The organism is Flexivirga oryzae, from assembly GCF_014190805.1.
GTDB lineage: Bacteria > Actinomycetota > Actinomycetes > Actinomycetales > Dermatophilaceae > Flexivirga > Flexivirga oryzae.
In genome coordinates this window covers 345535-458778 of sequence record NZ_JACHVQ010000001.1, presented here as the reverse complement: position 1 = coordinate 458778, position 113244 = coordinate 345535, and the positions used below count along the sequence as shown (strand labels likewise).

Here is a 113244-nt window from a genome sequence, read left to right as displayed (position 1 = left end):
CCCGCACGTTGTGCAGGTGCGGTGAGGTGAAACGCCCGGTGGACAGGCCGGTCTCGCGCAGGATGCGCTCGATCGCGCGAGTGGTCGTGGTCTTCCCGTTGGTCCCGGTCAGGTGCACCAGGGGGAAGGTGCGCTGGGGATCGCCGAGCAACTCCATGATGCGGCGCACCCGCTCCAGCGACGGCTCAGGGCTGGACTCCGGGGTGCGCGCCAGGATCGCGTCCTCGACCTCGCGCAGCCGCTTGCGAAGCTCCAGGTTGCGCGCCGCCTCCCGCTGCTCGGCGTCGGGTCGACCACTAGTCACCCCACGAAGTTCTCCCCCGCTTCGCTCCTCCGATACTTCGCGGGGACCCCGACTAGCCATGCGACTCATCCAACACTGCGTCACCGTGGCCTTCGCTGAGAGGCAGGTGGATCCACACCGAGTCGGGCACGCCGCCGCCGGTGCTCTCGCGACCGGTCTCGGTGAACCCGTAGTGCTCGTAGAAGCCACGGGCGTTGTCGTTTCCTTCCAGGTAGGACAGCACGATCTCGTCATACCCGTCGGCCCTGGCCCTGGCGATCGCAGCGCGCATCAGCATGCCGCCCACCCCGGAGCTCTGGAACTCCGGCAGCACGTAGAGCTTCCAGAGCGCCAGGTGTCCGTCGAGCGGGCCGACGGACGTCATACCGACGATCTCACCGTCGTACTCGGCGACCGTGACCCGTCCGGCGCGGATGGCAGGGATGGTCGCGTCCGCGGTCCACCACTTCGCCAGGCCCATCGCGACGTAATCGTCACCGGCGATCGGCCCGTAGGTGACCGGCCAGGTCTGCTGCCCGACGGCGATCACCCCCTGCAGGTCGTCGCCGGTCGCCGCACGCAGCAGCACTCCGCTGGCTATCTTCACTTCGGGGTCCCCTCAACTGACGGCTCCACCCGCTCGACCGAGATCGACACGTGCTTGCCACCGCCCAGGTCGGCGTCGGTGGCACCCGGCAGCTCGTGCCCGGCACCCGCCGAGCCGAACTGCACGGCAAGCGTCTCACGCATGATCAGCTCCTGGTGGGCAACGGTGGCCTGCCATGCCTCGTCGTCGCCGGCGACGCCGAGCCGGATCCGGTCGCTGACGTCCAGGCCGGCCGCACGACGGGCCTGCTGCACGGCGCGGATGATGTCGCGGGCGAGGCCTTCGGCGCGCAGTTCGTCGGTGACCTCGGTGTCCAGCACGATGAACCCGCCACCGGGCAACATTGCCGGGACCTGGTGCTCCTGCGACTGGCCGGTCACCACCGACTCGAGGGTGAATTCGCCCTCCTGCAAAGCCAATCCGCCGCTGGTGACGGTGCCGTCGGCGCCCACCGACCAGTCCCCGGACTTGCTGCCCTTGATGGCGCGCTGCACGTCCTTGCCGAGGCGCGGACCGGCGGCCCGCGCGTTGACGGTGAGTTTCTGTTGTATGCCGAAGTCGGCCTCGCTCGCGTGCGCCAGATCCACCAACTCCACGTCGCGCACGTTGACCTCGTCGGAGATCAGCGCGGCGAAGTCGCCGAGGGCCGCCGCGTCGTCCACGACGACCGTCAGCTTCGCCAGCGGCAGGCGCACCCGCAACTGCTGGGCCTTGCGCACCGACAGGGTCGTCGAGCACACCGTCCGGGCACGGTCCATCGCGTCGACGAGTCGCTCGTCGGCAGGCAGGTCGGTCGCGTCGGGCCAGTCGGTCAGGTGGACCGAGCGGCCACCGGTCAGCCCCCGCCATACCTGCTCGGAGACGAAGGGCAGCAACGGCGCCGCCACCCGGCAGACCGTCTCCAGCACCGTGTAGAGCGTGTCGAACGCTGCCTGTGCGTCGGCGTCGACACCGTCCTGTGACCAGAAGCGCTCGCGAGACCGGCGGATGTACCAGTTGGTGAGCACGTCGAGGAAGCCCTGCACCGCGTCGCACGCGCCGGCGACGTTGAACTCGTCCAGGTCCATCCGCACGGACTCGACCAGGTCGCGGGTCTTGGCCAGCACGTAGCGGTCCATGACATTGGGCGAGTCGGTGCGCCAATGCCCTTCTGCATGGTCGTTGTCCGATTCAGGCTGAGCCGACGATGAGGAACGAATCGTCGCCTCAGCGGCATTCGCGTAAAGGCTGAAGAAGTACCAGCTGCTCCACAACGGCAGCAGCACCTGCCGCACACCGTCGCGGATGCCCTGCTCGGTGACGATGAGGTTGCCGCCGCGCAGGATCGGGCTGCTCATCAGGAACCAGCGCATGGCGTCGGCGCCGTCCCGGTCGAACACCTCCGACACGTCCGGGTAGTTGCCCAGCGACTTGGACATCTTCTGCCCGTCGCTGCCGAGCACGATGCCGTGGCAGATGACGTTCTTGAACGCTGGGCGGTCGAAGAGCGCCGTGGCCAGGATGTGCAGCGTGTAGAACCAGCCGCGGGTCTGGCCGATGTATTCGACGATGAAGTCCGCCGGATAGTGGTGCTCGAACCAGTCGGCGTTCTCGAACGGGTAGTGCACCTGCCCGTACGGCATCGAACCGGAGTCGAACCACACGTCCAGCACGTCCTCGACGCGGCGCATGGTGGACTTCCCCGTCGGATCGTCGGGGTTGGGCCGGGTCAACGTATCGATGCCCGGCCGGTGCAGGTCGTCGACCTCGACACCGAAGTCGCGCTCCAGTTCCTCGAAGGATCCGTAGACGTCGATGCGCGGGTGTGCCGGGTCGTCCGACTTCCACACCGGCACCGGGCTGCCCCAGAAACGGTTGCGCGTGATCGACCAGTCGCGGGCATTGGCCAGCCACTTGCCGAACTGACCGTCCTTGACGTTGCCGGGCACCCAGTTGATCTCCTGGTTGTGCGCGAGCATGCGGTCCTTGAACTTCGTCACGCTGACGAACCAGGAGCTGACACCCTTGTAGATCAACGGGTTCCGGCAGCGCCAGCAGTGCGGGTAGGAGTGCTCGTAGGTCTCGCGGCGCAGCAGCACCGTCCCAGGCGTGACAGAGCCGCCTGCGCCGGCCGAGGTTCCCTCCGCGCTGGTCGAGTAGGGCGAGGCGCTAGCCGAGCCCATATCGAGACCCGCGGAGAACGCGCGGGTCGCCGCTTTGAGGTCGTCGATGATGTGCGGGTTGGCGTCGAAGACGAGCATGCCTTCGTACTCGCCCACGGGCGCGGTGAAGCGACCGTCGGGCCCGACCGGCATCACCGGCGCGATCCCCTCGCGCTCGGTGACGATCATGTCGTCCTCACCGAACGCCCCGGCGCTGTGCACCAGGCCGGTGCCGTCCGTGGTCGTCACGAAGTCGGCCGGCACCACGCGGAACGCCTTGTCGTGGCCCGCGAAGTAGGTGAACGGCGGTGCGTACACCGACTCCAGCAGGTCGCTGCCGGTCAGCCGCGCGACGACATACGGCTCGGGGTCCGCCTTGGCGTCACCGAACAGGTCCTTGGCGTATGCCGCCAGCCGCGCGTGCGCCAGCACGTAGCGCTGGGGGGTGCCGGTCGGCACGTCGGTCTCGACCACGACGTAGTCGATGTCCGGGCCGACCATCACCGCGAGGTTGGACGGGAGGGTCCACGGCGTCGTCGTCCAGGTGAGGAGGTAGGCATCCTTCAGGACGTCGAGTTTGCTGCTCGTGCAACGGAATCCGACGGTCACGGCAGGGTCCTGCCGCATCTGGTAGACGTCCTCGTCCATCCGCAGCTCGTGGTTGGACAGCGGCGTCTCGTCGTTCCAGCAGTAGGGCAGCACCCGGAAGCCCTCGTAGATCAGTCCCTTGTCGTAGAGCTGTTTGAAGACCCAGATCACCGACTCCATGAAGTCGGGGTTGAGCGTCTTGTAGTCGTTGTCGAAGTCGACCCAGCGCCCCATCCGCTCGACGTAGTCACGCCAGTCGTCGGTGTACCGCAGCACCGACGCGCGGGCCGCCGCGTTGAACTTGTCGACCCCCATCTCGAGGATCTCGTCCTTGGTCTTCAGCCCGAGCTGCTTCATCGCCTCGAGCTCGGCGGGCAGCCCGTGGGTGTCCCAGCCGAAGCGGCGCTCGACGCGGTGACCGCGCATCGTCTCGTAGCGCGGGATGAGGTCCTTCACGTAGCCGGTGAGCAGGTGGCCGTAGTGCGGCAGGCCGTTGGCGAACGGCGGACCGTCGTAGAAGACGAACTCGTTGTCGCCGTTGGTGCCCGGGTCCCGCTGCTCGACGGACGCACGGAAGGTGTCGTCGGCGTCCCAGTACTTCAGCACCGCCTTCTCGATGGCGGGAAAGTCCGCGGAGGGTGCGACTCCGTGTGGTTCGGCGGCGGTCAGGTCGACCTTCGGGTAGGTCATGCGCGGTGCGTCTCTCTTACGGTCGTTTCGTCCTGTCGAGGACGACGCTGCCCGTCTCTGCCGGGCCGCACCGCGGTACCACCTCGCTTGCTGTATGACGAGACGCTTCTCGGCATACAACCGCTCGTGCATGAGCTGTGACGGGCTCGTCCCGTCCGGTTCTACTGGGCACCGAAGCGCTGTTCTTCCGGAAGCTCGCCGCTGATGACGGCTCGAACGCTGTTGTCCACAGTCTATTGGCCCGCTCCCCCCGCTACCAACTCGATTGCCCGTCCGGAGCATCACGATGCATTGATGCTATGATGCGCTCATGCGCACGACCCTTGATCTCGACGAGGCGGTGCTCAGTGCTGCCCGGGCGAAGGCACGCGCCGACAACACCTCGCTCGGCAAGGCCGTGTCGGAGCTGGCCCTCGCCGGCATCACGGCACCACGCACCCGACAGTCGACCGCCTCGGGTTTCCCGGTGCTGGCCGGGGTGACCGGGCACGCGGTGACCGATGAGCTGGTCGCCGCTCATCGCGACGACGAGTCCGAGTCGGACAGTGCTTCTTGACGTCAACGTGCTGCTCGCCCTGACCTGGGATCAGCATGTCCACCATCGGATCGCCCATGAGCGATTCGCCGAGCTCGACACGTGGAGCACCTCACCGGTCACCGAGGCGGGTCTGCTGCGGCTGCTGCTGACCGAGCCGGTCGTCGGGCGGAAGGTGAGCGGCACCGAGGCGCTCGGGCAACTGAGCGCCATGCGTTCTGTCCCCGGTTGGCATTTCATTGCGGACGACGTCTCGCTCGCCGAACCGCTGGTCGACACACGTGTGCTGATGGGACGTCGCCAGGTGACCGACCTCCAACTCGTGAACCTCGCCGCGGCGAACAACACGACGCTGGCCACCTTTGATGCCGCATTCCGGGCCTCTCTCGTGCCCGACGACCAGCACTGGGTGACCGTCTGGTCCGGATGACCGGCAGGTGGCCAGCTCCGTGTTGCTCTCCGCGTCGATTCAGTGCCGCACCGCTGCCCGGCTCTGCGTAATCGCCTTCGCACGGCGGTGTCGCGCGACAGAATGAAGGTCATGGGAGTTCCAGGGGTTGAACTCGCCGACTGGCCGTTCCTCGCACGGACCGAGGAGCTCGGCCTGTTGTGCGGTCATGTCCTCGCAGGCGGCGAATCGGGCGCACCGGCTGCGGTCGTGTTCGGGCAGCCCGGCGTGGGCAAGTCGCGCATGCTGCGCGAAGTGGCGGATGTCGCTCGGCGACAAGACATCCCGGTGCTCCTCACCATCGCCACCAAGGCGACCCGTGCGACGCCGTACGGCGCTCTGGCACCCGTCGTGAGCGGCTCTGCCGCCGCTCACGACAGCCTCACCGCCTGGTACTCCGCGGTCGTCGAGGCGATCCACCCCGCGGGATCGGCCGTGCCGTTGCTGGTCGTGGACGATGCGCACCAGCTCGACGCCGGCAGCGCCGCCCTGCTGTTGCACCTGGCTCTCTCCGGCGCGGCCCGCCTGCTGCTGGGGGTGCGGCGGGGTGAGGTCACACCGGATCCGGTCACCACGCTGTGGAAGGACGAGATCGCGATCCGGGTTGATCTGCAACCGTTCTCGTCCGCCGAGATCGGTCGGCTCATCGAGGCCGGGCTCGGCGGTGAGGTGTCCGCGTCGACCCGGGCGGCGTTGGCTCGGCAGAGCCAGGGCAACGCGTTGTTCGCGCGGGAGCTGGTGCGGGCCGCGGTCGCGGCGGGCTCGCTGAGTTGCGCCGACGGGGTATGGCGCTGGGACGGTTCCGTCGTCCTGGCACCGCGGCTGGTCGACGCGGTCGGCGAGCGCATCGGCCACCTGGCTGCCGACGACCGGGCATCGCTCGCGCTGTTGGCGCTCGGTGAACCGCTGCGCAGCGAGGTCGCCGAGGACCTGCTCGGCACCGAACCGCTGGCTCGGCTCGAGGGAACGGGGCTGGCACGGCTCGACGATGCCGGGGACTGGCGGTTGGACCACCCCTTGTACGGCGACGTCGTCCTCGCCGGTCTGCGGCGCGGCGAGCGGCGCCGTCTCGTGCGACAGCTGGTGGACGCGTTGGCGGACCGGCCGTCCACCGCACCGCTCGACGTCGTCCGGATCGCCAGGTGGCGCCTCGAAGTGGGCGCGGAGCCCGACCCGGGGCTGCTGACCGAGGCGGCCGTTCTCGCGAACGCGTCCTTCGACACGGCCCTGGGCGAGCAACTCGCGCGAGCCGCCGTCGAACGCGGTGGACCGCCGCGCGCGTCGGTCGCGCTGGCGAACGCCTGCAACAGTCGCAACCGTTTCGCCGAGGCGGAGGGCGCGCTGGCGGACGCCGAGGAGCGGATCCTCGCCCACCACGACATCGAGCTGCATCAGCGTTACGTCGATCGCCGCCATCAGGCGCTCTACATGGGCCTGCGCCGGAGGGACGAGACCTTGGCGATGCTCGACCGCTTCGTGGCGGCACATGACGCGGCCCCTGCGGAGCACCGCGCCGTCGCGCAGCATCTCGCCGCGTCGTACCGCGCCGAGGTGTTGCTCGACGAGGGACGGCTCGCGGACGTGCTCGAGTTGGTGGATCCGATCCTCAACGACGCCTCCGTGACGCCGTTGGTCGCACTGCACGCGGCCGAGATCGTCGGCGAGGTCCTGGCCCGGCAGGGGCGTACCACCACGTCCCGCGGCACCCACCGAAGGTTGCGGGAGCTGGCGGCGAGCGGAGGTCCGGACGCCCGCCGCGCCGCCGCGACGTCGATCCTGCAGGAGTGCATGTGCCTCACCCTCGAAGGGTGGGCCGATCGCGCCATTACGGTCGTGGAGCCGATCAGCGCCGCGATGGCCCAGGAGCCCGACCCGCACGTGCGGGCACTGGTGGCTCTGGTCGTCGGCGGAACGCAGCTGCCGCGGGGCAGGTTCGTCGCGGCCCGCCGCGCGCTCCTCGACGCGGTCGCCGGTTTCGCCGTACGCGACAGCGGCCACGCGGGTGCGTGGGCCTCGACGATGCTCGCGCGTGCGCACATCGTGCTGGGCGAGTTGGATGCGGCCCGGCTGGCCCTCGACCGGGCCGACCACCTGCAGCGGGGTCGTCTCTCCTCCCGCATGCTGGCCGACCACCTGCTCGCGCACGCCGAGTTGACGGCTGCCGCCGGCGACAGCACCGGGGCCTCCCGAAGCCTCCTGGACGGCGCCGACTCGCTCGGCGAGTTGCCCGTGGACCGGGCGAAAGTGCTGCACTCGGCGGCCTGTCTCGGCGCTCCGCTGCGTCGCGTACGAGACGAGTTGGCGCCCCTCACCGCGGTCGAATCCCCTTTTCCGACACTGCTGCTCGAACATGTCGAGGGCCTGCTGAGCCGTGACCCGGACCGACTCTCCGCGGTGAGCCGAACGTTCGCGGCGCAGGGCCTGACGCCGCTGGCTGCGCGTGCCGCGTCCGATGCGGCGGCGGCGCATCGGGACAAGGGTCACAACACCCTGGCCCGGCAGGAGCTGACCCGCGAAGGACTGCTGCTGGCCCGCTGCGACGGGGCACACCTGCCCTCCGTGGCACCGGGGGCCGAGCTGCCGCAGCTGAGTCGTCGCGAGAGCGAGGTCGCCGGGCTCGCCGCCCGTGGACTGAGCAACGCCGACATCGCGAACCAGCTGACGCTGTCCGTGCGCACCGTGGAGTCCCACCTCTACCAGGTCTTCGCCAAACTCGGTGTGGCACATCGCCGTGAGCTCGCCGAGCTGCTCGGTGGGACCTCAGTGGTCGACCACTGAGACCCGGCGACAGCACCCGTGGCAGCCTCACCGCATGGACCACAACCGACTGATCGACCAGCTGCCCGACATGCTGGCGGTCGCGGTACGACTCGACGACGCGGGGCACCCGGCCGAGACGATCGGCTGCGCCCTCGGGATCCCGGTGCAAAGTGTGCGGAACCTGCTCGTGGTCGCCCACTGCAAGCTGGACCATCTCGCCGCGGACGAGCCGACCGGCAGCACGTCCCGGTCGAGTTCGGCAGCCGGTCTCGACACGGTGTAACACCACCGCGGATTCTCGTGACATCGCGACGGGTCACCGGATGAGCCGGCCGCATTAGCGTCACTGCATCACCGACGAGGCGACCGAGGAGACTGCCCATGACCACTGTCAAAGCCGCTCTGTTCCAGACACACTGGCGCGGCGACAAGGACAAGATGCTCGATGCCCACGAGGAGGTGGCGCACCAGGCGGCCCAACAGGGCAACCAGGTCATCTGCTTCCAGGAGTTGTTCATGGGCCCGTTCTTCGCCCAGGTCCAGGACAAGGCGTGGTACGAGTACGCCGAGGCGATCCCGGACGGCCCGATCGTCCAGCGCTTCAGCTCGATCGCCAAGGAGACCGGCCAAGTGATGATCCTGCCGATCTACGAGGAGGTGCAGCCGGGCGTGCTGTTCAACGCCGCGGCGGTCATCGACGCCGACGGGCGCTACCTCGGCAAGTACCGCAAGACGCACATCCCGCAGCTGCACGGGTTCTGGGAGAAGTTCTACTTCCGCCCCGGCGCGAACGACGGCTGGCCGGTCTTCGAGACCGCGGTCGGCAAGGTGGGTGTCTACATCTGCTACGACCGGCATTTCCCGGAGGGCTGGCGCGGGCTCGGACTGGCCGGCGCCGAGATCGTCTTCAACCCCTCGGCCACCTCACGCGGACTGTCCAACCACCTGTGGAAGCTGGAGCAGACCGCCGCGGCCGCCGCCAACATGTACTACGTCGGTGCGCTCAACCGGGTCGGCATCGAACCGCTCGGCGACGACGACTTCTACGGCACCTCCTACTTCGCCGACCCGCGTGGTGCCTTCGTCGGCGACGTCGCCTCCGACCAGGTCGAGGAGTTGCTCGTCCGCGACCTGGACCTGGACGCGATCCGCGAGCAGCGCTCCACCTGGGCGTTCTACCGCGACCGCCGGCCGGACACCTACACGGCGATCACCGAGCGTTAGGAGCTCGTATGGCGCGAGGCCGCCGTCACTGGCCCCGGGCACGCAACGCGAGCAGCGCGACATACAGCCCGGCGACCTCCCGCACGTCGTCCAGGTCGATGCCGAGCCGCTCGGTGATCTGGTCCAGCCTGCGGTAGACCGCGGGCCGGGACAGGTGATGCGCCTGTGCGGTCGAGGACTTGTTCAGGCCGTTGGCGATGAAGCTCTCCAGCAGGTCGATCAGCTCCGGGCTGTCCAGCAGCGGGCCCAGCTCGCGGTCGACGAAGTCCTGCACGTCGTGGTTGGTCGCGAGCACCTCGACCAGCCCCGGTAGCCGCAGGTCCGCCAGCCGCACCACCGAGGAGTCCTGCCGGCCCAGCCGGATCGCGGCATCCAACGTCTGGCGCGCCCGGCCGAACGACGCTGCGAGTCCCCGCAGCCCCTCGACCGCGGGCCCTGCGGCGGCCAGCAGGATCCGGCCCTCGGACTCCGACGCGAGCTGCCGGACGAAGTCGTCGACGGTGCGGATCGGGTCGTCCTGCTGCCCACTCGACACCAGCATCCGGACCATGCCCTGCTCGACCGGTCCGACCAGCACACCGATGCCCTGCCGACCGGCGACCGAGCGGGACCGCTCCAGCAGCATGGCGCAGTCGCGTTCCGCCCTGCCGAGACGCACCACCAGCGCCGTGAGGCGGCAGTGCCGGATCGGGAAACCCGATGCCCGCGCCCGCAGTTCGAGCACGTCGGTGCCGCCGTGCCCGCCCAGCAGGTCCGCGAGCAACACCTCCTGGGCCTCGCGCTGCCAGTCCTGGCCGCTGCGCGACACCAGCTTGTGCAGGTTGAGCGCCTCCGCCCCGCGCTGCGCGATCACCTCCGAGCGCTCGGCGGGCTCACCGTGCGCGAAGAGGATCAGTGACCCCCACGGCCGCCCGCGCTCGACGAGCGGTGCGGCGAAGATGCCGTCCGGGGTCGTGTGCACGTCACCCTCTCCGGCGAAGTGTGACACGTACTGCGACAACCGGGACCAGTCCCGCAGCACCTCCCGCAGACCTTCCTCACCCGCGGCGAACTGCACCTGCCGAGCAGTGTTCTCCACGACGACCGGGCACTCGGCCAGGCTGGCCAGCTCGTCGACCAGTGCCTGCATCGGTGCGCTCTCGATCGTCAAGCGGTGCAACATGTCCCGCACGTTCTCCGAGACGGCTGACCGGCTGGTGATGTGCGCCAGGATCGTGGTCTGGACCTGTTCGCTGATCGTCACGAATGCCACCGGACGCCACATCACCACGAACGGCAGGTCGTGCTCGCGGCACGCCTGCAGCATGGCGCGCGGTATGTCGTCGAAGGCGCGGCCGATCCCGAGGAATACCGCGGTCGCCCCCGCCCGCGCGATGCGCTCGACATACCCGATCTGATCCTCGTCCCGCAGCAACATCGCGCCGGTCGTGAGCACCACCTCACCGCCGGTGAGCATGGTGCCGATGTCCGGGACCTCCCCCACGTGACACCACCGCACCGGGTCCGACAGGTGGTCGTGCCCGTACACCACCTCCGGCTGGCCCTCACGGCTCGCGGCGAGCTCGATCACCTCCGCGAGCGTCATCGCGTGCATCGGGCAGCCTCTCCTTCGACAGCTGGGCATCGGCGCGGTGTGCCGAGCACCGCTACGCCCACTCTTCCCGATCCGCAGCCGGCGTGACCGTGAAACGGCATCGATACAGCACGCAACGCAACGGCTGTGATGCGTGACACAGTGAACGAACCGGGGCGGTTCGTGCGCCGATACTGTGACCGGCATTCTCCCGTTCGCCCTGAGGAGCCGTGTATGACAACCCAGTCCGCTTCAGCTGCCCGCGAGGGTCAGGTCGAGAATGCCGACGGGCGGGTCGAGTTGGTGGACCGCGGTGCTCTCGACGACCCGGCGCTCGCCAACTCGGACCTGGTGCCCGTGCCGGTGGCACAACGCAACTGGCACACCTACAACTACACGGCCCTCTGGGTCGGGATGAGCCACAACATCCCGTCGTGGTTGCTGGCCTCCGGACTGGTTGCGGCCGGAATGTCCTGGCAACAGGCGGTTTTCATCATCCTGTTGGCGAACGTCATCGTGCTCGTCCCCATCCTGCTGAACGGTCACGGCGGGACGAAGTACGGCATACCCTTCCCGGTGCTGGCGCGCTCCTCGTTCGGGATCTTCGGCGCCAACCTGCCGGCGCTGATCCGTGCGCTCGCCGCAACCTGCTGGTTCGGCGTGCAGACCTGGATCGGTGGCGAGGGGATCTTCCTGCTGGCCGGCAAGATGTTCGGCAGCGGGTGGGCGAACGCGGGGCACATCGGCGACTTCGCGTGGACGCAGTGGCTCAGCTTCTTCGTCTTCTGGCTGATCGAGATCGCCATCATCGTCCGCGGCATCGACACGCTCAAGCACTTCGAGAACTGGGCCGCACCCGTCGTCCTGGCCGCGGCGATCGCGCTGCTGATCTACATGTGGATCAAGGCCGGCGGCGTCGGCGACATACTCTCCCAGCCGGGCACCCTGCACGGGCACGCGTTCTGGAAGGCGTTCGGCCCGGCCCTGATGGGGATGATCGGCTTCTGGGCCACACTGTCGCTCAACATCTCCGACTTCACCAGGTTCGGCGGATCCCAGAAACAGCAGGCACTCGGCCAGACCTACGGCCTGCCGACCACGATGACGCTCTTCGCGCTGCTGTCGGTGTTCGTCACGTCCGCCTCGGAGAAGGTCTACGGGGAGGTCATCTGGGACCCGATCCAGCTCGCCGCCCGCATCGACAACTGGGTCGGCACGCTGCTCGCGCTCGCAACCGTGATGATCGCGACCCTCGCGGTGAACATCGCCGCCAACCTGGTCAGCCCGTCCTACGACTTCGCCAACGCGGTCCCGAAGCACATCAACTTCCGTCGCGGGGCACTGATCACCTGCGTGCTGTCTGTGCTGATCATGCCGTGGGAGCTTGTCTCCAACCCCAGCATCTACATCTTCACCTGGCTGAACTTCGTCGGCGCGATCCTCGGTCCGGTCGCAGGCATCCTGCTGGCTGACTACTGGTTCGTCCGGCGCCGGCAGCTGGTGGTGCGTGACCTCTACACCCGCGGCCGGGGCCTGTACTGGTACCGCGGCGGCTGGAACTGGATCGCCGTCCTGTCGTTCGTGGTCGCCGCGATCCTGGCCGGTGGCGGGTCCTACTCCGGGGTCGACGCCAAAGGGAACAAGACCGGGCCGTTCCCTGTCGACGGAATGATCCCTTTCCTCAAGCCGCTGGCGGACTACGGTTGGATCATCGGCCTCGTCGCCGGTGCCGTCATACACACCGTGTTGATGAAGCTAGTGAAAGCACCTGTCTCGTATGACGATTCGGCTGACACAGCCGAAGAGGACAAAGGAGTCACAGTATGACGACAACACTCATCACCGGGGGCCAGGTCGTCTCACCGCAGGGTGCCGCGGCCGCAGACGTGCTGATCGACGGCGAGACCGTCTCCGCGGTGCTCACACCGGGCACGGCCGCCGCGCTCGGCGTCACCGCCGACCGGACCATCGACGCAGCCGGGAAGTACGTCCTGCCCGGTGGCATCGACGTGCACACGCACATGGACATGCCGTTCGGCGGCACGTTCAGCGTCGACGACTTCGAGACCGGGACCCGCGCGGCCGCGTGGGGTGGCACGACGACGATCGTCGACTTCCCCGTGCAGAAGAAGGGCGGCTCGCTGCAGGAAGCGGTCGACACCTGGCACGCCAAGGCCGAGGGGAAGGCGTGCATCGACTACGGCTTCCACGCGATCCTGGCCGACGTCAACGACACCTCGCTGAAGGAGATGGACGGCCTGGTCGACCAGGGCGTCACCAGCTTCAAGCTCTTCATGGCCTACCCGGGCGTGTTCCTGTCGACCGACGACCAGATCATCCAGGCGATGTACCGCGCGGCCGACAACGGCGCGACGATCATGATGCACGCCGAGAACGGCACCGCCATCGACCAGATCGTCCAGCGGGCCATCGCGGCGGGCAACACCGCACCCAAGTGGCACGGCCTCACCCGGCCGATCGCCCTGGAGGCGGAGGCGGTCAACCGGGCCGCCCAGATGGCCGACGTCACCGGAGCGCCGCTGTACTTCGTGCACCTGTCGAGCGGCGCGGCCGTCGACGTGGTGACCCAAGCCCGGGACGCGGGTCGTAACGTCTTCGGCGAGACCTGCCCGCAGTACCTGTTCCTGGACGAATCCGACCTGGCCCGAGCGGATTTCGAGGGCGCCAAGTACGTCTGCACTCCCGCCCTGCGGCCCGTCGAGGAGCAGGCGAAGCTGTGGCGCGGGCTACGCACCAACGACCTGTCGGTCGTCGCGACCGACCACTGCCCGTTCTGCTTCGTCCCCGACAAACAGCTCGGCAAGGACGACTTCCGGGCGATCCCGAACGGTCTGCCCGGCGTCGAGCACCGGATGGACCTGCTGCACATGGGCGTCACCAAGGGCGAGATCAGCCTGGCCCGCTGGGTGGAGATCTCGGCGGCGACACCGGCGCGGATGTTCGGCATGTACCCGAAGAAGGGTGTCGTCGCGCCCGGGTCCGACGCCGACATCGTGATCTACGATCCGACGGCGAAGCAGACCGTGTCGGCGCAGACCCACCACATGAACGTCGACTACTCGGTCTACGAGGGCTGGGAGTTCACCGGGAAGGTGGAGACGGTGCTGTCCCGTGGTGAAGTCGTCCTGGACGCAGGGGAATTCACCGGTTCGCCGGGCCGCGGCAAGTTCATCAAGCGTTCCCTGTCGCAGTACCTCGTGTGATGGACTTCGGCGTCGTCCTGCAGACCACTCCCCCGTCGGCACGGGTGGTCGACCTCGCAGTGCAAGCCGACCGGTTCGGGTTCAGCCACGTCTGGACGTTCGACAGTCACATCCTGTGGCAGGAGCCCTACCCGATCTTCGGCCAGATCCTGGACCGCACCCGTCGGGTCACGGTGGGGCCGATGGTCACCAATCCCGCCACCCGCGACTGGACCGTCACCGCGTCGCTGTTCGCCACCCTCAACGAGATGTACGGCAACCGCACGGTCTGCGGCATCGGCCGCGGCGATTCCGCGGTGCGGGTCGAAGGAGGCCGCCCGAGCACGCTCGCGGCGCTCCGGGAGGCGGTGGGCGTCATACGGGGTATGGCGTGCGGTGAGGCCGTCTCCTACGGCGGATCCACCCTGCGGTTGCCGTGGGCGACCGCGTCCCGGCTCGAGGTGTGGGTCGCTGCGTACGGACCGAAGGCGCTGCAGCTGACCGGCGAGGTCGCGGACGGCTACATCCTGCAACTGGCCGACCCGCAGATCACCGCGTGGATGGTCGGCGCGGTGCGCTCGGCCGCCTCCGCCGCCGGCCGCGATCCGGACGACATCACGATCTGCGTCGCCGCCCCGGCATACATCACCGACGGCAGCGCCGAGTCCGCCGAGCACGCCCGTGACCAGTGCCGGTGGTTCGGCGGCATGGTCGGCAACCACGTGGCGGACATCGTCAGCCGGTACGGCGAATCCTCCGGCGTGCCAAAGGCGTTGACCGACTACATCGCCGGCCGGCAGGGCTACGACTACAACCAGCACGGTCGCGCCGGCAACACGCACACCGAGTTCGTCCCCGACGAGATCGTCGACCGGTTCTGCGTCATCGGGCCGCCCGAGGAGCACGTCAAGCGGATCGAGGAGCTGCGGGAGTTGGGTGTCGACCAGTTCGCGGTCTATCTGCAGCACGACGACAAGGAGCACACCCTGGCGTCGTACGCCGACCACGTGATGCCGCTGGTCAACGTGCAGCAGGGAGCACGCTCCTAGCCCGCCGAAGTGGCCGAGCTTGCCGCGATGGCCGAGCCTGCCGCGATGGCCGAGCGTGCCGCGATGGCCGAGCTTGCCGCGATGGCCGAGCTTGTCGCGATGGCCGAGCTTGTCGCGATGGCCGAGCGTGTCGCGATGGCCGAGCTTGTCGAGGTCACGCGCCGACGGTGAGCTGCACGCCGTCGGCGATCCGGTAGGGGCTGCCGTCGACGATCGCGCCGAGGCTGCGCCGCAGCCGGGACACCTCGGCGCGTGCCGCGACCAGGTGCTCACCGTCGCCGAACAGTGCCACGCTCAGGTCGTACGGCGTCAGCCCCGCGGGACCCGCGCCCGCCAGCTGCTGCAGGATCTGCGCGTGCCGGCGGGACAGTGCGACCCGCCACGGCTCGGCGTCGGCGCGGATCTCGATCACCGGCTTCGCACCGAGCGTCAGGTGCGCGTTGATCCGCCGCTCGGTGGCGGCCGGGCGGATCAGCCAGCCCAGATCGAGCCGCTCCGGCAGGCACAGGCCGAGGCCGGGCACGGCCAGCGGCTTGTCCGGCTGCGGCGCCGCGATCCGGTCGCGCGTCGACACCCCGGCGCTGTGCGCGACCCAGCCCGCGTCGTCGACGACCAGTGCCGGCCCACCGGCCGCGGACACGATCGGCACCGCCGCGACCCGCAGCCGCTCCAGCGCGGCCTCGTGGTGCCGGCGCAGCAACGACTCGGCGAGCAGCACCGCGGTCTCGACGAGCGCGCTGATGGCCGGGTGCAGCGTCAGCGCCGGGCCGCTGATGTCGACGATGCCCAGCAGTTCCCCGGTGCGCGGGTCATGGATCGGGAAAGCCGTGCAGTACCAAGGGTGTTGGGCCTGCTCGAAGTGCTCCCCGGAGAAGAGTTGCACCGGGTTGGCTTCTTCCAGCGCGGTGCCGATCGCATTGGTGCCCACCTCGTCCTCGGTCCACCGGGCACCCTCGCTGAAGCCGAGTTGGTCGGCCTGCCGACGGACCCGGGTGTCGCCGCGCCGCCACAGGATGATGCCGTCGCCGTTGGTGACCACCATCAGGAAGTGCGATGCGTCCGCGACGCTGGAGATCACCCGCGCCAGGTCGTCGATCACCAACCGCAGCGGCGACTCGGCGCGCAACTGTTCCAGGCGGGCCGGTGGCAACGGATCCCGCGCGCCCGACTTGTCGGGCACCAGCCCGAAGCCCAGCACCCGTTGCCACGACCGGGACACCAACGGGCGTGGTTGCAGTGCCGTTCGGCCACCGCCGATCACGGTGTCGTGCATGCGCATCAGCTCGCGGGCATAGCGCGCCAGGTCGGTGCCCGGGGTGATCGCGTTGTAGTCCGCCACCAGGGACAACTCCTTCGGCGACGCGGGGACTCTTGCCGGTTGCAACGTGGTGCAACGCTTCCATCCAGGGTAGCCGTGAGGTGTGCTGTGGGTCACAGTCGCTCAACGAAAGGACGCGCGATGACCGACACGCTGGATCCGCAGACCCTGACCGCGGACACCACCACCCCCCTCACCCCTCGGCAACGCGCCGAGGCCTGGCTGGCCGACTTCGATGCCGCGCTGCGCGCCCGGGACATCGACACCGCCACCGGCCTGTTCGCGACCCAGAGCTTCTGGCGCGACCTGGTGTCGTTCACCTGGAACATCCGCACCGCGGAGGGCCGGGACGGCATACACAACCTGCTGCAGCACACCCTCGACACGACTGACCCGGCCGACTGGGCACTCAGCGAGGAACCCACCGAGGCAGGTGGTGTCACCGAGTGCTGGATCACCTTCGAGACCGCGGTCGGGCGCGCCAAGGGCCACCTGCGGCTGAAGGAGGAGGACGGCGAGACCCGCGCCTGGACGCTGCTGACCAGCCTGCGTGAGCTGAAGGGGCACGAGGAGAACCAGGGCACCCGCCGCCCGCAGGGCGTCGAGCACCAGCTGGCCCGCGGCCGGAAGTCGTGGCTGGAGAAGAAGCAGGACGAGGAAGCAAACCTCGGCCGCAGCCAGCAGCCGTACGTCGTGGTGATCGGCGGCGGCCAGGGCGGTATCGCCCTCGGTGCCCGGCTGCGGCAACTGAAGGTGCCGCACGTCGTCCTCGACAAGCACGACCGCCCGGGTGACCAGTGGCGGGGCCGGTACAAGAGCCTGTGCCTGCACGACCCGGTCTGGTACGACCACCTGCCCTACCTGCAGTTCCCGCCGAACTGGCCGGTGTTCGCGCCGAAGGACAAGATCGGCGACTGGCTGGAGATGTACACCCGGGTCATGGACGTGCCCTACTGGACCCGCTCGACGGTCACCTCCGCCACCTTCGACGAGGACACCAAGACCTGGCGGGTCGTGGTGGACAAGGACGGCGAGGAGATCGTCCTCGAACCCAAGCAACTGGTCTTCGCGACGGGTATGTCGGGCAAGCCCAACCTGCCCAGCTTCCCGGGCATGGACGTCTTCGAGGGCGAGCAGCAGCACTCCAGCCAGCACCCCGGCCCGGAGGCGTACACCGGCAAGAAGGTCGTCGTCATCGGCTCCAACAACTCCGCGCACGACATCTGCGGTGCGTTGTGGGAGCACGATGCGGACGTGACGATGGTGCAGCGTTCCTCCACGCACATCGTGAAGTCGGCGTCGCTGATGGACATCGGGCTCGGGGACCTCTATTCCGAGCGTGCGGTCGCGTCCGGGGTGACCACGGACAAGGCCGACATGATCTTCGCGTCGCTGCCCTACCGGATCATGCACGAGTTCCAGATCCCGCTCTACGAGAAGATGGCCGAGCGCGACAAGGACTTCTACGACCGGCTGGAAAAGGTCGGTTTCCAACACGATTGGGGCGATGACGGCTCCGGCCTGTTCATGAAGTACCTGCGGCGCGGCTCCGGCTACTACATCGACGTGGGCGCCGCCGAGCTGGTCTGCGACGGCAAGGTGAAGCTGGCGCACGGCAACGTCGACCACCTCACCAAGAACTCCGTGGTGCTGGAGGACGGCACCGAACTGCCCGCGGATCTGGTCGTCTACGCCACCGGCTACGGCTCGATGAACGGCTGGGTCGCGGACATCATCGACCAGGAGACCGCGGACAAGGTCGGCAAGGTGTGGGGCCTCGGCTCCGACACCACCAAGGACCCCGGTCCGTGGGAGGGCGAACAGCGCAACATGTGGAAGCCCACCCAGCAGGAGGCGCTGTGGTTCCACGGCGGCAACCTGCACCAGTCACGGCACTACTCGCTCTACCTGGCGCTGCAGTTGAAGGCGCGCTACGAGGGCATCCCGACCCCCGTCTACGGCCTGCAGGAGGTCCACCACCTGCGCTAGTGGCCGCGTCTCGAGTGGCCGCGTCTCGAGTGGCCGCGTCTCGAGTGGCCGCGTCTCGATCACGGGACGACCCACCCCTCACACACCGACAGGCCCACTTACGGCCCAGAGGCTCAGTAGTTCGAGCGGATTCGCCCGGTTTCCGCCCGAAGTGCTGGGCCTCTGGGTGCGTTGCTGAGCCTGTCGGTCGGGTGGGGGCTACTGCTGGCGGCTGGCCGCGATCCGTTGGTGTATGTCGCTGACGTGTTCCGGGCCGTTGCCCTTGGCCAGATTGTCCAGGTTGACCTGGCCGCCCAGGGCGAGGATCGGTTCGAAGTAGAAGATCTCGTCCGCACCCAGCTCGCCCTGCGCCCCGACGGCGGCCTTGTGCAGTTCGCGCAGGTCGGCCGGGTGCGAGTTGGACCCGGTCAGGTGGTCGGTGAAGAACGTCGTGCCGTCCTCCGAGACCACCGCGTTGTGCTGGAAGTGCGGGTCGAGGCACTGGATCCGGTCGTGCCCGTCGACCTGGTCGTAGTGGTAGACGTGCCCGAAGCTGGTGACCGCGAACGGAATGCTGCCGACGGCCGACCCGAACCAGGTCTGCAGGGTCGGCATCCACGTGCCGGGATCGACCAGCGCGACGCGACCGCCGCCGTACCAGCCGAGACCGTGCGTGCGCCAGAGCTCGAGCACCGCACTGGGGAGACGCCCTTCGCCATACGTCAGGAAGTCGTCGCTGGGAACGCGCGCGCCGGCGTCGGGCGGGAAGGTGTCGATGAACTGCTGCACCGCAATCGGGTCGGGCATTTGATGACTCCACTGGTGTTCCGGCGTCGGTCTGGACAAGCACGACCGTATCGCCCGCCACGAGGAATCTGCGGCATTGCCCACCGTGCGGTGACTCACTCGCCATCGTGCCCGGGTATGTCGGCGCTGCCTTCCCGGTAGATCTTGACCTTCGCGATGCGGCCGTCGCGCACGGCGTAGAACCCGGCGATCGCAGCGGACATCGGGTGCCCGTCGAGCAGCATGTGCTCGACCAGTTCGGCAGCCACGACGTCGCCAGCCGGGACCACCCGCACGACCTCGAGCCGGGGAACGACCGCGTCGAACGCTCCCTCGAAGAGCTCTCGCAACTCGGCGTGCCCGCGGCAGCTGTACTTCCCGGTCACCCACTCGGCGTCCTCGGCGAGGTCGCCCAACAGCCCGAGGACGTCGCGGTCGTTGAACGCCGCGACGTGTCTTTCCAGCAGGGTGCGTGAGTCCAGGACCGTCATGGCCCGCACCATAGGCGAGTGACGAATGACCGCGCGCCGCGGCGGGCGCCCGTCATACCGGCTGGAGGCACGCATCGAGCCCTGGAACCTCGCCTCGATCCGGACCGCCGAGGCCGCCGGCTTCGAACGGGAAGGCCTGCTGCGCAGTCATGAGGAGATCGGCGGTCGGCGGGTGGACCTGCTCATGTACTCGCTGCTCCGGCCCCACTCTGACGGCGCTATTCACGATTGACGGCCGAATTCCGCCGTCAATCGTGAATCCGGCCGTCAGGGTGGGCGCGGGCGCCATACGACGAAACCGATTGGGCAGTCGGCGCAGCCGGATGGGATCATGTGCGACATGACTGAACCCGCCGACCGCAGCACCCCACAGATCCCCGACAAGCCGACCGTGGACGGCTTGGAGGACAAGTGGACTGCGGTATGGCGGGAGCAGAACACCTACCGGTTCGACCGCGAGCGCGCCCTGTCGCTGCCGCGCGAGCAGGTGTTCTCCATCGACACGCCGCCGCCGACCGCGAGCGGCAGCCTGCACGTGGGTCACGTGTTCGGTTACACGCACACCGACGTGGTGGCGCGCTACCAGCGGATGCAGGGTAAAGAGGTCTTCTACCCCCTCGGCTGGGACGACAACGGCCTGCCGACCGAGCGCCGGGTGCAGAACTACTACGGCGTGCGCGGCGACCACTCTGCGGCATACGACCCCGACTTCACCCCACCGCTGCGCGGTGCCGAGGGCAAGTCGGTGAAGGCGGCCGACCAGGTGCCGATCAGCCGCGCCAACTTCATCCCGCTGTGTGAGGAGCTGACCGCCGAGGACGAGGTGGCCTTCGAGTCGCTCTTCCGCCGTCTCGGGGTGTCGGTGGACTGGGCGCAGACCTACCGCACCATCGACGACCGCTCCCGCGCGGTGGCGCAGCAGGCGTTCCTGCACAACCTGGAGCGCGGCGAGGCCTACCAGGCCGAGGCACCGGGCCTGTGGGACGTGACGTTCCAGTCCGCCGTCGCCCAGGCGGAGCTGGAGGCACGCGACTACCCGGGTGCCTTCCACCGGGTGGCCTTCCATCACGGCGGCGACAAGGTCTACATCGAGACGACCCGCCCCGAGCTGATCCCCGCGTGCGTGGCGCTGATCGCTCACCCGGATGACGAGCGCTACCAGTCGCTGTTCGGTTCCACGGTGACCTCACCGCTTTTCGGCGTCGAGATCCCGGTGGTGGCGCACCGGCTGGCCGAGCCCGACAAGGGGGCCGGCATCGCCATGTGCTGCACCTTCGGCGATCTCACCGACGTGACCTGGTGGCGCGAGCTGCAGCTGCCGACCCGGTCGATCATCACCCGTAACGGCCGGTTGCAGGGTGAGACGCCGGCCTGGATCGCCGGCGGCCCCGGCGAGCAGTTGTATGCCGGGCAGCTCGCCAGCAAGACCGTCTTCTCCGCCCGCAGCGCGGTCGTGGACGCGCTGCGCGAGTCCGGCGACCTGGACGGTGAACCCAAGCCGACCCAGCGCAAGGCGAACTTCTTCGAGAAGGGCGACAAGCCGCTGGAGATCGTGACCTCCCGCCAGTGGTACCTCACCAACGGCGGACGCGACGCGGACCTGCGCAAGGCACTGGTGGCGCGCGGCGAGGAGATCGACTTCCACCCGGCGTTCATGCGCAGCCGCTACACCAACTGGGTGGACGGCCTCAACGGCGACTGGCTGATCAGCCGGCAGCGCTTCTTCGGCGTGCCGTTCCCGATCTGGTATTCGCTGGACGCGGACGGCGAGCCCGACCATGAGCGCCCCATCGCGGCAGCGGTCGACACCCTGCCGGTGGACCCGGCAACCGATGTGCCGCCTGGCTACACCGCCGAACAGCGTGGCGTGGCAGGGGGATTCATCGGCGACCCGGATATCATGGACACCTGGGCCACCTCCTCGCTGAGCCCGCAGATCGCGACCGGGTGGCCGGTGGCGAGCAACGCCGGTGAGCGCAACGACGACGAGCTCTTCGCGAAGATCTTCCCGATGGACATGCGCCCGCAGGGGCACGACATCATCCGCACCTGGCTCTTCGCGACCGTGGTGCGCAGCCATTTCGAGCACGACACCGTGCCGTGGTCCGATGCCGCCATCAACGGCTGGATCCTCGACCCCGACCGCAAGAAGATGTCCAAGTCCAAGGGCAACGCGGTCACCCCGGAGGACGTGCTGACCCAGCACAGCGCCGACGCGGTGCGTTACTGGGCGGCGTCGGGCCGTCTCGGGATGGATGCTGCCTACGACGAGAGCCAGATGAAGGTCGGCCGACGCCTGGCGATGAAGCTGCTCAACGCGAGCAAGTTCGCGCTGTTCATCGAGGCCCGACCCGAGGGAGGAAACGAGCGCAGCGAGGCCCGGACCGAGGGCCAGAGGGCCGACCAAATGATGGGTAGCGTCGATGGTGACCTCGCCGACGCGGTCACCGAGCCCCTTGACCTGGCGCTCCTGTCCGGCCTGCGCACCCTGGTCGAGCAGGCGACCAAGCACTTCGAGGCGTGGGACTACACCCGCAGCCTGGAGCTGACCGAGGCGTTCTTCTGGACGTTCTGCGACGACTACATCGAGCTGGTCAAGGACCGTGCGTACGGCGGGCAGGGCGAGGCCGCTGCGGCGAGCGCGCGTGCCGCGCTGCGGATCGCGCTCGACGTCCAATTGCGTTTGTTCGCACCGTTCTTGCCCTACTCGACCGAGGAGGTCTGGTCCTGGTGGCACGAGGACACCGTGCACCGCGCGTCCTGGCCGACCCCGGACGAGTGCGGCCCGGCGACCGGCGACCCGGCGGCCCTGCAGGTGGTCGGTGAGGCGCTGGCCGGCATACGTAAGGCGAAGTCCGATGCCAAGCTCGGCATGCGTGCCGAGGTGACCGCGCTGACGCTCGCCGCGCCGGCCGACCTGCAACAGCTGGTGCGGGCGTCCGAGTCGGATCTGCGCGCTGCCGGCAAGCTCACCGGAGAGTTGGCGTATGACGACTCCGACGCCCTCGAGGTGCGCGACGTCCAGCTGGTGCCACCGCCCCCGCGCAAGAAGTAGCCGGGCCGGCGAGGAAGTGACGACAGTAGCGACGTGGTCGTAACGAAACCGTAGCTTTCCGCAACACGCGCACCCGTTGCGTTCTAGTGTCGTCCGCCGTAAATTCATTGAATAATTGGTATGATGGGGTATGCCTTCTGCGGGTCGTCCAAAAGTGTTGTTGGAATTGACGATTGGCGAGCGTGAGCAGTTGGGTCGGTGGGCTCGACGGCGGAAGTCGTCGCAGGCGTTGGCGTTACGGTCGCGGATCGTGTTGGAGTGCGCGGACGGGCACACGAACAAGGTGGTCGCGGCCCGGTTGGGGATCAGTCAGCCGACGGTGGGTAAGTGGCGGTCCCGGTTCGTTGAGCACCGCTTGGACGGGCTGGTTGATGAGCCTCGGCCGGGTCGGCCGGCGACGATCACGCCCGAGCAGGTCGAGGACGTGCTGGTCGCGACGTTGGAGTCGACACCGGAGCACGCGACGCACTGGTCGCGGACGAAGATGGCTGAGAAGTCGGGGCTGTCACCCTCGACGATCGGGCGGATCTGGAAAGCGTTCGGGCTGCAACCGCACCGGGCCGACGGGTTCAAACTGTCCAATGACCCGTTGTTCGTGGAGAAGGTCTACGACATCGTCGGCCTGTACCTGGACCCGCCCGAATCCGCCGTTGTTCTCAGCGTCGATGAGAAGAGTCAGGTGCAGGCGTTGGCGCGGTCTCAACCCGCGTTCCCGATGATGCCGGGCATGCCCGAACGCCGTACTCACGACTACGTGCGGCATGGCACCACCACCTTGTTCGCCGCGATGAACGTGGCCGACGGCACCCTCATCTCCGCGACGCACCGCCGCCATCGGGCCACCGAGTTCAAGAAGTTCCTGGCCACGATCGACCAGAACGTGCCCGCCGGGTTGGACGTGCACGTCATCTGCGACAACTACGGCACCCACAAGCACCCGACCATCAAGAAGTGGTTGACCGCTCACCCCCGCTTTCAGATGCACTTCACCCCGACCTACTCCTCGTGGATCAATCAGGTCGAAAGACTGTTCGCCGAAGTCACCCGCGACCTACTGCAACGCTCCGACCACCGCAGCGTGCAAGCCCTGGAGAAAGACCTACGCGAGTGGGCGAAGGCCTGGAACAAGAACCCGAAGCCATTCATCTGGACCAAAACCGCCGAGGAGATCCTCGCCTCACTCGGAAGGTTTCTTCAACGAATTAAGGACGGAGGACACTAGGTTGGAGCGGTGAGTTCTGGGGAGGACCGAACACCGCGTGGGCCGGACCGTCGCATGCTGCTCGTCGCAGCAGGGACGGCCCTGGCACTCATGGTGCTCATCGTCGTCACGACGGCCAACCGGCCGCCGGTGCTGCAGGCGCCCGACCGCAATCCGAACCTGCACATCACCTACGGCACCTTCCGGGCGCCGACCGGACCCGGTGCCAGCGGGCCGCCGGCGACCAGCAACTCCATGCAACGAGGGGCTGAGGCCTTCTCCACCCTCATCCTCGACATCGTGCTCGGCCTCGCACTGTGCGTGCTCCTCGTGCTGATCGTCTCGATCGCCAGGGCGATGATCAAGCGTTGGCGGCACCGCCTGAAGGTGCAGCGGGAAGGCCCGTTGCCGGAGGTCGACGATGCTCTGCTCGACGCGGTCAGCGAGGTCACCCGGCGGCAGCAGCAGCAACTGCTGGAGGGTGTCCCGTCCAACGCCATCGTCGCCTGCTGGGTGGACCTGGAGCGTGCGGTGGCGTCGGTGGGCGTCGAACGTCGGCCGAGCGAGACCTCGGCCGAGCTGACCATCCGCGTCCTCGACACACTCGACGTGGACCGGCGGGCGTTGCGCACCCTCGGAGCGCTCTACCGCGAGGCCAGGTTCTCCGCGCACTCGCTCACCGAGCAGGACCGCCGGTCCGCCGTCGACGCACTGAGCGCCCTGCACCGGTCGCTGCCGGCAGCGCTGCAGGAGCGGGTATGACGAGCCCGGACGGCGGCGAGGACCGGACGATGCGCACCTGGGTCAAACGCGTCGTGACGCTCGTCGTCGTGTGGGTGGCGGTCTGGGTGTTCACGTCCTGGCTGCAGATGCGGCCACGACCGGTCGACCTGCTCGCCGTGCTCGGCATCGTCTTCGCGATCGGCTGGTGGGCCCGCGACCGCAGCAGCGGCTGGGACACCGTGGAATGGGCAGGCAACCCGGTGGGGCGACGCTTGAAGGCCACCGCGGACACCCGGATCAGCTACCTGCGCCGACTGATCGACGACTCAGCCGTCCGCAACAACGACGGGAAGCCCACCACGAGCGCGATCAGTCTGCAGGGCGTCCTGCGTGACGTGGCCGTCGACCGGCTGCGCACCCGCGCCGCCGCGAGCGGCCACGCGCACCTACCGGAGGACGCCGAACTGATCGCCCACACCGACCCGACGCTGGCGGCGTACCTGCTGGCGCAGCCGCCACCACCCACCACCCGACAGACCGTGACCGACATCATCAACCGCATCGAGGCACTGTGACCCAGTCATCCCCCGTCATACCGACCATCGCCGAGACGACCCACCGCGCCGAGCAGATCCTCGACAGCGTCGACCAGGCCGTCGTCGGCAAGCGCCACGCCCTGGAGCTGGTCCTCGCGACCGTACTCGCCGGCGGCCACGTGCTGCTCGAGGACAACCCCGGCCTGGGCAAGACGCTGGCAGCACGCTCGCTCGCGCAGACCCTCGGCCTCGACTTCGCCCGCGCGCAGTTCACTCCCGACCTGCTGCCTGCCGACCTGACCGGGTCGTTCATCTTCGACCAACGCACCGCGACGTTCGACTTCCGCCACGGACCGCTGTTCACCGGGCTGCTGCTGGCGGACGAGATCAACCGCACCCCGCCCAAGACGCAGGCTGCCCTGTTGGAGGCGATGCAGGAGCGTCAGGTCACGGTCGAGGGTCAGACCTTCCCGCTCCCCCACCCGTTCCATGTCATCGCGACGGCGAATCCCGTGGAGTACGAAGGGACCTACCCGCTTCCGGAGGCGCAGCTGGACCGCTTCCTCACCCGGGTCAGCTTCGGCTACCCGACGCAGGAGGAGGAGGCCGACGTGCTGGTGCGCCGGATGCGCCGGCAGCACGAGGAGATCACCCTCGACGCCGTCACCGATGCCGCGGGGCTGCTCGGCATGCAGGCTGCCGTCGAGCAGATCACCGTCGAGGACTCGGTGGTCGACTACTGTGTGCGACTCACCGCGGCGACCCGGGACCACGCACAGGTGCTCATCGGTGCCTCCCCCCGCGGTTCGCTGGCACTGCTGCTGGTCGGCCGGGCGCTTGCCGTCGTCCGCGGCCGTGACTTCGTCACGCCGGAGGACGTCAAGGCGGTCGCTCAGGCGGTGCTCACCCACCGGGTCACGATCAAACCGGAGCTGTGGATGAGCGGCGTGACCGCGACCTCGGTCGTCCACGGCCTGCTCGACAGCGTCCCGGCCCCCGCGACGGCGAAGGACTGACGACTCGTATGGCGACCCGCACCGTTCGACCGCTGCAGGAACCCGGGTGGCGCATCACCCCGGCGTTCCTGCGCGCCGCGATGCTGGCCGTGGTGCTGGTCGGCGCCGCCGTGGGTTTCGGACGCGCCGATCTGTTGATCCTCGGCACGCCGTTCCTGATCGTGACGGTGTGGACGCTCGCGACCCGGCCCCAGGCACGGCCCCGGATCACCGGCACGATCTCGAGCGCCACACCGGTCGAAGGCACCACCCAGGCGTGGACGCTCCGGGTCGCCGGTGACGCCAGGGCCGAGCAGTTCGCCGCGTTCGTCGCCGACCGGCGGATGCTCACCCTCACCCCCGAGTCGGGAGCGGTGGCCGACACCCTCGTCGACGGGAACGCGACCAGCACCATGCGATGGCGTCCGCAACGCTGGGGCACCCGCCAGATCCTGGGCACCCGGATCGCGGTCTTCGGCTCCTGGGGCGGCTTCCGCTACGGAACGGTGCGGCTGCCCGCCCTCACCGTGATGACCCTCCCGGAGATCGCGGCGTTCGACTCCAAGCGCGCACTGCCCCATCCGCAGGGCCTGATCGGGGTCAACCGCAGCAACACGCGTGCCGAGGGCACCGAGTTCGCCGACATCCGCCAGTTCCAGGTGGGCGACCGGCTGCGGCACATCCACTGGCCGGTCTCGGCACGGACCGGGACCCTGCATGTGCGGACCTCGTTCGCCGAGCAGGACACCGAGATCCTGGTCGTGCTCGACGCGTCCACCGACTACAGCAGCGCGGACCCGGACGCCGACGAGTCCAGCTCACTGGACCTCGGAGTGCGTGCCTCGGCCGGGCTCGCCACCTACTTCCTGGGCCGCGGGGACCGGGTCGGCCTGGAGGTCGCCGGTGGCATGCGCACGGTCCGGGTCCCGGTCGGCATGGGCGCCCTGCACCGGCGCCGGATCATGGACTGCCTGGCCGGCATCGAACGCGGCCTCGGCACCGGGTTCCGCTCCCCCACGATCCGCAGCCGCGTGCGCCCCGGCGGGGTGCTGTTGCTCGTCAGCCCCCTGCTCAGCCCGATGCCCCTGGCACTGGCCGCGAAACTCGCGCAACGCGGCATCACGGTGCTGGTCATCGACTGTTTCCCCGGTGACGTCCCGGACGACGACCCCTCGCTCGCACTTGCCATCCGGTTGCGGCTGCTGGAACGCGACCGCGAGATCCACGCCATCGGCCGGCTGGGCGTGCCGGTCGCGACGTGGCGCGGGCCGGGCAGCCTCGATCAGGTCCTGGCAGGTCTCTCGGCGCGGCCCCAGCCGAGGGTGGTGCGCCGATGAACCTGCTGCCGCGCATGGAGCGCATCCAGGAGTTGCACCGCGACCGGGCTGCTGCGCTGGCGGTTGTCCTGGGTGCGGCGCTCGTGCTGCTTCTGCTGACCGACGCCGTCGGCGGGTTCTCCTGGCTCGGGCTGGTGCTCACCCTCGTCGGCGGGTCGATCGTGCTCGCCAACAGCGACAGCCTCGCCGGGCTGATCCTGCTCGGTGCGATGGTCGTGCAGTGGCTCACCAGCGGGATGGACACCGGCTCCTGGTGGGCGCTGCCCGCCGCGTGGTTGCTGCTCATCGCCCACGTCGGTGTCGCCCTCACCGCGAGCGGCCCCGATCAGGCGCCGATCCCGCGCTCCGTGCTCGCGCTCTGGGTCCCGCGGACCGTCCTCGTCGGCCTCGCGACCGCCGTGGTGGGCGTCCTCGCGCTGCTGATCGAGCCGACCAACGACGAGTTGCTGCCGTATGGCGTGGCGGTCGTCCTCATCGCGCTGGTCATCGCAGTGCTGGTGCTGATCCGGCTCACCGCCGACCCGGCCGAGGACCCGGAGGCGGCGGTTTCGGGTCACTACCGGTCGATGTACGACCGCGTTTCGCCGGACGGCACGCTCAACGATCAGCGGCACTGACCGCTGACCGCCCACACTCGGATCAGGCGGATTCCTTGCGCGGCCGCTTGCGGGTCGGGGTCGCCTGACGGCGCACGATCGTCGGGTTGACATTGTCGAGCACCACCTCCCGGGTCACCACGACCCGCGCGATGTCGGTGTCGCTGGGCACGTCGAACATCACCGGCAGCAACACCTCCTCGAGGATGGCGCGCAGGCCGCGGGCACCGGTGCCGCGCAGCATCGCCTGCTCCGCGACCGCCTCGACGGCGTCCTCGGTGAACTCCAGCTCGACGTTGTCGATCTCGAACATCCGCTCGTACTGCTTCACCAGCGCGTTGCGGGGCTCGGTCAGGATGGAGACCAGACCTTCGCGGTCCAGCGGCTCGACGGTCGTGATGACCGGCAGCCGGCCGATGAACTCCGGGATCAGCCCGAACTTCATCAGGTCCTCCGGCAGCACGTCGGAGAAGCTGGTCATCGGGTCCTTGGCGGTCCGCAGCTCGGAGCCGAAGCCGAGCCCCTGACGGCCGGTGCGGGCCTCGATGATCTTCTCCAGGCCCGCGAAGGCACCGCCGACGATGAACAGCACGTTGGTGGTGTCGATCTGGATGAACTCCTGGTGCGGGTGCTTGCGGCCGCCCTGCGGCGGCACGCTCGCGGTGGTGCCCTCCAGGATCTTCAGCAGCGCCTGCTGCACACCCTCACCGGACACGTCGCGGGTGATCGACGGGTTCTCGCTCTTGCGGGCGACCTTGTCGATCTCGTCGATGTAGATGATGCCGGTCTCGGCCTTCTTCACGTCGAAGTCGGCGGCCTGGATCAGCTTCAGCAGGATGTTCTCGACATCCTCACCGACATACCCGGCCTCGGTGAGCGCGGTGGCGTCGGCGATCGCGAACGGCACGTTGAGCATCCGGGCGAGCGTCTGGGCCAGGTAGGTCTTGCCGCACCCGGTGGGGCCGATCAGCAGGATGTTGGACTTGGCGATCTCGACCGCCGGGCCGTCCTTCTTGCTCGCGGCGGGCTGGTCGGCGGCCTGGATGCGCTTGTAGTGGTTGTAGACCGCGACGGACAGCGCGCGCTTGGCGGTCTCCTGCCCGATGACGTACTGCTCCAGGAACTCGAAGATCTCCTTGGGCTTCGGCAACTGGTCGAGCCCCAGCTCGGAAGTCTCGGCCAGCTCCTCCTCGATGATCTCGTTGCACAGGTCGATGCACTCGTCGCAGATGTAGACGCCCGGGCCCGCGATGAGCTTCTTGACCTGCTTCTGGCTCTTGCCACAGAAAGAGCACTTCAGCAGGTCGCCGCCTTCTCCGATGCGTGCCACGCGCCCTCCACTTCGTACGACGTCCGCCGTGGCCGCCCGAACGGGTCGACCATCGATTGCCCGGCCGACGCTACCTGCCGACGACCGCCTTGAGCATCCATTGAAACGCGGTGTCGCGCATCAAGTCACGCGTGTCCGCTGACAGCGCAATCGGTGAGTGGTTGCTCGTTCCTCGCCGCCACTCACCGATTGCCTGTGTTGTTCAGCGCCCGGTGAGTGGTTGCTCGTCCCTCGCCGCCACCCACCGATTGCCTGTGTTGTTCGTGCGGGCTTCGCCCGCACGGCTCGCCGCTCTACTGCGCGGACGCCTTGCGGCTGGAGAGGACCTGGTCGATCAGGCCGTACTCCTTGGCCTCGTCGGCCGTGAGGATCTTGTCGCGCTCGATGTCCTGCTTGACCTGCTCCGGCGTGCGGCCGGTGTGCTTGGCCCAGGTCTTCTCCAGCCACTCGCGCATCCGGAACACCTCGTTGGCGGTGATCTCCAGGTCGGAGGCGGTGCCGCCGGTGCCCTCCATCGCGGGCTGGTGGATCAGGATCCGGGCGTTGGGCAGCGCGAACCGTTTGCCCGGCGCACCGGCACCCAGCAGCACGGCGGCCGCGGAGGCGGCCTGACCGATGACGAACGTCTGCACGTCCGGCTGGATGTACTGCATGGTGTCGTAGATCGCGGTCAGCGCGGTGAACGAGCCACCCGGGGAGTTGATGTACATCAGGATGTCCCGGTCGGGGTCCTGGCTCTCCAGCACGATCAACTGGGCGATGATGTCGTCCGCCGACGCGTCGTCGACCTGCACGCCGAGAAAGATGATGCGGTCCTCGAAGAGCTTGTTGTAGGGGTCCGAGCGCTTCATGCCGTAGGAGGTGCGCTCCTCGAACTGCGGCAGGATGTAGCGGCTGCTCGGCTGCGGGGCACTCACCCCGGCATACGGCGAATTCATCTGTGCTCCAAAGCTGTTGGTCATCAGTTGCTCCGGTCCGGTGCGTCGGTGGACCGCTCGAAGACGTGGTCGACGAAGCCGTACTCGAGCGCCTCCTGCGCCGAGAACCACCGGTCGCGGTCGGAGTCCTTCTCGATCTGCTCCACCGTCTGACCGGTGTGCTCGGCGATCAGCTCGGCCATCTGCTTCTTGATGAAGACCAGCTGCTCGGCCTGGATCTTGATGTCCGAGGCCGTGCCGCCGATGCCGCCGGACGGCTGGTGCATCATCACCCGGGCGTGCGGCGTGGCGTAGCGCTTGCCGCGCGTGCCGGCCGACAGCAGGAACTGGCCCATGCTGGCCGCCATACCCATCGCAACGGTGGCGACGTCGTTGGGGATCCAGTTCATCGTGTCGAAGATCGCCATGCCCGCGGAGATCGAACCGCCGGGGCTGTTGATGTAGAGCCAGATGTCCTTCTCGGGGTCCTCGGCCGCAAGGAGCAACAGCTGCGCGCAGATCGCGTTGGCGTTGTCGTCGCGGACGTCGGAGCCGAGGAAGATGATCCGTTCCCTGAGCAGCCGGTTGTAGATCTGATCGTCCAGGCCCATCTGTCCTTCGGTGGCCATGGACACCTCCTGTGCGTTGCTCACCGCGTCTCCGTCATCTCTTCTAGGTGCATATCTCACTGGACCCTAACGCCCGCACCCCCCGCCGAAGTCCCCGGTCCGGGCGATGTTCGCCCACGGCGCAATTGTGGCCGGGCCCGGGCATGCGAAACCCCTCCCGCGGCGCTCGCGCGGAAGGGGTTTCGGGCGGCTCGTCATACCCGGGGGTATGACGGAGCGTGGTCTCAGACGGTGGCGTCCTCGGACTCCTCGGAGTTCTCCTCGCCGGCGGACTCGTCGTCGGTGGCGGCCTCGTCGGTCGACTCCTCGGCGGTCTCGCCCGTCGCCTCGGCGGTCTCGTCGGCGGCGTCCTCCTCGTCGTCCTCGTCCAGCGCGGACAGGTCGACCTCGTTGCCGTCGGTGTCGACGACCTTGATCTCGTCCAGGATCGAGGCGAGCGCCTTGCGACGAGCGACCTCACCCATGATCGCCGGCACCTGACCCTGCTGGTCGAGCGCCTGCGCGAACTGGTTGGGGTCCATGCCGTACTGCGAGGCCGACATGACGATGTACTCGATCAGCTCCTCCTGGGAGACCTGCACCTCGTCGCGCGCGACGAGCTTGTCGAGGACGAGCTGGGTCCGCAGCGCCTTGCGGGTCGACTCGTCGACCTCGGCGCGGTGCTCGTCGTCCTCGAGCCGGTCCTCGTTCTCCAGGTGCTGGTGCACCTCGTCCTCGATGACCTTCTCCGGCAGCGGCAGGTCGAGGGTCTCCAGCAGCTGGTCGAGCGCCTTGTCGCGCGCCTGCACGCCCTGCTCGAAGCGCTTGCCGCGCTCCACCTGCTCGGTGACCTCGGCACGCATCTCCTCGATGGTGTCGTGCTCGGAGGCCATCTGAGCGAACTCGTCGTCGAGCTCGGGCAGCTGGCGCTCCTTGACGGCCTGCACGGTGACGGTGACCTCGGCGTCCTCGCCCTCGTGCTCACCGCCGGCGAGTGCGGCGGTGAACGTCTTGGTGTCGCCGGCGGACAGCCCGACCAGGGCCTCGTCCAGACCGTCGAGCATGTTGCCCGAGCCGATCAGGTAGTTGATGCCGGAGACGTCGTCGATGTCCTCGTCGCCGATCTTGGCGGTCAGGTCGATGGTGACCGAGTCGCCGTCCGCGGCCGCCCGGTCGACACCGGCCAGGGTGCCGAACCGCTCGCGCAGCGCCTCGAACTCCTTGTCGACGTCCTCGTCGGTGACCTCGAACGGGTCGACCTCGACGGTGATCTGGGAGAAGTCGGGCAGGTCGAACTCGGGGGCGGTGTCGAGCTCGGCGTCGAACTTCAGCGGCTGCTTGTCGTCGACGGGCACCTCGGTGACCTCGACCTCCGGCTGACCCATCGGGTGCAGCTCGTTCTCGGCCAGGGCCTGGCCGTAGAACGTCGGCAGCGCCTCGTTGATCGCCTCCTGCAGCACGGCCGGGCGGCCGACGCGCTGGTCGATGATCCGGGCGGGCACCTTCCCCTTACGGAAACCGGGGACTTGGATCTGTGCACCGATCGCCTTGTACGCCGCGTCGACGCTCGGCTTCAGCTCCTCGTAGGGAACCTCCACGGACAGCTTGACCCGGGTCGGACCCAACTTCTCGACGGCACTCTTCACTGCAAGGACTCCAAAGGTGGTGGTTCGGCTCCGGCACACGGAGCCCGATATTTCCGCGGCGCGACACGCCGCACTAACACGTCATGCTAGCTGTCGGGGTAGCCGGATTCGAACCGGCGGCCTTCCGCTCCCAAAGCGGACGCGCTACCAAGCTGCGCCATACCCCGCGACTGCTGCCCGGGGCCGGAGCCGGTTTTGGCGCGTCCACGGGCGGGCAGTAGGCTATCGCTTCGGTTCCGCAGATCGCACATCGGCGGTCATCGCGGACCACGCGGGCGTAGCTCAATGGTAGAGCCTCAGTCTTCCAAACTGATTACGCGAGTTCGATTCTCGTCGCCCGCTCCACGCCCCGAACTTACCCTCTCGTAAGAATTCATCGGCTCGGGTATCGACGCATGCGGGTGATGTGTGCGAAGGTGCAAGAAGCCGCCGGCGAGGGGCCGGCGGGCATCCGAAGGAGATATCCAATGGGTCTGTTCGACAGCGCCAAGGACAAGCTTTCCGGGCTTGCCGGTGACAACCAGGACAAGATCGACGAGGGGATCGACCAGGCGGGCGACGCCGTCGACGAGAAGACGGGCGGCAAGTTCTCCGACCAGGTCGACTCCGCCCAGGACGCCGCGAAGGACAAGCTCGGCGACCTCTGACCGATCGCTGACAACGTGTGGGCCCGCGCCGGACGGCGCGGGCCCACACGTGTTGTGGCGGTCTGCGGTCAGTCCCGCCAGATCACCACGACCGCCCGGTCGTCGGCGAGTCCCCCGTTGCCCGTCGTGCAGATGCGGGTGGCGGCACCCTTGGCACCCTGTGCGAGCGCGCGATCGGCGTGACCCAGCATCCGGTCGACACCTTGGGTGAGGTCCATGCCGGGCTGCTCGATCACCCCGTCGGTGAACAGCAGCAGTGCGTCACCGCGCTCCAGCCGCCCTCGCGCCCGCTGGAAGTCGGTCTCGTCCTGATGGTCGAGTATGCCGAGCGCGATGCCCGACACCCCGTCGACGGGTGCGAAGCGGCCGGAGCCCGCGTGGAAGTGCATGGCCGGCGGGTGCCCGGCTGATCCGATGCTGTAGTCGCCGCTCGCCAGGTCCACCGAGGCGTGGATGGCGGTCGCGAAACCCTCCGACCAGCCCTGCCGCATCAGATAATCGTTCGCCGCGGGCAGGAAGCGCTGCGGCTCCATGGCCCCCAGCAGTCCGGCGAACGCGCCGCCCAGCAGCAGGGACCGGGTGCCGGCCGTCGTGCCCTTCCCCGACACGTCGACCATCGCCAGCTCGAACCGGTCGTTCGCCGGACAGTTGCCCACGACGAAATCACCGGAGAACGAGTCGCCGTACGCCGGTTGCACACTCGACTCGACATTCCAACCACTCGGCAGGATCGGCAGCCTCCCCTGAGCACGCAGCCGTTCCCGCAGGTCCATCAGCATCGATCCACCGACCGCGGTCGTCACACCCGCCTGGGTGTGGGTGCGGTCGACCACCGTGACCAGCGCCATCGTCGCGGCGAGCACGAGACCGAGCGCGCAGGCCGACGCGTGCAGCGTGTCGAGCACGCTGACGACATACGCAATGGCGATCGCAGCGAAGACGAACAACGTGCGCCGGGCCGGCAACACCATCCGGGCCGCCACCGCGAGCGGGATGAACAGTGCGTAGGCGACGTCGCTCGGCCAGGCGATGGTCACGGCTCCGACGACCACGACGAGGCCGAACAGCCCGGCCGTGGCGGTGTCGAGTCCGGATCGCCCGGCCGCAACGGACGGCCGCGAAAGCCTCCGGGGTGCGAGCGAGAGATCGATGGCCATGCACGCATCCTGACGCGTGGTCAGCCTCACACCGTCAAAATTTACCGAGTTCTTACCCACCCATTGCCAAATCCATGCGCTATGGTTCGCGGTCACTCCTGGGGAGGCAGGTCACCGTTCTTCTCGTAGTCGGAGACCATGTCGAGGCGCCGCTGATGCCGCTGCGCGCCGGAGAACGGCGTCTCCAGGAACACCTTCACCATCTCCTTGGCCTCGTCGACGGTGTTGAACCTGCCACCGATGGAAATGACCTGCGCATCGTTGTGCTGTCGGGCCAGCTGCGCGAGCTCGGTGTTGTAGCAGAGTGCGGCACGGATGCCCTTGACCTTGTTGGCCGCCATCTGCTCACCGTTGCCCGAACCGCCCAGCACCACGCCGAGCGAGCCCTCGTCGGCGGCGACCCCTTCGGCCGCGCGCAGCACGAAGACCGGGTAGTCGTCGAGGTCGTCGTACGTCGTGGCGCCGTGGTCGACGACGTCGTGTCCCTGCTCGGTCAGCCAGCTGACCAGCTCACGCTGCATCTCGTAGGCAGCGTGGTCCCCACCAATGTGCACTCGCATCCGACGCTCTCCTCAGCTGAAGTCGGGACCCACGACGCGGGTCCGCTTGATCTCGTAGAAACCAGGGGTGCCGGCGACGAGCAGGCATCCGTCCCAGAGCTTGCCGGCCGCCTCGCCCTTCGGCGCGGGTGTGACCACCGGGCCGAAGAACGCGACGTCGCCGAACGACACGACCGGCGTGCCGACGTCCTCGCCGACCAGGCCGATCCCGCGCTGGTGCGACTCGCGCAGGCGCTTGTCGATCTCGTCGCCGGGGTCGTTGTCGTAGAAGGCCATCAGGTCGCCCGGCAGCCCCGCCTCGGCGAGCGCCTCGGTCACCGCCTGACGCTGACCCTCGTCGGTGCCGCCCATGCCGCCCGGGTGCAGGCGCGTGCCGATGCCGTCATACAGCTTCTTGCGGTATTCGGGTCCGTGGTCGCGGTCCGCGGCGATGATGACGCGGACCGGTCCCCAGCCCCGGTCGAGCAGTTCGCGGTAGCCCTCGGACAGGTCCTCGCGGCCCTCGTTGAGCACCGAGAGGCTCATGACGCTCCAGGTCACCTCGATCGGGCGGACCTTCTCGACCTCCATCAACCATCGGGAGGTCATCCACGCCCAGGGGCACAACGGGTCGAAGAACATCTCGGCGGACTGTCGCTCGTCAGTAGTCACGCTGCAATCCTGCCACCCGCGCGCGGGTGGCTGCCCATCCCCCGTATCCGGGAATCCGAACGTCCGTGCCGGGACCGGCGTGCGAGGATTGCTGGCATCCAATCCCCAGTGATCCTGATGGAGCTGCATAGTGCCTGGCACCAACCTCACGCGCGAGGAAGCGCAACAGCGTGCATCCGCGCTCACCGTTCAGTCGTATGACGTCACGCTGGACCTGACCACCGGTCCCGAGACGTTCCGCACCACATCCACGGTGCGCTTCGACGCGACCGACACCGCACCGACCTTCGTGGACTTCGTCGGCCCGTCCGTCGAATCGATCACGCTCAACGGCGAATCCGTCGACCCGGCAACGGCGTACGACGGTGCCCGGATCGCACTCCCCGCGCTCGCGGCAACCAACGAGCTGACCGTCCAGGCGACCGGCGCCTACATGAACACCGGCGAGGGACTGCACCGGTTCGTCGACCCGGCGGACAACGAGGTCTACCTCTACACCCAGTTCGAGGTCGCCGACAGCCGCCGCGTGTTCGCGGTCTTCGAGCAGCCCAGCCTGAAGGCGACGTTCGCCTTCACGGTCACCGCACCGGCACGCTGGCAACTGATCTCCAACCAGCCGACGCCGGAGCCGGTGCCCGCCGAGCAGACCTACACCGGGCCGGACGGCACGACGGAGCCGACCGCCACCTGGACCTTCGAGCCGACCCCGCGGGTCTCGTCATACATCACGGCGCTCGTCGCCGGGCCGTACGACGTCGTGCGCGACGAGGTGCAGGCCACCAACGGCACGGTCCCGCTCGGCGTCTACTGCCGCCGGTCGTTGCGCGAATACCTCGACGCCGACAACATTTTCGCGGTCACCAAGAAGGGCTTCGCGTTCTTCGAGGAGCAGTTCGGTGAGCCCTACCCGTTCGCGAAGTACGACCAGATCTTCACCCCCGAGTACAACGCGGGCGCGATGGAGAACGCCGGCTGCGTGACGATCACCGAGACCTACATCTTCCGCACCCAGGTGTCCGGGGCCCTGATCGAGCGGCGCGGGCTGACGATCCTGCACGAACTGGCGCACATGTGGTTCGGCGACCTGGTCACCATGCAGTGGTGGGACGACCTGTGGCTCAACGAGTCGTTCGCCGAGTGGGCGTCGACCTGGTGCCAGGCGGAGGTCACCGAGTGGGACACCGCCTGGACGACGTTCAGCAGCTCCGAGAAGACCTGGGCCTACAAGCAGGACCAGCTGTCCTCGACGCACCCGGTCTACGCGAACATGCGGCATCTGGAGGACGTCGAGGCCAACTTCGACGGCATCACCTACGCCAAGGGCGCGTCGGTGCTCAAACAGCTCGTCGCGTATGTCGGAGTCGAGCCGTTCGTCGCCGGATTGCGTTCGTACTTCAGCAAGTACAAGTGGGGCAACACGACGTTCGACGACCTGCTCGGCGAGCTGGAGGCGACCTCCGGCCGCGACCTGTCCAGCTGGCGGGAGCTGTGGCTGAAGACGTCGGGTGTCAACACGCTGCGCCCGCTGGTCGAGGTGGACGACGACGGCGTCATCACCAAGCTGCAGATCGAGCAGACCGCGGCCGCCGGCTACCCCACGCTGCGCCCGCACCGGCTGGCGATCGGCAGCTACCGGCTCGCGGACGGCGCGCTCACCGCCACCTCGTCGCTCGAGATCGACGTCGAGGGTCCGCTCACCGACGTGTCGAAGCTGGTCGGTGAGCGGATGCCCGACCTGCTGCTGGTCAACGACCAGGACCTCACCTACGCCAAGGTGCGGCTGGACCCGAAGTCGCTGAGCACCGTGCTCGCCAACCCGACGGCGGTGTCCGACTCGCTCGCCCGCGCCGTCATCTTCGGCGCGCTGTGGGACATGACCCGTGACGGTGAACTTCCGCCGCGCGACTACATCCGCTACGCCATCGCCGCGGTGGCGACCGAGACCGATTCGACGCTGCGCCAGACGCTGATCACCCAGATCAACGGCGCCACCACCGCGTTCCTCACCTCCGGGGCGTTCGGGCACGCCACGTCGTTCCTGCGCCCGGAGCACCGGACCGAGGCCGCGAACGAGGCCGCCGCGGCGTTCCGCACGCTGATGACGCGGGCCGAGCCGGGCAGCGACGCCCAGCTGCAGCTCACCCTGGCGTTCGCCCACCAGGCGCGCAGCCAGGACGACGTCGCCTACGTGCGAGCGTTGTTCGACGGCACCGAGGTGCTCGACGGGCTGCCGATGGACACCGACATGAAGTGGTCGCTGCTCACCTCGCTGGCCGTGGCCGGCACGGCGACGGACGCCGAGATCGAGGCCCAGCTGGCCGCCGACAACACCGCAACCGGTGTCGCGCGGGCCGCCGGAGCGCGCGCGGCATACCCGACGGCGGAGGCGAAGGCACGGGCCTGGCACGACCTGGTCGAGACCGACTCGCTGCCCAACGAGACAGCGCGGGCCGTGGCGCTCGGCTTCGGCCGGGTGCACGACACCGCGCTCCTCGAGCCGTATGTCGAGCGCTATCACGCCGCGCTGCGGGACGTCTGGGACGCCCGCACGTACGCGATGGCCGCCAACTTCGTGGTCGTGCTCTACCCCGTCGCCCTGGCCAGCCAGGAGCTCGTGGACGCGACGGAGCAGTGGCTCGCGCAGAACCAGGACGCTCCCGCCGGCCTGGTGCGGCTGGTCGCCGAGAACCGCGACATCGTCCGGGTCGCCCTCACCGCGCAGGCGCGCGACGAGGCCTGATCGACCGGCATACCCATGCATTGAGCGGCGTAGCGAATCAGGGCGATTCGCTACGCCGCTCAATGCGGAGGTGCGCCGGTCAATCGATGGGAGTCAGCGGCGAGTCACCGCGCGGATCAACCGTTTCGCCCGCCGGGACACCATCAGGTCGTCCAGCGTCGTCGGCTGCCGGTCGGCACCGCTGACCGGCAGTCGCCAGTTGGGGTACTCCTCGTCGGTGCCCGGCTGGTTGATCGTCCGGACGTCCCCGGCCAGGTCGTTCACGGAGACGCCGAGCAGCTTGCTGGGCGACCAGGTGAGGAACCGGTGCAGGGCGTCGACCTCGTCGTCGACGGACGTGCCGAAGCGCAGCAGCCCGCGCGAGCGCAGCTCCCCGAGCATCGCCTCGCGCTGCTCCTCGTCGATGCGCTGCTCCTCCTCCAGCGACCGGGTGAGCAGGCCGAGCTCGTCCCGGACGCGGATGTGCTCTCCCCGCAGATAACCGGCGGTCGGCGGCAGGTCGTGCGTGGTGACACTCGCGAACGCCAACGTCCGGTAGGTCTCCGGTGGCCGCGGTCCGCCGTCCTCCTTCCGCTCGAACCACAGCACCGAGGTGCCGAGCACTCCCCTGTCCGCGAGATAGTCGCGCACCCAATCCTCAGTGGTGCCAAGGTCTTCGCCGATCACGATGGCCCGCGCACGCTGCGCCTCCAGCGCGAGGATGCCGACCATCGCCTCGTGGTCGTAGCGCACGTAGGTGCCTTCCAGCGGCTTCTTGCCCGCGGGCACCCACCACAACCGGAACAGGCCGAGCACGTGGTCGACACGCAGCCCGCCCGCCATCCGCAGCACGGTCCGGAGCATGTCGCGGTACGGCGCGTAACCGCTCTCGGCCAACCGGTCCGGCCGCCACGGCGGCTGACTCCAGCCCTGCCCGAGCTGGTTGTAGTCGTCCGGTGGTGCGCCGACCTCGATCCCCTCGGCGAGCACATCCCGCAACGCCCACGCGTCCGCGCCCTCGGAGTGGACGCCGACCGCCAGGTCGTGGATGACGCCGATCGACATACCGGCGGCCCGCAACTCCCGCTGCGCGTCGAGGAACTGCGACTGCACCACCCATTGCAACCAGCAGTAGAAGTCGACGTCCTCACCGAGCCGCGTTCGCTCCGCGGCAACCGCGTCGGTGCGCGGATCGCGCAGTTCCTCCGGCCAGCTCTTCCAGTCCGGCCCGCGGTCGGCGGCGATCGCGCACCAGGTCGCGAAGTCCAGCAGCGCCTGCCCTTCCCGCTCGACGAAGCTCTCCAGGTCGCGGCGCCGCCGATGGGTGCTCTCGGTGCGGAAGATCATCCGCAGCGCGGCCCGCTTGGACTGCCAGCTGCCGTCGCGGTCCAGATGATCCAGCTTGTTCAGCCGGCGGGCGTCGTCGCTGTGCCACTCGACGAGCTGGTGCTGCGCCGCGGACAGGTAGCCGAGTTCGGGCACCTCCTCGACGCGGATGTAACCCGGGTTGACGAACCTGCGGGAGGTGGGCAGGTATGGCGAGGGCTCCAGCGGCGGCACGGGTTCCGCGGCGTGCACGGGATTGATCAGCACGAAGTCGGCACCCTGACGCACCGCCCAGGTCCCGAGCTCGGCCAGGTCCGCGACGTCGCCGAGACCCCAGGACCGTTCCGAGCGCAGCGAATACAGCTGTGCCGTCAGGCCCCAGGCCCGGTCGTGCTCCAGCGCTGCCGGCAGCGCGAGCCGCTCGGGCGTCACGATGACCGTGGTGCGCACGGTCCGGCCGGCGTCATACGTGACCTCCAGCTCGTGGTAGCCGAGCGGGAGGTCACCGGGCAGTTCGACGTTGAACTCCGCGGTCAGGACGCCGTCGACCTCACGCGACCCGGGCGGCTGGTCGATGGGACGCAGGTCGCGAACCACGCCGTTTTCCAACGTGACTCGCGCATCGACCGAGTCCTCGCCCTCGGGGACGTGCACCGGCACCCACGGCGTCCAGCCCTCGCGCATGACGATGACGGGCGGCAGCACCCGGCGCCAGGACTCCAGCTCCTGGTCCACCAGCGCCTGCTCGATGGCGGGCGCGTCGCTCGCGTCGACGTCCAGCGCGGCCAGCACCGCAACGATCGTGTCGGCACCGACCACGACGTGGTTGCCACGCCAGTCCCAATATTCGGTCGCAACACCGTGGGCGCGTGCGAGGCGAGCGAGTGATTCGGAGGGGGCTTCGGGCATGGCAGCAGTCTGTCAGAGCCGATTTGCGTCACTGGGATGCCCGGCCGTCATGATGGGCACATGTCGCTTGCACCTGCCGCCACGGACAGCGAATCGACCCTCCAGTGGGCCGTCGGCGCCCCGCTGATGGTCGTCTGCATCATCCTCGGCGCCGTCGTGCTGCGCTGGATCGTCGTCCGCGCCATCGATCGCGCCGTCCACGCGATGGAACACCGGCAGAACCCGGCCCGGGTGAGTCGCGCCGGCCGCGTGCTCCGCGAAGCCGCGGGCCTGGACTCCGAGCGGCGCAAACAACGGGCCGCCACGATGGGTTCGATCCTGCGGTCGATCTCCACGATCCTCATCTTCGGCATCGCCGGCCTCACCGTGATGGGTCGACTCGGTGTGCCGCTGGCCCCGCTCCTCGCATCCGCCGGAGTCGGCGGGGTCGCGCTCGGTTTCGGGGCGCAGAGCCTGGTCAAGGACTTCCTCTCCGGGATCTTCATGATCATGGAGGACCAGTACGGCGTGGGTGACGTCATCGACACCGGGCAGGCGATCGGGACCGTGGAGGAGGTCACGCTGCGCGTGACGCGGGTCCGCGACGCCCAGGGGGTCGTCTGGTACGTCCGCAACGGCGAGATCCTGCGCGTCGGCAACAAGTCCCAGGGTTACGCGTCGATCTTCATCGACATCCCGATCGGCAGCGACCAGTCCGTCGAGACCGCCCTGCAGGTGCTGCGCACCGTCGTGGCCCAGGTGCACGACCGGTCCCCGTGGCACGAGAAGCTGCTGGAGGAGCCGGTCGTCGCCGGCGTCGAGTCGATGTCGGGCGGCATGGTCACGCTGCGCGTCGTCGCCACCTCCGTCCCGAACGAACAGTATGCCGTGGCCCGCGAGATCCGGGAACAGGCGAAGCTGGCGCTCGACCGGGCCGGGGTGCGAGGGCCGCAGCTGCCGCCGTACAGCAGCCCGAACGCCACCTGAGAGGATCTGGGGGTGACCACGTTCTACGACGAAGTCGGGGGGCACGAGACCTTCCAGAAGCTGGTGCACGAGTTCTACCTCGGGGTCGCGGGCGACCCGCCGCTGAAGGCGATCTACCCCGAGGAGGACCTCGGTCCGGCCGAGGACCGGCTGCGGATGTTCCTGGAGCAGTACTGGGGTGGCCCGACCACCTACAGCGAGCGCCGTGGCCACCCGCGGCTGCGGATGCGGCACGTCCCCTACGCCGTCACCCCGGCACAGCGGGACCGCTGGTTGCTGCACATGCTGAACGCCGTCGACACCCTGGACCTGGACGAGCAGCACGACGGGATGCTGCGTGACTACCTGACCCGCGCGGCCTACTCGCTGGTGAACAGCTGGGACGACTGACACCCTGTCGCTGACAACCGAACCGCCGCGTCAGGGGCTCTGACAGGACATGACCAGGGGAACCCGCGAACCGCCCGGCTTCAGCGACTTCGTCGCTGCGCGGGGCCCGTCGCTCGTGCGGACCGCGACGTTGCTCACCCACGACCATGCGGCGGCCGAGGATCTGGTGCAGACCGCGCTGGCCAAGGCGTGGCCGAAATGGGAGCGCACCGAGCAGCACGAGGCCTACGTGCGCAAGATCATCGTGCACGAGTTCGCCCGCGGCTGGCGGCGCAAGTGGCGCGGGGAGATCGCGACCGAGACCCTGCCCGAGCGACCGCACCCGGACGGCACCGACACCGTCGCGGCACGCGAGGACCTGATGCGTGCCCTGGCGGGGCTTCCGCGCAAGCAGCGCGCGGTGATCGTGCTGCGCTACTTCCACGACTACAGCGAGGCCGACATCGCCGCGGCGCTGGGCATCAGCACCGGCACGGTCAAGTCACACGCGTCGCGCGGACTGGCGGCGCTGCGGGTCAGCAGCGACATCGCGGATCGCGCGGAGAGGCAGTCATGAGCTTTACGACCGATGAACTACGCGCGGCGATGCAGTCGTATGCCGACGACGTGGCGCTGCCGGATCCCGCCGCCCTGGTCGCGGGTGCCGAGCACAAGCGGGCGCACAGCCGCAGGGTCCGCACGGCGGTCGTCGCCGGTGCCGCCGCAGTGCTGATGGCGGTGGTGACCGTTGTCGGCATACACGGCATCGGGGACGAAAAAGCACTGACCCCAGCGCAGTTGAACAAGAAGTTCCACACTCACTACGCGGAGTACACGCACGGCCTGAAGCTGACCGACATCGTCGAGGTACCGATCCAGAAGGTCGCCGACCCCAACTCGGCGGGCCGGTCGAGCAAGGCGGTGGAGGTCACGTTCCCCGCGGTGGGATCGGCCGTTTACATCGCCTGCGACCACACGCTCGTCACCGGCACGCTCACCGCCGCCCAGCGGGAGGCGGAGTCCGCGGCGATGACCCAGCTCCGCGGGAGCGCCGATGCGTTCGCGACGTGCGATCCGATGGTGGAGTCCATGCTCGGCGCGGTCAAGCCGGGCGAGGGACAGAAGCTCTGGATCGCGACCAGCGGCGTGCCGAAGCGGTCGCAGTCGCCCATTGCGATCTACACCCAGGTCGACTGGGAGAGTTACCCGGCCAAGACACACAACCTGACCGCGAAACCCAATGCGCTGACTGCGATCTCACCCGGAGAGTTCGATGCGCGCTTCGCCGGAACCGGCGCCGTGTCGGCCAGCAAGCGGGTACGGGTTCCGGCGTCCGTGCTTCGCGGTGCGCAACTGTCCGTCGCCCCCAGCAGCACCGGACGGTTCCAGGTGCTCGTCGACGGCAAGGCCCAGCGTCTCGACTACACCGGCGAAGCCGCAGCCGACTCCGGAGGCTCGTGGGGGTGGCTGCCTCCCGGCCCCGAACCGGAGGTGAGGGGCACCTGGTACGACTACTGGCCGGACAGTGCACGGAGCAACCTGGCCGCCGCCCCCGCCATGATCGCCGGGCCGAACCCCGGTGCGAGCGCCCTCATCACGATCCGGGCGGTCGGCGCGACCGGGCCGTGGCAGGCGATGCTGACCTGGCAGAAGAAGTAGCACCGCGCGCCGGTCGCCAGGCTGTGTCACGACGCGGGTCGGCCGCGGGCTATTTCACGAGTTGTTCGAGCAGCGCGGTCGCCTGCTCCTGGAGCTGTTGTGGCGCCTCGTCGTCGCCGGCGTGATAGCGGACGAGGCAGTCGTCGAAGAGCCCGTCGAAGGCCACGTAGGCCAGCAGGGGGCTGACCCGCACCGGCGCCTTCCGTAGCTCCCCGTAGCGGGAGACGATCGCCCAGATCATCTGCTGCAGCCGCTCGTCGATCGCGCGCACGTCGTCCCGCAGGGCGGGTTCGAACATCGACTGGGCGCGCATGTCATACCAGAGCCGGTGCATCGCGGTGTCCTCCAGGAGCGTCTGGCGCATCGCGGCGGCGAAACCGTAACGCAACTCCAGCGGGGAGCTCGCGGACGCGACGAGCTCGTCATACCGGGTCGCGCACTGCTCCTTGTAGCGCCGCACGCAGTACCCGAGCAGCTCGAGCTTGTCGTTGAAGTAGTAGTGCACGACGCCGTGCGACAGCTCACTGTTCTCGGCGATGTCACGCAGGCTCGTGCGGGCGAAACCCAACTCCCCCAACGTGATGAGCGCAGCGTCCGCCAACTCGTCGCGCCGCCGCTGGATCTTCTCCTCACGGGGAACCTTGGCCATCGCCGGCGCTGTTCTGCCCATCACGACCTCCAGGTGTCCGTCCGCTGCCGTCCGCAGTCACGATCTCACAGTCGGCGACCGCGCGGCCGGACGGCGCTTCTATATGCAAGTGTCCAATTTTTTCTTGACGTACGTCAAGAATTGGACACAGGATGGGTCGGGCACCGTTCCGCGGCTGCTCCTGCCAGGTCCGCACCGCGCGGCATCCGGCCCGGAATCCGACGTCGAAGGAGACGAGCATGAGCGCATTCGAGCTGACCGGACGCAAGGCACTGGTGACCGGCGGGGCCCGCGGGCTGGGCGAGGCGATGGCGAGCGCGCTCGCCGCGGCGGGTGCCTCCGTGGTGATCGCCGACGTGCTCGAGGAGTTGGGGACCGAAACGGCGCAGCGGCTCAGCACGGGAGGCGGCGACGTGTCGTTCGTCCGACTGGACGTCACCGATGACGACTCGTGGGCGGCTGCGATCGACGCTGCCGTCCGGACCCTCGGCGGCCTCGACGTGCTGGTCAACAACGCCGGGGTGGAGATCACCAGTCTCTTCGTGGACCTGGACGCCGACCAGATCCACCGGATGCTCGAGGTCAACGTGCTGGGCACCGCACTCGGCATCAAGCACGGCCTGCGCGCGATGCGGCCGGAGGGAGCCGCCGGCGCCGGTGGCTCGATCGTCAACATCGCCTCGGTGGCCGAAACCATCGCGTTCCCGGGCATCGGCATCTACTCCGCCACCAAGTCGGCGGTCGACCGGATGACCCGCGTCGCGGCGATGGAGGCCGGCAAACTCGGGTACGGCGTGCGGGTCAACTGCATCTACCCCGGTCTCGTGCCCACCGAGATGGGCGCCGGGCTGGCCAACGACGTGGCCCGGATCGGCCTGTTCGAGAGCCCGGACGCGGCCGTGGGCGCGGTCGTCGAACAGACCCCGTCCGGGCGGCTGGGCACGCCCGAGGACATGGCCGATGCGGTCGTCTTCCTGGCTCCGACGCCGCGCGGTTCGTGACCGGCGCGGGGCTCGCCGTCGACGGCGGCATGGGCATGTGACGCCCGGATCGCCATACCCACCAACCAGTTCCGATCGAAAGGCCAGCCTCATGACTGATCAGCGCCCCGTCGTCGTCTACGGAGCCAGCGGCTACACCGGCCGCCTCGTCTGCGAATACCTGCGCGAGTACGGCGTCCCCTTCATCGCGGCCGGCCGCAGCGAGGAGAAGCTCACCGATTCGATGACCGCGCACGTCGCCGGCATCGAGACGGCGGACTACGAGGTGCGCACGGTGGAGCACACGACCGAGGCCCTCACCGAGCTGTTCTCCGGGTCCTCGGTGGTGTGCAACACTGTCGGGCCGTTCAGCGATCTCGGCCCCGAGGTCGTGCAGGCAGCCGTCGCCGCAGGGCTGCACTACCTGGACACCTCCGGTGAGCAGGACTGGTTGGTGACCTGCGACGACGAGTACGGCGAGCAGTTCCGCGAGAAGGGGCTGCTCCTGGCCCCCGGCGTCGCCCAGATGTACACGACCGGTGAGATCGCAGCGCAGATCGCGCTGGAGAAGCCGGGTCTGGACACCCTCGACATCGCGGTCTTCTGGGGCGGCAGCCCGACGATCGCCTCGACCCGCACGATCCTGGTCAACGCCGCGACCAGCAACGCCTACTACCTGGAGCAGAACACCTTCGTGGAGTTCGATCCCGACCAGGGGCTGGTGCCGTTGGTGGTCCCCGGGCAGCACGAACTCGCACAGTCGCTGCCGTGGGGCGGCACCTCGCACCCGGTGTGGTTCCGGCGGGACCCGCGGGTCGCCAACTGCAAGGCGCAGGGCGGGGTCTTCAACGCGGCGCTGATGCACGGCGTACCGCAGATCGTGGCGGCGGCGCTGGAGGCGACCAAGGACATGACACCCGAGGACCGCGATGCCGCGCTGACCGCGACGGCGCGTCAGGTGATGGACCAGATGCCACCCCGGGAGAACCCGCGCATCAACAAGTCGCTGGACTCGGTGCACGCGTCCGGTCCGCTCGGTCGCGCGCACTGCGTCATACACGGCAACAGCAACTACAAGCAGACCGGTCTGCTGCAGGCCTATGCGGCGTACAGCCTGCTGCAGCAACCACCGCGGCGCGCCGGGTTCGCCTCGGGGTGCCAGGCGTTCGGGCATCGTGAACTGCTGGGCGTGCTGCGCACGTTCGGGTTGGTGTCCGAGCCCATCCTGACCGTCCACGACTGAGGCCGGCACATGCGGCTGGTCGACTATCTCGACAAGGGCTTCTCCATCGCCCCCGACGCGCCCTGCCTCACGACGGACGGCGAGACGCTGACGTACGGCGATGTGCGCGCACTCGCCGGGCGGATCGCGAATGCGTTGAGCGCGTGCGGTGTTCGCCCCGGGGACAAGGTGGCGATCATCTCCGGCAACGACCCGGTGGCGTTCACCTGCGTCTTCGGGATCAGCCGCGCCGGAGCGGTGTGGTGCCCGATCAACCCGCGCAACGAAGCCGGCGAGAACCGGGAGCTGCTGGACCTGTTCGACTGTTCGGTGGTCGTCTACGCCCCCGACTACGGGTCGTTGGTGTCGGCCATCAAGCCGGAGCTGCCGCACGTGCACACCTGGGTGCGGCTCGGGCAGCCAGGGGGCACGGAGACCGCAGGTTCGTTGAGCTGGCACGAATTCCTCGATGCCGCAACGTCATCGACCGACATCGACGAACCCGCGGTCGACGATCTCGCGATGATCGTCGGCACCGGCGGCACCTCCGGGCGCCCGAAGGGCGTCATGCTGCAGGGCAGCAATCTGGAGGCGATGACCGCCATCACGTTGATGAGCTACCCGTTCGCCGGACGTCCGGTGTATCTCGCGCTCGCGCCGCTCACACACGCCGCCGGAGTCCTGTGCTTCCCGATCATGGCGTACGGCGGCGAGATCGTCATCATGCGCGCCCCGGACGTCGGGCGGTTCCTGAAACTGATCGAGCAACACCGGGTCACGCACACCTTCCTGCCGCCGACGGTGATCTACATGGTGCTCGCCCACGACGCCCTCGAAACCACGGATCTGTCGTCGTTGCAGTGCTTCTGGTATGGCGCCGCACCCATGTCGGTCGCGAGACTGACCGAGGCGATCCAGCGGATCGGTCCGGTGATGGCCCAGCTCTTCGGGCAGACCGAGGCGCCGATGATGATCTCGACGATGGCACCGGCCGACCACTTCAACCCCGACGGTTCGCCGGCCGTCGACCGGCTGTCCTCCGCCGGCCGGCCGTCACCGCTGACCACCGTCGCGATCATGGGGGCCGACGGCGCGCTGCTCGCCCCGGGCGAGCACGGCGAGATCGTGGTGCGCGGCTCGCTCGTCATGCCCGGCTACTACAAGAACGACGAGGAGAACGCCACGGCATCCCGGTTCGGCTGGCACCACACCGGCGACATCGGCTACCTCGACGACGACAACTTCCTCTACGTCGTCGACCGGGCCAAGGACATGATCATCACCGGCGGCTTCAACGTCTACTCCACCGAGGTGGAGCAGGCCGCGCTGTCGCACCCGGACGTCCAGGACTGCGCGGTCATCGGCCTCCCCGACGACAAGTGGGGCGAACGTGTCGTCGCCGTCGTCCAGTCGCGCCCGGGCCGCCACCCCGACCCGGAGCAGGTGGTCGCGCACGTCAAGTCCCGGATCGGGAGTGTGAAGGCCCCCAAGGAGGTCCTGGTCTGGGCGGACCTGCCCCGGTCCAGGGTGGGCAAGGTGCTCAAGACCGAGATCAAGGCCACGCTGCTGGGCGGGGGCGAACAACCCGGCTGAGGACGATGTGCGTTTTGCGGGCGCAATCGGCACACTTGTGCGGGTGACCGTTTCGACCAACACCTCACACCTCGTGCACCCTTGCCACCCGAACGGCGAATGGTGGCGCAGCGCCGTGATCTACCAGATCTACCCGCGCTCCTGGGCGGACGGTGACGGCAACGGCATCGGCGATCTGCCGGGCATCACCGGACATCTGCCCTACCTGCGCGCCCTCGGCGTCGACGCCATCTGGCTGTCGCCGTTCTACACCTCGCCGCAGGCCGACGCCGGGTACGACGTGGCCGACTACCGCAACGTCGACGCACTCTTCGGCACCCTCACCGACGCCGACGAGCTGATCCGGGTCGCGCACGCGAACCAGTTGCGGGTGGTCGTCGACCTCGTCCCCAACCACACCTCCGACGAGCACGTGTGGTTCCAGGCTGCGCTGGCCGCAGCACCCGGGTCACCCGAGCGCGACCGCTACGTGTTCCGCGAGGGCACCGGCGCCGGTGGTGAGGAGCCGCCGAACGACTGGCAGAGCGTCTTCGGCGGTCCGGCGTGGACCCGGGTCACCGAGCAGGACGGCACACCGGGTCAGTGGTACCTGCACCTGTTCGACACCAAACAGCCCGACCTCAACTGGGAGAACCCAGTCGTACGAAGCGAATTCGAGGACATCCTGCGGTTCTGGCTGGACCGCGGCGTCGACGGCTTCCGGGTCGACGTCGCGCACGGACTCATCAAGGCGCACGGCCTGCCGGACTGGGAAGGTCCGATGAACATGCTCGACATGACCGAGGAGCGGACGCCGCCACCGATGTGGGACCAGGACGGCGTCCACGAGATCTACCGCGACTGGCGCAAGATCCTCGACTCCTACCCGGGCCAGCGCGCGATGTGCGCGGAGGCGTGGGTGGAGCCGCCGGAGCGGGCCGCCCGCTACGTGCGCAGCGACGAGTTCCAGCAGTCGTTCAACTTCGACTTCCTCACCACGCCGTGGCGCGCGGCCGACCTGATCGAGTCGATCGACCGCTCCTACCGCGCCAACGACCAGGTCGGGGCACCGACGACCTGGGTGCTGTCCAACCACGATGTGGTCCGGCACGCCACCCGGCTCGCCCTTCCGGTCGGCGAACCACGCCCGAACGGCATCTTCGCCACCGACCCGCAGCCCGACGCCGAGTTGGGTCTGCGGCGGGCCCGCGCCGCCACCACGCTGATGCTGGCGCTGCCCGGCGGCGCCTACCTCTACTACGGGGAAGAGCTCGGACTGCCCGATCACACGACGCTGCCGAACGAGGTGCGTCAGGACCCGGCATACGAGCGGACCGGGCACAAGGACGCCGGTCGCGACGGCTGCCGCATCCCGATGCCGTGGGAAAAGGACTCCCCTGCCTACGGATTCGGCTCTGAACAGCAGCCCTGGCTCCCCCAGCCCGAGTCGTACGGCGCCCTCGCCGTCGACCAGCAGGAGGGCGTCGCGGGCTCGACGCTGGAGCTGTACCGGACGCTACTGCGCGTCCGCCGCGAACTCGATCTGGGCGAGGGATCGCTGACCGCGGTCGACCTCGGACCCGACGTGGTCGCCTACGACGTCGCCAGCGGCGCCGACACGGTGCGGGTCATCCTCAACCTCGGCACCGCCGATGTCGAATTGCCCTCTGCCGCAGAGGTTCTCGTCGGCAGCGAGCAGGGTCTCGATACAGCCTCCTCCGCTTCGCTCCCCCGGCCACTCGACCCGCGAGTGCTCCCCACGGACACCGCGGTCTGGCTACGCCTCTGACGCACCCGACCGCGTCGAGGCGGCCGCGCGTCGAGGCGGCCGAGCTTGTCGAGGTCACCTCGCCCATCGAGGCGGCCGAGCCTGTCGAGGCCACCACACCCCTCGAGACCGCCACCGCTGACTCTGGTCACCGGATGAGGACGTGCCCGACCGGGGTGGTCACCCGATGCCACGTGCCGGAAGCGAACACCAGGGCGGTCTCCCCGACCGCGAATCCCAAGGCGTAGCAGGCGAATGCCACCCCGGAGGGCAGGCCCTCCAGGCTCTCGGTCGGCGGCATCGGGCGCGACCACACGAAGCTGCGCAGTGCGTCGACGGCGTGCGCGCCGGACCCCTCGGGTGCCGACGCGGTGATCTCGGCGATGCCGGAGGTCGCGACCTCGTTCATCGTCGCGACGGAGATCTCACCCACCTGCTGCCACCCGCCCTGCGGCGGTGACACCGACGCCCAGGCGGCACGCACCTCGGTCGGCGGCACCGACAACTCGGCACCGTGCGGTTCACGCGCGAAACGGTCGGCGAGCCCGGCCATCGGGACCACGACGTCCAGCCCGGCCGGCTCGGCCAGCGGCAGGACGCGCAGCCCGAGCGTCATACCCTCGCGGGTCAGCCCATGCCCGGGCAGCACACCCACCCACGCCGCGAGCGCGCCGCCGACGGACTGCAAGCGCATGGCACCGTCGGAGTCCAGTTGCCGCGCGCGTGCGACGTACGTCGCCAGGTCCGCACGGGTGTCGGCGTCGGCCAGCCGCAGGATCACCGGTGCCCCTTGGGGCGGCGCTTCATGCGCACCGGTTCGCCGGCGTAGCGGTGCAACACCTCACGGTGCTCCGGGGCGATGCGCACCGGGCGCTGGGTCTTCATGTCGAAGACCACCTGGGTCGTCTCGGCCACGGCATACACCTCCGAGTCCGGATCCCGGCCGGCACGGACCTCGTAGCTCGTGTCGAACGAGGCCCCCGCCATGTTCGACACCCAGATCGCGACCACGACCGGCTCCGCACGCCAGTGCAGCTGCCGCAGGTAGTCGATCTCGGCCCTGGCCACCAGCAGTGGCGGGCGGCCGTCGGGGCCGGTCTTCATCCCGGTGAACCACTCGGCCATCCCGAGAACCCGGGCTTCCTCGAGCAACCGCAGGAACTGCACGTTGTTGACATGGCCCAGCGCGTCCATGTCGGACCAGCGGACGGGAATGTCGATGTAATACGGGCGGGCAGGCATGCCGACATCGTCCCAGGTCGGTCGATACGCTCACCCGGTGACCTCTGACGACGGAACCGCCCAGTCCTCGCCCACCGAGGACCTGCTCGACGTGCTCGATCTGCGCCCCGTGGGCGAGGCTCGGTCCAGCTCGGTGATCGATGCACCCGACAACGCACCCGAGATGGACCTGTCGGAGCGGAGGCTGCAGCTGTTCACCGGGCGCAGCCAGGTCACACCGCACGGGCGCGCCTTCGGCGGCCAGGTGCTCGCGCAGAGCGTGATCGCCGCCGGACGCACCGTCGCCTCGGCCGGGTTGACCAGTCGCGCGATCCACTCACTGCACGCCTACTTCATCCGCCCGGGCGACTCCGAGCATCCCATCGAGTTCGGGGTCGAGAACCTGCGCGACGGCAACTCCTTCTCGGTCCGCCGGGTCTACGCGATGCAGTACGGCAAGACCATCCTCTCGGCGACGCTGTCCTTCCAGGAGGCGGCCGAGGGGCTGGACCACCAGGCGGCGATGCCCTCGGTCCCGGACCCGGACCGGGTCCGGACCACGGCGGAGGAACTCGCCGGCGTCGAGCACCCCGCGGTCGAACACTGGACGCGTCGCGCGCTGGACGTGCGGACCGTCGAGGGCGCGATTTACCTGGTTCCCGGCCGCCAGCACGCGGCACACCAGAACGTCTGGATGAAGGCGGTCGACACGCTGCCCGACGACCCGTTGTTGCACGCGGCCGTGCTCGCCTACGCCTCCGACTACACGCTGTTGGAGTCGATCCTGCGCCGCCACGGGCTCGTCTGGGCCAACCCCCGGCTGCGTCCGGCCAGCCTGGACCACGCCATGTGGTTCCACCGGCCCGGCCGCATCGACGAGTGGGTGCTCTACGAGGAGGAGTCCCCGTCCGCGTCCGGCGGCCGCGGGCTGGGCCTCGGCAAGATCTTCTCCCTGGACGGCACGCTCATCTGCTCGGTCGCGCAGGAAGGCATGGTGCGCGTCAAGGAGCAGTGATGACCGATCAGGGGAAGCTGCTCGCGGCCTGGGCCGCAGAGGAACGGGATCAGCCGGAGGGCTGGGACTTCAGCTCGCTCGACGGGCGGATGCACGAGGACTCCGAGCCCTGGGACCTCGTTGCTGTATGGCGAGCCGCGCTCACCCGGGCCACACGGGTGCTCGACATGGGTACCGGTGGCGGGGAGTTCCTTGCGCGCTTCGCCGACGTGCTGCCGGAGCACACCGTCGCGATGGAGGGCTGGCGGCCGAACATCGGCGTCGCCGGGAAGCTGCTGGCGTCATACGACGTGGGTGTGGTGGGCGCCGACGGCGACCCGGGCAGCAGGGGCGACCTGCTCCCCTTCTCGGATGCGTCGTTCGACCTGGTGTTGAACCGCCACGAGGGGTACCGGCAGGACGAGGTCCTCCGCGTGCTCAGCCCGGGAGGGACGTTCCTCACCCAACAGGTCGGTGGTGACGAGTTCGGTGAGATACGAAGTGCTTTCGGTATGCCGCCGAACGCGCCACAGGTCAACTACCGGCAATTCCGCGACGACCTGACTGCCGTGGGTTTCGAGGTCGTCGACGGCGCCGAGACCGCCGGGCACTACGTCTTCGACGACGTCGCGGCGCTGATCGCCTACGTGCAACTGGTGCCGTGGGACGTGCCGGAGGACTTCAGCGTCGAGCGCTACGCCGACGTGCTGCTCGCGCTGCACGCCACGGGGCCGGCGACGGAGCGGCCGTTGCGCGCCACCCGCAAACGGTTCTGGTTGCGGGCGCGAAAACCGGCCGGGTGAAACCGTCACGCCGCGCCGCTCGGGGCGAATGTGCCGCGGATCCGGCCACCCACGCCATACTCTCGTGGCATGGGTGAGCGAACCCACTGGAGGCAGGAGCAGGTCTATGTGCGCCGTCGGCGCACTGCACTTGCCATTCTCGCGATCGTCTGTGTGGCGCTGTCCGCCTCGGCGATCGGGGCGTGGCGGGCCTTCCGGCCGGACAATGCCCGGGCGGAGGCCGTGACGACCGCGGGCACCCCGGCGACCGCGAACCCGACAGCCACCGCCACCTCCATCAGCACGGCGCCGACCCCGACACCGAAGGTCACCCAGCGTGTGCCGTCCGCCGACACCAGACTGGAGCGGATCGACCGGTTCACCGGGGGCATCACCCCCAAGTCCGTCGACGCCAGCGAGCACGGCCTGGTGCTGGCCAACAACATGATCTACAGCCACTCGATCACCGTCTACAACAGCAGGACCCACGAACTCGTCAAGCGACTGCCCGACTCGATCGACCTGTCCAAGTACGGTTTCGCCGGACACAAGGGCATCTCCAAGGGCGGGCCGGTCGAGGCGGCGTGGACCAAGGACGCGAAGTACGCCTACGTGTCCAACTACGTGATGAGCGGCCCGGGTTTCAAGGGTTACGCGACCGACGAGTGCTCCCCGAAGAGCGGCTTCGACCGCGGCTTCGTCTATCGCTTCAATGCCGCCACGATGAAGTGGGACCAGGCGATCGAAGTCGGTGCGGTGCCGAAATTCGTTGCGCTCACACCGGATCAGAAGAAAGTCGTGATCAGCAACTGGTGTGACTTCACCATCAGCATCATCGACCGGGCGAAGGCCAAGCAGGTCAAGGTGATCAAGCTGGCGGCGCAGCCACGCGGCATCGTCATCATGCCCGACAACAAGACTGCCTACGTCGCCGCGATGTACGGCAACAAGGTCTTCCGGGTCAACCTCGACACCGGCGAGCACCATGTGATCATGACGGTCAACCGTCCCCGGCACCTGGTCCTGTCGCCGGACAGCAAGTGGCTCTACCTCGCGGCCAGTGGCACCAACACGGTCTACAAGATCGACACGAGCACGGACAAGGTCGTCTCCCAGGTGGTTTCGGGACCCGAGCCGCGCAGCATGAGCATCTCGCAGGACGGCACGGCGCTGTATGTCGTGAACTACTTCGGCAAGTCCGCGAGCAAGATCACCACCTCCGACATGAAGGTGGTGCAACGGGTGCCGACGGACCCGGCGCCGATCGGCATCACCTACGACGACGCGACGCATCAGGTGTGGGTCGCGTGCTACGGCGGGAGCATGCTGGTCTTCGACGACACCAAGACCACGGTGTCGACCTCCACCGGCACGTCGTCACCGGCAGCACCCACGGCGCCCGGGGCGGTCACCGCGACGGCCGAGTGAACCGGACCGGGCGGGTGTGCTGAGATTCGGGGTATGACGATCCCGTTGCCGCTCACCCCGGTCACTCTCACCGGTTCCCTGGTCCGGCTCGAGCCGCTGAGCCACGACCACCACGACGGCCTGGTCGAGGCCGCGAGCGACGGTCAGATGTGGGACCGCTGGTACACCTCGGTGCCGCGGCCGGACGGCATGCACGCGGAGATCGACCGCCGGCTCGGCCTGCAGGACGCGGGCACGATGCAGCCGTTCACCGCCGTCCGGGTGGCCGACGACGCGGTGCTGGGTATGACGACCTTCATGGACATCGTGCCGTCGGTGCCACGCGTCGAGATCGGGTCGACCTGGAACCGCGAGTCCACCCACGGCACCGGGACCAACGCCGAGAGCAAGCTGCTGATGATGACCCATGCGTTCCAGGTGTGGCGGGTCGAGGCCGTGCGCTTCCGCACCCACAAGATGAACCTGCAGTCCCGCGCCGCGATCGAGCGGCTCGGCGCCGAGCTCGAGGGCATCCTGCGGGCCGACTCGATCGACGATCAGGGCGTGGTGCGGGACACCGCGCAGTACAGCATTGTGGCGCGCACCTGGCCGATGGTGAAGGCGAATCTTCAGCACCGGCTGCGGCATCGCGTGGGCTGACCGGGCGCGGGCAAAAGACGTTGCCGCGTGTCGGTGCCGGCGGTCACGATGTGACGCATGACTTCACGAGCCGCCAATTTCTGTTTCGACGCCGCCGACCCCTACGCCCAGATGATGTGGTGGAGCCAGGTCCTCGGCGACTACCACCTGGAGGACGACGACCCGTCCCGGCCGGGCGACGAGGAGGCCGGGCTGATCGGTCCGAACAACACCTTCCTGTTGTTCCTCAAGGTCCCCGAACCCAAGACCATCAAGAACCGCGTGCACTTCTGCCTGCGCTCCACCGACCTGACGCGTGACGAGGAGGTCGACCGACTCCTCGGCCTCGGCGCCACCATGGTCAACGACCTGCGCCGGCCCGACCGCGGCTGGGCCGTCCTCGCCGACCCCGAGGGCAACGAGTTCTGCGTGCTGATGTCGGACGCCGAGCTCGCCGCCCGCGACAACGCCTGACCCCCGGTAGAACCCGCCAGCCCTCCCCGCACCGCAGACCCCATTCACCGAGAGGCTCACAAACGCACCGAAAGGCCCAGTTGGACGGGCATTTCGGGCGCTCGTGAGCCGGTATTTCTGGGCCTGTCGGCGATTGGTGAGCCCCTCGGTATGGCGTGCGGCATACCACTCGGTCGCGCCGGAAAGCGGTGCCTGAGCTCCGGTTGAACCCGCCAGCCCTCGCCGCACCGCAGACCCCATTCACCGAGAGGCTCACAAACGCACCGCAGACCACATTCACCGAGAGGCTCACAAACGCACCGAAAGGCCCAGTTGGACGGGCATTTCGGGCGCTCGTGAGCCGGTATTTCTGGGCCTGTCGGCGATTGGTGAGCCCCTCGGCGTGTGGGGAGCGGAGGGGTCAGTCGCGGGTGAGGCGGCGGTGGGTGACGCGGTGCGGGCGCGCGGCGTCGGCGCCGAGCCGCTCGACCTTGTTCTCCTCGTAGGACTGGAAGTTGCCCTCGAACCAGTACCAGTTGGCGGGCTCCTCGTCGGTGCCCTCGTACGCCAGGATGTGCGTCGCGACCCGGTCGAGGAACCACCGGTCGTGGCTGATCACCACGGCGCAGCCCGGGAAGTCGAGCAGCGCGTTCTCCAGGGAGCCGAGGGTCTCCACGTCCAGGTCGTTGGTCGGCTCGTCGAGCAGCAGCAGGTTGCCGCCCTGCTTCAGGGTGAGCGCCAGGTTGAGCCGGTTGCGCTCACCACCGGAGAGGACACCGGCCTTCTTCTGCTGGTCGGGACCCTTGAAGCCGAACTGCGAGACGTAGGCGCGCGAAGGGATCTCGACGTGACCGACCTGGATGTGGTCGAGCCCATCGGACACGACCTCCCAGAGCGTCTTGTTCGGGTCGATGCCGGCACGGCCCTGGTCGACATACGAGATGTCGACGGTCTCGCCGACCTTGACCGAGCCGTTGTCGGGCTCCTCCAGACCGACGATCGTCTTGAAGAGCGTGGTCTTGCCGACACCGTTCGGTCCGATGACGCCGACGATGCCGTTGCGCGGCAGCGTGAACGACAGGCCGTCGATGAGCGGCCGGTCGCCGAAGCCCTTGGTGAGGTCCTTGACCTCGATGACCTGGGCGCCCAGCCGCGGGCCCGGCGGGATCTGGATCTCCTCGAAGTCGAGCTTGCGGGTGCGGTCGGCCTCGGCCGCCATCTCCTCGTAACGGGCCAGCCGCGACTTGCTCTTGGTCTGCCGGGCCTTGGCGTTGGAACGGACCCACTCCAGCTCGGACTTCAGCCGCTTGGCGAGCTTGGCGTCCTTCTTGCCCTGGATCTGCAGCCGCTCCTGCTTCTTCTCCAGGTAGGTGGAGTAGTTGCCCTCGTAGGGGTAGAGCCGGCCACGGTCGACCTCACAGATCCAGCCGGCGACGTGGTCCAGGAAGTAGCGGTCGTGGGTCACGGCCAGCACGGCGCCGGGGTATGCCGCCAGGTGCTGCTCCAGCCAGTTGACCGACTCCGCGTCCAGGTGGTTGGTGGGCTCGTCGAGCAGCAGCAGGTCGGGCTTGGACAGCAGCAGCTTGCACAGGGCGACGCGGCGCCGCTCACCACCGGACAGCACGGTGACGTCGGCGTCCCCGGGCGGGCACTGCAGCGCGTCCATCGCCTGTTCCAGCTGGGAGTCGAGATCCCACGCGTCGGCTGCGTCGATCTTCTCCTGCAACTGACCCATCTCGGCCATCAGCGCGTCGAAGTCGGCGTCCGGCTGCGACATCTGCTCGGAGATCTCGTTGAAGCGATCGAGGTCGGCCTTGATCTGCCCGAGGCCCTCCTCGACGTTGCCGCGGACGTCCTTCTCCTCGTTCAGCGGCGGCTCCTGCAACAGGATGCCGACGCTGTAACCGGGCGACAGCCGGGCCTCACCGTTGGAGGGCTGGTCGAGGCCGGCCATGATCTTCAGGATCGTGGACTTACCGGCACCGTTGGGTCCCACGACGCCGATCTTCGCGCCGGGGTAGAAGGACATGCTGACGTCATCGAGGATCAGCTTGTCCCCGACAGCCTTGCGCGCCTTGGTCATGGTGTAGATGAACTCGGGCATGCGGGTCAGGCTATCGGGGCGAAGCCGTCCGGCCGAAATCGTGACGCCCCACCGCCGTCCGGCGTGAGCGAACTCTCCCCGGGCGGGGCCTCAGCCGGTCTGCTCCAGCAGCGGCCCGCTCGACGGGATGGGCGCACTCTCGCCGTCCTCCCGCGGCACGAATCCGCTGTCGCCGGACCCGTCCGGGGTGCCGTCCTGCTCGCCGCCCCAGGGATCCGCGGGCGCCTCCGCGGTCTGGTTGCGCCAACTGGCCTGCTGCTGCCGCTGGCTGGGGATGCGCTGGTAGGTCGCGATGCCGAAACGCAGGTCGGGGCCGACGCCATACGCCTCGATCTCCGGCGCCGACCGCGTGTCGCCCGCCGCGCTCTCCCACTGGTTGATCCGCAGCTTGCCGGTCACCACGACGGCATCACCCTTGGACAGCGACTTGTAGACGTTGGTGCCGAGCTGCCGGAACGCGACCACCCGGAAGAAGGAGGTCCGGCCATCGACATACCCGCCGACGGCCTGGTCGAAGTAGGACTCGTTGACCGCGACCCGGAAGGTCGTGAAGTCGCCCTTGCTGCCCGTGATCCGCTCGGGCTTCGCGGTCAGGTTGCCGCGGATGGTCAGACTTGTTTGGCTCATGTCGCATCCTCACGCTGGTTCGAACGGCGTGGCGTCTGCCGCACCGAGTGGCTGCCAGCCTCCGGCCAGGAACGGGCCGCCGGCGAGACGCTCCGCCGCGGGCTGTGGAGGACGGTGCTCTGCTCGGTGGGATGTGGACCGGGCTCAGCGCGCCGCGGCCGCCAGCGCCTCGCGCGTGTCGCGATGTGCCTGCAGGACGTGAGCCACGGGATCGATGACCTGCTCGACCCCGACGACGGCGATCGCGGCGCGCAACCGCGACCCGACCTGCGCTGCGCGGCGTCGCGCCCCACGCGCCGCCGTCCATCGCGCGATGAGCGCCAGCAGCACGCCCGCGAGGAGGCCGAAGACCAGCATCAGCAACGGGATCGGCAGGCCGATCCAGGTCGGCGAGTCGGCGTCGATGTGCGCGAAACCGAGGATCGCCAGCAGGATCAGCCAGACCAGGCCGATCAGCGCGATGGCGGCGAAGACCCACTGCAGCGCCGAGGACACCGCCCACCAGGCCGGTTTCCGGCCGTGCAGTTCGGTGCCGATGACGGCCTGGTCGAGTGCGTCGTGCAAGCGCTCATCGGGTGGGGTGGCCGCCTCCTGGACCGCCTCGGCCCACGCGGCCGGCAGGCCTTCGGCGGCGTGGCGGCCCAGCCGGCGACCGGCCAGGTCCACGGCGGCCCGGGCGGCGGGACCGGGAGGTGGCAGCGACGACCGGCCGAGCGCGAGCTTGGCACCGGAGCGGTTCATGGTGTGGGCCTCGTCGAGCCCCAGCCTGCGCAACGGTTGCGGCCGCAGCCGGTGCACCCACCGGGTGAACGGCCAGCCACCGTGCTGCTCCGCCCGCATCAGGTGGTCACGGCGTACCGCATCCACCACCGCCGGCACGCCGGCCGCACGGCACAGCGCATCGGTCAGCTCGGATCCGTCGTCGGCGTGCAGCGTGGCCTCCTGCGCAGCCACACCCGGCTGCAGCGACACCGCAGCCGCACGCACATCCGCGAGCAGCCGCTGCTCGGCCGCGTTGCGTTGCTGGACCACCGAGGAGATCGTGCCGGCGAGATCGTCGACGCCGTAACCACGCACCGCCGAGGTCGTCAGGACCGGCACGTCCGAGAGACCGTCGGCGGCGAGCAGCCGCTGCAGGTCCTCGACGCACTGGGAGATCTCGGCGCGGCCGAGGCGGTCGATCTGGTTGAGCACCACCAGGGAGACCGCGCTGTGGCTCGCCAGTTGCTTGACGTAGTCGTCGTGCAGGACGGCATCGGCGTACTTCTGCGGGTCGGTGACCCAGACGAGCACGTCCGCCAGCCCGATCACCCGATCGGCCTCGGCACGGTGCTGCGCGACGCGGGAGTCGAAGTCCGGCAGATCGAGCAGCACCAACCCGTCGAGGGCGTCCGCGCGCCGGGCGCCACGCGGCACCTGGTGTCGGGTGCCGACCTGCAACCAGTCGAGCAGTTCCCCGCTCGGTTCGTCGCCCCACATCGCCGCGGTCGGCACCGACGTGGTGGGCCGACGTGCACCGATCCGTGAAACCGGCTCTGCCACAAGCGCATTGAACAGGCTCGACTTGCCACTGCCGGTGGCCCCGGCGAGCACGACAACAGTGCGACCTCCGACGATCGCCTGCCGCGCCGGGATCTTCTGCAGCACCTGCTGGGCTCGTTCCTCAGCGTGCGTGGGCAACCGGCCCGCACCGGTGCGCAGCGCCTCCGCGAGGGCTTCGGCGTGGGTCGTGACCTCGTCCCAGCCACCGGTCCCCTGCTCTGACTTCTTCGGACTCATCGCGCCGCCCTGACCTGCTCGACCGCGGCCCGGAGCTCCTCGGCGCTCGTCCCACCGCCGCCGAGCTGCGCGAGCGCGGCGTCGAAGCGAGCCCGCTGGGCGTCATACAGCTCCTCGGTGCGGGTCAGCAGCCGGGTGCGTGCCTTGGCCGCCAGGGTGCGCACCGCCTGGTCGCCGAAGACCGCCTCGAGCAGCCGCTGCGCGAGGACCGCCGAACCGCCGGCGATGCCGACCTCGGCGCCGGTCAGGCCGGCCGTCGCGGAGAAGACGACGAGCATCAGCAGCACGGCGATGCCGTTGACGCCGAACGCCAGGAAGCGCGCAGTGGTGCGCTTGCCACCGGCCTCGTCACGCACCATGGCGAGCACGTCGTCCTGCCACGACCGCACGAGCTTCTCCGCCTCCTGTTCGAAATCCTTGCTGACAGAGGCGAGTTCAGGGTGTTGCTGGATGAGCTCCGCTCCCCCTGCTGTATGGCGCCAGGAGCGTGCCACGTCGATCGCGGCGGTCTCGCCGTGTGCCTGGAGCAGCGCGGCGACACCGGTCTGCAGTGCCGCACCGAGATCCCCCACCGGTTGTTGCCGTCCGCGACCGCGCAGCGCGGCAGCGACCCGGTCACGCATCCGGCTGACCCCGGCTTCGAGCTGCCGGAAGACCTCACCGGTGCCGACGAACTCCTGCCAGCGGGCCAGCACCTCGCCGCGCAGCATCGTGCCGTCCCGCATGCCCTCGGAAACACCCGCGAGCGCGGCGGCGTACCCGTCCGCGGCGGCGCGCTGCAGTTCCTCCCGGCCGTCGGCCTGCTGGATGACGGCGAGCTCCAGGGCGGCGGCCCTGCTGTCGAGCGAGTCGAGCGCGCCCTGCAGGGTGCGGCGGATCACGATGCTGCGGGCGTGCTGGTCGGCGGCGAGGGACGCCAGCCAGCCGTTGATCCGCGCGACCTCCACCTTGGGCAGCAACCCGTCCGCGCCCAGGCCGGTCTCGGCGATGGCGAACACCGGCGACTGGCCGAGCCCCTGCTCCATGAGCATGGTCGCGAAGTCGGCGCGCACCTCCTCCATGGCGTCCAGCGGCACGCGGTCGAGCACGACCGCGACGGAGGTTCCGCGGTGGATCGCCTGGTGCAGCAGGTCCCAGGGCACGGCGTCGGCATACCGCATGGCAGTCGTGACGAACAGCCACAGGTCGGCGGCGGACAGCAACTGCCGGGCGAGGTCGCGGTTGGCCGAGACGACCGAGTCGATGTCGGGTGCGTCGAGCAGCGCGAGGCCCTGCGGCACGTTGCCCGGCACGAGCCGCAGCGTGCCCGGGTCCCCCGCCTCCTCGATGTCACCGGTCAGTCTGGCCAGGCCGGGCAGCACCCGGGTGCCGGTGAACCAGCGTTCGTCGGCCGGGTTGTGGATCAGCGTCGAGGCCCGGGTCGTGGGCCGCAGCACGCCGCTCTTGCTGACCACCTCGCCGACGAGGGAGTTGACGAGGGTGGACTTGCCGGCACCGGTCGACCCGCCGACGACGGCCAGCAGCGGCGCGTCCAGGGAGGCGGCCCGCGGCAGGATGTAGTCGTCGAGCTGGGCGAGCAACTCGCCCCGGTCGCGCCGGGCGCGTTCGACGTCGGTCAGGTGGAGCGGGAGCGCAACGGCGTCGACGCCGCGCCGCAGCGTCTGCAATGCAGCCAGCAGCCGCTCACCCTCGACGTCCCCAGACACACCGCACATCATTTCGTGGTGGCGTCCGCGACTCAACTTGGCCCGCCGTGAACCCGGCTGAAAACCCGCGGCCCCGAGGAGATACGCGTCACAAGCACCCCCGGCAGGACTCGAACCTGCGACCTAGAGATTAGAAGGCTCTTGCTCTATCCAGCTGAGCTACGGGGGCAAGGAGTTGCAGATTACCGGACGCGCCCGGGCACTTCAGCCGACGACGCCCAGCAGCCGCCGCACCTCGTCGTCGGGGGTCTGCCCGAACTCCCGGTACCCGGCGCCGACGGCGACGAAATCCGCCGGGGTCCACGGGCAGACCAGCCGGTCGACCTCCGTCGCGAGCGCCGCGCACACGTCCACCGGCCCGATCGGGACCGCCACGACGAGGAGCGCCGCCTCCTGCTGGTGTATGACGCGCACGGCGACTCTCATCGAGGCGCCTGTCGCGAGGCCGTCGTCCACGACGACGACCGTGCGGCCGCGCAGCCGCAGCGGCGCCCGGGCTCCGCGGTAGAGCGCCTCGCGGCGCCGGAGTTCGGCGGTCTCGGCGCGGAGAACCTGCTCGAAGGCACGGCGTCGCACCCGCCCGTGCCCGATGACCTCCGCGTTGCGCACCAGCTGCAGCTCCCCCGCGCTGCCGGCCACCGCGCCCATGGCCAGCTCCGGGTGCCGTGGCAGGCCGAGCTTGCGGACCACGAGGACGTCCAGGGGCGCCGACAACCGCCGGGCCACCACGGCGGCCACCGGCACACCGCCGCGCGGCAACCCCAGCACGACGACGTCGGGGCGCCCGGCGAGATCGGCCAACGCGTCGGCCACCGCCGCCCCCGCCGCAGCCCGGTCGGCGTACGGCTCGCGGTCGCCCGGCCGGGTCATCGCCGATCGCTCCGCCGACTCACGACCGGGCCGGCCCCGGGGTCAGCCCGCGGTCCTCGTAGTAGCGGTAGAGCGCCGAGTCCAGGAAACGCACCCGTAGCACCCCGACGAGTTCGAGCAGGTGCTGCTCCTCGCGCAGCACCGCAGCGCTCGTGTCGCCCCGGTCGACCCGCGCCCGCACCATCGCGAGTTCACTTGCGGCGTCCTGCAATTCGCGCATCTGACTGCGACTCTCGGCTCCGCCGTGCCGCTCCGCCCAGGCCAGTGCGTAGCTGCGTTCCTTGATCGAGGAGAGCATCGCGACCTCCGAGGTGGTCAGCGCACCGGAGTCGACATACCGACCGAGCTCGCGAGCGATCAGGCTCGCCTCGTGCCGCCGGGCGAGCACGATGAGGGTCACGAAACCGACGAACAGCGGCAGCTGCAGCACCACGTAGAACACCAGCCAGCCGTGCTGTGAGAGGACGGCGCCGAGGTTCCACACCCCGTGCAGGGTGACCGCGCAGCACCAGCCGGCGAACGGCGCGAGGTACCGCAGCGCGCGGTGCGGGGTGGTCGCGGCGATCCCGATCCCGATCCCGGTGCACACGGTGAACATCGGGTGCGCGAACGGGCTCATCACCACCCGCACGATGAACGTCGCGACGAGCCCCTGCTCCCCGGTGTGCGCGTAACCGGCGGCCAGATAGACGACGTCCTCGACCGCGGCGAACCCGGCCGCGGTGAGTCCGGCATACACCATGCCGTCGAGCACCCCGTCGATCTCCCGGCGGCGGAAGAACAGGATGAGCAACGGCCCGAGGCCCTTCAGCGACTCCTCCACGACCGGTGCCACCCAGGTGGCCGCCGACGGGTGGGACGCGGTCACCGGGTCGATCAGCACCGAGCCGACGTTGTTGACCATGGCGGCGACGAAGGTCGCGATGCAGGCACCCCACAGCAGGGCGAAGACGAGCAGTTTCGTCGGCTCCCGCTCGAAACGGTCCAACCACAGGAACACCGGCACGACCACGCCGATGACCACCATCGACAGCACCAGGCCGATCCCTGTCGCGACGATGCCGGACTGGTCGTCGACCAGCAGCAGCATGCCGAGCCCGCCGAGCGCGAAGCAGATCGCGATGAGGCCGACGACCAGCCAGCGACGCAGCGCGGGGCGCCGGTCCGGGCGGGGCGGCGGCAACAACATTTCAGGCACTGTATGACGTGTCACCGCGTCGCACCAGCACGGGTTCCGCACCAGCCCGGCGGCTCGATCCCTACAGTGATCGGGTGAGCGAAGACAAGGCACGCACCGACCGCATCGTCTGGATCGACTGCGAAATGACCGGCCTGAGCCTGACCGACGACGCCCTGATCGAGGTGGCCGTGCTGGTCACCGACTTCGAGCTGAACCAGCTCGGCGACGGCGTCGACGTCCTGATCAAGCCGCCGCAGGCCGCCCTCGACCAGATGAACGACTTCGTCCGGGACATGCACACCAGCAGCGGGCTGCTGGTGGAGCTCGCCGACGGCGTCACCATGGAGGAGGCGCAGCGGCAGGTGATGGACTACGTCCGCGAGTACGCGCCCGGCGAGGGCAAATGGCCGCTCGGCGGCAACACGGTGAGCACCGACCGCGGCTTCCTCGCGCGCGACATGCCCGAGCTCGAGACGTACCTGCACTACCGGATCATCGACGTGTCATCGGTCAAGGAGCTGTCGCAACGCTGGTACCCGCGGGCCTATTTCAACGCGCCGGCCAAGAACGGCGGACACCGCGCACTCGCCGACATCCGCGAGTCGATCGCCGAGCTGCGCTACTACCGGGAGGCGGTTTTCGTGCCGCAACCCGGCCCCGACAGCAACACCGCCAAGGCGATCGCGGCGCGGTTCGCCCTGCAGGACTGACCCCGTTAGGACCACCCCCTCCGAGCAGGTACGATGGTCCGCGCTGCTTCGAACAGAGGCAGCCATGGTGGGTGTAGCTCAGCTGGTAGAGCGTCGCGTTGTGGTCGCGAATGTCGCGGGTTCAAGTCCCGTCACTCACCCCAGATGCGAAGGGCCCGGCCGATTCGGCCGGGCCCGTTGCGTGTGTGGCGGTCGCCGGCGTCAGCCCTGAGGCACGACCGGTGAACGAAGCAGGTCACGCAGGGGAACGACGGACACCGCGTCCTTGAGGTCGTATTGCTTGTTCCCCGGGTAGACGACGCTGATCCGGTCGAGTCGCAACTGGGGATCCTCGGAAGCTGCCCGAACCGACGGCGTGAGTCGCGGCGCGTCGGCACGTTTGATCTCGAATCCGACGCGTCGCCCGGACGGTTCTTCGACGACGAGATCGAGTTCGGCGCCGTTGCTGGTGCGCCAGAAGTAATGCCGTGCGTCCGGCGAACGTCGGATCAACTCGTCGATGACATAGGACTCCCACGACGCGCCCACCGCGAAGTGCTGCAGGAGCGCTTCAGGTGTTGAAACCCCCCAGAGCGCGTGCAGCAGGCCAGTGTCCCGATAGAAGACCTTTGGTCGGCGGACAAGACGCTTCCCCTCGTTGGAATGCCACGGCTGCAACTGCCGGACGAGCATCGCACCGGTCAGACCGTCCAGATATCGCCGCACGGTGCCCTCACTGATGCCGAGCGCACGCGCCACGTTCGCGGCGTTCCACAGGTTGGCCTGATGATGTGCGACCAGCGCCAGGAAGCGCTCGACTGTCGCTGCCGGAAGGGAGAGCCCGAACTCCCGCAGGTCGCGTGTCGCGAGCGCGCGGAGGTAGGAGCGGAGCCATCGGGTCGCATCCGCGTCCCTGCCGGCCAGTGTCGCTCGCGGATAGCCACCACGAAGCCACACCCGATCCGCGTTCCCGTCGAGGTCCGCTGCGCCGAGGCCCGGAAGCTCCAGGATCTCAAGGCGGCCGGCGAGCGATTCGCTGGACTGCCGCAACGCCTCCGGAGACGCGCTCCCCAGGACGAGGAACGTCGCCGGCTCACCCTCCCGATCGGCCAGCACGCGGAGCACCGGAAAGAGATCCGGGTGTCGCTGCACCTCGTCGATCACGATGACACCCCGCAGCGGCTCGAGTGCAAGCATGGGCTCGGCCAGTCGCGCGAGGTCCACAGGGTCCTCGAGGTCGAAGTAGTTCGCGCTCCCCGTCGGCACGATCGTGCGCGCGAGCGTCGTCTTTCCGACCTGCCGCGCACCGACGATCAGCACCACCGGGCTCCGGACCAGCGCCCGTTGCAGCTCGGCCTCGACCTGAACGCGCGCTACCACGACGAGGATACTACCATGTAATTCCTACTCTCAAAGATGGAATTACATGGTCTTGACGCGCGCCGGGTGCGACGCGAACCACTCGTCGCGCCGGTCCTGCTGCTCCTGCTCCACCTGGGTGCGCAGCACGCTGGGTTCCGGCGCCGAGCGGTGGTGTTTGGGCGCCGGCTGCTCCTTCGGCTTCGGCGGCTGCTGCGCCGCCTTGGCCGCCTTCTCCGCCTGTTCCACGTCGTATGCCGCCCGCCGCGCTCGGCGTTCGGCGTGGATCTGCTCGCGTTCAGGGGTCCGCGGCGGGTCGAACTCGGCGCGAACCTTCTCCACCGACTCCCACCGCTGCTCGCGGGTGACGTGGGACTCGGCGATCTTGCGCTGCTTCTCCGCCTCGCGCTCGCGCTCCTTGCGCTTGCGCTCGGCCTTGGCCCGCTGCCGGTCGAGCCGGTCGCGCACCACCCGCGCCTTCGCCGACTTCAGCAGGAAGTCGTCGCGCCGCTCCAAGCGGGACTCCTCGATGGCGGCTGCTTCGGCCTCCAGGTCGTGTGCCACGGCGTCCTCTCCTCGATCGTCTGCTCCGGGTCGCGGCGCACTCGCGTCGCGCGGTCCGACAAGACCAGTCTTACCCGATCGTCCCGCGGTGCTCGCGTCGCCCACCAGTTGCGCGGCATGTCCCGCCGCGAGCGCGGCACGACCGTAGATGTTCTGGTCGTGCGCGGCTTCGCGCATCGACTCCAGGCGCAACTGGTGCGCGGTGTCGTACTCCTTGGCCGCCTTGAGGTCGAGCTTGGCGAACATCTGGTCGTCCTTGGGTGGCAGCAGGATCATCTCCTCGGCGGGCAGACCGGACCTCAGCTGCCGGGTGCGGATCAGCTCGGCGTCGACCTCGGCGCCGAAAAGCATTGCGACGTTGGTGATCCACAGCCAGAGCATGAATATGATGGCGCCGGCGAAGGCGCCATACGTCTTGGTGTAGCTGGCACCGGCGGTGAGGGTGAGGTAGATGATCAGCGCGGCCGAGGCCACCACCCACACGACGAAGCCGATCAGCGCACCCCAGGTGAAGATGTCCCGTTTGGTTTTCAGCACGTTCGGGGTCGCCCAGTAGAGCATCCCGATGATGAAGACCACGATCAGCACCACGAACGGCCACTTGGCGATGTCCCAGATCTGGGTGGCCCGGCTCGGGATGCCGACCTCGGCGCCGATCGAGCTGGCGACCTTGCCCGTCGTGACGAGTGCGAACATCACCACGATGATCAGGACGATCTCGATGATGGTCACCAGGTAGAGGGCGGGGCGAAGCTTCCAGACCGGCCGGCCCTCGGGCACCTCGTAGATCTTGTTCAGCGCCCGGCTGAAACCGCCGACATAGCCCGACGCGGACCAGATCGACAACAGGATGCCGACGACCAGTGCGATCCCGCCGCCACCCTGGGTGTGGACGTCGTTGATGAAGTTCGTCAGCCAGTCGAGGTCCTTCGGCTGCTTGCCGGCGATGTTGGCGACGATCCGGACCAGGCTGTCGGTGGTCTTCTTGCCGTTGCCGAAGACGTTGATCAGCGACAGCACGGCGATCAGCCCCGGGAACAGGGACTGCATCGAGAAGTAGGTCAGCGCCGCGGCCTTGTCGGTGCACTGGTCGGAGCTGAACTTGCTCGCCGCCCGTTTCAGGGCGACCTTCCAGTCCGCCTTCGCGGTCACGTCCGGGATGTCCCTCGGGCGCTCGAGTTCTTCCTCGTCCAGCAGCAGCATCGACATCCGGAACAGTCCTTCGATCGGGGCAAAGTTACGAGTCGGTTTTTGCAACCTAGCGCCTGACACCCTCGATTTCATGTCTGCGGCACCGGCCTGCTATGTTTTTCCACGCACCGAGCGCCATTAGCTCAATTGGCAGAGCAGCTGACTCTTAATCAGCGGGTTCGGGGTTCGAGTCCCTGATGGCGCACCACCCGAAAGCTCCGGATCGCACTGCGATCCGGAGCTTTTCGTTGTATGACGCCACACCGCCGACGCGGCAGGCCGGTGCGGCCCACCGGTGCCTGCCCGGCTGACGCGCGGCGGGCACGGCGCGGACGGCATACCGACCGAAATTCAACAACCTGTTGACATGTGCGGGTGGTGGGTGGACGATATTACCCAAATCGATTTGGGTCCGACACGGACCCACCCGAGCAAACTGGTCCGACCCACCCGCAAGCCGACCACCCGGCCCGTCACCACGAGCCAGCAGTCACCTCCATACCCCTTCACCCCTGCGGAGGCATTCCATGAAGAATGCGCCCCTCGTGCACGGCACTGAGACCGTCCACCCCGTCGACCAATTCCGGCCGATCCGGAACCTCATCCCGTTCGGCATCCAGCACGTCCTCGTCATGATCGCGACTCCCATCTCCTCGGTCTTCCTGATCGGGAGCGCGCTGAACCTCTCCGCCCATCTCACCGCCGCGATCCTGTCCGCGGTCTTCGTCTTCTCCGGGCTCGGGTCGCTCCTGCAGTCGGTCGGGGTATGGCGGGTCGGCGTCCGGCTGCCGTTCGTGATGCTGCCCGGCGGCGCGGCCACGGTCCTGTTCATCTCGATCGCCCAGGACACCGATCTGCAGACCGCCGCCGGGGCGGTCGTGCTGACCGGGATCTTCTACATCCTCGCGGTGACCCTGTTCGTGCGGGTGCTGCGCTACTTCCCGCCCCTGGTGATCGGCACCATGGTGGTCGTCATCGGCATCAACCTGGTCGAGGTCACCGGCTACCTCATCACCGGCCGGCCCGACACTCCCGGGTTCGGTGACACCAAGAACCTGATCCTCGGCCTGATCACGATGGTCTGCACGGTCCTGTTCTTCCGGTTCCTGCGCGGTGTCTGGCGTCAGCTCTCGGTGGCGTTCGGTCTGGTCCTCGGCACGATCGTGTCGGCGTTCATGGGCATGACCACCTTCTCCTCCCATGCGAAGGGTGCCGGGTTCTCGCTGCCGACGCTGTTCCCCTTCGGAGTCCCGCATCTGGACGTCGTCGCAGCCGTTCCGATGCTGGTCTGGAGCATCGCGTCGATGGCGGAGGCGACCGGTCAGACGGTGATCAACGGCGAGATCGTCGGCCGCCATGTCGAGCGCACGCGCGACATCCCCCGGGTGATCCGCGCCGACGGTGCGGTGTCCATCTTCGGTGGCCTGTTCGGCACACCGGCCATGGTGACCAGCGGCGAGAACATCGGCATCGTCCGCGCCAGCGGGGTCCGCAGCAGGTACGTCACTGCCGCGGCCGGCATCCTGTTGATCCTGATCGGGGTCAGCCCGTTGGCCAGCATTCTGGGCGGCATACCGTCGGCCGTCGTCGGCGGGACCGCGGTGGTCGTGTTCGCGATCATCATCGTGCTGGGCATCCAGATGCTCGCGCGGGTGGACTTCACCGAGACCGGCAACCTGATCACCTGCACGATGGCGCTCGGCATCGGGCTGCTCCCGGTGCTGATCCCCGGCATGTATGGCGAACTCCCATCCGACGTGCAGACCATCCTGGGCAGCGGTGTCGCCATGAGTGCGCTGGTCGCCGTACTGCTGAACCTGCTGTTCCACCACACCGGCGGGTCCGCGAAGAGCAGCCCCGCCGAGCCACCGGTGGCGGATGTCAAGGAGCGCGCGGGTGATTACCGCGTGTAACCCGATCGTGCCCCCCACCGCGCTCGCCCGCCGCCATTGGCGGGCGGACCATCAACCACCGAGCCGGAGCCACCCGGCGCCACAACCAGGACCGATGACATGTTGAGCACGATGCACGACCATCCGACGCTGATCGTCCCCGAGCAGGTGCTGCTCCCGGACGGAGTGCACCGGGGCCATGCGGTCCTGGTCGATCAGGGCCTCATCACGCAGGTGGCTCCGGTCGAGCAACTGCACGGCTCCGCTGCCACGCGTGTCGACCTGCCGGGACGACTCCTCATGCCCGGGTTCGTCGACGCCCACCACCACCTGACGCAGACCTTCGGCAAGTCACTGGTGTTCGGTGAACCCTCGGAGATCTTCCGCCGGGTCTGGGTGCCGATGGAGCAGCACATGGACGAGGAAGCGATCGAGGTCGCGGTCCAGCTCGCGGCCTGGGAGTCGTTGCGCGGCGGCTTCACGACGGTGGCCGACGCAGGTGCCCGCATCGCCGGCGACCTCGGCCAACTCGCGGAGGTGACCGAGCGGGTCGGCGTGCGCTGCGTCCTCGGCTTCATCTGCAACGACCTCAACGGCCCGGCCGTGGTCAGCTCCGAGGACGAGGTGCTGGCCGGTGCGCGGCGCCACCTCGACAGGTGGCACACGCGCGAGACGGTGCACCCCTCGCTCGCCATCTCGATCCCGGAGGCCGCAACGGACGCGGTGCTGACCTCGGTGTCCTCGCTCGCCCGCGACGCCGGCGTGCCGTTCCAGATCCATCTCAACGAGCACCTTGCGGCGATCGAGCGCTCCCTCGAAGCCACCGGCCTGCGCCCGTTGGAACGACTCGCGCAGCTCGGCGCGCTCGGCCCGGAGCTGTTGGCGGCCCACTCCACGCTGCTCACGCCGCACGAGATCGCCCTGCTCCGCGACTCGGGCGGGGCCGTCAGCTACAACCCCGTCGCCAGTTCCTGGAAGGGCAACGCGATCGCACCCGCGCTGCTGCTGCACGAGCTGGGGGTCCGAGTCGGCCTGGGCACCGACGGCACCCGCAGCGACGCCTTCCGGCTGCTGGACGCGGCGGAGACGGCGCAGCGGTTCGGGCACTCGATGGCCGTCGGCGACTCGTGTGCCGGCGGCGGCTGGACCTGGCTCGACCAGGGGCTGCGGGGCGGCGCGGACGCCGTCGGGCTCGCCGGGCGGGTCGGTGAGATCAGTCCCGGGGCGTATGCCGACCTGCTCGTGGTGAACACCAGCACCCCGGAGTTCGTGCCCTCGTGGGACCTGCCCTGGGAGCTGGTGCGGCTGGCCAACCGGGACCAGATCGAGACGGTGATCGTGCACGGCAAGGTCCGGCTGGTGAACGGTCAGCCGGTCGACTGGGACGGCGCCCAGCTGCTCGACCGGGCGCGCGCCGTCTCCGCCCGGGTGGTGTCCTCCTCGCCGATCCACACCATCGATCCGTCCTCCGGGGAGCACCGATCTGCCCGATCGGGAACGGGGGCCCGCCGATGACGTTCGCGGGCTTCGCCCTGATCGGTCTGACGATCCTGGTGGCCTCGTTCGTGCAGGGCTCGACCGGCCTGGGGTTCGCCATGGTGTGCGCACCCATCGTCAGCATCATCGACCCCACACTCATCCCGGTGATGCTGCTGGTGCTGATGATCCCGCTCAACTTCTACATCGGGTGGCGGGAACGCGACGCGCTCGACTGGCACGGCACCAAATGGGTCAGCGTCGGCAGGTTCGCCGGCACGTTCGTCGGGCTGTGGATCCTGCTGATCGTCAACCTGCACCAACTGGCGCTGCTGATCGGGATCTCGACGATCGTCGCCGCGCTCGCCGCCCTGCTCATCCCGGCGTTCGACCCCAACCGGTCGGGGCTGGCCGTCGTGGGCCTCATCACCGGGATCACCGAGACCTCCACCGGGGTCGGAGGGCCGCCTCTGGCGCTCGCCTACCAGCACAAGCCCGGCAACGTCCTGCGCTCCACCGTGGCCGCGTGTTTCCTGATCGGTGAGGTCATCTCGCTGGTCGTGCTCGCCGTCGGCGGCAAGATCGAGGGCAGGACGTTGCTCATGAGCCTCGCGCTGCTGCCGTTCCTGGCCATCGGTTCGTTCGGCAGCAAATTCACCCACCACCGCCTGGAAGGGCCGGTGCTGCGCTACACCGTGCTGCTCTTCGCGATCGTGTCCGGGACCGCGGTGATCCTGCAGGCGTGATCACTTACGCTGTGGGCACCGTGTCTACCGAGTCCAGCCGCCGAACCACGGCGAAGCGTGTCACCATCGCAGACGTCGCACGCGAGGCCGGGGTGTCGCGGACCACGGTGTCGCACTCGCTCAACGACATCGGCCAGGTCGACCCCCGGACCCGGCAGCGCGTCAAGGAGGTCGCCGCCCGGTTGCACTTCCGGCCCAGCGTGCGGGCCCAGCGGTTGCGGGCCGGCCGCTCCCAGACCATCGCCCTGCTCTCCTCGATGCCACCGGCGGTCTCCGGTGGGGTGTCACGCCTCGGGTTCTTCACCGACCTGGCCATGGGCTGCGCCGAGGTGGCGCTGCTACGCGGTTACGTGCTCGCGCTCGCGCCGCCGGTGCAGGGGCAGGACTCGCTCGCCCACCTCGACATCGACGGCGCGATCCTGCTCGAGCCCGCTCCCTCGGACTGGCTGGCCACCGAACTGACCGACCGGGGCGTCCCTTTCGTCCGGATCGACGGCCCCGACGATGCGAGCAGCGTCGACCTGCACCACCGGGAAGCCGCCGACATCCTGCTGGGCCACCTGATCGAGCAGGGCGCCACGGCGATCGGCCTCGTGTGCGGCTCCAGCGGCAGGACCGCTCAGCGAACGTTCCGGGAGCGCTATCTGGCCGCCGCGCAGCAGCACGGCCTCCCCGTGGCGATCGCCGAGGCCGATGAGCGCGCGGGTGAACGCAGCGGTTACGCAGCGACCACCTCGTTGCTCACCGACCACCCCGGCATCGACGCCCTGTGCATCTCGATCGACGCCTTCGCCACCGGAGCCGTGCAGGCGGCCCACGATCTCGGCCGGGTCATCGGGACCGACCTGCTGCTCGCCACCCGGTACGACGGCATCCGCGCACGCACCAGCAACCCGCCACTCACCGCGCTCGACCTGCACCTGGAGGAGGTCGCGCACGCCGCGGTGGAACTGCTGCTGCGCCGCCTCGGCGACATACCCGGCGAGGATCGACCGGTTCCGTCGACTCCGGCGCCCACCCTGGTCGTGCGTGCGTCGACGCAGCGCACCCCGGCCGGGAACTGACCGCACCCGATCTCGCACGGGGCGGCGTGACGTAGGAGACTGTCCGACGTGCGAGCACTGGCAAAGACAGGGGCCCGACCGGGCCTGGAGCTGATCGACGCCCCGGAGCCGACACCCGGCCCGACGGACGTGAAGATCAAGGTATGGCGGGCCGGTCTCTGCGGCACCGACCTGCACCTGGAGGGCTGGGACGACTGGGCGGCCTCCACGGTGGCTCCGCCGTTGATCACCGGGCACGAGTTCTTCGGCGAGGTCGTCGAGATCGGCGCGGACGTCACCAGCGTCGAGGTGGGTCAGCGGGTCTCCGGCGAGGGGCACGTGGTGTGCGGCGAGTGCCGCAACTGCCGCGCCGGGCGGCGGCATCTGTGCATCCGCACCAGCTCCGTCGGGGTCAACCGGGACGGTGCGTTCGCCGATTACGTCGTCATACCCGCCTCGAACGTGTGGGTGCAGCCGGACGATCTGGACCCGGACGTGGGTGCGGTCTTCGACCCGTTCGGCAACGCGACGCACACGGCGCTGTCGTTCCCGATCGCCGGCGAGGACGTCCTGGTGACCGGGGCCGGCCCGATCGGTGTGATGGGCGCGGCCATCGCCAAACACGTCGGCGCCCGGTACGTGGTGGTGACCGACGTCAGCGACTACCGGCTGCAGCTCGCCAAGGCCGCCGGGGCGGACCGGGTGGTCAACGTGGCGCGGGAACGCATCGCCGACGCGCAGCACGACCTCGGCATGCGCGAGGGCTTCGACATCGCCCTGGAGATGTCCGGAAACCCTTCTGCCGTCAGCGAACTCATCGACAACATGAACCACGGCGGCCGGATCGCGATGCTCGGTCTGCCCGGCGACCCGTTCGCGATCGACTGGGGCCGGGTGATCACGCACATGCTGACGATCAAGGGCATCTACGGCCGGGAGATGTACGACACCTGGTACGCCATGAGCGCGATGCTGGCGTCGTCACCCGACCTGGAGCGCGCCGTCCGCTCGGTCATCACCCATCGCTTCCCCGCCGAACAGTGGCAGGACGCGTTCGCCGCGGCACGCTCCGGCGAGTGCGGCAAAGTCGTCATGGATTGGAGCTGATCGCATGTACACCAACAAGGACTCCCTCGTCGCGACGCTGCAGGAGATCGACGACGCCGGGCTCACCAAGCGCGAGCGTGAGTTGTCGACGCCGCAGTCGGCGCACGTCGAGACCGCGGGCACGCAGGCGCTGAACTTCTGCGCCAACAACTACCTCGGCCTGGCCGACCACCCCGAGGTCGTCACCGCTGCCCGGGATGCGTTGGACCGGTGGGGATTCGGTATGGCGAGCGTGCGCTTCATCTGCGGCACACAGACGCAGCACCGGGAGCTGGAGCGGGCCATCGCCACGTTCGTCGGGTCGCAGGACGCGATCCTCTACTCGTCGTGCTTCGACGCCAACGGCGGCATCTTCGAGGTGCTGTTCGGGGAGGACGACGCGATCGTCTCCGACGAGCTGAACCACGCCTCGTTGATCGACGGCATCCGGTTGTCGAAGGCCAAGCGGTTCCGCTACAAGAACGCCGACATGAGCGACCTGCGCGCGCAGCTGGAAGCTGCGAAAGCGGCCGGCGCGCGCCATACCGTGATCGTGACCGATGGCGTCTTCTCGATGGACGGCTACTACGCCCCGCTGGCCGAGATCTGTGATCTGGCAGAGGAATTCGGGGCGCTGGTGATGGTCGACGACTCACACGCCGTCGGGTTCGTCGGCGAGCACGGCGGTGGCACGCCCGAGCACTGCGGCGTCGTCGACCGGGTCGACATCGTCACGGGCACACTCGGCAAGGCCCTCGGCGGCGCGTCCGGCGGGTATGTCGCGGCGCACCAGGAGATCGTCGACCTGCTGCGGCAGCGCTCACGCCCCTACCTGTTCTCCAACGCGGTCGCACCGTCGGTGGTCGCCGGGTCGATGAAGGCCCTGGAGATCGCGGGCAACTCGCTGGAACAACGGCAGAAGCTCGCGGCCAACACGCTGCTGTTCCGGACGATGATGACCGAGGCCGGTTTCGAGGTGCTGCCCGGCAGCCACCCGATCACTCCGATCATGTTCCCCGGTGAGGACGGCGCCCGGCAGGCGGCCCAGATCGCCGACGCGATGCTGCGCCGCGGCGTCTACGTGATCGCGTTCTCCTACCCCGTCGTCCCGCAGGGCAAGGCCCGCATCCGGGTCCAGTTGTCCGCCGCACACAGCGAGGACGACGTGCGGGCGTGTGTGCGGGCCTTCGAGGAAGCCCGCGCCGAAGTCGCCGTGTCGGTCGAGTAGCGACGAAGGAGCGTATCGAGACCGGCGCCGGTTGCTCAGAGGTACAGCCCGGTGCTGCCGGTGTCGACGCGCTGTGCGGCCACGGCGTGCAGGTCGCGTTCCCGCAGCAGGAGGTAGGTCCTCGACTGCAACTCGACCTCGGCCCGGTCCTCGGGGTCGAACAGCACCCGGTCACCGATCTTGACCTGGCGCACGTGCTGACCGATCGCGACCACCTCTGCCCAGGCGAGGCGTTTGCCGACCGATGCGGTCGCCGGTATGACGATGCCACCGCCGGACTTGCGTTCGCCGGCGTCGCCGTCGGCGGACACCAGCAGGCGGTCGTGCAGCATCTTGATGGGCAGATTGCCCGGCGTGGTGTCAGCCACGTGCGCGTCGGATGAGGCCGACGGTCAGCAGCACGGCGGCCACCCCACCGAGCACCATCGCGATCTTCTGCGTGTCGAGCTCACCGTCGGCCGTGTGGGTGAATCCACCGAGCTTCAGCTTGACGTCCTCCGCCTGACGCTTGGCGAGCTCCTTGGGCTGTGCGCGGAAGGCCAGCTCGTCGATGGTCCCGGCCAGGCGCTCACGCGTCGCCGCAAGATCCGCCTCGATCTGCTTGGCGGAGCGTGTGGCGGTTTTCGCGGGGGCCTTGTCAGCCATGGGTGTCTCCTCGTGTCTTGGGCTCGCCTGAGACGATAACGGATAGCCAATGACGTTCGCAGCGGCCCGCGCGGCGCAGCTCCCAGGAGGTTCACAGATGGCACGGCTCGAGATCGGCGATCAGGCACCGGCGTTCACCCTGACGTCGGACACCGGGAAGGAAGTCTCCCTGTCCGACTTCGCGGGCAAACGTCTGGTCATCTTCTTCTACCCGGCGGCGATGACGCCCGGCTGCACCAAGGAGGCCTGCGACTTCCGCGACTCGCTCGCGACCCTGCGGGGCGCAGGCTACGACGTCATCGGCATCTCCCCCGACAAGCCGGAAAAGCTGGCGAAGTTCGTGGCGAAGGAGTCACTGACCTATCCGCTCCTGTCGGACGTCGACAAGCAGGTGCTCGAGGCCTACGGCGCGTACGGCGAGAAGAAGCTCTACGGCAAGACCGTCGTCGGCGTCATCCGGTCCACGATCGTCGTCGATCCCGATGGCAAGGTCGAGCTGGCCCGTTACAACGTCAAGGCCACCGGTCACGTCGCCTCCCTCTCCAAGGCGCTGAAGCTCGTATGAACACCCCACGAAGTTTCTCCCCCGCTCCGCTCCTCCGAATACTTCATGGGGACCCCAAATGAGCCGACTTTCTCGCTGGGAGCAGGGCCACCGCGGCTACAGCGCACGCTTCGCGCAGCTGCTGCGGGACGGCGTCGACATCACCGGGGAGGCCCGCCTCGCGAACGCGTTGCTGCCGCGGGGCAGCCGGGTGCTCGACGCCGGCTGCGGCATGGGACGCATCGCGGCCGCACTGGAGGCGATGGGCCACGACGCGTATGGCGTCGACCTGGATGCGGAGCTGCTGGAGATGGCCGGCCGCACCTATCCCGCACTGCCGGTCGCGCAGATCCGGTTGGAGGACGTGAGCCCGGAAACCCTCGCGGCGCAGGAGTTCCCGACGTCCTACGACCTGATCGTGTGTGTCGGCGACGTGATGGTGTTCCTCGCCGAGGACTCCGAGCGTGACGTGCTCGCGGCCATGCGCCGGGTCGTCACCGACGACGGCCGGCTGCTGGTCGGCTTCCACCAGGACGACTCCACCAAGGGCAAACGCGCCTACCCCGCGGACGAGTTCATCGCGGACGCCGAAGCGAGCGGCTGGCAACTCGAGTCGCGGTTCGCGACCTACGACCTGCGGCCCGAGCCCGGCGCGGACGGCTTCTTCGTGGGGGTCCTCCGCGCGGTCTGAGGTACGCACGCCCTAGACTCCTCGCCGAGCGGCCGTAGCCCAACTGGCAGGAGGCACGGGTTTTAGGTACCCGACAGTGTGAGTTCGAATCTCACCGGCCGCACCAGATCCTCAGTAGGTCGCACGCAACTCGTCGAGCATCTGCGGCATGGCGCCGACACCGACCGACAGGTGACCCTCGCCCTCGAGCAGGTGGGCGGTCGCGCCGGGGACGTTCGCCGCCAGCCACTGCCCGTGCGCGAACGGCACCATCAGGTCTGCGCTGCCCTGCCAGACGAACGTCGGCACCGTGATCGCGGACAGGTCGAAACCCCACGGCACGGTGAACGCGAGGTCGTCGTCGTTCCACCCGTCGACGCCGTTCTTCAGCGCCTCGCGGAAGTTGGCCGCCATCTCCTCACCGGACTCGTCGGTGACCTGCTTGCGGTCCACGTCCGGGAGCAGGGAGCTGAGCTCGGAGATGATCGCCTCCGGTGTCGCGTTCTTGAGCTCGGCGCGCATTCCGTCCAGCAGTGGCCGCAGCTCGGCCTCACCCTTCAGTGCGGCGCCGAACTCCTCGATGTTGCCCTCGCCCATACCGCCGAGGAAGTCCAGGTCCTTGGCGTCGTACGGCGCGACGCCCGCGATGCTCAGCACCCCGGTGATGCGGTCGGGCAGCAGGGCACCGGTCGCGAGCGCGTGCGGGCCACCGCCGGACCAGCCTGCGGTCATTGCTCTTTCGGCGCCCAGGTGGTCCAGGATCGCGGTGACATCTGCGGCGATGTCCGCGACCGTACGGCCGGCGCGACGCGTCGAATCGCCATACCCCGCACGCGAGTAGGTGACCAGCCGGATCCCGCGCTGGGCCGCCTGTTCGACCATCACCCGGCGCGGGAGCAGCGAACCGGGGGTGCCGTGGTGGAAGACGAGCACGGGGCCGTCCTCGGCGCCGGAGATCCGAATGTCGAGAGCGCGCCCGTCGGGCAGGGAGATCGAGGTCATGGTGCCCAGCGTGCCATGCCCCTTCGAGCACATCGCCAGTTCGCCTGGAATGTGTCCGCGTCACGCCACCCACGGCGGGACACCGGCCGAACTGCCGTCACCGAGGAACGCCTCACCCTCGCGGACCGTGACCACTCCGCTGAATCCCGTTGACCCAGCGGTGAACTGACGCAATTCGCCGGCGGGGATCACGACCGTGTCACCGGCTTCGAGCGGCGATTCGACCTCACCGACCCGGACGATGCCGGAGCCGGCGGTGAGCGACCACACGATCTCCCCCGCGAACGAGTGTTCCGGGCCGCGTATGCCGGCAGGCATCTCGACCAACCAGAGGCTGGACTGCGCGCCGCCGAGCGTGGGCGAGGCCAGGGTGGTCATCGTGGCGTTGGGGGTGGTGGACGTTCGGCGTTCTGCTGCGCGGACGATCTGCATGACATCTCCTAAGATAGACAACATGGTTGACAATATAGACAACCCGGTTGACGATCAAGTGCCCGGCTGGCATCTCGCGCTGCTACTGCTGGCCGGCTTCCGCGACCTGGTCGACGAAACGCACCGCGATCTCGCGCAGCGGGGACATGCCGGTTCTCGCCCGGCGCACGGCTTCGCGCTCCAGGCGATCGGATCGGGTAGCACCAACGCTGAGCTCGCGGCAGCGCTCGGAGTCAGCAAACAGGCCGCTGCGAAGACGATCGCATCCCTGGAGCGGGAGGGCTACGTCGAGCGCACGGCGGACTCCGGCGACGCACGCCGTGTCCTCGTGCAGCCGACGGCACGGGGAGCCGAATTCCTGCGCCTGTCGGCGGCTGCCTTCGAGCAGGCCACGGCCCGGTGGCGAGCGCGCATCGGTGACGACGGCGTGCACAACCTGGGGATCGCGTTGCGCGAACTCGACCTGCCCACAACCCGTTTCGACCTCGCAGCCTGGTCCGGCTGATCGCTCCGCGGGCGGCGCGCAGGCCTGCCCGGAGTCTCAGCGCAGGCCGATCAGCTTCGTTCCGTCGCTCGACGGCGCCCAGACGACGACCGCGCCCTGGGCGTCGATCACCCGCAGCGGCACTCTCCCGAGCCCCGCGTAGTAGGCCAGCATGTCCCGCAGCGTGCGGTCTTCGAGCGACCCCGGATCACCGACGTCGACGGGTGCCCCCAGCGAGGCCGGAATGTCCCGGCTCGCGCCGCCCCACCGCTGCATGGTGACGACCGCACCTCCGGATCCGTCGAGCGAGGACAGCGCGGACTTGGACAGACACACGATCCCGCCGCGCAGGTCGATGCCGATGGACCCGATCACGCCACGACAGGTGGAGTTCCGGAAACCGGCGTCCACCGTCGCGCCGGTCCGCACGTTGCGCAACCCGTGTTCCCGGTCCGACGACTCGTCCAGGGCGTAGACCTGCCCGAGCAGCGGTTGACCGTACGCCCGGTCGCCGGTCACGCGCCGGCCGGTGCGCGCGTCGAGCACGCCGTACCGGGACGGGACGTCCTCCGTCGCCCACCTGACGGTCACCAGGCTGCCGTCCAGGTTCGTGGCGAGGGGAAGGCCGGGTCCGGGCGACGCGTGAGGCCGTGCGGGCATCGTCGCCCGACGCCGCCAGCGCACCTCGCCGTCGTCGTTCAGTGAGATCAGCTGACCACGGCCACCGCACTGCTCTTCGACGACGACGCCGATCGTGGTCCGCAGCGCTTCCCCGGTGACGGTGCAGCCCTTCGCCGCATCGAACGTCCAGCTGCGATCGCCCGTACTCAGCGAAAACCCTTCGACCCTGCGGTCTTCGGCCCGATGCACCACCAGCGTGTCGCCGCTGACCAGATCCCAGGCGCCCTCCCCGGATGCCTTCACATCCCATGGCCGGGTGAACAGGGTCCGGCCCGTCGCACCGTCCAGCACGGTCAGATAGGGCCGATCCGCGGCTGCGGAGCCACCCACCCAGGTGACCAGGACTCGCGACCCGCCGTTGGATCGGATCGACACCAGATCTGCGCCAGGACGTGCGAAGCTCCATGTCCGCCGGCCGCTCCGGCCGTCGACCCCCACCACCTCGGTGTAGGTCAGCACGGCGACTCCCCCGGTGACCCGGACGACATCGGAGACGTCGTCACCGACGGCGGCGCTCCACGCCACCCGGGACACCGACGCCGGGATCGCCTGCTGGCGCATCACGTTCGACGGGTGGCTCACCACTCCCCACGCCACGGGAGCCGGTATGGCGCAGCCGAGTCCCACCACGATGAGGGCGGTCGCGGTCGCTGCCACCGCGCGACGCAGCGATTCGCGGGCCGACCCGGCTGCCCGGTCCGGCAGCAGCACGAACAGCACGGCACCGACGACTCCGACCGCAGCGCCGTACAACGCGACGAGCGGCTGTCGCCCGATCAACCCGTCACCGTGCTCCGCCGTCAGCACGAACACGCAGCGGACCAGGACACCGACGAAGGAGAGCGCGGCGAGTGCCACCCAGGCCGTCCGGGCCAGGCCGGATTCCCTGGTCCACCAGTAGAGCCCGACGACGAATGCCATGAACAGCACGAGGGCCGCGAGCCAGCCGAGCCCGGTGGTCGCGCGCGGGTCGACGGCCCGATCGGCGGGCAGCACCCACGCGGCGACGGCGACGGTCACCGCACCTGCTGCGCACCCGCCGCATCCGACCGCTCCGAGCAGGCTGCGTTTCGTGGTGGCGCCCGAGGTCATGGGGGTGGGACGCGGCCGGACCCGTTGACCGTTCCGTTCCGCGGGTCAGTGGACCGTCACCGAGACCGAGTGGTACCCCGTCGATCCGTTCGGAGCGGGCGGCGCCTGCGCGGCGATCTGGACCGCGCCCGAATCGTCGACCGCACGTACGGTCAGCGTGTGGTGCCCCGGGGTCGCCTGCCATTCGTAGACCCATTGGCGCCATACATCGATGTTCGCGGCGGCGCCCAGGCGAGCGTCCCGCCACGGCCCGTCGTCGACACGCACCTGCACCTTCGCGATCCCGACGTGCTGGTGCCACGCGACCCCGGCGACCGCCACGGTTCCCGCGGCCACCTTCGCGCCGCTGCGCGGCACGTCGATGCGCGAGGAGGTCTTCACCGGTCCGCGGGCCGACCAGCCGCGCGGCGTCCAGTAGCCGGCGTCCCGGGCGAACGTCGTGACCTTCAGCTCGGTCACCCACTTGGTCGCGGACACGTAGCCGTAGAGCCCGGGCACCACCAGCCGGGCCGGGAAACCGTGCTCGGCCGGCAGCGCCTCACCGTCCATCGCGATCGCGATGAGGGCGTTGCGGCCGTCGGTCAGCGCGGGCAGCGGTGTGCCCGCGGTGAAGCCGTCCACGCTGCGCGACAGCACCATGTCCGCCCCGGCTTGCACGCCCGCCTGCGCCAGCAGCTCACGCACCGGCCAGCCGGTCCAGATGGTGTTGCCGATGAGGTTGCCGCCGACCTCGTTGGAGACACACATCAGCGTGATCATCGCCTGCTGCGTGGATCTGGAACGCAAGGTTTCCCAGTCGATCTCGACCTCGTGGTCCACCATCCCGGTCACCCGCAGCTTCCAGGACGCCGGATCCACCTGGGGCACGACGATGGCGGTGTCGATGCGGTAGAAGTCGCCGCTCGGCACGATGTATGGCGTCACCCCCGCCACTCCGACGGAGGCGCCACGTGGCACCGTCACCGGGTGCGCGACATGCGGCAGCACGAACGCGGCGCGTGCGGACTGCACCGCCCGGGCGCCGTTGCCCCAGGCCCGCCCGGCGAAGCCGAGCACGGCGGCACCGACGATCGCGCCCACCCCCGCGAGCGCGGCCCGCCGGGTGGTCGCGGACGGATCGGCGGGGCCGGCCGCCAGCAGGATGCGGTCGCGCCACCAGAACAGGGTCAGCAACCCGAGGACGGCACCGATCAGCAGCGGCCCGAGGTCGACGGCGGCGGCGTGCGGGCGCGAGGTCACCGCGGCTGCGGCGATCGCGATCAGCACGACGAACCCGACGAGCGCCTCGGTGAAATGACGCCGGCACAAGCGCCCGATCAGCAGACTGAGCACGGTGAGCACGACCGCCATACCGGCCAGCAGGACCTGCTTGTCGTGGGTGCCGAAGTTGTCGACCGCGAACGTCTTCAGCCACGGCGGTGTGCGGTCGATGAAGGCCCCGCCCACCGCCAGCACCGGTGAGGGCGTCCCGTCGCTCCAGCCCAGCCGGAGGAAGACCCCGGCGAGGAACTCGGCGACGCCGACCGTGACGACGCCGCCGACCAATCCACCGACCGCCGCAAGTAATCCACGACTGGGAGGAGTCACCGGTTCGTGTTGCGTCGCCGGGTCGGCGTGTTGCGTGACCACGTGCTCCATGGTCGCACCGCACGCTGGGAGATCTAGTTTCCTAACAACTCCGTAATATCCGGCCGCAGTGCGCGCAGCGCCGTGCCGCGGTGCGAGATGGCGTTCTTCTCCTCCGCACCCAGCTCGGCCATCGACCGGCCGTCGGGCAGCTCGAAGATCGGGTCGTAGCCGAATCCGTTGTCACCACGTTGATTGCGCGAGATCCGGCCGTGCACCTCGCCAATCCGCGAGCGCTCGGTCCCGTCCGGCAGGGCGAGCACCACGCAGCAGACGAACTTCGCTGCGAGCCGCTCCGCCGAGACGTCGGCGGTCTGGGCGAGCAGGAGGTCGATGTTCGCCTGGTCCGCGCCGTGTGTGCCGGACCAGCGCGCCGAGAAGACACCCGGGCAACCGCCGAGCACCTCCACAGACAACCCCGAATCATCAGCAATCGCAGGCAATCCCGTCGCCTGCGCGACTGCGTGCGCTTTCAGTGCCGAGTTCTCCAGGAACGTCACGCCCGTCTCGACGACGTCCTCGACGTCCGGGAAGGACGCGACCGACACGACCGTGACGTCGGCGAGCGCCGGCTCCTCCGCGACCAGCTGCTGCATCTCCCGCAGCTTGCCCTCGTTGCGGGTGGCCAGGACGAGTTCGCGATAGGCACTCACCGTGAGCGCTCCCGAGCCGGAGCGTCCAGTGCGGCCTGCTGCAGTGCGGTGAGATCGCCGATCCCCTTCTCCGCCAACGCAAGCAACCGGTCGAGCTCGGCCCGATCGAACGGAGCCCCCTCGGCGGTCCCCTGCACCTCGACGAAACCACCGGCACCGGTCATCACGACGTTCATGTCGGTCTCGGCGGTGGAGTCCTCGGGGTAGTCCAGATCGAGCACCGGCGTGCCCTTGACGATGCCGACGCTCACCGCGGCGATCGAGCCGGTGAGCGGCTGCGCCTTCGCCGCGATCAGGCCACGCTCCCGGGCGTCGGCAACCGCGTCGGCCAGGGCGACATACGCGCCGGTGATCGAGGCCGTGCGGGTCCCGCCGTCGGCCTGCAGCACGTCACAGTCGAGGACGATGGTGTTCTCGCCGAGCGCCTTGGTGTCGATGATCGCGCGCAGCGAGCGTCCGATCAGCCGGGAGATCTCGTGCGTGCGGCCGCCGACCTTGCCCTTGCGGGACTCGCGGGCCGAGCGGGTGTTGGTGGCACGCGGCAGCATCTCGTACTCCGCGGTCACCCAGCCGGTGCCCTGACCGGACAGCCACCGCGGCACGCCCGCGGTGAACGACGCCGCCACGAGCACGCGGGTCTTGCCGAACTCAACCAGCACGCTGCCCTCGGCGTGATCCAGCCAGTTGCGGGTGATGCGCACCTCGCGCAGCTGGTCGGGGGCACGGCCGTCATGTCGGGTCACGTCGTCAGTCATGCCTGCAAGAGTAGGAGAGCGCCGCAGCCCAGGGATCGAGCGGTGCCGCTCGATCGCGGGGGTCTCGATTTCACCGGGGGTTCGGGAAGACCGACCGGACAGTGCGCAGTTATTACCTAAGCTGTGCGTCATGGGACTCATGGACAAGCTTCGCGGGGAACTCGTCGACATCATCGAGTGGATCGATGACTCACATTCGGCACTGGCCTGGCGCTTCCCGCGCTACAACAACGAGATCAAGAACGGCGCGAAGCTGATCGTCCGGGAGGGGCAGGAAGCGGTGTTCGTGCACACCGGCAAGCTGGCCGACCGGTTCGGCCCGGGCATGTACGAGCTGACCACCGAGAACCTCCCCATCCTGGCGACGCTGCAGGGCTGGCAGCACGGCTTCAACTCGCCCTTCCGCAGCGAGGTCTACTTCATCAACACCCGGCCGGTCACCGACTTCCGGTGGGGCACCGCAAACCCGGTGACCGTCCGCGACCCCGACTTCAAGATGGTGCAGCTGCGCGCCAACGGGCTGTGCGTGGTGCGCGTCATCGACCCGGCGATCTTCCTGCGCGAGGTCATCGGCACCGACTCCCAGGTGAACATCGACGAGATCGGTGAACTGCTGCGGCGGGTGATCACGCTGGCGTTCTCCGACCTGGTGATGGACACCAAGCTCGGCGTGATCGACCTGCAGGGCAAGCAGGTCGAACTGTCGGACAAGCTGCGCGGCTTCGTCGCCGAGCGGGTCGACGACGAATACGGCCTGGGCATCGACTCGATCACCATGAACATCTCGCTGCCGGACGAGATCACCAACGCCATGACCCGCGGTGTGGCCAAGGGCGTGGAGGCGGCCGGGTGGACGAACAACCTCGGCGACATGCAGCGCTACCAGCAGGCGATGGCCGCCGAGGCGATGACCACGGCCGCCGGCAACCCCGGTGGTGGTGCGATGGGTCAGATGATGGCCGCCGGGATGGGCGCGGCGATGGGCGCCCAGATGGCCGGCCAGGCCGCCGGTTCGCTGGGTGGTGCGCCGGCCGGCAGCCCGCCGCCGCTGCCCGGCGGCAAGACGTTCTACGTCGCGGTGGGCGGTCAGCAGCAGGGCCCGTTCACCGTCGACCAGCTGCGCGCCTCCGGCCAGGTGACGCCGGACTCGCTGGTGTGGGCGGCCGGTATGGCGGCCTGGGCCGCCGCGTCCTCGGTGCCCGAGCTGGCCGGACTGTTCGCACCGACTCCACCGCCGCTGCCGGACGCCGCCGCCCCGGCTCCCCCGGCGCCGCCGGCCACCCCGCCTGCTGCGCCCGCGGAGTGACGTCATACCGATGACCGACGAGACGCGAGACGACCACCAGCAGCAGCCACCACCGCTGCCCACGCCGCCCCCGCTGCCGCAACCGACGCGCCTGCCCGACCCGGGTGCACTGCAGGACCCGGCGCAGATCCAGCACTCGGAACAGACGCGCACCTACCCGTGCCCGCAGTGCGGCGCGAACCTCTTCTACGACCCGGGCCACGACCAGTTGCTGTGTCGTTCGTGCGGGCACGGCGAGGTCATCACCGCACCCCAGGGCAACGTACACAAGCGCGATCTGCGGGCGGCGATGCACGAGCTCGCGGCCCGCGTCGCGGCCGACGGCCAGCAGGGGCCGCAGTCGCTCACCCGTGAGGTGGTCTGCCAGAACTGTGGCGGCAGAACGTCTTTCAACGGCACCCTGACCGCCACCAGGTGCCCCTACTGTGCCACCCCGATCCAGCGCAACGACCTGCAGAAGGCACCTGAGCGGCTCCCGATCGACGGGGTCCTGCCGTTCCAGATCGACGAGCGGGCCGCGCGCGAGAACGTCGAGAAGTGGATCAACAGCCGGTGGTTCGCGCCCCGCGAGTTCAAGACCTACCGCCAGGTCGGGTCGTTCACCAGCATCTACCTGAGCTACTTCACGTATGACGCCCAGACGGTGACCGACTACACCGGGCAGCGCGGCGAGCACTACACGGTGGAGGTCGGCGAGGGCGACAACCGGCACACCGAGACCCGCACCCGCTGGTGGCCCACCTCCGGCACGGTGTCGAACTCGTTCCAGGACGTGCTCGAACCGGCCAACACCGGCCTGGACCACAAGAAGGTTGTCGCGCTCGAACCCTGGCCCATCCCGGCGGCCCGCCCCTACTCGCCGCAGTACGTCGCCGGCCACCTCAGCCGGACGTACGACGAGGACGCCCAGGACCGGTTCGAGGGCGGGGCCAAGCAGCAGATGGACCAGGAGATCAACCAGACCGTCCGCCGCGACATCGGCGGGGACGAGCAGCGGGTCGGGAACGTGCACACCACGTTCAACACGCTGACCTTCGCGCAGTTGCTGCTGCCGGTGTGGCTGTTGACCGTGACGTTCGAGGGCAAACCGTTCCAGGTCTTCATCAACGGCGTCACCGGCGAGGTGCAGGGCCGCCGGCCGTGGAGCAAGGTCAAGATCACCGCCGCCGTGATCGCGGCGATCATCGTGATCGCGATCGTCATCGTGGTGGTGACGCTGGTCAAGGGCAGCTGACCGGCGCCGCGGCGCGTCCCGACATACCGACCGTCGCGACTTCGGGACACCATCCCCCATACAACCCGTCCCGACATACCGACCGTCGCGACTTCGGGACACCATCCCCCGCGATACCCGTCCCGACATACCGACCGTCGCGACTTCGGGACGCCATCCCCCACACAACCCGTCCCGACATACCGACCGTCGCGACTTCGGGACGCATTCCCACGCGAAACCCGGCCCCACCCCGCGACCGTCGCGACTTCGGGACGCATTCTCCGCGAAACCCGGCCCCACCCCGCGACCGTCGCGACTTCGGGACGCATTCTCCGCGAAACCCGGCCCCACCCCGCGACCGTCGCGACTTCGGGACGCGCCGCCGCGCGCCTCAGATGTCGTATGACGCGAACGGCTCCGCGAGCTCCACGTCGCCCGGCCAGATCGCGGCGGCCTGCGCGCGGCAGTCCTCCCGGTCGTTCCAGGCGGGGATGTGGGTGAGCATCAGCCGTCGCACCCCGCCGGCGTCGACCGCGGCCTTCGCGGCGCGCGAGCCGGACAGGTGGATGCCGGTGACGTCGTCGTCGCGGCCGTCGGAGAAGGCGGAGTCGGTCAGCGCCAGGTCCGCGCCGGTCAGCAGCGGGCTCAGCGCCGGCGTGGTGTCGGTGTCGCCGGTGTAGGCCAGCACCTTCCCGTCGGCCGCGACCCGCACGCCGTAGGCCTCGACCGGGTGGTTGACCCGGTACGCCGTCACCGTGAACGGGCCGACGGTGAACGAGCCGGCGTCCGACAGTTGGCGGAAGTCGTACTCGGGCTCCAGCAACGCCGGGTCGGTCGCTTCCTCGTCGGTGACACCGGCCGCCCGGGAGGCGCGCAGCGCGGTACCGGTGGGGCCCCACACGGGCACGGTGACCGGGTCCGGGAAACCGGGGTGGTAGCGCAGCACGACGTGCAGGCCGGACAGGTCCGCGCAGTGATCGGGGTGCAGGTGGGACAGCACGATGCCGTCGATCGTGAGCGGGTCGATGAAGCGCTGCAGGCTGCCGAGGGCACCGTTGCCCAGATCGAGCAACAGGTTCCAGGTGCGTCCGTCGTGCTCGGCCTGGAGGAGGTAGCACGAGGCGGGCGAGTCGGGTCCGGCATACGAGCCGGCACACCCCACGACAGTCAGCTTCACGAGACTCCAATCTCCTTCTCGCCGCGCCGGATGTTGCCGGGGAAAACGTGGTCGAACTCCGGCCCCAGGCCGAGGAATCTCCTTGCCAGCCTTCGGAATTCGTCCGGGTCTCCCGTCGTGGTGAACGAGTGCCCCGGGTCCGATGTCTCCGCCCGCAACAGGTCTGCGTCGGCGAGGACACGGTACAGGTCCTTGGCGGTTTCTTCAGCCGATGAGACCAATGTCACGCCGTCGCCCATGACGTAGGAGATCACTCCGGTGAGCAGCGGGTAGTGGGTGCAGCCGAGCACCAGGGTGTCGATCTCGTCCTGCCGCAGCGGCTCCAGGTAGGCCCGCGCGCACTCCAGCAGCTCCGGCCCACCGGTCACGCCGGCCTCGACGAACTCCACGAAGCGCGGGCACGGAATGCTCTCGATGTGCATGTCCGGTGCGGCCGCGAACGCGTCCGGGTAGGCCCGGGACTGGTGGGTGCCGCGCGTGGAGATCACGCCGATCCGCCCGTTGGAGGTGGCCCGCACCGCCCGGCGGACGGCCGGCCGGATCACCTCGACGAGCGGCACGTCATACCGCTCCCGAGCGTCGTGCAGCACGGCCGCGGAGGCGGTGTTGCAGGCGATCACCAGCGCCTTGACGCCGTGGTCGACGAGGCGGTCGAGGCATTCGAGCGCCAGTGCGCGGACCTCACCGATCGGGCGCGGGCCGTACGGCGCACGCGCGGTGTCGCCGAGGTAGGCGATCGACTCGTGGGGCAGCTGGTCGAGCACGGCGCGGGCGACGGTCAGTCCGCCATACCCACTGTCGAAGATCCCGATCGGCGCGTCATCAGCCACGCTTTCCAGCGTAAGGCGTCCGAGTGGTCCGTCAGGCCGCCTTCCGCGTCGGACGCATCACACTTGTGACACGGAATCAGTCGGCGTCGTGCCGCACGAACGGGTTGTCGAGCACGCCGATGTCGCTGACCTCGACCGAGACGCGCTGGCCGGCCTGCACCGGGCCGACGCCCTCGGGTGTGCCGGTGAGGATCACGTCACCGGGCAGCAGGGTGAACGCCTGCGAGACGTACGACACCAGCGTCGCCACATCGAAGATCATGTCCTGGGTGGTGCCGTCCTGCACGGCCTCGCCGTCCAGCCGGGTGATCACCCGTTGCCGGGTCGGGTCCAGGTCGGTCTCGATCCACGGTCCGAGCGGGCAGAAGGTGTCGAAGCCCTTGGCCCGCGCCCACTGTCGGTCCGGCTCCTGCAGGTCGCGCGCGGTGACGTCGTTGGCGCAGGTGTAGCCGAAGATCACCGAGCGGACGTCCTCCGGCTCGACGTCCTTGCACATGCGGCCGATGACCACCGCGAGTTCGCCCTCGTAGTCGACCCGCTGCGACTGCGGCGGCATGACGACCGGGTCCCCGGGGCCGACGACGGCGGTGTTGGGGATCAGGAACATCAGCGGCTGGGTGGGCAGGTCGTTGCCCAACTCGGCCGCGTGTTCGGCGTAATTTCGCCCGATACCAATGATTTTCGAGCGCGGGATCACCGGCGCGAGCAGGCGGACCTCGTCGACCGTGGTGGTGACACCGGTCAGCTCGATCTTGGTGTAGAGCGGGTCACCGGAGATCTCGGCGATCTTCTCGCCGGCTCCGTCGACCAGTCCGAACGTCGGGTCCTCACCGGTGGTGTATCTCGCAATGCGCACCGGCCCACCCTATCGGCGGCCGTTGGCGCCGCAGCCGTCCGGCCGACCGCGTCAGGCCTTCAGGTATGGCGCCAGCGCCCACCACATCACGGTGTAGCCGTAGTCGTTGGCGTGGATGTTGGACATGCTGCACATCCAGGTCCACGAGCAGATGCGGGCGACGTTGGTCGGGATCTTGCCGTAGGGCGTCGTGACCAGTGGGGTGTCGGCGTTGGACAGGAACGCCTTGGCGATGTCCGCGACCGGAGCCTTGATGGTTGCCGCGGCCTGGGCGATCTCGCCGTTGAAGATCGTCGCGAGGGTCTCGGACTGCTTGGCGAGCGTCTGCCCGTCCGGACCGGTCAGGTACGCCGCGAGGAACGGGTTGTAGTAGTTGAGCACCACGATCTTGGCGTTCGGCGCGGCCGCGTGCAGCTTCTGCAGGATCGTCGGCAGGTTCGTCGCGACGTCGGTCAGCCCGGCCTGCAGGCAGGTCAGGTCGATGCTGCCGCCCGACACACAGTGGTTGATGTCGTTGGCGCCCAGGTCGATGGTGACGACACCCTGCTTCTTGGCGTGCGCCTTGAGGAACTTGATCGCCCGCGCCTGCTGGCTCTTCTTGGCGTTGCCGTCGTCGCACTTGGTGCCGTCGCTGAACGTCTTGGTGTCCTCGCCCGAGCAGGCGAGGTTGGTCAGTTTGACCTTCGGGTTCTGTCGTTTGAGCAGCGTGAGCGCACCACCGACGTAGCCACCGGTCTTGTTGTCGCCGGTGGTCGGCTGGTAGCCGGCGGCCAGCGAGTCACCGAGCGCGAGGTACCACTGCGGGCCGGAGGCCGGCGCGGCGTGGGCGGCGCCCGCCGGGAGGGAGACGGTGGCGGCGGCTACTGCGGCGACCGCGGCAACGGTGAGTTGACGACGCATGCGCCTCACTGTAGCCACGAGAGTGATGCGGACCACACGTTTGCGGAAAGTTAGGCTGGGGCGGATGTCGACCCGCCTGCCGTATGCCGAGTGGGCGCCGCTGGCCGCGGCGCACGCGCGACGGGTCGACGAACTCACCCGCGGGCACCGGGAGCGGCGGGCATCCGGCCGCAGCCACCCGGTCGAGGACTTCCTCTTCACCTACTACTCGCACCGGCCGGCGCTGCTGCGCCGCTGGCACCCCGGCCTCGGCCGGGGTTTGTATGACGCCCCGCAGCATGCCGGCTGGCGGTTCTACCGGTCGGATACGGACGGCGCGGTGTCGGTCGACGCGGACCTGTTCGCGCGCGAACGCGGCTCGACCGTGGGCTTCGTGCGGTCCCTGCTCACCGCCACCGCGGACCGGCCGCCGACGCTGGGCTGTTTCGGGCTGCACGAGTGGGCGATGGTCTACCGGTCCGGCGAAGGCGACGTCCGCCACGAATCATGGCCGTTGCGGCTCGGCGCTGCGGGCACCGACGAGGTGGTCGAGCGCCATACCGTCCGGTGCTCGCACTACGACGCGTTCCGCTTCTTCACCGGCGAGGCCCGCCCGCGCAACACCTTGCAGCCGACCCGGGAGCAGCAGGTGGCGCTGGAGCAGCCGGGCTGCCTGCACGCCGGGATGGACCTCTACAAATGGGCCTACAAGCTGACGCCCGCGGTCCCGAGTGCGCTGGTGCTCGACTGTTTCGAGCTCGCGCGCGACATCCGGGTGCTCGACATGGAGGCATCGCCGTACGACCTGCGCGAGCTCGGCTATCGGCCGGTGCCGATCGAGACTCCCGACGGGAAGGCCGAATACGTGCGCCGGCAGAGGGAGTTCGCCGACCGTGGCCAAGCCCTGCGGCAGCGCCTGATCGCCGTGTGCGACCAGCTCCAGGGCGCCCCACCCGACACTCCCTCGCCGACAGGCCCACAAACGCACCGACGGGCTCAGTAAATCGCCGCTCAGACGCCGAATCTACTGAGCCCCTCGGCGTTTTGTGAGCCCCTCGGCAATCAGTGGCGGGGCTCGACGCCCCGCTTGAGCAGCCCGTAGGTGAAGGAGTCGACCAGCGCCACCCAGCTGGCGTGCACGATGTTGGGCGCGACGCCGACGGTCTGCCAGCTGCCGGTGCCGTCACCGGTCTCGATCAGGACCCGCGTGGTCGCGTCGGTGCCGTGCGAGGCGTCGAGGATGCGCACCCGGAAGTCGATCAGTTCGAAGTCGGCCAGCTCGGGGTAGGCATCGGCGAGCGCCTCCCGCAGGGCGTGGTCGAGCGCGTTGACCGGGCCGTTGCCCTCACCGGTGGCGACCACGCGCCTGCCGCCCGCCCGCAGCTTGATCGTCGCCTCGGACAGCGACGGCTGCGCACCGCCGCTGGAGTCGGTGATGATCCGCCACGACTCGGTGTCGAAGTACTGCAGGGTCTCCCCCGTCACCTCTTCGCGCAGCAGCAACTCGAAGGACGCGTCCGCCGCGTCGAAGGTCCAGCCCTGCTGCTCCAGATCCTTGACCCGTGTGACGGTTCGCGCGGCGAGGTCGGTGTCGTGGGTCAGGTCGTAGCCCAGCTCCTTGGCCTTCAGCTCGATGCTGGCGCGCCCGGCCATGTCCGAGACCAGGGTCCGCATCGAGTTGCCGACGAGCGCCGGGTCGGTGTGCTGGTAGAGGTCGGGGTCGACCTTGAGCGCGGAGGCGTGCAGCCCGGCCTTGTGCGCGAAGGCACTGGCTCCGACATACGGCTGCCGCCCGTAGGGCACGACGTTGGTGACCTCGCTGATCGCGTGGGACAGGTGCAGTGCCTGTCGCAGCCGGTCCGGTGCGACGACCTCCCGGCCGAGCTTGAGCTGCAGGTTGCTGACGACCGTGACCAGGTCGGCGTTGCCGGTGCGTTCGCCGTAGCCGTTGATGGTGCCCTGCACGTGGCTGGCGCCCGCGGCGACGGCCGCGAGCGAGTTGGCGACCGCACAACCGGTGTCGTTGTGGCAGTGGATGCCGAGGCGTGCCTGGGTGCCCTCGAGCACCTCGCCGACGACGTCGGTGACCTGCGGGGGCAGCATGCCGCCGTTGGTGTCGCACAGCGCGATGACCGAGGCGCCGGCGGCGGCCGCGGTGCGCACCACTTCGAGCGCGTATGCCGGGTCGGTGCGGTAGCCGTCGAAGAAGTGCTCCGCGTCCAGGAACACCGAACGCCCTTCTCCCACCAGGAAGCTCACGGTGTCCTCGATCATCGCGAGGTTCTCCTCGACCGTGGTGCGCAGTGCCTCGGCGACGTGCCGGGAGTGCGACTTCGCGACCAGGGTGACCACGTCGGTCTGCGCGTCGAGCAGCGCGCGCACCTGGGGGTCGTCCGCCGCCCTGGCGCCCGCCCGCCGGGTGGACCCGAACGCGGCCAGGGTCGCGTGCTGCAACTTCAGCTCCGAACGGGCCCGCGCGAAGAACTCGGTGTCCTTGGGGTTGGCACCTGGCCACCCGCCCTCGATGAACCCGACGCCCAGCTGGTCCAGGTAGGCGGCGATCGCGAGTTTGTCGGTCACCGAGAGGTTGAGGCTCTCCTGCTGTGCGCCGTCCCGCAGGGTGGTGTCGTAGACGTGGAAGTCCGGGACGGTGCTCATGCCGGGTGCCTTTCGATGGGTGGTGGTTCCGTGGCCGCGCCGGGCCGGTCCTTCCGCTCGCGCCGGCGTGGGTGGGCCGGACACGAAAAAACCTCCCGGGGTAACGGGAGGTTGCGCGTCGGACCGGGTCCGACGCGCTAGCTGATAATGACCGATGCGGTGGTAACCGCGGTCACTGGAAGTGCCACGGGTGCAGTGTGCCACCGTTCGTCCGAGCCATGACACCACGGTCTCGCCATACGAGACCCATCAGGGCCAGGGCGGGATGATGCAGATCGGCAGCGGTATCGGCAGGCAGGTGGGCGGCGGCGTCGGGCTGGACGTCGGCGTCGTCGTCGGGCTCGTCGTCGGGGTGGTCGGGTGGGAGGTGGGCGACGTCGGCGGGCTCGACGTCGACGTGGGCTTCCCGGTCGCCGTCGAGGTCGGGGTGGCCGTGTGCGTCGAGGTCGGCGAATGCGTGGAGGTCGGGGGGTGCGTCGACGAGGGGCGCGGCGATGCGGGTGCCGTCGAGGTCGGCCTGGCCGTGGTGGTCGAGGTGGGGGCGGCCGTGGAGGTGGCACGCCGTGAGTGCGACGTGGTGGACCTGGCGGAGGCCGATCCGGGAGCGAGGACGAACGGGGACGAGGACAAGCCGGAGGTACTCGTCGGCAGGGACCGGGTGGCCGAACTGCTCGACGACCGGTGAGCGGCACTGGATCGGTGAGCGGTGGCGCCGCCCGACGCGCTCTGCGTGCCCGCCGCGGAGGACGCCGCTGACGGCACCGACCGTTGCACGCTGGAGGTGGCCGAGTGCGTGACGGCGGCGTGCGTCGCACCGGGACCGTTGCGGGTGAGGGCGTATGCCGAGCAGGTGCCGGCGACGGTGACCGCGGCCGCGGTGCCGATGGTCGCCAGCTTGCGGCCCTGACCGGCGCCGCGCACCCACTTCAGCCAGAACGCCCCGCCGGCCACGTGTGTGGCGTGTCCGGCAGCGGTCGCCCAGGCGATACCCGGCCCGAGAGCCAGCACCGCGGGCAGCAGGATGCCGCCCAGATCGCGATCGACGACCAGCAGATCGGCCAGCCTGCGCTCGCACTTCGGGCAGTCGTCGACGTGGTCCCGCACGTCCTGCGCCGCGACGGTCTCGGCATTCGGGAGCAGCTCGACCAGGCGCGGCACGTACGGCGCGCACTCCGGGGCCACGCCGTGTGTCGAGGCGTGTGCGCGGATGTAGGCGACGCGGAAACCCAGCCGGGCCCGCCGGGCCAGCGCCGCGACGGCGTTCGGCGACCGGCCGAGCTCGGCCGCGACGACGGTGTTCTTCTCCTGGTCGACCGCGGTGCGCCACAACACCATCTGCCACCGAGGGGGCAGCGTGGCGAACGCCTCCCGGACCAACCCGAGCTCGGCGTGGTGCGCCACCGGGTCCAGCGGGGCACGTTCGGAGTCCTCGAAGTCGGTGACCTCGTCGGTGAGCACGTCACCCGCCGACGAGCGGCGTGCGCGGTTGGTGGCCTGGTTGCGAACAGCGGTCAGCAGATAGCCGCGCACGGAGGCGGACGGGCCGGAGTTGTTGCTGAGGGCCTGCAACATGCCCGAGAAGGCATCGGACGCGAACTCCTCGGCGTCCTTGGGCTGCCGGCTGATCCGGCGCGCGGCGGCGAGCGTCGCCGGGTAGTGCCGGGACCACAGCTCCGCCATCGCCTGCGGGTCGCCGTCCCGCACCAACGCGAGCAGCTCCCGGTCGTCGGTCTCGGTCAGAGCGTTCATATCGCGGCAAATTCTCCCACAATCGGGCCGTGCGTGGTCATAGAGCGCCAGCTCGCCGTACGACTGCGACCGACGCCTCGCCCACGTCGGACAGGGCGCGCAGCAGCGCGACCGGGTCGGTGTTGATCGGCTTCGCCCGGGACTGTGCCACCAGGCGGCTGTAGGTACGCACCGCGGACGCCAGCGCCTGGAACTCCTCCGAATCGAGGTCGGGTTCTCGCTCCGGCGTCTTCTCCACCTTCGTCACTTCCTCCCCGCCACGTGGCACTCACACACCGTCTTCGTCTGCCTTCACCTGCTGAGACCCGCGAGCGGCCGAAGTGTGACGCGCGGGCTGGGTGTGACCGTTGTCACATCGATTCGGGCGCAACCCGCGTCACCGTTCGCCGGGTCGGACGTCTACTACCCACAGACGGGGTCACAGTCCGCAGACAGGAGAACCGCACATGGACCAGCAGGCCGACGGCACCCTCGCCGCGCAGCTGCCGACGCAGCTGCGCCGCGAGCTCACCCGAGCTCTCGCCTCGACGCCGCGGTCGGCCGGCCTGGACAGGTACATCACCTGGCTGCAGGACTCCCTGGGTCGCGTGACCGGGGACTCCGCCGCGGAGAATGCCCAGGCGATCTACGACGAGTGGGTGGCGACGCGCCCGCGCTGCGCCCGCCGCGCGACGAATGCGGGGCCCAATGTTCATGCCTGAGTCTCCGGTGCTCCTGTCGGCCCCCGGGCGGTCACTGCGGATGACGCTGACGTCCGGCCGGTACGCCGTCGACAAGCTTGTCGCCGCGGTAGCCCTGGTGCTCGCGTCGCCGGTGTTCCTCGTGATGGCGGTTGCCGCCCGGCGGCGTTCTCCCGGCCGTGTCCTGCGATCCCAGCTCCGGATCGGGGTCGACGGCCGGATCTTCCGGATGCTGGGTTTCCGGAACACGCAGCGCGACGGCGTGCTCGACGCCCTGCCGCGGCTGCTCAACGTGTTGCGCGGCGACATGTCGCTCGTCGGCCCGCGCGCGCCGCGCCCCGAGGAGCTTGCCCGCCAGCTGCGGGTGCGGCCGGGAATGCTCACCACGCGCTGAGCGAGCGCTCGACGGTATCACCGCGATACCATGAAGGTATGTCGTTCACGTTGCGCACCGACGCCGAGCTCGACCGGGCCCTGCGTGAGCTCAGCGAGCGGGAGGGTGTCTCGCGCCAGGAGATCGCTCGTCGAGCCATCCTGGAGCGGCAGCGCGCCAGCGACCACGCCCGGCGGCTCGGTGACTCGATCGACCGCGCGATGAGCGAGTGGGGCGACGTGCTGGAGCGTTTGAAGCACACCTGATGGCGATCACCTTCCTCACGACGGAGGATGTGCTGACCATCGTGGCCGCGCTCGGTACAGGACCGGTCCGCGACATCGGCCTGATCGAGTCGGCCGTCGCTCGCCCGCGCACGACGCTCTTCGGCGTCGATGTCTATCCGACCGTCCCACTCAAGGCCGCTGCGCTGCTGCATTCGCTGGTCCGCAACCGAGCGCTCGTCGATGGCAACAAGCGCACCGGCTGGCTGTCGTTCACGGTGTTCCTCGATCTGTTCGGACTCGCGGTCGTCATGGAGCACGCCGCGGCATACGACCTCGTCCTGGACGTCGCGGAGGACAAGCCGAGCCTCGACGAGATCGTGAGGGCCTGCGGACTCGGCTGAGCTACAGGGTTTCCAGGATCTGCGCGACCCCGTCGTCGGCGTTGCTCGCGCACACGTGGTCGGCCGCGGCGAGCACCTCGGGGTGACCGTTCGCCATCGCGTATGACGTGCCGGCCCAGCGCAACATCGGCAGGTCGTTCGGCATGTCCCCGAACGCCCAGACGTCGGCCGCGTCGATGTCGAGGGTGTCGCACCAGCGCTGCAGCCCGCTGGCCTTGGTGACCCCGGCGGCGGCGATCTCGGCGGGCCCGCCGTGGTGTGACTGGACGACGGTCGCCCGGTCGCCGAGGACCCGGGCCACCGCCCGGACGAAGGGTTCGTCGTCGACCGGGCCACGCCGGGCGAGCAGCTTGCCGACGACCGCGTCGGGGTCCAGCCGGTCCAGCGGCGCACGCACGGTGCCCTCGGGGAACCAGTCGGACGCGTCGTTCGGGGTCCACTCCAGGTCGATACCCGGGTAGTCGGGTTCGACGTGCACCCCGGTCGCGAGCTCGACCAGGAAGCCGACACCGGGGAAGCGGTCGCGCAGTTCCGCGGCGATCTCGAGCAGCAGGTCGCGCGGGATCGCGTGCGCCTGCTTGACGGTGTGCGACGGCACGTCATACACGAAGGCGCCGTTGGCGCAGATCGCCGTCCCGTGCCGGCCGACCACCGCCTCCAGCGCGTGCAGCCACCGCGGCGGCCGGGCCGTCACGACGACCGACTCGATGTCGAGGTCGGCCAGCCGGGACCAGGCCGCCGCGGTGCGCGGCGAGACCGTCGCGTCGGGGCGCAGCAGGGTGCCGTCGAGGTCGCTGGCGACGAGCTTGGGCGGGATGTGCCTACTCCGATTCCGGATCGGGGCCCCGTGAAGTCTTCGGCGGGGCGAAGCGGGGTCTAGGCGAGCTGGGTGAGCCAGCCGTGGGTGTCCTCGACCCGGCCGTACTGGATGTCCAGCAGCGTGCTCCGGATCTTGGTCGCGACCTCGTCGACGTGACCCTCGCGGCGGTGGTCGCAGGACCCGCCGTCCCAGCGCAACTCGCCGACCGGGGTGACCACCGCGGCCGTGCCACAGGCGAAGACCTCCGAGAGCTCACCGCTGGCGGCGGCATCCTTCCACTCCTGGATCGGGATGCGGCGCTCTTCCGGTGAGAGGCCGAGGTCCTTGGCCAGCGACAGGATCGAGCTGCGGGTGACACCTTCGAGGATCGTCCCGGTCAGTTCGGGCGTCACGATGCGTCCGTCCTGGTAGACCAGGAAGAGGTTCATGCCGCCGAGCTCCTCGATGTAGGTGTGCGTCGAGGAGTCGAGGAACACCGCCTGCTGGCAGCCCTGGGCGATGCCTTCGAGCTGACCGGCCAGCGAGGACGCGTAGTTGCCTCCGCACTTGGCGCCGCCGGTGCCGCCCTCGCCCGCACGTGCGTAGTCGGTGGAGATCCACAGGTCGACCGGCTTGACGCCGCCGCCGCCGAAGTAGGCACCGGCCGGGGACGCGATGACCGAGTAGGTCACCTGCTTCGCCGGGCGCACGCCGAGGAACGCCTCCGAGGCGAACATGTAGGGACGCAGGTAGAGCGACTCCTCTCCCCCGTTCGCGGCGTCCGGGACCCACACCTTGTCGAGCGCGACGATCTCCTTCAGGGACTGGATGAAGTCCTCCTCCGGCAGCACCGGGAGCGCGAGTCGTGTTGCGCTGCGGGCGAATCGGGCGGCGTTCGCCTCCGGCCGGAAGGTCCAGACCGAGCCGTCGGCGTGCCGGTAGGCCTTCATGCCCTCGAAGATCTCCTGGGCGTAGTGCAGGACGGCCGCGGCCGGGTCGAGCTGGAACGGCCGGTAGGCGCCGACCTCCGCGTCGTGCCAGCCGGCCTCGGAGTCCCAGGTGATGCGGACCATGTGGTCGGTGAAGTGGTTGCCGAACCCGGGGTTGGCCAGGATCGCGGCCCGGTCCTCATCGCTGACGCGATCGGGGCGCTCGGTGACTGTGAACTCCAGGGCCATGACTTCCTCCGGCTGCACTTGCTAGGACGTTGATTGATCGGACTTCCAACCAAAAGGGTAGGCCCATGCCACGTGCGCCATACAACTCAGGTCGTGACGCGGGACACAGGCGCCGTTCGGGGCGCTCATGGGGCTCAGACGAGGCGGGACGCGATGGCGTCGCCAACCTCGCTGGTGGACCGCGGGGTCGCGCCGCGCTCGGCGAGGTCCGCGGCTACCGCGTCCTCGATCCGCTTCGCGGCGGCGTCCTGCCCGAGGTGCGCGAGCAACAGCGCGACCGACAGGATCGCGGCGGTCGGGTCGGCGATGCCCTTGCCGGCGATGTCCGGCGCGGAGCCGTGCACCGGCTCGAACATGCTCGGCGCGGTGCGGTCGGGGTTGATGTTCCCCGAGGCGGCCAGGCCGATGCCACCGGTGACGGCGGCCGCGAGGTCGGTGATGATGTCGCCGAAGAGGTTGTCGGTGACGATGACGTCGAACCGGCCGGGGTCGGTCGCCAGGTAGATCGTGGCGGCGTCGACGTGGGTGTAGTCGGTCTGCACGTCGGGGAACTCCGCGCCGACCTCTTCGACGGTCCGGCGCCACAGGTGCCCGGCGTGGGTGAGCACGTTGTGCTTGTGGACCAGGGTCAGCTTCTTGCGGTCGCGTGCCTGGGCGCGCGCGAACGCGTCACGCACGGCGCGCTCGGCGCCGAAGCGGGTGTTGACACTGACCTCGGTCGCCAGCTCGTGGGGTGTGCCGACCCGCAGCGCGCCGCCGTTGCCGGTGTAGGGGCCCTCGGTGCCCTCGCGGACCACGACGAAGTCGATGCCGTTCGGCGCCACCTTCTCGACGTCCAGCGGGGACGAGGTGCCGGGGAAGAGCTTGGCCGGCCGCAGGTTGATGTAGTGGTCCAGCTCGAACCGCAGACGCAGCAGCAGGTTGCGCTCGAGCACGCCGCTCGGGACCGAGGGGTCACCGATCGCACCGAGCAGGATCGCGTCGTGGCCGCGCAGCTCCTCCAGGACACCGTCCGGCAGCGTCTCACCGGTCGCGTGCCAGCGCTTGGCGCCCAGGTCGTACTCGGTGCGCTCCACCTTGGTGTCGGTCACCGCGTCGAGGACCTTCAATCCTTCCGCCACGACCTCCGGGCCGATGCCGTCGCCGCCGATCACTGCCAGGTTCCAGGTCGTCTCCGAGGGTGCTGTCGTCATAGCGCCAGCGTAATCACGAGTCTCGCCATTCGAAATATGAATCTTGTATGGCGGACAGCGGTCCGGCGGGCCGGAACGTGCCAGGGCCCCGACTGGATCACAGCCGGGGCCCTTTCAGGAGAATGCATCGATCATGCGACACATGCGCCGCGCGAAACACGTTGGTGAACAACGATTTTCACACGATTATCGGGTGCGCTCGCAGGCAGCCGTCCAGTGGCCTCGCGAGCCTGCGAGCCGCCAGTGGCCTCGCGAGGAGTCGACAAGGACGACTACCCAACAGGCACGAGCAAGTGAGCGGTCGAAAAGCGGACGCCCGCGAGACGACGACCGAGGCCGGTGGCGGCTCGGGCGAGCCTGCGAGCCGAGCCGTCCAGCGGCCTCGCGAGGAGTCGAGCAAGAAAGCTCAGTCGCGCAGGTCCATGGACTCTTGCAGTGCGCGACGGGCGTCCAGTTGTTCTTCGGTCATGATGTGGTCTTTCAGGTGCAGTGCCGGGCCTGCGGAAGTCCCCCAGGAAAGCGGGGCCGGGCACGGTACAGAGTGTGTAGATGTGGCGAGTGATCAGCGCAGCGCGGGTTCTCCGCGGCGAGGGGCTGATCTAGAACTCGCCGCGGCAGCCGATAAGGATGAGGCTCCGCGTCATGTATCCCAAGGTACGCCGGGATGTCCGACTTGCGATATCCCTATCTCAATATTCGGTCTTCCAACAATTGGGCGTGCTCGTGACCGGTCGATGGCATAACTCGCGCGTCACGGCACCCCTGCACGAACTAGGCTCGGCGAAGTGAGTGTCCGGCTGACCCTGCTGTCCGAGGTCGCGTTCGACGGCAGGCCCGTCGCCAGCGCGGCCATCGGCCGACTCGTCGCTTGTCTCGCCGGTGATCTGCGTGCCGGTGTGAGCAACACCCGGCTGATCGACGACCTGTGGCCGGAACAACGCCCCGAGCATCCGGCGAAGGCGCTGCAGGTGGTGGTGTCCCGGGCCCGTTCGGCACTCGGGACCGACGTCATCGACAGCAGCCCGGGCGGTTACCGGCTGCAGCTGTCCGAGGACGAGGTCGACGTGACCGTGCTGCGTGCGCGGGCCGTCGCCGCGCAGCGCGCCCTGCGGGACGGCGACGCGGCGGGGGCGCTGGAGCACGCGGACGCCGGACTCGCCCTGTGGCCGGAGGCTTCCGGTGCGGCCGTCGGCACCGAGGACCCGCTCGCGCTGGTGCGTGCCGACGCGCTCACCGTCCGGGCCGCCTTGCGGCGCGACCGTGGTCTCGCGCTGGCCGGCCTCGGGCGGTATGCCGAGGCGCGCGACGCCCTGGCGCCATACCTCGACAGTGCACCGCACGACGAGGAGGTGCTGGCCGCGATGCTGCGGGCCGACGCCGCCACCGGGTCGCGCTCGGCGGCACTGGAGCGCTACGAGCGCTACCGCCGGTCGCTGCGCGACCAGCTCGGCACCGATCCCGGACCCGAGCTCCAGCAGATCCACCACGAACTGCTGGAGAGCGACCGGCCGCAGGTGCGGGCGGGTGTCGAACAGGACCCCAACCCGCTGCTCGGCCGCGATCGCGACATCGACGCGGTGTGTGCGCTGCTGCGTACCTCCCGGGTGACCTCCATCGTCGGTGCCGGCGGGCTCGGCAAGACCCGGCTCGCGCACGCGGTGTCGCGGCGGGCGCTGCAGCGCACCGTGCAGTTCGTGGGTCTGGCCGGTGTGACCGACTCCTCCGAGGTGGTGACCGAGGTGGGCACCGCGCTCGGCGTCACCGGGGTGAGCACCCGGACGGCTCGCACGACCGACGCACCCACCAACCTGATCACCTCGATCGCCCGGCACCTCGGCGGCGGGTCCGCACTGCTGGTGCTGGACAACTGCGAGCACGTGCTGGACGGCGCGGTCGAGCTCACCAGCGCGCTCGTGGCGGTGCTGCCCGACCTGCGGATCCTCACCACCTCCCGTGCACCGCTCGGGCTGTCCTCCGAAACCGTCTATCCCCTGGCCGAACTCGAGCCCGACACCGCGGTCGACCTGTTCCGTCAGCGAGCCCGGGCCGTGCGCCCGGACGTCGAACTGCCGGACGATGTCGTGCGGCGGCTGTGCGCGCGCCTGGACGGCCTACCGCTGGCGCTGGAGCTCGCGGCCGCCCGCACCAACGTGCTGTCGGTCGAGCAGATCGAGCAGCGCCTGGAGCACCGTTTCGCGCTGCTGAACCGTGGCGCCCGGGACGCACCCGACCGGCACCGCACGCTGCAGGCCGTCATCGACTGGAGCTGGCAGCTGCTCGGCACCCCCGAACAGGAAGCCCTGGCAACCCTGTCCGTCTTCGCCGACGGTTTCGACCTGGATGCCGCCTGCGAGGTGCTGACCGCCGCCGGCACCTACGGGGTGGGCAGCACCATCGACCCGGTCGACATCGTCGAGCACCTCGTCGACCAGTCGTTGTTGCGACGCACCGATCGTGGCGGACGACCACGTTTCCGGATGCTGGAGACCGTGCGTGAGTTCGGCGCCGACGAGTTGCGCCGCTCCGGCCGGGCCGACGCCTCGGCACGGGGCGTGACGGGCTGGGCCACCCAGGTGGCGCGCACCCACGGGCCGACGATCTTCGGGCCGCAGCCGGACGCCTCGCTGCGCTTCCTGCTGACCGAGGAGGACAACCTGGCCGCTGCGTTGCGGACCGCCATCGACACCGACGATGCCGCGGCCACGGCCGCGATCTTCGGCGCGTTGAGTGGTCTGTGGTCGGTCCAGTCACGGCACGAACAGGTCTTCGGGACGGCCGGCGACGCCATCCGGGTACTCAGCCACTACCGCCCGAGCCCGGACCAGCTCGAGATCACCCGGCAGGCGCTCGTCCTCGGCGCGGTCAACCTCAACATCATCGGCAACCCCACGGGACTGCGTGCGCTCGTCCTGCTGCGGCGACTGCCGGCCGCGGGGCACGGTGGCCTGGCCGAGGCCCTCGGACGACTCATCACCGACGGCAGCGACCGTCTCCCCAACGCGACCGCCATCCTCAACGCCGACCGGGCCCTCGATCTGGCCGCCTCGGGCGACTCGATGCTGCGGGTGACCGCGCTGCTGTTGGCCTCGCACATTCTGGAGAACGACGGCCGGGTCGCGGAAGCGTTGCAGAGCGCCCGGCGCGCGGTCCGGGAGGAAGCGATCGCCACGAGCCTGTGGGCCGGCCTGACCAACCAGTCGCGAATCGCCGAACTCGCCGCGTCCCTGGGCGAATACGCGGAGGCGGAGGATGCCGCCGAGCGCCTGCTGCCCTTGCTGGAGCGGTTCGGCGCGCAGGGCGACATCACGTCCATGCGCTGGACCCTCGCGATGCTGCACCTGCACCGCGGTGACGTGGCGGGCGCGGCCGAGCAGCTGCAGGCCGCAGGTCTCGATCCCAGCGACGACGCGTTCGGCGAGGGAACGACCGGACTGATGATCCGGGCCGAGCTCGACCTTGCCGGAGACCACGTCGACGTCGGGCTGCGTCGCTATCGTGCGGCGGTCGAGCACGCCGAGAGCCGTGCGCACCTCGCGCCGTTCGTCGCCGACGAGACGGTCACGCCGTGGGTGACGATCGCCCGCGCGGCCTGCCTCACGGCTCACGCCGTGCACGATCGGCTCGACGAGGTCCCGGGTCTCGCGACGCACCTGGCCGGGTCGGTGGGAGATCTCGCCCAGGATGTCGCCAGTCCGACGTCGCTGGTGGTCCGGGTGGACCTGCCGGTCTGCGGGTGCGCCGTGCTCGGGCTCAGTTACGCCCTGGCCGCATCCGCCACCTCGGCCGCCGAGCGGGCACTGGCCGCGCGCGGTGTCGCCCTGTCCGACGCGCTGGGGGTGTCACGCACTCCCCCGGCGATGGCGCGGGACCGGGCCGAAGCGCTCGCCATACAGGCCGACGCACCGGCATACGCCTCCGCGCAGGAGTTGTATGCCGGTGCGCAGCGCGACGAGCTGCTCAAACTGCTGGGCGACTGGGCCGACGAGCTGCCTCAGAGCTGACGGCGGTAACCGCGGACCGCGAGCGGCACGAAGATCGCCACCACCGCGGCGCAGGCGACCAGCGCCCAGCCGACCTCGGCGTTGATCGTGCCGTCGTTCGCCACTGAGCGCAGCGCGGACACGACGTGCGAGATCGGGTTGACCTTCACGAACGCCTGCAACCAGTCGGGCATCGTCGACGTGGGCACGTACGCGTTGGACAGGAACGTCAACGGGAAGAGCACCATCATCGAGATGCCCTGCAGGCCCTGCGCGGACTTCATGACCGTGCCGAGGAAGGTGAACACCCAGGACAGGGACCAGGCGGCGACGATCACCAGCAGCCCGGCGCCGATGACGCCGAGGACCCCACCACCGGGCCGGTAGCCCATCGCGATGCCGACGGCCAGGGTGAGCACGGTGGCGATCGCGTAGCGGATCGTGTCCGCGACCGCAGGGCCGGCGAGCGGTGCCACCCGGGACATCGGCAGTGACTTGAACCGGTCGAAGACGCCCTTCTCCATGTCCTCGCGGAGGGTCACCCCGGTCGCCATACAGGTCGTGAGTGCGGTCTGCACGAGGATCCCGGGGATGAGCATGGGCAGGTACTTCGACACTCCCCCGGCGACGGCGCCGCCGAAGATGTAGCCGAACATCGGTGTGAACAGCAGCGGTTGGAGCGTCACGTCGAAGAACTGCTCCGGGTTGCGGCGCATCTTCTGCAGCGCACGACCGGTCATCAGCAGGATCTGCCGCAGCGTCTCCCGCGGGCTGACCCGCGCATGCAGTTCGGGCAGTGTGACCGGCTTGCGGTCGGCGGTGAGGGTGGTCATCGGGAGGCCTCCAATTGGTCGAGGTGCTCGCGCGGAGCGGCATCGGTGTCGGTGGGTATGTCGTCCGCGGTGGCGGGTGCGCCGGTCAGCGCGAGGAACACCTCGTCGAGGGTGGGCTCCTCGACCGCGACCTGCTCGACGCTGATCCCGCCGTGCCGCAACGCGATCAGCGCCTCTGCGGCGTCGTCGGCGCGCTCCAGCGGCACGGTGAGCCGGGCCGCCTCCGGGGTGCGGCTCGCGGGGCGACCGAGCACGGTCGCCACGGCGCGGGCGGCGGCGTCCATGTCGTCCGGGTCCGCGAGCCGCACCGCCAGGGTCGACCGGCCGACCGACGCCTTGAGCTCCCCCGAGGTGCCCTCGGCGACCTTGCGGCCCTTGTCGATCACGGCGATCCGGTCGGCGAGCTGGTCGGCCTCGTCGAGGTACTGCGTGGTGAGCAGGATCGTCGAGCCCTGGCGCACCAGGTCCCGGATCGTGTCCCACATCTGCCCGCGGGTGCGCGGGTCCAGCCCGGTCGTCGGCTCGTCGAGGAAGATCAGCGGCGGCGACGAGATGAGGCTCGCCGCGAGGTCGAGCCGGCGCCGCATGCCGCCGGAGAACTTCTCCAGCAACCGGTCCCCGGCCTCGGTGAGCCCGAAGCGGTCGAGCAGATCGCCCGCAGTGCCACGGGCCTGCTGCTTGCCCTGGCCGTGGATGCGTGCGAACAGCACGAGATTCTCACGAGCGGTGAGTTTTTCGTCGACGGACGCGTATTGGCCGGTCAGCCCGATGAGTTGCCGCACCTTGTGCGGCTCGTGCTGTACGTCGACCCCGAAGATGCGTGCCGAGCCGGCGTCGATGCGCAGCAGGGTCGCCAGCATGCTCAGCATGGTGGTCTTGCCGGCGCCGTTCGGCCCGAGGACGCCGAAGACCTCCCCCGCCTGCACCTGCAGGTCGATCCCGTCGACCGCGCGCAGCGAACCGAACTTCTTCACGAGGCCCTGTGCCTCGACGGCGTATGTGGTCGTGGTTGTCATGGGACCACCATCGGCCGTCCCGGATTCGTGACGGTTTCACCACGGTTTCACCGGCGACCGGCTGCGTGCGTCCCCACACCCCGACCGTCGGCACTTCGGGACGCCCCACCCCGAAAACGCGTCCCCACACCCCGACCGTCGGCACTACGGGACGCCCCCACCCCGAAAACCCGTCCCCACACCCCGACCGTCGGCACTTCGGGACGCCCACACCCCGAAAACCCGTCCCCACACCCCGACCGTCGGCACTACGGGACGCCCCCAGGCACGCGAGAGGGGCGGGCGCCCGGCCGGCACCCGCCCCTCTCGTCATACGCATCGGCTACCGGGCGGCGCTGCCCTCGACGTAGTCGGTGTCGGTGTCGTTGTCCTTCAGCCAGCTCATCAGGCTGCGCAGCTGCTTGCCGGTCGCCTCGATCGGGTGCTGGGCGGCCTTCTCGCGGAAGGCGAGGAACTCCGGCGCGCCGGCGTCCTGGTCGTCGATGAAGCGCTTGGCGAACGAGCCGTCCTGGATGTCGGCGAGGACACCCTTCATGTTCTCCTTCACGTGCGGGTCGATGACGCGCGGTCCGGAGACGTAGTCACCGAACTCGGCGGTGTCGGAGATCGACCAGCGCTGCTTGGCGATGCCGCCCTCGATCATCAGGTCGACGATCAGCTTCAGCTCGTGCAGGCACTCGAAGTAGGCGACCTCCGGCTGGTAACCGGCCTCGGTCAGCACCTCGAAGCCGTACTGCACCAGCTGCGACGCGCCACCGCACAGGACGGACTGCTCGCCGAACAGGTCGGTCTCGGTCTCCTCGGTGAAGGTGGTCTTGATACCGCCGGCACGCAGGCCGCCGATGCCCTTCGCGTAGGACTTCGCGAGATCCCAGGCGGTGCCCGACGCGTCCTGCTCCACGGCGAGGACGACCGGCACGCCACGCCCGTCGACATACTCACGGCGGACGATGTGACCCGGGCCCTTGGGCGCCACCATCAGCACGTCGGCGTCCGCCTTGGGCTTGATGTAGCCGTAGCGGATGTTGAAGCCGTGGCCGAAGACGAGCGCGGCACCGTCGTTGAGGTTCGGCTCGATCTCCTCGGCGTAGACGGTGCGCTGCACCTGGTCGGGCGCCAGGATGACGACGACGTCGGCCTCCTTGACCGCGTCGGCGACCGGCAGCACCCGCAGGCCCTCGTTCTCGGCCTTCTCGGTGGACTTCGAGCCTTCGCGCAGGCCGATGCGGACGTCGACACCCGAGTCGCGCAGGTTCAGAGCGTGCGCGTGCCCCTGGCTGCCGTAGCCGATGACGGCGACCTTGCGGCCCTGGATCACCGACAGGTCGGCGTCGTCGTCATAAAACATCTCGGCCACTGGATTCTCCTTGGTTCGTTTTGTGAATTACGTTGGTACGTTTGTGGATTCAGATTTCACGCGGGGGCCCATGCGCTCCTTCGTCGCGACGCGGCCACCGCTGGGGTATGGCGCCGGCGAGCTACGCGCTGCGACGCCCGCGGTCGGTGATCGACTTGCCGCCCCGGCCGACACCGACCAGGCCGGACTGCACGATCTCCCGGACGCCGTAGGGCTCGAGCACGTCGAGCAGCGCCTCCAGCTTGCCAGGGGTGCCGGTCGCTTCGATGACCACCGCGTCGAGGCCGACGTCGACCACGTTGCAGCGGAACATCTGGGTGATCTGCACGATCTCCGCCCGGCTGTGCGCGTCACACCGGACCTTGATCAGCAGCAGCTCACGCTGCACGGAGGCGGTGTCGTCCAGCTCGACGACCTTGAGCACCTCGATGAGCTTGTTGAGCTGCTTGGTCACCTGCTCCAGCGCCGTCTCGTCGACGTCGACGACGATCGTCATCCGGGAGACGTCGTCGTTCTCGGTGGGACCGACGGCGAGCGAGTCGATGTTGAAGCCGCGCCGGGAGATCAGTCCGGAGATGCGTGCCAGCACACCGGGCTTGTCCTCCACCAGCACCGACAAGGTATGGCGTGCCATCAGTGTGCTCCCTCTGCAGCGTCGTCGTCACGATCCCACACCGGCGTCATCGCCCGTGCGGTGGTGACCAGGTCATTGCTCACCCCGGCGGGCACCATCGGCCACACCATGGCGTCCCGCTCGACCACGAAGTCGATGACGACCGGCACGTCGTCGATCTCCAGCGCCTTCTTGATCGTGGCGTCGACGTCCTCGGCCTTCTCGCAGCGCAGACCGACGCAGCCGTAGGCCTCCGCCAGCTTGACGAAGTCCGGGACGCGCGAACCGGCGGCCGAGGTGTGCAGGTCGGTGTTGGAGTAGCGCTCGTTGTAGAAGAGCGTCTGCCACTGGCGCACCATGCCGAGGCTGGAGTTGTTGATGACCGCGACCTTGATCGGGATCTTGTTGATGACGCAGGTGGCCAGCTCCTGATTGGTCATCTGGAAGCAGCCGTCCCCGTCGATCGCCCAGACGATCCGGTCGGGTTCGCCGACCTTCGCGCCCATGGCGGCGGGCACCGAGTAGCCCATCGTGCCGAGGCCGCCGGAGTTGAGCCAGGCGTTGGGGCGTTCGTACTTCACGAACTGCGCCGCCCACATCTGGTGCTGGCCGACGCCCGCGGCATACACCGCGTCGGGCCCGGTGAGCGCGCCGATCCGCTCGATGACGTACTGCGGCGGGATCGCCGTCGCATCTTCGGCAGGGCTGTAGCCCAGGGGGTAGGTGTCCGCCCAGCCGCGGGTGCGCTTCTGCCAGGCGGTGAAATCGGGTGCGCGGCCGGCGTTCTGGTCGGCGCGGACCGCGACCGTCAGGTCCTCGATGACGGCCAGGGCGTCACCGACGATCGGGACGTCGGCGACGCGGTTCTTGGAGATCTCGGCCGGGTCGATGTCGGCGTGGATCACCTTGGCACCCGGCGCGAAGGACGCCAGATCGCCGGTGACCCGGTCGTCGAAGCGGGTGCCGATCGCGATCAGCAGGTCGGCCTTCTGCAGCGCGGTGACCGCGGCGACCGAGCCGTGCATGCCGGGCATGCCGAGGTGCAGCGGGTGGCTGTCGGGCACGATGCCGCGCGCCATCAACGTGGTGACCAGCGGTATGCCGGCGAGGTCGACCAGCGCACGCAGCTGCTCGGACGCCTCGGCGCGCACGATGCCTCCACCGAGGTAGAAGACCGGCCGCTTCGACTCGCGGATCAGCTTGGCCGCGGCGCGGATCTGCTTGTGGTGCGGGCGCGTCACCGGCTTGTAGCCGGGCAGCGCGATGTCGGCGGGCCACTCGAAGGTCGTCTTGCCGACCATGGCGTCCTTGGTGATGTCCACCAGCACCGGCCCCGGCCGGCCGCTGGACGCGATGTGGAACGCCTCCTTGATCGCGGTCGCCACATCACCGGGTTTGGTGACCAGGTAGCTGTGCTTGGTGATCGGCATGGTGATGCCGCGGATGTCGGCTTCCTGGAAGGCGTCGGTGCCGATGAACCGGGAGTTGACCTGGCCGGTGATCGCGACCATCGGCACCGAATCCATATAGGCGTCGGCGATGGCGGTCACCAGGTTGGTGGCGCCGGGGCCGCTGGTCGCCATACACACCCCGACGTTGCCGGTCGCCGAGGCGTAACCCTCGGCCGCGTGACCGGCGCCCTGCTCGTGGCGCACCAGGATGTGACGGACCTTGACCGAGTCCAGCAGTGGGTCGTATGCCGGCAGGATGGCGCCACCGGGGATCCCGAATACGACCTCTACACCGGCCGCCTCGAGCGCGAGGACCAGGCTCTGGGCACCGGTCACCTCCTGGGGAGCCGCCGCGCGCTTGGCGGCGGGCACCACGTCTGCTGGTGTCGGCATCTGACGCGCGGATTCGTTCCTCATCTCCGCGTCAGATTCTGGTGTCATTGGCCGTCCTGCGGCCGGACTCTGAGTTGTCACCTTGTCGTCCTTAACTCTTCGGAAGCACGCTCGCGCATAAAAAAACCCTCATCCCGGAGTCCGGGCAGTGAGGGTCAGCGCGCGAGCCGAATGAATCAGCTTGCGCGCCTTGGAAGTACGAGAATTCGTGCCACCGCTCCAGTGTCGTGCGCCGACCCTGGAGCGTCAACATTCTGAGATGCTGATCTCAGGATCTGGACGTGTGACTTGCCCCACCCTTGGACCGCGTGCACAACCGGCAACGGTCGCCGGATCCGCCGCGCTGCCCTGCGGTCAGAGCACCGCCCGCAGGAACTTCTTGGTCCGCTCCTCGCGGGGGTTGCCGAAGATCTGGTCGGGCACGCCCTCCTCGACGATGCGGCCGCCGTCGAACATCATCACCCGGTGCGAGACATCCCGGGCGAACTGCATCTCGTGGGTGACGAGCAACATCGTGATGTCGGTGTTCTCGGCGACGTCGCGCAGCACACCGAGCACGTCGCCGACGAGCTCCGGGTCGAGCGCCGAGGTGACCTCGTCGAGCAACAGGATCTCCGGCTCCATCGCGAGCGCCCGTGCGATGGCGACGCGCTGCTGCTGACCACCGGACAGCCGGGTCGGGTGCTCGTCCCCGCGGTTGCCGAGCCCGACCTGATCGAGCAACCCCTGCGCCCGGGCGCGCGCCTCCTCCTTGGGCAGACCGAGCACGTGCACCGGCGCTTCCATGACGTTCTCGATCACGGACATGTTCGGGAAGAGGTTGAACTGCTGGAAGACCATCCCGATCCGCTTGCGGATCCGCGAAACCTCCTTGGGTTTCAACGCGACTCGCTTACCCGACGCGTTCTTGGCGTGCGTCAGCGGCTCGCCGTCGACGAAGATGTAGCCGTCGCTGAGATCCTCCAGGGTCATCAGCAGCCGCAGGATCGTCGTCTTCCCCGAGCCGCTCGGCCCGATGAGGGTGACGCGCTCACCCTTGGCGACGTTGAAGTTGAGCTCGTTGAGCACCGACACCTTGCCGAAGCGCTTCACGACGTCCTCGAACACGATCCGCGGCTGGCCGTTCGGTGCGGCCGGTGGACTCTTGGCCGGCTCGGGCACGGCCGGTCGCTCCGGATCCTTGGTCATGTCAGTAGGCAAGCTTCTTCTCCAATCGGCGCATGAGGATGGCGGTCGGATAACTCGCCGCCAGGAAGATGAGCCCGGCCACCGTGAACACCTCGATGTACTTGAAGTGGTTGCCGCCGATCTCGTAGGCCTGGGACACCATCTCCGGGACGCTGATCGCGATGAGGTACGGCGTGTCCTTGAACATCGCGATCGCCCAGTTCCCCAGCGATGGCAGCGTTGCGCGCAGCGCCTGCGGGATGATGACCGCCCGCCATACCCGGGCCTGCGGCAGTGAGAGGGCGGTGGCCGCCTCCCACTGGCCCTTGGGGATGGAGTCGATGCCCGCCCGGTAGGACTCCGCCATGTAGGTCGAGTAGTGGATCGAGAAGACCACGATGCCGAGGATGATCAGCCGGTGCTGCAGCTGGTCCGGGTGCAGATGTGCCAGCCAGCCCGCCGGCGTCGCGATGCCGAAGTCGACCATCAACAACTGCAACGGGATCGGCGTGCCACGCACCACCCCGAGCAGCCAGCTCAGGAACTTGCTCGCCGGGCGCGGCAACTCCCGCAGGGCGATCGCCCAGACGAGACCGAGCAGCGCCGAGAGGACCGAGGCGACCACGGTCACCAGCAGCGTCACCTTGACGAACGCCCCGAGCATGATCGGGAACGCCTCGCGGGCGATGCTCCAGTCCCAGCTCGCCGATGCCTGCATCATGCGCCACCTCCGCCGGCCGGTGCGAGCGCGACGGCCTGATCGACCTCGGGCTTGCGGGTGTTACCCATGCCGAGCCGTCGCTGTGCTCTGCGCTCCAGCAACCGCAGCACCCCCGAGAAGGCCATGGCGGCCAGGTAGTAGATGACGAAGGCGATCCCGTAGACGGTCCAGGTGGCAACGCCCTCCTTGCGCAGGTCGTCGCTCACCGCGGTGAGGTCCTGCAGCGCGATGAACGACGCGATGGCCGTGCCCTTGACCAGCATGACCATCAGGTTGTTGAGCCCCGGCAGCATCAGCGCCCAGGCCTGCGGCCAGATGATCCGGCGCACCTTGGTGAGCCACGGCATGGAAAGCGCGGTCGTCGTCTCCCACTGGCCCGGCGGGACGGCCATCAGCGAGCCGCGGACGACCTCGGAACCGTAGGCCCCGTAGTTGAGGCCGAGCGCCGCGATGCCGAAGAGCAACAGGTGGGAACCCCACCCGAAGATCTCCGGCGTGGCGTAGGCGAAGAAGAACAGCTGGACGACCAGCGAGGTGCCGCGGAAGAACTCCACGATGATGCGGGAGACCACCCTCAGCAGCGTGAACCGCGACATGGCGGCCAGCCCGAGGACGACGGCGACGACGAAGGCCACCGCTCCGCCGAACACCGACAGCTCGAGGGTGACGCGCAAGCCGTCCAGCAGATCCGACCAGTGGTCGCGCAAGGTGTCGACCACACCCGTGGACATCGTGATGAGTTCAGACACGGTCGGTGTCTTTCCGGTCCGTCGGGGCTACTTCGCGTCCGGGAGTTGGCCGGAGCACAGGTACTTGGTGTCCGCCGTCTTGCCCTTGGGACGCTCGGCCTCGGTGAAACCGAACGGTCCGACGATCTTCTTGAACTCCGCCGGGTTGTCGATGATCTTCTTGAGTTCCTTGTTGTAGGCGTTGAGCAGCGAGGTGTCGCTCTTGCGGAAGACCGCGGCGCCGGCGCCGATCTGCAACTTGCCGTTGACGGTCGCCGTGAAGGCCTTGGTGACCTCGACCTTGCTGCCGGCGTTCTGCGTCTTGACGAGGGTGCGCAGCGAGATCGCGGTCAGCGCGAAGACGTCGGCCTGACCGCTCTCCACCGCCTGCAGGCCGTCCTGCGGCGAGCCGACGGTCTGGGTCTGGATGCCCAGGTCCTTGGCATAACCGGCCTCGATGGCACCGTTCTCGGTGACCAGGTTGGCACCGGTCTTCTTGATGTCCTGCATGGTGTGCAGGTGCTTCGGGTTGCCCTTGGGCACCAGTAGCGCCGTCTCGTAGGTGATCTCCGGGTAGCTGAACGCGGCCTGCTTGCACCGATCGGGCAGGACCGACATGCCGGCGCTGACCTCGTCGAACTGCTTGGCGTTCAGACCGGGGATGAGCGCGTTCCAGTCGACCTTCTTGCCCTCGACCGTGTTGATGCCCAGCTTCTTGTAGACGGCGCGGTCCAGCGCGATGGTCGCACCGGTCAGCTTGCCGTTCTTGTCGAAGTAGCTGTACGGGTCTTCCCCGTTGATGCCGACGGTGACCTTGCCGGCCTTCTGCAGCTTCGCCAGGGTCGAGCCGCCGCCGTTGCCACCGCCGCCACTGCTGCCCCCACTGGAGCCACCGCAGCCGGCGAGCGCGAGCGAGCTGGCGGTCAGAACTGCGGCGGCCGCAATGACGGAACGCCGGGTACGCAGCGTCATGCTGGAACCTCTTTCGACTTGGGGGGAGCCACAGAAACGCACCTCCGGGGATAGGACTTTTCGAGGCTATGTCGATCCCGCAGAACATCTCAACGGCGCGGAAATGACCCGATCGGCTGCCCGTTGGCGGCTCGATTGCGGCATACCGACGCCTCCTGACCTGCACAAACGACACATTGTCGACATGTCGACGATACCCGTATCGGACCGAGTGTGGCGGAAAATCTTCGTTATGACTTCGAGACCTTCGAGCCGTTTACGGCGGCGCGTCGCGGTGAGAAGCGTCACATCGGGTGCGGTTAGAGTCGCTGTCTGTGAACATCCGACCGATCACCGACGAGGAACTTCCCGGCTACATCGCGACCACCATGCGGGAGTACGCCGAGGACAAACACACCAACGGCGGACTGCCGCTCGACGAGGCCCGCAGGCAGTCCGAGCAGGAGACCGCGCACTACTTCCCGGACGGCAGACTGACCCCCGGGCACGAGGTGTTCATCGCGACCGATGACGCCGGCGAGCGGGTCGGACGACTGTGGATGGCGCCCCGCGGAAACCCCGCCGACGAGTCGTTCATCTACGACATCCAGGTGGAGCCCACCGCGCGAGGCAACGGCTACGGGCGTGCCCTCATGCAGGAAGCCGCGAAATGGTCCCGTGAGAAGGGCTATCGCACCCTCTCCCTGCACGTGTTCGGCGGCAACAGCGTCGCGATCAACCTCTACGAGTCGCTCGGTTTCACGACGACCGACCGGATGATGAAGCTCGAACTGTGAGGAGGCTCAGCCTGTTTCGGGCCGGATGACCTCTACGGCTCAGTGGGCGGCGGCGGCGTCACAGCGGGCGCGGGGACGGTCAGTCCGTCGGCCGTGGCGATGTGGTTCAGCTGATCGTCGGTCAGTGACCGCTGCTGCGCGGCCGCCGACGCGTCCGGGTCGGGCACCGTGTCGAAGACGTTGACGAGGCTCCCGTCACCCGCGACGAAGGTGCTGAGGAACTGCGTGCTCGTCGGTTGCAACGTCTGTTGGTCGAGCAGCTGCTGCCGGGAGTTCATCAGCGTCCCGCCGTCGACCTGCGTCGTGTGACACGTCTTGTCCTTGGGCTCGCAC

At 69.1% G+C, this 113244-nt stretch carries 106 protein-coding genes and 6 tRNA genes (2 of these 112 cut by a window edge); 56 read left to right on the top strand and 56 right to left on the bottom strand.

Going from position 1 to position 113244, the window contains the following annotated elements; translation table 11 throughout:
* The 3 genes in view from FHU39_RS02155 to ileS are tightly spaced (each overlapping or abutting the next) and all read right to left on the bottom strand, a layout consistent with a single transcriptional unit that may run on beyond the window.
* Positions 1-364, bottom strand: partial view of a bifunctional folylpolyglutamate synthase/dihydrofolate synthase gene (locus tag FHU39_RS02155; protein WP_183318539.1) — the start only. Its footprint begins 1088 nt before the window's first position; the window shows 364 of its 1452 coding nt (coding positions 1-364); the start codon lies at positions 362-364; the stop codon falls past the left edge of the window.
* Entirely contained in the window at positions 357-890 is a 534-nt protein-coding gene (locus tag FHU39_RS02150; RefSeq protein ID WP_183318537.1) for a GNAT family N-acetyltransferase, read from the bottom strand. The genes FHU39_RS02155 and FHU39_RS02150 overlap by 8 nt, the downstream gene beginning before the upstream one ends.
* Positions 887-4309, bottom strand: a complete 3423-nt coding sequence (ileS, locus tag FHU39_RS02145) for an isoleucine--tRNA ligase (RefSeq protein WP_183318535.1) — start codon at positions 4307-4309, stop codon at positions 887-889. Before ileS ends, FHU39_RS02150 begins: the two co-directional genes overlap by 4 nt.
* 310 nt (positions 4310-4619) lie before the next feature.
* Here ileS and FHU39_RS02140 point away from each other — a divergent pair, with 310 nt between their 5' ends.
* The 5 genes from FHU39_RS02140 (at position 4620) to FHU39_RS02120 (ending at position 9276) form a co-directional block, all read left to right on the top strand.
* Positions 4620-4865, top strand: coding sequence for a hypothetical protein (locus FHU39_RS02140; protein ID WP_183318533.1), 246 nt, complete (start codon positions 4620-4622; stop codon positions 4863-4865).
* Positions 4855-5274, top strand: a complete 420-nt coding sequence (locus FHU39_RS02135) for a TA system VapC family ribonuclease toxin (protein WP_183318531.1) — start codon at positions 4855-4857, stop codon at positions 5272-5274. The genes FHU39_RS02140 and FHU39_RS02135 overlap by 11 nt, the downstream gene beginning before the upstream one ends.
* A gap of 111 nt (positions 5275-5385) precedes the next feature.
* On the top strand, positions 5386-8070 hold the full coding sequence (locus FHU39_RS02130) for a helix-turn-helix transcriptional regulator (protein WP_183318529.1): 2685 nt from the start codon (positions 5386-5388) through the stop codon (positions 8068-8070).
* 34 nt (positions 8071-8104) lie between these two features.
* Entirely contained in the window at positions 8105-8335 is a 231-nt protein-coding gene (locus FHU39_RS02125) for a hypothetical protein (RefSeq protein WP_183318528.1), read from the top strand.
* A gap of 98 nt (positions 8336-8433) precedes the next feature.
* Positions 8434-9276 (top strand): nitrilase-related carbon-nitrogen hydrolase, encoded by an 843-nt coding sequence (locus FHU39_RS02120; protein ID WP_183318526.1) that lies wholly within the window; start codon positions 8434-8436, stop codon positions 9274-9276.
* 25 nt (positions 9277-9301) lie between these two features.
* Here FHU39_RS02120 and FHU39_RS02115 read toward each other — a convergent pair whose 3' ends face one another.
* Complete coding sequence (locus FHU39_RS02115; RefSeq protein WP_183318524.1) at positions 9302-10870, bottom strand: PucR family transcriptional regulator; 1569 nt, start codon at positions 10868-10870, stop codon at positions 9302-9304.
* A 213-nt stretch (positions 10871-11083) separates the two neighbouring features.
* On the opposite strand from FHU39_RS02115, the gene FHU39_RS02110 reads away from it, so the two are divergent.
* Genes FHU39_RS02110 through FHU39_RS02095 form a run of 4 tightly spaced genes read left to right on the top strand, consistent with a single transcriptional unit; the run spans position 11084 to position 15272 of the window.
* A complete protein-coding gene (locus tag FHU39_RS02110; RefSeq protein WP_183318522.1) occupies positions 11084-12676 on the top strand; it encodes an NCS1 family nucleobase:cation symporter-1 in 1593 nt (530 codons plus the stop codon).
* Complete coding sequence (gene hydA, locus FHU39_RS02105) at positions 12673-14073, top strand: dihydropyrimidinase (protein WP_183318520.1); 1401 nt, start codon at positions 12673-12675, stop codon at positions 14071-14073. The genes FHU39_RS02110 and hydA overlap by 4 nt, the downstream gene beginning before the upstream one ends.
* On the top strand, positions 14073-15101 hold the full coding sequence (locus FHU39_RS02100) for a TIGR03842 family LLM class F420-dependent oxidoreductase (RefSeq protein WP_183320836.1): 1029 nt from the start codon (positions 14073-14075) through the stop codon (positions 15099-15101). The genes hydA and FHU39_RS02100 overlap by 1 nt, the downstream gene beginning before the upstream one ends.
* Before the next feature lie 9 nt (positions 15102-15110).
* Entirely contained in the window at positions 15111-15272 is a 162-nt protein-coding gene (locus FHU39_RS02095; protein WP_183318518.1) for a hypothetical protein, read from the top strand.
* Here FHU39_RS02095 and FHU39_RS02090 read toward each other — a convergent pair.
* Positions 15256-16440 carry a sigma-54-dependent transcriptional regulator family protein gene (locus FHU39_RS02090; RefSeq protein WP_183318515.1) on the bottom strand — a complete coding sequence of 395 codons (1185 nt, stop codon included), beginning with the start codon at positions 16438-16440 and terminating at the stop codon, positions 15256-15258. The genes FHU39_RS02095 and FHU39_RS02090 overlap by 17 nt on opposite strands.
* Positions 16441-16560: 120 nt before the next feature.
* Here FHU39_RS02090 and FHU39_RS02085 point away from each other — a divergent pair, with 120 nt between their 5' ends.
* Complete coding sequence (locus tag FHU39_RS02085; protein WP_183318513.1) at positions 16561-18408, top strand: flavin-containing monooxygenase; 1848 nt, start codon at positions 16561-16563, stop codon at positions 18406-18408.
* 198 nt (positions 18409-18606) lie between these two features.
* On the opposite strand, the gene FHU39_RS02080 is transcribed toward FHU39_RS02085, so the two are convergent.
* Positions 18607-19194: a T6SS immunity protein Tdi1 domain-containing protein gene (locus tag FHU39_RS02080; protein ID WP_183318511.1), complete on the bottom strand. Its 588-nt coding sequence runs from the start codon at positions 19192-19194 to the stop codon at positions 18607-18609.
* Between the two features lie 95 nt (positions 19195-19289).
* Positions 19290-19664, bottom strand: coding sequence for a nuclear transport factor 2 family protein (locus FHU39_RS02075; protein ID WP_183318509.1), 375 nt, complete (start codon positions 19662-19664; stop codon positions 19290-19292).
* 25 nt (positions 19665-19689) lie between these two features.
* On the opposite strand from FHU39_RS02075, the gene FHU39_RS02070 reads away from it, so the two are divergent.
* The 8 genes from FHU39_RS02070 to FHU39_RS02035 all read left to right on the top strand — a co-directional run bounded on the left by FHU39_RS02070 (position 19690) and on the right by FHU39_RS02035 (position 28128).
* Entirely contained in the window at positions 19690-19896 is a 207-nt protein-coding gene (locus FHU39_RS02070; RefSeq protein ID WP_183318507.1) for a GNAT family N-acetyltransferase, read from the top strand.
* A 108-nt stretch (positions 19897-20004) separates the two neighbouring features.
* Positions 20005-22719, top strand: a complete 2715-nt coding sequence (gene valS / locus FHU39_RS02065; protein WP_183318505.1) for a valine--tRNA ligase — start codon at positions 20005-20007, stop codon at positions 22717-22719.
* 130 nt (positions 22720-22849) lie between these two features.
* On the top strand, positions 22850-23941 hold the full coding sequence (locus FHU39_RS02060; protein WP_183318503.1) for an IS630 family transposase: 1092 nt from the start codon (positions 22850-22852) through the stop codon (positions 23939-23941).
* A 9-nt stretch (positions 23942-23950) separates the two neighbouring features.
* On the top strand, positions 23951-24682 hold the full coding sequence (locus FHU39_RS24880; RefSeq protein WP_183318501.1) for a DUF4129 domain-containing protein: 732 nt from the start codon (positions 23951-23953) through the stop codon (positions 24680-24682).
* A complete protein-coding gene (locus tag FHU39_RS02050) occupies positions 24679-25218 on the top strand; it encodes a hypothetical protein (protein ID WP_183318499.1) in 540 nt (179 codons plus the stop codon). Before FHU39_RS24880 ends, FHU39_RS02050 begins: the two co-directional genes overlap by 4 nt.
* Positions 25215-26195, top strand: coding sequence for an AAA family ATPase (locus FHU39_RS02045; RefSeq protein WP_183318497.1), 981 nt, complete (start codon positions 25215-25217; stop codon positions 26193-26195). The genes FHU39_RS02050 and FHU39_RS02045 overlap by 4 nt, the downstream gene beginning before the upstream one ends.
* A gap of 8 nt (positions 26196-26203) precedes the next feature.
* Positions 26204-27511, top strand: a complete 1308-nt coding sequence (locus FHU39_RS02040) for a DUF58 domain-containing protein (RefSeq protein ID WP_183318495.1) — start codon at positions 26204-26206, stop codon at positions 27509-27511.
* Complete coding sequence (locus tag FHU39_RS02035) at positions 27508-28128, top strand: hypothetical protein (RefSeq protein WP_183318493.1); 621 nt, start codon at positions 27508-27510, stop codon at positions 28126-28128. The genes FHU39_RS02040 and FHU39_RS02035 overlap by 4 nt, the downstream gene beginning before the upstream one ends.
* A 22-nt stretch (positions 28129-28150) precedes the next feature.
* On the opposite strand, the gene clpX is transcribed toward FHU39_RS02035, so the two are convergent.
* The 5 genes from clpX to FHU39_RS02010 all read right to left on the bottom strand — a co-directional run bounded on the left by clpX (position 28151) and on the right by FHU39_RS02010 (position 32775).
* Positions 28151-29437 (bottom strand): ATP-dependent Clp protease ATP-binding subunit ClpX, encoded by a 1287-nt coding sequence (gene clpX / locus FHU39_RS02030; RefSeq protein WP_183318491.1) that lies wholly within the window; start codon positions 29435-29437, stop codon positions 28151-28153.
* A 293-nt stretch (positions 29438-29730) separates the two neighbouring features.
* Entirely contained in the window at positions 29731-30399 is a 669-nt protein-coding gene (locus FHU39_RS02025) for an ATP-dependent Clp protease proteolytic subunit (protein WP_425484749.1), read from the bottom strand.
* Positions 30399-30983, bottom strand: a complete 585-nt coding sequence (locus FHU39_RS02020) for an ATP-dependent Clp protease proteolytic subunit (RefSeq protein ID WP_183320834.1) — start codon at positions 30981-30983, stop codon at positions 30399-30401. Before FHU39_RS02020 ends, FHU39_RS02025 begins: the two co-directional genes overlap by 1 nt.
* 224 nt (positions 30984-31207) lie before the next feature.
* Entirely contained in the window at positions 31208-32608 is a 1401-nt protein-coding gene (tig, locus tag FHU39_RS02015) for a trigger factor (RefSeq protein ID WP_183318489.1), read from the bottom strand.
* Between the two features lie 93 nt (positions 32609-32701).
* Positions 32702-32775 (bottom strand) — tRNA-Pro (locus FHU39_RS02010).
* A 104-nt stretch (positions 32776-32879) separates the two neighbouring features.
* Here FHU39_RS02010 and FHU39_RS02005 point away from each other — a divergent pair.
* Both FHU39_RS02005 and FHU39_RS02000 read left to right on the top strand, forming a co-directional pair.
* Positions 32880-32953 (top strand) — tRNA-Gly (locus tag FHU39_RS02005).
* 122 nt (positions 32954-33075) lie between these two features.
* Positions 33076-33255: an antitoxin gene (locus FHU39_RS02000; RefSeq protein ID WP_183318487.1), complete on the top strand. Its 180-nt coding sequence runs from the start codon at positions 33076-33078 to the stop codon at positions 33253-33255.
* Positions 33256-33323: 68 nt separating this feature from the next.
* Here the strand turns inward: FHU39_RS02000 and FHU39_RS01995 are convergent, their stop codons facing one another.
* The 3 genes from FHU39_RS01995 to FHU39_RS01985 form a co-directional block, all read right to left on the bottom strand.
* A complete protein-coding gene (locus FHU39_RS01995; protein ID WP_183318485.1) occupies positions 33324-34412 on the bottom strand; it encodes a PP2C family protein-serine/threonine phosphatase in 1089 nt (362 codons plus the stop codon).
* A 92-nt stretch (positions 34413-34504) separates the two neighbouring features.
* Positions 34505-34972 carry a ribose-5-phosphate isomerase gene (locus FHU39_RS01990; protein WP_183318483.1) on the bottom strand — a complete coding sequence of 156 codons (468 nt, stop codon included), beginning with the start codon at positions 34970-34972 and terminating at the stop codon, positions 34505-34507.
* 12 nt (positions 34973-34984) lie between these two features.
* Positions 34985-35623 carry a mycothiol-dependent nitroreductase Rv2466c family protein gene (locus FHU39_RS01985; protein ID WP_343065698.1) on the bottom strand — a complete coding sequence of 213 codons (639 nt, stop codon included), beginning with the start codon at positions 35621-35623 and terminating at the stop codon, positions 34985-34987.
* A gap of 130 nt (positions 35624-35753) precedes the next feature.
* On the opposite strand from FHU39_RS01985, the gene pepN reads away from it, so the two are divergent.
* Positions 35754-38363 carry an aminopeptidase N gene (gene pepN / locus FHU39_RS01980; protein WP_183318481.1) on the top strand — a complete coding sequence of 870 codons (2610 nt, stop codon included), beginning with the start codon at positions 35754-35756 and terminating at the stop codon, positions 38361-38363.
* A gap of 93 nt (positions 38364-38456) precedes the next feature.
* On the opposite strand, the gene malQ is transcribed toward pepN, so the two are convergent.
* Positions 38457-40577 carry a 4-alpha-glucanotransferase gene (gene malQ / locus FHU39_RS01975; RefSeq protein WP_183318479.1) on the bottom strand — a complete coding sequence of 707 codons (2121 nt, stop codon included), beginning with the start codon at positions 40575-40577 and terminating at the stop codon, positions 38457-38459.
* 60 nt (positions 40578-40637) lie between these two features.
* Here malQ and FHU39_RS01970 point away from each other — a divergent pair, with 60 nt between their 5' ends.
* The 4 genes from FHU39_RS01970 to FHU39_RS01955 are packed head-to-tail and all read left to right on the top strand — an operon-like array spanning position 40638 to position 43571.
* Positions 40638-41543 carry a mechanosensitive ion channel family protein gene (locus FHU39_RS01970; protein WP_183318477.1) on the top strand — a complete coding sequence of 302 codons (906 nt, stop codon included), beginning with the start codon at positions 40638-40640 and terminating at the stop codon, positions 41541-41543.
* Between the two features lie 6 nt (positions 41544-41549).
* Positions 41550-41933, top strand: coding sequence for a globin (locus FHU39_RS01965; protein WP_183320832.1), 384 nt, complete (start codon positions 41550-41552; stop codon positions 41931-41933).
* Positions 41934-41982: 49 nt separating this feature from the next.
* On the top strand, positions 41983-42489 hold the full coding sequence (locus FHU39_RS01960; RefSeq protein ID WP_183318475.1) for a SigE family RNA polymerase sigma factor: 507 nt from the start codon (positions 41983-41985) through the stop codon (positions 42487-42489).
* Positions 42486-43571, top strand: coding sequence for a hypothetical protein (locus FHU39_RS01955; RefSeq protein WP_183318473.1), 1086 nt, complete (start codon positions 42486-42488; stop codon positions 43569-43571). The genes FHU39_RS01960 and FHU39_RS01955 overlap by 4 nt, the downstream gene beginning before the upstream one ends.
* 49 nt (positions 43572-43620) lie before the next feature.
* Here the strand turns inward: FHU39_RS01955 and FHU39_RS01950 are convergent, their stop codons facing one another.
* Entirely contained in the window at positions 43621-44241 is a 621-nt protein-coding gene (locus tag FHU39_RS01950; RefSeq protein WP_183318471.1) for a TetR/AcrR family transcriptional regulator, read from the bottom strand.
* A 218-nt stretch (positions 44242-44459) separates the two neighbouring features.
* Here FHU39_RS01950 and FHU39_RS01945 point away from each other — a divergent pair, with 218 nt between their 5' ends.
* The 4 genes from FHU39_RS01945 to FHU39_RS01930 all read left to right on the top strand — a co-directional run bounded on the left by FHU39_RS01945 (position 44460) and on the right by FHU39_RS01930 (position 49783).
* Positions 44460-45221: an SDR family NAD(P)-dependent oxidoreductase gene (locus FHU39_RS01945; protein ID WP_246336140.1), complete on the top strand. Its 762-nt coding sequence runs from the start codon at positions 44460-44462 to the stop codon at positions 45219-45221.
* A 91-nt stretch (positions 45222-45312) separates the two neighbouring features.
* The gene (locus tag FHU39_RS01940) at positions 45313-46443 is read left to right on the top strand and encodes a DUF5938 domain-containing protein (RefSeq protein ID WP_183318469.1); all 1131 of its coding nucleotides are present in this window, start codon (positions 45313-45315) and stop codon (positions 46441-46443) included.
* A gap of 9 nt (positions 46444-46452) precedes the next feature.
* Positions 46453-48015 (top strand): acyl-CoA synthetase, encoded by a 1563-nt coding sequence (locus tag FHU39_RS01935; RefSeq protein ID WP_183318467.1) that lies wholly within the window; start codon positions 46453-46455, stop codon positions 48013-48015.
* A 43-nt stretch (positions 48016-48058) separates the two neighbouring features.
* Positions 48059-49783 carry an alpha-amylase family glycosyl hydrolase gene (locus FHU39_RS01930; protein WP_183318465.1) on the top strand — a complete coding sequence of 575 codons (1725 nt, stop codon included), beginning with the start codon at positions 48059-48061 and terminating at the stop codon, positions 49781-49783.
* A gap of 127 nt (positions 49784-49910) precedes the next feature.
* Here FHU39_RS01930 and FHU39_RS01925 read toward each other — a convergent pair whose 3' ends face one another.
* On the bottom strand, positions 49911-50543 hold the full coding sequence (locus tag FHU39_RS01925) for a DUF8185 domain-containing protein (protein ID WP_183318463.1): 633 nt from the start codon (positions 50541-50543) through the stop codon (positions 49911-49913).
* Positions 50540-51004, bottom strand: coding sequence for an acyl-CoA thioesterase (locus FHU39_RS01920; RefSeq protein WP_183318461.1), 465 nt, complete (start codon positions 51002-51004; stop codon positions 50540-50542). Before FHU39_RS01920 ends, FHU39_RS01925 begins: the two co-directional genes overlap by 4 nt.
* Positions 51005-51041: 37 nt before the next feature.
* On the opposite strand from FHU39_RS01920, the gene FHU39_RS01915 reads away from it, so the two are divergent.
* The 5 genes from FHU39_RS01915 (at position 51042) to FHU39_RS01895 (ending at position 55279) form a co-directional block, all read left to right on the top strand.
* Positions 51042-51998, top strand: coding sequence for an acyl-CoA thioesterase (locus tag FHU39_RS01915; protein ID WP_343065697.1), 957 nt, complete (start codon positions 51042-51044; stop codon positions 51996-51998).
* Positions 51998-52780, top strand: coding sequence for a class I SAM-dependent methyltransferase (locus tag FHU39_RS01910; protein WP_183318457.1), 783 nt, complete (start codon positions 51998-52000; stop codon positions 52778-52780). The genes FHU39_RS01915 and FHU39_RS01910 overlap by 1 nt, the downstream gene beginning before the upstream one ends.
* Positions 52781-52849: 69 nt before the next feature.
* Positions 52850-54187 (top strand): YncE family protein, encoded by a 1338-nt coding sequence (locus tag FHU39_RS01905; RefSeq protein WP_183318455.1) that lies wholly within the window; start codon positions 52850-52852, stop codon positions 54185-54187.
* A 33-nt stretch (positions 54188-54220) separates the two neighbouring features.
* Entirely contained in the window at positions 54221-54826 is a 606-nt protein-coding gene (locus FHU39_RS01900; RefSeq protein WP_183318453.1) for a GNAT family N-acetyltransferase, read from the top strand.
* A gap of 57 nt (positions 54827-54883) precedes the next feature.
* Complete coding sequence (locus tag FHU39_RS01895) at positions 54884-55279, top strand: VOC family protein (protein WP_183318451.1); 396 nt, start codon at positions 54884-54886, stop codon at positions 55277-55279.
* Positions 55280-55679: 400 nt separating this feature from the next.
* Here the strand turns inward: FHU39_RS01895 and ettA are convergent, their stop codons facing one another.
* The 7 genes from ettA to FHU39_RS01860 form a co-directional block, all read right to left on the bottom strand.
* Positions 55680-57362 (bottom strand): energy-dependent translational throttle protein EttA, encoded by a 1683-nt coding sequence (ettA, locus tag FHU39_RS01890; RefSeq protein WP_183318449.1) that lies wholly within the window; start codon positions 57360-57362, stop codon positions 55680-55682.
* A gap of 90 nt (positions 57363-57452) precedes the next feature.
* Entirely contained in the window at positions 57453-57989 is a 537-nt protein-coding gene (locus tag FHU39_RS01885) for a single-stranded DNA-binding protein (RefSeq protein WP_183318447.1), read from the bottom strand.
* Between the two features lie 144 nt (positions 57990-58133).
* Positions 58134-59768: a GTPase gene (locus FHU39_RS01880; protein WP_183318445.1), complete on the bottom strand. Its 1635-nt coding sequence runs from the start codon at positions 59766-59768 to the stop codon at positions 58134-58136.
* Positions 59765-61483 (bottom strand): dynamin family protein, encoded by a 1719-nt coding sequence (locus tag FHU39_RS01875; RefSeq protein WP_183320831.1) that lies wholly within the window; start codon positions 61481-61483, stop codon positions 59765-59767. Before FHU39_RS01875 ends, FHU39_RS01880 begins: the two co-directional genes overlap by 4 nt.
* Positions 61484-61569: 86 nt before the next feature.
* Positions 61570-61643 (bottom strand) — tRNA-Arg (locus FHU39_RS01870).
* Positions 61644-61678: 35 nt separating this feature from the next.
* Positions 61679-62344, bottom strand: a complete 666-nt coding sequence (locus FHU39_RS01865; RefSeq protein ID WP_183318443.1) for a phosphoribosyltransferase — start codon at positions 62342-62344, stop codon at positions 61679-61681.
* A gap of 19 nt (positions 62345-62363) precedes the next feature.
* Entirely contained in the window at positions 62364-63533 is a 1170-nt protein-coding gene (locus tag FHU39_RS01860) for a PrsW family intramembrane metalloprotease (RefSeq protein WP_183318441.1), read from the bottom strand.
* A gap of 83 nt (positions 63534-63616) precedes the next feature.
* On the opposite strand from FHU39_RS01860, the gene orn reads away from it, so the two are divergent.
* Entirely contained in the window at positions 63617-64234 is a 618-nt protein-coding gene (gene orn / locus FHU39_RS01855) for an oligoribonuclease (protein WP_343065696.1), read from the top strand.
* A 67-nt stretch (positions 64235-64301) separates the two neighbouring features.
* Positions 64302-64377: transfer RNA gene (locus FHU39_RS01850), tRNA-His, on the top strand.
* 58 nt (positions 64378-64435) lie between these two features.
* On the opposite strand, the gene FHU39_RS01845 is transcribed toward FHU39_RS01850, so the two are convergent.
* Together FHU39_RS01845 and FHU39_RS01840 are read right to left on the bottom strand one after the other, a co-directional pair.
* Positions 64436-65593 (bottom strand): DUF4143 domain-containing protein, encoded by a 1158-nt coding sequence (locus FHU39_RS01845; RefSeq protein ID WP_183318439.1) that lies wholly within the window; start codon positions 65591-65593, stop codon positions 64436-64438.
* A 42-nt stretch (positions 65594-65635) separates the two neighbouring features.
* On the bottom strand, positions 65636-67345 hold the full coding sequence (locus tag FHU39_RS01840) for a YihY/virulence factor BrkB family protein (protein WP_183318437.1): 1710 nt from the start codon (positions 67343-67345) through the stop codon (positions 65636-65638).
* 114 nt (positions 67346-67459) lie between these two features.
* Between FHU39_RS01840 and FHU39_RS01835 the strand changes: the two genes are divergently transcribed.
* The 7 genes from FHU39_RS01835 to FHU39_RS01805 all read left to right on the top strand — a co-directional run bounded on the left by FHU39_RS01835 (position 67460) and on the right by FHU39_RS01805 (position 74798).
* Positions 67460-67535 (top strand) — tRNA-Lys (locus FHU39_RS01835).
* Positions 67536-67854: 319 nt separating this feature from the next.
* Positions 67855-69240 (top strand): uracil-xanthine permease family protein, encoded by a 1386-nt coding sequence (locus FHU39_RS01830; protein WP_183318436.1) that lies wholly within the window; start codon positions 67855-67857, stop codon positions 69238-69240.
* Positions 69241-69339: 99 nt separating this feature from the next.
* Positions 69340-70734: an amidohydrolase family protein gene (locus FHU39_RS01825; RefSeq protein WP_183318433.1), complete on the top strand. Its 1395-nt coding sequence runs from the start codon at positions 69340-69342 to the stop codon at positions 70732-70734.
* Positions 70731-71441, top strand: coding sequence for a sulfite exporter TauE/SafE family protein (locus FHU39_RS01820; RefSeq protein WP_183318432.1), 711 nt, complete (start codon positions 70731-70733; stop codon positions 71439-71441). The genes FHU39_RS01825 and FHU39_RS01820 overlap by 4 nt, the downstream gene beginning before the upstream one ends.
* Positions 71438-72505, top strand: a complete 1068-nt coding sequence (locus FHU39_RS01815; protein WP_343065695.1) for a LacI family DNA-binding transcriptional regulator — start codon at positions 71438-71440, stop codon at positions 72503-72505. Before FHU39_RS01820 ends, FHU39_RS01815 begins: the two co-directional genes overlap by 4 nt.
* 48 nt (positions 72506-72553) lie before the next feature.
* A complete protein-coding gene (tdh, locus tag FHU39_RS01810; RefSeq protein ID WP_183318430.1) occupies positions 72554-73591 on the top strand; it encodes an L-threonine 3-dehydrogenase in 1038 nt (345 codons plus the stop codon).
* Between the two features lie 4 nt (positions 73592-73595).
* Positions 73596-74798 carry a glycine C-acetyltransferase gene (locus tag FHU39_RS01805; RefSeq protein WP_183318428.1) on the top strand — a complete coding sequence of 401 codons (1203 nt, stop codon included), beginning with the start codon at positions 73596-73598 and terminating at the stop codon, positions 74796-74798.
* 35 nt (positions 74799-74833) lie between these two features.
* Here FHU39_RS01805 and FHU39_RS01800 read toward each other — a convergent pair whose 3' ends face one another.
* Both FHU39_RS01800 and FHU39_RS01795 read right to left on the bottom strand, forming a co-directional pair.
* Complete coding sequence (locus tag FHU39_RS01800; protein ID WP_183320828.1) at positions 74834-75130, bottom strand: GroES family chaperonin; 297 nt, start codon at positions 75128-75130, stop codon at positions 74834-74836.
* 28 nt (positions 75131-75158) lie between these two features.
* Entirely contained in the window at positions 75159-75443 is a 285-nt protein-coding gene (locus FHU39_RS01795) for a DUF3618 domain-containing protein (protein WP_183318426.1), read from the bottom strand.
* 97 nt (positions 75444-75540) lie between these two features.
* Between FHU39_RS01795 and bcp the strand changes: the two genes are divergently transcribed.
* The 3 genes from bcp to FHU39_RS01780 all read left to right on the top strand — a co-directional run bounded on the left by bcp (position 75541) and on the right by FHU39_RS01780 (position 76784).
* Positions 75541-76008, top strand: a complete 468-nt coding sequence (gene bcp, locus FHU39_RS01790) for a thioredoxin-dependent thiol peroxidase (RefSeq protein WP_183320827.1) — start codon at positions 75541-75543, stop codon at positions 76006-76008.
* Positions 76009-76066: 58 nt separating this feature from the next.
* Positions 76067-76678 (top strand): class I SAM-dependent methyltransferase, encoded by a 612-nt coding sequence (locus tag FHU39_RS01785; protein WP_183318424.1) that lies wholly within the window; start codon positions 76067-76069, stop codon positions 76676-76678.
* Positions 76679-76706: 28 nt separating this feature from the next.
* Positions 76707-76784: transfer RNA gene (locus FHU39_RS01780), tRNA-Leu, on the top strand.
* 5 nt (positions 76785-76789) lie between these two features.
* Here FHU39_RS01780 and FHU39_RS01775 read toward each other — a convergent pair.
* Together FHU39_RS01775 and FHU39_RS01770 are read right to left on the bottom strand one after the other, a co-directional pair.
* The gene (locus FHU39_RS01775) at positions 76790-77659 is read right to left on the bottom strand and encodes an alpha/beta fold hydrolase (protein WP_183318422.1); all 870 of its coding nucleotides are present in this window, start codon (positions 77657-77659) and stop codon (positions 76790-76792) included.
* 60 nt (positions 77660-77719) lie between these two features.
* Positions 77720-78091 (bottom strand): cupin domain-containing protein, encoded by a 372-nt coding sequence (locus FHU39_RS01770; RefSeq protein WP_183318420.1) that lies wholly within the window; start codon positions 78089-78091, stop codon positions 77720-77722.
* Between the two features lie 22 nt (positions 78092-78113).
* Here FHU39_RS01770 and FHU39_RS01765 point away from each other — a divergent pair, with 22 nt between their 5' ends.
* A complete protein-coding gene (locus FHU39_RS01765) occupies positions 78114-78596 on the top strand; it encodes a MarR family winged helix-turn-helix transcriptional regulator (RefSeq protein ID WP_183318418.1) in 483 nt (160 codons plus the stop codon).
* A gap of 36 nt (positions 78597-78632) precedes the next feature.
* Here FHU39_RS01765 and FHU39_RS01760 read toward each other — a convergent pair whose 3' ends face one another.
* The 4 genes from FHU39_RS01760 to rph all read right to left on the bottom strand — a co-directional run bounded on the left by FHU39_RS01760 (position 78633) and on the right by rph (position 83382).
* Positions 78633-80276 (bottom strand): outer membrane protein assembly factor BamB family protein, encoded by a 1644-nt coding sequence (locus FHU39_RS01760; RefSeq protein ID WP_183318416.1) that lies wholly within the window; start codon positions 80274-80276, stop codon positions 78633-78635.
* Between the two features lie 117 nt (positions 80277-80393).
* Positions 80394-81986 carry a molybdopterin-dependent oxidoreductase gene (locus FHU39_RS01755; RefSeq protein WP_183318414.1) on the bottom strand — a complete coding sequence of 531 codons (1593 nt, stop codon included), beginning with the start codon at positions 81984-81986 and terminating at the stop codon, positions 80394-80396.
* Between the two features lie 23 nt (positions 81987-82009).
* A complete protein-coding gene (gene rdgB, locus FHU39_RS01750; RefSeq protein WP_343065694.1) occupies positions 82010-82627 on the bottom strand; it encodes an RdgB/HAM1 family non-canonical purine NTP pyrophosphatase in 618 nt (205 codons plus the stop codon).
* Entirely contained in the window at positions 82624-83382 is a 759-nt protein-coding gene (gene rph / locus FHU39_RS01745; RefSeq protein ID WP_183318412.1) for a ribonuclease PH, read from the bottom strand. The genes rdgB and rph overlap by 4 nt, the downstream gene beginning before the upstream one ends.
* 130 nt (positions 83383-83512) lie before the next feature.
* On the opposite strand from rph, the gene FHU39_RS01740 reads away from it, so the two are divergent.
* A complete protein-coding gene (locus FHU39_RS01740) occupies positions 83513-84688 on the top strand; it encodes an SPFH domain-containing protein (protein WP_183318410.1) in 1176 nt (391 codons plus the stop codon).
* A 10-nt stretch (positions 84689-84698) separates the two neighbouring features.
* Complete coding sequence (locus FHU39_RS01735; protein WP_183318409.1) at positions 84699-85922, top strand: TFIIB-type zinc ribbon-containing protein; 1224 nt, start codon at positions 84699-84701, stop codon at positions 85920-85922.
* 373 nt (positions 85923-86295) lie between these two features.
* Here the strand turns inward: FHU39_RS01735 and FHU39_RS01730 are convergent, their stop codons facing one another.
* The 4 genes from FHU39_RS01730 to FHU39_RS01715 all read right to left on the bottom strand — a co-directional run bounded on the left by FHU39_RS01730 (position 86296) and on the right by FHU39_RS01715 (position 89667).
* Positions 86296-87081, bottom strand: a complete 786-nt coding sequence (locus FHU39_RS01730) for an MBL fold metallo-hydrolase (protein WP_183318407.1) — start codon at positions 87079-87081, stop codon at positions 86296-86298.
* A complete protein-coding gene (gene murI, locus FHU39_RS01725; protein ID WP_183318405.1) occupies positions 87078-87911 on the bottom strand; it encodes a glutamate racemase in 834 nt (277 codons plus the stop codon). The genes FHU39_RS01730 and murI overlap by 4 nt, the downstream gene beginning before the upstream one ends.
* Positions 87912-87987: 76 nt before the next feature.
* On the bottom strand, positions 87988-88767 hold the full coding sequence (locus FHU39_RS01720; protein WP_183318403.1) for a fumarylacetoacetate hydrolase family protein: 780 nt from the start codon (positions 88765-88767) through the stop codon (positions 87988-87990).
* 51 nt (positions 88768-88818) lie between these two features.
* Entirely contained in the window at positions 88819-89667 is an 849-nt protein-coding gene (locus FHU39_RS01715) for an SGNH/GDSL hydrolase family protein (protein ID WP_183318401.1), read from the bottom strand.
* Positions 89668-89731: 64 nt separating this feature from the next.
* Between FHU39_RS01715 and FHU39_RS01710 the strand changes: the two genes are divergently transcribed.
* Positions 89732-90649, top strand: coding sequence for a 3-methyladenine DNA glycosylase (locus FHU39_RS01710; protein WP_183318399.1), 918 nt, complete (start codon positions 89732-89734; stop codon positions 90647-90649).
* Positions 90650-90708: 59 nt separating this feature from the next.
* Here FHU39_RS01710 and cimA read toward each other — a convergent pair whose 3' ends face one another.
* The 3 genes from cimA to FHU39_RS01695 all read right to left on the bottom strand — a co-directional run bounded on the left by cimA (position 90709) and on the right by FHU39_RS01695 (position 94321).
* Positions 90709-92304, bottom strand: coding sequence for a citramalate synthase (gene cimA / locus FHU39_RS01705; RefSeq protein ID WP_183318397.1), 1596 nt, complete (start codon positions 92302-92304; stop codon positions 90709-90711).
* Positions 92305-92553: 249 nt separating this feature from the next.
* Positions 92554-94053: a sigma-70 family RNA polymerase sigma factor gene (locus FHU39_RS24565; RefSeq protein ID WP_183318395.1), complete on the bottom strand. Its 1500-nt coding sequence runs from the start codon at positions 94051-94053 to the stop codon at positions 92554-92556.
* Positions 94054-94090: 37 nt separating this feature from the next.
* A complete protein-coding gene (locus FHU39_RS01695) occupies positions 94091-94321 on the bottom strand; it encodes a hypothetical protein (RefSeq protein WP_183318393.1) in 231 nt (76 codons plus the stop codon).
* A gap of 178 nt (positions 94322-94499) precedes the next feature.
* Here FHU39_RS01695 and FHU39_RS01690 point away from each other — a divergent pair, with 178 nt between their 5' ends.
* The 4 genes from FHU39_RS01690 to FHU39_RS01675 are packed head-to-tail and all read left to right on the top strand — an operon-like array spanning position 94500 to position 95734.
* Entirely contained in the window at positions 94500-94754 is a 255-nt protein-coding gene (locus FHU39_RS01690; RefSeq protein ID WP_183318391.1) for a hypothetical protein, read from the top strand.
* A 40-nt stretch (positions 94755-94794) separates the two neighbouring features.
* Entirely contained in the window at positions 94795-95127 is a 333-nt protein-coding gene (locus FHU39_RS01685; RefSeq protein ID WP_183318389.1) for a sugar transferase, read from the top strand.
* Between the two features lie 38 nt (positions 95128-95165).
* Positions 95166-95372 carry a ribbon-helix-helix protein, CopG family gene (locus FHU39_RS01680; protein WP_183318386.1) on the top strand — a complete coding sequence of 69 codons (207 nt, stop codon included), beginning with the start codon at positions 95166-95168 and terminating at the stop codon, positions 95370-95372.
* Entirely contained in the window at positions 95372-95734 is a 363-nt protein-coding gene (locus FHU39_RS01675) for a type II toxin-antitoxin system death-on-curing family toxin (RefSeq protein ID WP_183318384.1), read from the top strand. The genes FHU39_RS01680 and FHU39_RS01675 overlap by 1 nt, the downstream gene beginning before the upstream one ends.
* 1 nt (position 95735) lies before the next feature.
* Here FHU39_RS01675 and FHU39_RS01670 read toward each other — a convergent pair whose 3' ends face one another.
* From FHU39_RS01670 to FHU39_RS01660, 3 genes are all read right to left on the bottom strand, one after another.
* Positions 95736-96551 (bottom strand): Cof-type HAD-IIB family hydrolase, encoded by an 816-nt coding sequence (locus FHU39_RS01670; RefSeq protein WP_183320825.1) that lies wholly within the window; start codon positions 96549-96551, stop codon positions 95736-95738.
* 59 nt (positions 96552-96610) lie between these two features.
* Entirely contained in the window at positions 96611-97711 is a 1101-nt protein-coding gene (locus FHU39_RS01665; protein WP_183318383.1) for a branched-chain amino acid aminotransferase, read from the bottom strand.
* Between the two features lie 134 nt (positions 97712-97845).
* Complete coding sequence (locus FHU39_RS01660) at positions 97846-98904, bottom strand: 3-isopropylmalate dehydrogenase (protein ID WP_183318381.1); 1059 nt, start codon at positions 98902-98904, stop codon at positions 97846-97848.
* Positions 98905-99689: 785 nt separating this feature from the next.
* Here FHU39_RS01660 and FHU39_RS01655 point away from each other — a divergent pair.
* Entirely contained in the window at positions 99690-102905 is a 3216-nt protein-coding gene (locus FHU39_RS01655) for a BTAD domain-containing putative transcriptional regulator (RefSeq protein ID WP_183318378.1), read from the top strand.
* On the opposite strand, the gene FHU39_RS01650 is transcribed toward FHU39_RS01655, so the two are convergent.
* The 9 genes from FHU39_RS01650 to FHU39_RS01610 form a co-directional block, all read right to left on the bottom strand.
* Complete coding sequence (locus FHU39_RS01650) at positions 102896-103717, bottom strand: ABC transporter permease (RefSeq protein WP_183318376.1); 822 nt, start codon at positions 103715-103717, stop codon at positions 102896-102898. The genes FHU39_RS01655 and FHU39_RS01650 overlap by 10 nt on opposite strands.
* The gene (locus tag FHU39_RS01645) at positions 103714-104733 is read right to left on the bottom strand and encodes an ATP-binding cassette domain-containing protein (RefSeq protein WP_183318373.1); all 1020 of its coding nucleotides are present in this window, start codon (positions 104731-104733) and stop codon (positions 103714-103716) included. The genes FHU39_RS01650 and FHU39_RS01645 overlap by 4 nt, the downstream gene beginning before the upstream one ends.
* A 322-nt stretch (positions 104734-105055) precedes the next feature.
* Positions 105056-106090 (bottom strand): ketol-acid reductoisomerase, encoded by a 1035-nt coding sequence (ilvC, locus tag FHU39_RS01640; protein ID WP_343065693.1) that lies wholly within the window; start codon positions 106088-106090, stop codon positions 105056-105058.
* Between the two features lie 121 nt (positions 106091-106211).
* A complete protein-coding gene (ilvN, locus tag FHU39_RS01635) occupies positions 106212-106724 on the bottom strand; it encodes an acetolactate synthase small subunit (RefSeq protein ID WP_183318371.1) in 513 nt (170 codons plus the stop codon).
* Positions 106724-108547, bottom strand: coding sequence for an acetolactate synthase large subunit (locus FHU39_RS01630; protein WP_246336139.1), 1824 nt, complete (start codon positions 108545-108547; stop codon positions 106724-106726). The genes ilvN and FHU39_RS01630 overlap by 1 nt, the downstream gene beginning before the upstream one ends.
* Before the next feature lie 354 nt (positions 108548-108901).
* Positions 108902-109735 carry an ectoine/hydroxyectoine ABC transporter ATP-binding protein EhuA gene (gene ehuA / locus FHU39_RS01625; RefSeq protein WP_183318367.1) on the bottom strand — a complete coding sequence of 278 codons (834 nt, stop codon included), beginning with the start codon at positions 109733-109735 and terminating at the stop codon, positions 108902-108904.
* Position 109736: 1 nt separating this feature from the next.
* A complete protein-coding gene (locus FHU39_RS01620) occupies positions 109737-110435 on the bottom strand; it encodes an amino acid ABC transporter permease (RefSeq protein WP_183318365.1) in 699 nt (232 codons plus the stop codon).
* Entirely contained in the window at positions 110432-111184 is a 753-nt protein-coding gene (locus tag FHU39_RS01615; protein ID WP_343065692.1) for an amino acid ABC transporter permease, read from the bottom strand. The genes FHU39_RS01620 and FHU39_RS01615 overlap by 4 nt, the downstream gene beginning before the upstream one ends.
* Positions 111185-111211: 27 nt before the next feature.
* The gene (locus FHU39_RS01610) at positions 111212-112135 is read right to left on the bottom strand and encodes a transporter substrate-binding domain-containing protein (RefSeq protein WP_183318363.1); all 924 of its coding nucleotides are present in this window, start codon (positions 112133-112135) and stop codon (positions 111212-111214) included.
* Between the two features lie 314 nt (positions 112136-112449).
* Here FHU39_RS01610 and FHU39_RS01605 point away from each other — a divergent pair, with 314 nt between their 5' ends.
* Positions 112450-112911, top strand: coding sequence for a GNAT family N-acetyltransferase (locus FHU39_RS01605; RefSeq protein ID WP_183318361.1), 462 nt, complete (start codon positions 112450-112452; stop codon positions 112909-112911).
* 32 nt (positions 112912-112943) lie between these two features.
* Here the strand turns inward: FHU39_RS01605 and FHU39_RS01600 are convergent, their stop codons facing one another.
* Positions 112944-113244, bottom strand: the 3' end of a protein-coding gene (locus FHU39_RS01600) for a hypothetical protein (RefSeq protein ID WP_183318358.1). It continues 461 nt past the right edge of the window; the window shows 301 of its 762 coding nt (coding positions 462-762); its start codon lies off the right edge, out of view; the stop codon is at positions 112944-112946.

Excerpts from the sequence above, each read along its gene's own strand:
- ileS (WP_183318535.1), bottom strand. The coding sequence starts at position 4,309 with ATGACCTACCCGAAGGTCGACCTGACCGCCGCCGAACCACACGGAGTC.
- FHU39_RS02140 (WP_183318533.1), top strand. The coding sequence starts at position 4,620 with ATGCGCACGACCCTTGATCTCGACGAGGCGGTGCTCAGTGCTGCCCGG.
- FHU39_RS02130 (WP_183318529.1), top strand. The coding sequence starts at position 5,386 with ATGGGAGTTCCAGGGGTTGAACTCGCCGACTGGCCGTTCCTCGCACGG.
- FHU39_RS02125 (WP_183318528.1), top strand. The coding sequence starts at position 8,105 with ATGGACCACAACCGACTGATCGACCAGCTGCCCGACATGCTGGCGGTC.
- FHU39_RS02120 (WP_183318526.1), top strand. The coding sequence starts at position 8,434 with ATGACCACTGTCAAAGCCGCTCTGTTCCAGACACACTGGCGCGGCGAC.
- FHU39_RS02115 (WP_183318524.1), bottom strand. The coding sequence starts at position 10,870 with ATGCACGCGATGACGCTCGCGGAGGTGATCGAGCTCGCCGCGAGCCGT.
- FHU39_RS02110 (WP_183318522.1), top strand. The coding sequence starts at position 11,084 with ATGACAACCCAGTCCGCTTCAGCTGCCCGCGAGGGTCAGGTCGAGAAT.
- hydA (WP_183318520.1), top strand. The coding sequence starts at position 12,673 with ATGACGACAACACTCATCACCGGGGGCCAGGTCGTCTCACCGCAGGGT.
- FHU39_RS02100 (WP_183320836.1), top strand. The coding sequence starts at position 14,073 with ATGGACTTCGGCGTCGTCCTGCAGACCACTCCCCCGTCGGCACGGGTG.
- FHU39_RS02085 (WP_183318513.1), top strand. The coding sequence starts at position 16,561 with ATGACCGACACGCTGGATCCGCAGACCCTGACCGCGGACACCACCACC.
- FHU39_RS02080 (WP_183318511.1), bottom strand. The coding sequence starts at position 19,194 with ATGCCCGACCCGATTGCGGTGCAGCAGTTCATCGACACCTTCCCGCCC.
- FHU39_RS02075 (WP_183318509.1), bottom strand. The coding sequence starts at position 19,664 with ATGACGGTCCTGGACTCACGCACCCTGCTGGAAAGACACGTCGCGGCG.
- FHU39_RS02070 (WP_183318507.1), top strand. The coding sequence starts at position 19,690 with ATGACCGCGCGCCGCGGCGGGCGCCCGTCATACCGGCTGGAGGCACGC.
- valS (WP_183318505.1), top strand. The coding sequence starts at position 20,005 with ATGACTGAACCCGCCGACCGCAGCACCCCACAGATCCCCGACAAGCCG.
- FHU39_RS02060 (WP_183318503.1), top strand. The coding sequence starts at position 22,850 with ATGCCTTCTGCGGGTCGTCCAAAAGTGTTGTTGGAATTGACGATTGGC.
- FHU39_RS02050 (WP_183318499.1), top strand. The coding sequence starts at position 24,679 with ATGACGAGCCCGGACGGCGGCGAGGACCGGACGATGCGCACCTGGGTC.
- FHU39_RS02040 (WP_183318495.1), top strand. The coding sequence starts at position 26,204 with ATGGCGACCCGCACCGTTCGACCGCTGCAGGAACCCGGGTGGCGCATC.
- FHU39_RS02035 (WP_183318493.1), top strand. The coding sequence starts at position 27,508 with ATGAACCTGCTGCCGCGCATGGAGCGCATCCAGGAGTTGCACCGCGAC.
- FHU39_RS02025 (WP_425484749.1), bottom strand. The coding sequence starts at position 30,399 with ATGACCAACAGCTTTGGAGCACAGATGAATTCGCCGTATGCCGGGGTG.
- FHU39_RS02020 (WP_183320834.1), bottom strand. The coding sequence starts at position 30,983 with ATGGCCACCGAAGGACAGATGGGCCTGGACGATCAGATCTACAACCGG.
- FHU39_RS02000 (WP_183318487.1), top strand. The coding sequence starts at position 33,076 with ATGGGTCTGTTCGACAGCGCCAAGGACAAGCTTTCCGGGCTTGCCGGT.
- FHU39_RS01995 (WP_183318485.1), bottom strand. The coding sequence starts at position 34,412 with ATGGCCATCGATCTCTCGCTCGCACCCCGGAGGCTTTCGCGGCCGTCC.
- FHU39_RS01990 (WP_183318483.1), bottom strand. The coding sequence starts at position 34,972 with ATGCGAGTGCACATTGGTGGGGACCACGCTGCCTACGAGATGCAGCGT.
- malQ (WP_183318479.1), bottom strand. The coding sequence starts at position 40,577 with ATGCCCGAAGCCCCCTCCGAATCACTCGCTCGCCTCGCACGCGCCCAC.
- FHU39_RS01970 (WP_183318477.1), top strand. The coding sequence starts at position 40,638 with ATGTCGCTTGCACCTGCCGCCACGGACAGCGAATCGACCCTCCAGTGG.
- FHU39_RS01960 (WP_183318475.1), top strand. The coding sequence starts at position 41,983 with ATGACCAGGGGAACCCGCGAACCGCCCGGCTTCAGCGACTTCGTCGCT.
- FHU39_RS01955 (WP_183318473.1), top strand. The coding sequence starts at position 42,486 with ATGAGCTTTACGACCGATGAACTACGCGCGGCGATGCAGTCGTATGCC.
- FHU39_RS01950 (WP_183318471.1), bottom strand. The coding sequence starts at position 44,241 with ATGGGCAGAACAGCGCCGGCGATGGCCAAGGTTCCCCGTGAGGAGAAG.
- FHU39_RS01945 (WP_246336140.1), top strand. The coding sequence starts at position 44,460 with ATGAGCGCATTCGAGCTGACCGGACGCAAGGCACTGGTGACCGGCGGG.
- FHU39_RS01940 (WP_183318469.1), top strand. The coding sequence starts at position 45,313 with ATGACTGATCAGCGCCCCGTCGTCGTCTACGGAGCCAGCGGCTACACC.
- FHU39_RS01935 (WP_183318467.1), top strand. The coding sequence starts at position 46,453 with ATGCGGCTGGTCGACTATCTCGACAAGGGCTTCTCCATCGCCCCCGAC.
- FHU39_RS01920 (WP_183318461.1), bottom strand. The coding sequence starts at position 51,004 with ATGCCTGCCCGCCCGTATTACATCGACATTCCCGTCCGCTGGTCCGAC.
- FHU39_RS01910 (WP_183318457.1), top strand. The coding sequence starts at position 51,998 with ATGACCGATCAGGGGAAGCTGCTCGCGGCCTGGGCCGCAGAGGAACGG.
- FHU39_RS01905 (WP_183318455.1), top strand. The coding sequence starts at position 52,850 with ATGGGTGAGCGAACCCACTGGAGGCAGGAGCAGGTCTATGTGCGCCGT.
- FHU39_RS01900 (WP_183318453.1), top strand. The coding sequence starts at position 54,221 with ATGACGATCCCGTTGCCGCTCACCCCGGTCACTCTCACCGGTTCCCTG.
- FHU39_RS01895 (WP_183318451.1), top strand. The coding sequence starts at position 54,884 with ATGACTTCACGAGCCGCCAATTTCTGTTTCGACGCCGCCGACCCCTAC.
- ettA (WP_183318449.1), bottom strand. The coding sequence starts at position 57,362 with ATGCCCGAGTTCATCTACACCATGACCAAGGCGCGCAAGGCTGTCGGG.
- FHU39_RS01885 (WP_183318447.1), bottom strand. The coding sequence starts at position 57,989 with ATGAGCCAAACAAGTCTGACCATCCGCGGCAACCTGACCGCGAAGCCC.
- FHU39_RS01880 (WP_183318445.1), bottom strand. The coding sequence starts at position 59,768 with ATGAGTCCGAAGAAGTCAGAGCAGGGGACCGGTGGCTGGGACGAGGTC.
- FHU39_RS01875 (WP_183320831.1), bottom strand. The coding sequence starts at position 61,483 with ATGTGCGGTGTGTCTGGGGACGTCGAGGGTGAGCGGCTGCTGGCTGCA.
- FHU39_RS01865 (WP_183318443.1), bottom strand. The coding sequence starts at position 62,344 with ATGACCCGGCCGGGCGACCGCGAGCCGTACGCCGACCGGGCTGCGGCG.
- FHU39_RS01860 (WP_183318441.1), bottom strand. The coding sequence starts at position 63,533 with ATGTTGTTGCCGCCGCCCCGCCCGGACCGGCGCCCCGCGCTGCGTCGC.
- FHU39_RS01840 (WP_183318437.1), bottom strand. The coding sequence starts at position 67,345 with ATGTCGATGCTGCTGCTGGACGAGGAAGAACTCGAGCGCCCGAGGGAC.
- FHU39_RS01830 (WP_183318436.1), top strand. The coding sequence starts at position 67,855 with ATGAAGAATGCGCCCCTCGTGCACGGCACTGAGACCGTCCACCCCGTC.
- FHU39_RS01825 (WP_183318433.1), top strand. The coding sequence starts at position 69,340 with ATGTTGAGCACGATGCACGACCATCCGACGCTGATCGTCCCCGAGCAG.
- FHU39_RS01820 (WP_183318432.1), top strand. The coding sequence starts at position 70,731 with ATGACGTTCGCGGGCTTCGCCCTGATCGGTCTGACGATCCTGGTGGCC.
- FHU39_RS01805 (WP_183318428.1), top strand. The coding sequence starts at position 73,596 with ATGTACACCAACAAGGACTCCCTCGTCGCGACGCTGCAGGAGATCGAC.
- FHU39_RS01800 (WP_183320828.1), bottom strand. The coding sequence starts at position 75,130 with ATGCTGCACGACCGCCTGCTGGTGTCCGCCGACGGCGACGCCGGCGAA.
- FHU39_RS01795 (WP_183318426.1), bottom strand. The coding sequence starts at position 75,443 with ATGGCTGACAAGGCCCCCGCGAAAACCGCCACACGCTCCGCCAAGCAG.
- bcp (WP_183320827.1), top strand. The coding sequence starts at position 75,541 with ATGGCACGGCTCGAGATCGGCGATCAGGCACCGGCGTTCACCCTGACG.
- FHU39_RS01785 (WP_183318424.1), top strand. The coding sequence starts at position 76,067 with ATGAGCCGACTTTCTCGCTGGGAGCAGGGCCACCGCGGCTACAGCGCA.
- FHU39_RS01775 (WP_183318422.1), bottom strand. The coding sequence starts at position 77,659 with ATGACCTCGATCTCCCTGCCCGACGGGCGCGCTCTCGACATTCGGATC.
- FHU39_RS01770 (WP_183318420.1), bottom strand. The coding sequence starts at position 78,091 with ATGCAGATCGTCCGCGCAGCAGAACGCCGAACGTCCACCACCCCCAAC.
- FHU39_RS01765 (WP_183318418.1), top strand. The coding sequence starts at position 78,114 with ATGGTTGACAATATAGACAACCCGGTTGACGATCAAGTGCCCGGCTGG.
- FHU39_RS01755 (WP_183318414.1), bottom strand. The coding sequence starts at position 81,986 with ATGGAGCACGTGGTCACGCAACACGCCGACCCGGCGACGCAACACGAA.
- rph (WP_183318412.1), bottom strand. The coding sequence starts at position 83,382 with ATGACTGACGACGTGACCCGACATGACGGCCGTGCCCCCGACCAGCTG.
- FHU39_RS01740 (WP_183318410.1), top strand. The coding sequence starts at position 83,513 with ATGGGACTCATGGACAAGCTTCGCGGGGAACTCGTCGACATCATCGAG.
- FHU39_RS01735 (WP_183318409.1), top strand. The coding sequence starts at position 84,699 with ATGACCGACGAGACGCGAGACGACCACCAGCAGCAGCCACCACCGCTG.
- FHU39_RS01715 (WP_183318401.1), bottom strand. The coding sequence starts at position 89,667 with ATGCGTCGTCAACTCACCGTTGCCGCGGTCGCCGCAGTAGCCGCCGCC.
- FHU39_RS01710 (WP_183318399.1), top strand. The coding sequence starts at position 89,732 with ATGTCGACCCGCCTGCCGTATGCCGAGTGGGCGCCGCTGGCCGCGGCG.
- cimA (WP_183318397.1), bottom strand. The coding sequence starts at position 92,304 with ATGAGCACCGTCCCGGACTTCCACGTCTACGACACCACCCTGCGGGAC.
- FHU39_RS24565 (WP_183318395.1), bottom strand. The coding sequence starts at position 94,053 with ATGAACGCTCTGACCGAGACCGACGACCGGGAGCTGCTCGCGTTGGTG.
- FHU39_RS01690 (WP_183318391.1), top strand. The coding sequence starts at position 94,500 with ATGGACCAGCAGGCCGACGGCACCCTCGCCGCGCAGCTGCCGACGCAG.
- FHU39_RS01685 (WP_183318389.1), top strand. The coding sequence starts at position 94,795 with ATGACGCTGACGTCCGGCCGGTACGCCGTCGACAAGCTTGTCGCCGCG.
- FHU39_RS01680 (WP_183318386.1), top strand. The coding sequence starts at position 95,166 with ATGTCGTTCACGTTGCGCACCGACGCCGAGCTCGACCGGGCCCTGCGT.
- FHU39_RS01675 (WP_183318384.1), top strand. The coding sequence starts at position 95,372 with ATGGCGATCACCTTCCTCACGACGGAGGATGTGCTGACCATCGTGGCC.
- FHU39_RS01665 (WP_183318383.1), bottom strand. The coding sequence starts at position 97,711 with ATGGCCCTGGAGTTCACAGTCACCGAGCGCCCCGATCGCGTCAGCGAT.
- FHU39_RS01660 (WP_183318381.1), bottom strand. The coding sequence starts at position 98,904 with ATGACGACAGCACCCTCGGAGACGACCTGGAACCTGGCAGTGATCGGC.
- FHU39_RS01650 (WP_183318376.1), bottom strand. The coding sequence starts at position 103,717 with ATGACCACCCTCACCGCCGACCGCAAGCCGGTCACACTGCCCGAACTG.
- FHU39_RS01645 (WP_183318373.1), bottom strand. The coding sequence starts at position 104,733 with ATGACAACCACGACCACATACGCCGTCGAGGCACAGGGCCTCGTGAAG.
- ilvN (WP_183318371.1), bottom strand. The coding sequence starts at position 106,724 with ATGGCACGCCATACCTTGTCGGTGCTGGTGGAGGACAAGCCCGGTGTG.
- FHU39_RS01630 (WP_246336139.1), bottom strand. The coding sequence starts at position 108,547 with ATGCCGACACCAGCAGACGTGGTGCCCGCCGCCAAGCGCGCGGCGGCT.
- ehuA (WP_183318367.1), bottom strand. The coding sequence starts at position 109,735 with ATGACCAAGGATCCGGAGCGACCGGCCGTGCCCGAGCCGGCCAAGAGT.
- FHU39_RS01620 (WP_183318365.1), bottom strand. The coding sequence starts at position 110,435 with ATGATGCAGGCATCGGCGAGCTGGGACTGGAGCATCGCCCGCGAGGCG.
- FHU39_RS01610 (WP_183318363.1), bottom strand. The coding sequence starts at position 112,135 with ATGACGCTGCGTACCCGGCGTTCCGTCATTGCGGCCGCCGCAGTTCTG.